Here is a 113065-nt window from a genome sequence, read left to right as displayed (position 1 = left end):
TCGTACTCGGTAATGGGCCTCGAACTACCGGTGTTGGGAGCTCCAACGGCCGCCTGGGCAGTCGCCACGCTGGGGCTCGTCGGTGCGAGCGTCCTCGACCGCTTCCTCGACGACGACGGCTCCGATGACGACTCCGGAGGGATGGGTGGCGATGATCCGTTCGGCGGCGGGATGGGCGACAGTGATCCCTTCGGTGGTGAAATGGGGGACGGCGGCGGCAGCGGCGGTGGGATGGGGGACGGCTTCGACGACTTCGACGGGATGGACGACTTCGACGACGGTGGCAGCGTCGCTGCTGCCGGCGCCGACACCGACGAGCTCGAAAACCGGCTCGATGACTTAGAAAACGAGGTCGCCTCGCTTTCCTCAACGGTGTCCACAGTGCGGTCGGAAAACGAGGAGATCTCAACTGCAATCGACGACATCGGGGAGGATGTTCGGAACCTGCTCGACATCTATGAGATGGTCACCCGCGGGATCAATCCCTTTGTCGATGAAGACAGCGGTTTCGACAGCGTCGGCGGCGGGGGCGAGGGGTCGTTCGGGCTCTTCAACGATGAGGGCGAGGAAGACGACGCCGACGATCTTGACGAGGATGTCGCGAACGCCGACGCCGACGGCTTCTTCGACGACGAGATGCTCGACGACGAGTTCGACGACGGGGACGACGAGTTCAGCGAGCTGGACGGGGAACTGGACGACAATCACACGGACGACGGCGACGCCGCCGACGCCACGTCCGAGACCGCGGCGGCGGACGAGGGAGACGATATGAACGACGATGGAAAGAGCTTCAGCGAACTGAAAGAGGAGTACGACGCCGGGGAAGCCGACTGGGCCGACGAGGCGGGGGACAACGGCGACGCCGGGGCTCCCGCGGACGAGGACCCGTTCGACGACGGGGACGACTCGTTCGACGACGACCTCGGCGACGAGACGGACCCCTTCGACGACGGCGTCGAGTCGTTCGACGAGGGGACGGACAACTTCGGCGGGGGAGCCGCGGACGACGCCGACGCCGGGGCGGAGGGCCATGAGCCTGAGCCCGAACCGGAGCCGGCGGCGGACCGCACGCGCGGCCCGCGCCCCGGCGGCGACCCGGCCGAGGCGAACGGCGACGGCTTCGAGTACGTCAGGGAAAATGACCTCTCGGGGAATCGAGAAAAGCCGTACCTCACGGAGCTCCCCGGCGACTACGTCGGCGATCTTCTGGTGATGGAGTGGCTGGAATTTCTCGTCTCCGCGAGCAACGTCACCGACGCGGTCCGTGCGATCAACTACTACGAACGGATTGAGTGGGTCGGCCCCGAGGCCGCGGCGCGGCTCCGCGACTTCCTCTCCGGGTTCGGCACGATCGACCGCAACCTCGTCGACCGGCCAGGAACCAACCGACTGAACCGGGAACACCACACACGCAGTCTCCGGTACGTGACCCAGCTTAACGGGGTTGGTGGTCACGGACTCCTGCTCGACCGGTGGGACGACCTCGCCGGCGGCTCGCTGGTCGGCGGTGAGCCACCACCAGTCGGTGGCCGCGGCCACAATCAGCCGCGCAGCCGACGCGAGGACCGCGACGGCCGGCGACGCGACGAGCGCAACGGTCGTCGCGCCGACGGCTCCACAGAGCCCCGGGCAAACGGCCACAGCGACGCGCGACGGCGAAACGAGCGGTCGGGGCGTAACAGGGGTTTGAGACGCGACGAAGAGCAGGCGAACCGGGGCGGCGACTCTGAGAAACGCAATCGGAACAGCGGCTCCACGCGACCCATGAACGACCCGGACCCGCGTTCCGACCGCGCCGACCCGGCCGACGGAGGGTGGGGCGATGGGCGTTAGCGTCTCCGCGTCGACGGCTATCATCGTCGCGGGCCTGTTCTTCGCGTTCACCGCCTTCTACCCCGTCGCGGCCAACGGCTTCGACCGCGTCACCGACGCGCAACAGGGGATCCAGGAGCGCTCGCTGGAGCGGCAGAACACCGACTTCGCCGTGACGAACGCGACGTACGACGGCGGGGCCGAGACCCTCACGATCGACGCCGTCAACGACGGCTCGGTCGGGCTGGTCGCGAGCGACGCGACGCTCGTCGTCGGCAACGAGTACGTCGACGTCGGCGGGGCGAACGCGGACACGACCGTCGACGGCGACGCCGACACCGAGCTCTGGCTCGGCGGCGAGACGCTGACGGTGACGGTCGACACGACGGCCGTCGACACCGCGATCGCGACCGGGAGCGACCCCACTCGCGTCGTCCTCGTGGTCGAGTCCGGCGTCCGCGACGCCGCGGAGGTGAGCGCGTAGATGGCCAGCGTCCCCGTCTCGCACCTCATCCTGTTCATCGCGAGCCTCGTGATCGCCGCCGGCGTCGTCGGCACGGTCACGACCGGCGTCGACCGGGTGAGCGCGGCCGTCGAGGACGCCGGGATCGACGCGACCGAACAGCTCCGGACCGACGTGACGGTCATCTCCGACGCGAGCGCCGGGGTGTACAACGAGAGCAGCGAGAACGTGACGCTGTTGATAAAGAACACCGGGACGCAGCGGCTCAACCCCGACGGCTCCGGCCTCGACGTCGTCTTCGACGGCGCCTACGTCCCGCCGGACGCGACCGACGGCGAGCTCGTCTCTGCCGGCGACGGCGCGGCGTGGGACCGCGGGGACGTGCTGCGGCTCACGATCGACGTCAGCCAGGTGGACGGGACGGGGGGGACGCTCGACCCGGGCACGGACCACCGGGTGTACCTCACGGTGAACGGCGACGAGGAGCTGTTCCAGTTCCGGACGGAGGGGAGCTGAGATGCCCCGCGCCGACAACCTGCTCTCGATCGGACTGGGCGAGCGCGACCGGCTGAACAAGGAGCTCGGCGGGGGGATCCCCCGCGGGAGCATCGTCCTCATGGAGGGCGACTACGGGGCCGGGAAGAGCGCCATCTCCCAGCGGTTCGCCTACGGGCTCGTCGAGGAGGGGGCGTCCGTCACGCTGATGTCGACGGAGCTCACCGTCCGCGGGTTCATCGACCAGATGCACTCGCTGGAGTACGACATGGTGAAGCCGCTCTTAAACGAGGAGCTGCTCTTCCTCCACGCCGACTTCGACTCGGGCGGCGCGTTCTCCGACGGCGACGGCGAGCGCAAGGAGCTGCTCAAGCGGCTGATGGACGCGGAGGCGATGTGGAACTCCGACGTGATCTTCCTCGACACGTTCGACGCCATCTTCCGGAACGACCCGACGTTCGAGGCGCTCGTCCGGAAGAACGAGGAGCGGCAGGCCGCCTTGGAGATCATCTCCTTCTTCCGCGAGATCATCTCGCAGGGGAAAGTCGTCGTGCTCACCGTCGACCCCTCGGCGGTCGACGACGACGCGATCGGGCCGTTCCGGTCGATCGCCGACGTGTTCCTCGAACTGGAGATGATCGAGGTCGGCAACGACATCCGCCGGCAGATCAACGTGAAGCGCTTCGCGGGGATGGGCGAACAGGTCGGCGACACGATCGGGTTCTCGGTCCGGTCGGGCACCGGGATCGTCATCGAGAGCCGGAGCGTCGCCTGAGCCGATGGCCGAGCCGACGCAGCGCCGTCCCGGCGGCCGGGACGCGACCGGTCCGGCGGGAGGCACGGAGTAGATCATGACCGAACACGGCACCGCGAAACCATCGGAAGAGCTCCGGAAGGCGGCCATGCGGCGGCCCCACCTCCGGGAGCACCTCCGGGAGTTCAAACAGATTACCGGGGAGTTCCCACAGTTCATCGAGGAGCCGAAGTCCGAGTACGAGTCGAACCGCCCGAACGTCATCTACCCCGTCGGCGGGCCGATCTACAGCCACATCTACGGCGACCTCGGGCAGGACACGAAGTACTACGCCATCGAGCCGGAGGTGTCCGGGCCCCAGGCCGAGATCCTCAAACAGGTCAAGAGCCGGCTACTCACGGTCAGCGGCCAGCACAGCGCGCCCGACTCGGAGACGGAGTACGACGACCTCATCGAGGAGCTGTTAGAGGAGGTGACCCACGTCGACGAGGGGGCGACCGGCTGGCGCCGGGGACTCTCGAAGCTCCGGAACTTCGGCCGGCTCTCCGTCACGGAGGAGACGTACGAGAACATCCGCTACCGGCTCAACCGCGACATCGTCGGGCTCGGGCCGCTCGAACCGGTGATGCGCGACCCGGCCAACGAGGACATCCACGTTATCGGCCCGAAGGAGTGTCACGTCGACCACGGGACGTTCGGCATGTTGGAGACGACCGTCGACTTCGGCACGCCCCAGGAGTTCGACAGCTGGCTCCGCAACATGGGCGAGCGGATCGGCGACCCCCTCTCCGACTCCGACCCCATCGTCGACTCCACGCTGCCGGACGGGTCGCGTATCAACATCATCTACTCCGACGACGTGTCGCTGAAGGGCTCCTCGCTCACGATCCGGCAGGGCGAGGAAGTGCCGCTGTCGATCAACCAGATCACCAACTGGGGGACGCTCTCGCCGCAGCTCGCGGCGTACCTCTGGCTCTGCCTGGAGAACGAGCAGACCGTGTTCGTCGTCGGGGAGACCGCGTCCGGGAAGACGACGACGCTGAACGCGATCCTCTCGTACATCCCGGACGACTCGAAGATCTACACCGCGGAGGACACCGCCGAGGTGGTCCCGCCCCACAGCACCTGGCAGCAGCTGCTCACTCGGGAGGGCGGCGGCGAGGGCTCCTCCGACGTCGACATGTTCGACCTAGTCGCCGCCGCGCTGCGGTCGCGGCCCGACTACATCATCGTGGGCGAGGTCCGGGGCGCCGAGGGGCGGATGGCGTTCCAGGCCGCCCAGACCGGCCACCCCGTCATGCTGACGTTCCACGCGTCCGACATCGTCTCGATGATCCAGCGGTTCACGTCCGAGCCGATCAACGTCCCGGAGACGTTCATGGACAACGCCGACGTGGCGCTGTTCCAGAACCGGGTGAAGCAGGGCGACGACGTGCTCCGGCGGGTGACGAGCGTCCAGGAGATCGAGGGGTACTCCAAGGAGATGGAGGGGGTCGTCACCCGCGAGGTGTTCAGCTGGGACCCCGTCGAAGACGAGATCGTCTTCCAGGGGATGAACAACTCCTACGTGCTCGAAGAGCAGATCGCGACGCTGCTCGGGTACGCCGACACCCGCGACATCTACGACGACCTGGAGTTCCGCGCGGAGCTCATCGAGCGGATGATCCAGGAGGGGATCTTAGGCTACCACGAGGTGAACGACGCGATCAACTCTTTCCAGCGCGACGGCGTCGAGGGGCTCCCCTTCGACATGCACCGGAACGTCAGGTGATCGGACGATGACGGGGGACACGCGGTAACATGGCGGTGAAAGAGGTCGGCAACGGGCTCGCGACCGCGGCCGAGCTGACCTCGGCCGTCGTGGAGTCGTACGACAAGCTCGACATCTCGAAGCGGAAGTACGTCGGGCTCGTGTTGGTCCCGGCGGTCCTCGTGTTCGCCGCGAGCGTCGTCGGCCTGTTCGTCCTCCCGCTGCCGTTCGCGGCGCGGGTCCCGGTCCCGATGTTCGGCGGGCTCGTCTTGGTGGCGGCCGTCATCTACCCGAAGATCTACCTCTCCGGCCTAGAGAACCAGATCGACAACCAGCTCCACCTCGTGATGACGCATATGACCGTGCTGTCGACGACGAACATCGACCGCATGGAGGTGTTCCGGACGCTCGCGACAGAGGAGGAGTACGGGGCCGCGGCCGAGGAGATCGGCCGCGTCGTCCACCTCGTCGACACCTGGAACCAGAGCCTCGACGACGCGTGTCGCCGGCGGGCCGAGGAGGTCCCCTCCGACGCGATGGCCGACTTCTTCGACCGGCTCGGCTACACGATGGGAGCGGGCCAGTCGTTAGAGGAGTTCCTCGTCTCCGAGCAGGACGTCATGCTCGCGAAGTACGAGACGGTGTACGAGTCCTCGCTGGCGAACCTGGAGGTGATGAAGGACCTGTACATGTCGATGATCCTCTCGATGACGTTTGCCCTCGTCTTCGCCATCGTCCTCCCGATCCTCACCGGGAACAACCCGACGGCGACGGTGGCGGCCGTCATCGTCCTGTTCGTCTTCGTCCAGCTCGGCTTCTACGCGATGATCCGGGCGACCTCGCCGTACGACCCGATCTGGTTCCACCCGGACGAGCGCGCGCCGGGCGACCTGAAGCTGTGGGCGTCGCTGGGGGTCGGCGGCGGGCTCTCGTTCGTGCTCATCGGGATCACCGCGGCCGGCATGTTCGGCTACGGTCCCGGGCTCCCCGGGCTGCTCTTCTTCATCGACGACGTCCGGCTCCCGTTATACCTCGCGGTCCCCGTCTCGCCGCTGTTCATTCCTGGCATCGTCCTCCGGAAAGAGGAACAGCAGATCACGGCGCGGGACGGCGAGTTCCCCTCGTTCGTCCGGGCGCTCGGCGCGACCGAGAGCGCCAAGCAGTCGACGACGACAGACGTGTTGACCACGCTGCGCGACAAGAACTTCGGCGACCTCTCGCCCGCCATCGAGCGGCTCTACCGCCGGCTCAACATGCGGATCAGCACCGAGGGGGCCTGGGAGGCGTTCACGTACGACACGCGGTCGTACCTCATCCAGAAGTTCTCCGAGATGTACCTCGTCGGCCGGCGGATGGGCGGGGACCCGAAGATGCTCGGCGAGCTGATCTCGAAGAACATGAACGCCGTGAACCAGCTGCGCGAGCAGCGGCGGCAGGCGGCGGTGACGTTCATCGGGCTGCTGTACGGGATCACGGCGGCGGCGACGTTCGCTTTCTTCATCGGGCTGGAGATCGTCGCGATCCTGGCGGACCTGACGGCCGACTTCGGACTCCAACAGATGGACATCGGGCAGATCGTCTACCCCGGCGCGTACGACATCCCGCTGATCGAGTACCTGCTGCTCACCGTGGTGCTGTTCAACGCCGCCCTCTCCTCGCAGATGATCCGGCGGATCGACGGCGGGAACCCCGCGAACGGGTACATCCACTTCGTCCTGCTGACGTGGCTCGGCGCGGTGACGGCGATCGGGACCCGGACGCTGGTGAACGCGATCCTGTCGATTTAAGCAATATGTCGGTCGATCGGTCGCTTGTGAATAGCGCTCTCGCGTCCGGAGCGGTCGCAAAGTCCCAGCCGCTCGGCTGTACGTGACTGACGACTCTCCGGGGGATACCGCCAAAGCCCCAGCCGGGAGGACTCGCGCGGCTCGCTGCGGTCCTCGTCGCTCGTTTCACTCACTCCTGCGGTCCTCGCGTCGCCGTGCTTCGACCTCCCGGCTGCCCCTTTGAGTCCCACCCCGCACAGCGACCGCACCTCACGCCTCCCCAGCCTCGTCGGTGGTCCTCCGCTTCGCTCCGGACCACCGACTCCCTCGCACGCGCTCCTCGTGGCCGCCGGGGGCGGCCACTCGCAGGCGCGCGCCACCGCGAGACAGTCATTCGAGCAGGACCGGCTCGGGAACGTCCTCGTCGGCCGCCCCGCGCCACGACCGGCTCGGTTTCCACCCGAACAGCCGCTCGGCCTTCTCGATGGCGTAGGCGCCCCGGTCGTCGCCCTCGGCGACCGCGCTCGGGTCGACCGCGCAGTCGTCCGGGACCTCGCCGTACGACTCGCGCAGGAGGTCGAGCAGGGGGCGACCGAGCGCGTTGTCGGCCGCGACGCAGTTGACGGCCTCGTGGGTCCCGGGCACTACGGCGGGGTCCGACCCCGCGGTCCCCGCGAGCGCGGCGGCGACGAGGTCGGCGACGTCGCGGGCGTCGACGTACGACCAGAAGTTGCCGGCGCCGGCGGCGAGGTCGTCGACGTAGTCGTCGCTCCGGCAGGCGTACGCGCCGGGGTACTGGATCCACGAGGGTCGGATCGAAACCGCGGGGACGCCCTCGCGACGCGCGACCGCGCCCGCGGCTGCCTCCGCCGTCACCTTCGAGAGCCCGTAGGGGTCCTCCGGGCGGAGCGGATGGGCCTCGGTGATCGGCAGCTCGTCCGGGAACGGGGTCGGCTCCGCGAAGAAGAAGCCGTAGGCGCCGTCGCTCGACGCCTGAACGATCCGGGCGTCGGCGCGGCCGGCGGCGTCGAGGACGTTCTTCGCGGCGTGCACGTTCGTCTCGAACACTCTCCCGTCGGGGTGGGTGCCCGCGACCGGGATCGCCGCCCAGTGGACGACGGCGTCGGGGTCGACCGCGTGGACGACGTCGAGCGCCTCGCCGCGGTCGGCGAGGTCGGCGGCGCGGAACGAGACGTTCGTGGCCGGGTCGGCGTCGAGGCCCGGGTGCTCGTAGTCGACGACGACGACCTCGTAGTCGCCGGCGAGTCGGTCGACGACCCAGCGCCCGGAGGCGCCGCGGCCGCCGGTGACGAGGACGGTCTCCATGCGTGGGGGTGGCCGCGGCGGTGCAAAAGCGCACCGTCGTCGGGCGACCGCGCGCTCTCGACGACGCTCTCGGTGCCCCGGCAGGCTTTAATCCGGCGAACGGTAAAACTCGGGTATGGAATGGAAGACCGACTGGGGATTACGTGGACGGATGGCGTTCACGATGTTCCTCCTCTTCGCCCTCTACGTCGTGTTCGTCGGGGTGCTGACCACGTACTTCGGGAACTTCCTGTTCCCGCTGATCATGCTCGGCGGGTTCTCGCTCGCCCAGTACTTCTTCAGCGACAAGCTCGCCCTGCGGAGCATGGGCGCCCGCGAGGTGAGCGCCGACGAGTACCCGGACCTCCACCGGCGGATCGAGCGCCTGAGCCAGCAGGCGGACCTCCCGAAGCCGACGGTCGCCGTCGCCGACACGCAGGTGCCGAACGCCTTCGCGACCGGTCGGAACAAGAAGAACGCGACCGTCGCGGTGACGACCGGACTGCTCCGGTCGCTCGACGAGGACGAGCTCGACGGCGTGCTCGCCCACGAGCTCGCGCACGTGAAGAACCGCGACGTGATGGTGATGACCATCGCGTCGTTCCTCTCCACCATCGCCTTCTTCATCGTGCGGTGGGGGTGGCTGTTCAGCGGCGACAACCGCCAGGGCGCGCCCGTCATCGTCGCGATCCTCGTGTCGCTCCTGGTGTGGGTGATCTCGTTCCTCCTGATCCGGGCGCTCTCGCGGTACCGCGAGTACTCCGCCGACCGCGGCGCCGCGCTCATCACGGGGAAGCCCGGAGCGCTCGCGTCCGCGCTGATGACGATCGACGGGCGGATGGACCGCGTCCCGGAGGAGGACCTGCGCGAGGAGGCGGAGATGAACGCGTTCTTCATCATCCCGATCAAGGCCGGCTTCGTCGGCAAGATCGCCTCGACGCACCCGTCGACCGAGAACCGCATCGAGCGGCTCCGCGAGCTGGAACGCGAGATGGAGACCGCCTGATCGCGGCCGACCCCTCGTCGCCGGACGCACGACCGCGCCGAGACGCGACGGACTGCCTCGACGCGTAGCTTTACTTCGGTCGACCGCCTGCGGCCAGCCGTGGTATCGCTACCGTCGATAGCGGGAGCCGACTCCGGGATCGTCAGGGAGCGGCCCTTCCAGCTGCTCCTCCTCATCAACGTGCTCCCGCCGCTCGGCACCGCGCTCCTCTCGCCGGTGCTCGGCTCGCTCGTCGAGCCGCTGGGGGCGTCGACGGCGAACATCGGACTCATGATGTCGGCGTTCACGGCGCCGTCCATCGTCGTCATCCCGATCGCGGGCGTCGTCTCCGACCGGTACGGCCGGCGCCCGGTGCTGCTCTTCGGGCTCGTCTGGTTCGGGCTCACCGGCACCGCGATCGCCCTCGTCTCCACCTTCGCCGCGGCGCTCGCCCTGCGCGCGCTCCAGGGGATCGGCTTCGCCGCGCTCACGCCGATCATCATCACCAGCCTCGGCGACCTGTACGCGGGAACGAAGGAGGCGACCGCGCAGGGGCTCCGGTTCACGGGCTCGGGGCTCTCGCAGACGGCGTTCCCGCTGGCCGCGGGCGTCCTCGTCGGGATGGCGTGGCAGTACCCGTTCCTGCTGTACGCCGTCGCCTTCCCGATCGCCGCCGTCGTCTACCTGTACTTCGAGGAGCCGCTCGACGAGGCGAGGGGCGAGGCGGGAGGCGGGGAGTCGTCGGCGGGGCTCCGGGCGCAGCTCGGCGAGATGCGCGCGCTGGTCGCGCACCGCCGGGCGTGGACGATGGTCGTCGCGCGCGGGAGCGCGAACGTGGCGTGGTTCGGCTTCCTCACGTACAACTCGATCCTCGTCGTCGACGTGCTCGGCGGGACGCCGGCGGCGGCGGGGGCGCTCGCGGCGATCGCGAGCCTCACGTACGCGCTCGCGGCGACGCAGGCCGGCCGGATCGCGGACGTCTTCGACGACCGGCTCTACCCGCTCGTCGCCACGAACCTCTCGATGGGCGCGGGGCTCGCGTTAACGTTCCTCGCCCCGTCGCTCGCGGTCGCCGCCGTCGGCGTCGCGTTCATGGGGATCGGGTTCGGGCTCGTGCTCTCGATCTACCGGAGCGTCATCACCACGCTCCCGCCCGCGGAGCTGCGCGGCGGGCTCGTCAGCCTCGGCGAGGGGAGCGGGCGCGCGGCGGCGACGGCGACTCCGGTGATCATGGGCGTCGCCGTCGCGCTCGCGACCCGCCCGCTCGGGTTCGAGGCGGCGGTCCGCGCCGTCGGGGTCGGCACCGGGCTCCTCGGCGGGGGCGTCGGGGTCGCCTGCCTCCTCCTGATGAGCGCGTCGCCGCCGATCCGGATGGGGAAGTAAGGCGGCCCCCGTCCACCGCGCGGCCTCTCAGGTCGATGCCCGCCATCCCCGGGTACTTTGTCGACCGACCGCGACGCGTCGAGCATGTCCGCCATCGACGTCGCGGTGCTCGACCACGACGCGCACGGGATCCCGGCCGCCGACTACGCGGAGATACTCCGACGGCGACTCCCCGACCGCGAGGTTCGCCTCGCGGCGACGCCCGCCGAGCGCGAGCGCTCCCTGCGGGAGGCGACCGTCGTCGCCGGCAAGCGGATCGACGCCGAGGCGGTCGAAGCCGCAGCGAACCTCCGGCTGTTCGCGTGTAACGCCGCCGGCGTCGACCACCTCCCGCTGGACGCGCTGGCCGAGCGCGGCGTCGCGGTGACGAACGCCTCCGGGGTCCACGGCCCGAACGTCGCCGAGCACGTGCTCGGCTGGGTGCTGACGTTCGCGCGGCGGCTCGACGAGGGGCGCCGCCGCCAGGAGCGCCGGGAGTGGCGCCGCTTCCAGTCGTTCACCGAGCTCGCCGGCAGTACCGTCACCGTCGTCGGGCTGGGGTCCATCGGCGAGGCGGTCGTCGAGCGGTTCGAGGGGTTCGACGTCGAGGCGATCGGCGCCCGCCACTCGCCCGAAAAGGGCGGTCCGACCGACGAGGTGGTCGGCTACGGCGACCTCGCCGAGGTGCTGCCGCGGACCGACGTGCTCGTCCTCGCGTGCCCGCTGACGGAGGCGACCGAGGGGCTCGTCGGCGAGGCCGAGCTCGACGCGCTGCCGACGGACGCGATCGTCGTCAACGTCGCTCGCGGGGGCGTGGTCGACACGCCCGCGCTGACGGACGCGCTCCGGTCGAACGCGCTCCACGGGGCCGCGCTCGACGTCACCGACCCGGAGCCGCTCCCGAGCGACCACGACCTGTGGGGGTTCGAGAACGTCTTCCTGACCCCCCACGTCGCGGGCCACACGCCGAGGTACTGGGAGCGGCGCGCGGAGGTCCTCGTCGAGAACCTCGAACGGATCGACGAGACCGGCGAGTACGAGGGGCTGCGGAATCAGGTGGCCTGAGGGGTCGTCGCCGAGGAGACGGAGCGAGCCGCGCTACTGAAACGCCTGCAGCCCGGTGAGGTCCTCGCCGAGGATCAGCGAGTGGATGTCGTGGGTGCCCTCGTAGGTGTACACCGTCTCCATGTTCGCCATGTGACGCATCGGCGAGTAGTCGGCCGTGATCCCGTTGCCGCCGAGCATCTCGCGGGCGATCCGCGACTGGTCGCGGGCGGTGCGGACGTTGTTGCGCTTGGCCATGGAGACGTGTTGCGGCCGCATCTCGCCCGCCTCCTTGAGGTCGGCGAGCCGGTGGGCGAGCAGCTGCGCGAGCGTGATCTGCGTCGCCATCTCGGCGAGCTTCTCCTGTTGCAGCTGGAAGCCGCCGATCGGCCTGCCGAACTGCTCGCGGTCGGTGGCGTACTCGCGGGCGACCTCGAAGCAGTCCGCCGCCGCCCCGACCGCGCCCCACGCGATGCCGTAGCGGGCCTGGGTCAGACACGACAGCGGCCCCTTCATGCCCTCGACGCCGGGGAGGCGGTTCTCGGCGGGAACGCGGACGTCCCGGAGGCCGATCTCGCCCGTGATCGACGCGCGCAGGCTGAGCTTCTCGTCGATCTCGTTCGTCGTGACGCCGTCGCGGTCGGTCTCGACGAGGAAGCCGCGCACGGGGTCCCCGTCCTCGGTGCGGTCCTTCGCCCAGACGACGGCGACGTCCGCGATCGGGGAGTTCGTGATCCACGTCTTCGAGCCGTTCAGCACGTAGCCGTCGCCCGCGCGCCCGCCGGCGGCCTCGGCGCGCGTCTCCATCGCGGAGGGGTTCGACCCGTGCTCCGGCTCGGTGAGCCCGAAGCAGCCGACCGCCTCGCCGGCGCCGAGCTTCGGCAGCCACTCCTCCTTCTGTTCGTCGCTGCCGAACGCGTGGATCGGGTACATCACCAGCGCGCCCTGCACGCTCGCCATCGACCGGAGCCCGGAGTCGCACGCCTCCAGCTCGCGCATCAGCAGGCCGTAGGCCCGCTCGCTGACGTTCGGCAGGCCGTACCCGTCGAGGTTCGGCGCGTAGAACCCCATCTCGCCCATCTTCGGGATGAGATCCGTGGGGAACGTCCCGTCGATCCAGTGGTCGCCCACGTCGTCGACCTCGCCGTCGATGAACGAGCGGGCGGAGTCGACGAGCAGGCGCTCCTCCTCGGTCAGGGTCGACTCCATGTCGAAGTAGTCGAGCATACGGGCGCTTGAACGGGGTCGATAATAATCGTGATCGTTATCGAGGGGCACCCGTCCTCGACCCGAAGCGCCCGGGCGGTCCACCCGATCGCGGCCGAGAACGCGCGGGGCCTCACGTCCGTAAGTCGTCGACGAGCGCTTCGAGGTGGTCGCGCGCGTCGTCGGACGGGGGGCTGTGGGGGGTTCGACTGTGCCCGGCCGGCGCGCCGCGGTAGCGCATCGCCCACTTGAGTCCGGGAATTCCGTACGTCGCGGTGACGGCCGTGTTGAGCTCGACGAGCCTCGCGTTCAGCGCCCGCGCCGCCGCCGGGTCGTCCCGGTGGGTCTCGTAGACGTCCGCGAGGTGCTCCGGATAGAGGTTCGCGAGGGCGTTGATCCCGCCGGTGCCGCCGGCGTCGAGCGCCTGCGAGAGGACGCTCGCGCTACCGATCAACAGGTCGAACGCCGCGTCCTCGACGCGTCTGCGGGTCCGGACGAACTCCGCGATGTCCGCCTGCGAGTCCTTCATCCCGGCGACGTTCGGGTGGGTCGCGATCCGCCCGACCGTTTCGGGCTCGATCACCGTGTCGGTGTACGCCGGGACCGAGTAGAGGTAGATCGGGATCGGTGACGCGTCCGCCACCTCGGTGAAGTACGCCTCCAGTTCGGACTGGTCGAACGAGTAGTAGAACGGCGTGACGACCAGCGCGGCGTCGGCGCCGACCGACGCGGCGCTCTCCGTCGCCTGAAGCGTCTCCTTCAGCCCCGGACTTCCGGTTCCAGCGACCACGGGAACCGAGGCCGCGTCGGCGACCGTCTCGACCACGGCCGCGCGCTCGGCCGCCGTCATCAGTTCGGCCTCGCTGTTGGACCCGCAGGGCGCGATGAAATCGACGCCCCGGTCTTCGACCCATGCGACCAGTTCGCGGAGCCGCTCGTGATCGACGTCGCCGTCCTCGTCGAACGGCGTGACGAGCGGGGGTGCGATCCCGTCCATACGCACGCCTCGCAGACCGGACGTATATATTCACAGGACGGAGCGCGGGCGGTCGATCGAGGACCCGGGAGCCCCGGCCGGTCAGAACCCGGTCGTCCCGTCGAGCAGGTGCGCCTCGACGACCGACTCGTCGAGCTCGATCCCGAGCCCGGGCGCCTCGGGGACCGCGATGCGACCGTCCTCGATCAGCGGCTCGTCGCGCGCCAGCAGGTCGTCCCACCAGTCGACCTCCAGCGCGTGGTACTCCAGCAGGTCGAAGTTCGGCGTGGCCGCGCCGAGGTGGACGCAGGCCATCGTCCCCACCGGGCTACAGACGTTGTGCGGGGACATCGGCATGTAGTTCTCCTCGGCGCGGTCGGCGATCCGCATCGTCTCCGTGAGCCCGCCGACCGTCGTCGGGTCGGGGGTGACCACGTCGACGCCGTGCTCGTAGATCAGGTCCGACAGCTCGAAGACGCGGAACCGGTTCTCGCCGGTCGCCACCGGCGTCCGGGTCGCCCTCGTCACCTCCTTCTGCGCGTCGGTGTTCTCCGGCGGGATGAGGTCCTCCAACCACATCAGGTCGAACGCCTCCAGCTCGTGGGCGAGCCGCTTCGCGCTCTCGACGGAGTAGTCCCAGTGGCAGTCGAACGCGAGGTCGACGTCGTAGCCGATCTCGTCGCGCACCGCCGCGACGATCTCCCGCTTCTCCCGGATCGCCGCGTTCGTCAGGCGCCCGTTGTACGGGTCGTTCTCGTTGTCGGCGGGGAGGTCGAGGTCGAACTTCAGCGCGTCGAATCCCATGTCGGTGACGCGGGCGGCCTCGGCGGCGTACGCCTCCGGGGAGTACGCCTCGGCGTCGGCGTAGGCGGTCGCCCCGTCCTCGACCGCGTACGCCTCGCCGGCGTGGCAGTCGCAGTAGAGCCGGACCTCGTCGCGGTACTTCGACCCGAGCAGCTGGTAGACGGGGAGCCCGAGGATCTTCCCGGCCGCGTCCAGCAGCGCGATCTCGATGCCGGAGGCCGCGGTGACGACCTTCCCGGTCGTGCCGCCGTGGCCCGACATCTCCTGGAAGATGTACCGCACCAGCCGCTCGACGTCGAGCGGGTTCTCGCCGACGAGGAACCGGTTCGTGTACTCGACGAGCTCCGGGACGCCGCCGCCGCGGTACGCCTCGCCGATCCCGGTGACGCCGGCGTCGGTCTCCACTCTGATCAGGTTCCACTCGAAGTTCCCCTCGACGACGCAGGCGTCGAGGCCGGTGATCTGTACGTCTCGGTCCGGGTCGCGGGTGTCGATCTGGTCTGAGTAGTCTCGCATGTGTGTCGTTGAATGGTATTCGTCGTGGTCAGTCGTCTCTGAACCGCTCCAGCGCGTCTTTGTCGAGCGGGACGCCGTGGCCGGGGCGGTCGGGGAGTTCGATGGTGCCGTCGTCGCCGGGTTTCACGGGGTCCGCGACGACGTCGTCGAACGCCTTCACGTCCATGTCCCGGTAGAAGTACTCCACCCAGAGGCCGTTCTCGATGGCGCCGAGCAGGGAGGCGTGGATGTTCCAGTTGTAGTGGGGCGCGATCGGGACGTCGTACGCCGAGGCGTGGTTCGCGATCTTCAGCCACTCCGTGACCCCGCCGCAGACGGTGACGTCGGGCTGGAGGATCGTCGCCGCGCCGGTGTCCGCGAGTCGGGCGAAGCTGTGCCGCGTCCCCTCCAGCTCGCCGGTGGCGACGGGGTAGTCGATCCCGTCGTTCACCTCGGCCATCGTGTCGACGCGGTCGATCATCACGGGTTCTTCGATGAAGTACGGGTCGTACGGCGCGAACTCGCGGCAGTTGCGGAGCGCCTCCGTGGTCGACTCCCAGACGCCGTTGGCGTCGAGCAGGAGGGTCCGGTCGTCGCCGATCTCGTCGCGCACGGCCGCGACGCGCTCGGCCTCCTCCGCGGCCGAGAGGCGTCCGACCTTCATCTTCACGACGTCGTGGCCCTCGTCGAGGTAGCGCCGCATCTCGCCGCGGAGCGCCTCGTGGCCCTTGTCGTCGCGGTAGTAGCCGCCGCTGGCGTACGACGGGACCGACTCGGAGTGCCCGCCGAGCAGCTTGTGGAGCGGCATCCCCGCGGCCTTCGCCTTCACGTCCCAGAGCGCGATGTCGACGGTGGAGATGGCGCGCAAGAAGAGCCCGGTCCGGCCGATCTGGACGTTCCCCTCGTACATCTCGTGCCACAGGCGCTCGGTGTCGCGGGGGTCCTCGCCGACCAGGATCGGTTCGAGCAGCGACTCGACCGCGTCGGCGATGAGACCGGCCCCCTCGTACCCCAGCGAGTAGCCGACCCCCTCGTGGCCGGTGTCCGTCCGCACGTACGTGATCGCGTGGTCCCGATAGGTGAGCGTCCGGTTGGAGAAGGAGACGGGCGACTCCAGCGGCAGCTTGATCGGGAACGACTCGACCTCGGTGATCTCCATGGGTGGTGCGGCGTGATACGGCTACAAGTAGGCCGCTGTATCGGCAATGCTCTCGACCGCGGCGACACCGGTCCCGACGCGCCCGGCCACCGGCAGCTTTTGTGTCGGCGGCGCGAGGGCCCCCACATGGAGTTCCCCGACCGATCCGACGTCGACGGGCTCATCGACTCGCAGCCGCTCCCGGGGTTCGCGCGAGTGCGGTACGAGCCGGCGACCGAGCGCCTCGACGACCCCGTCGGGGCGGCGCGCGAGGCGCTCGACGGCCTCGACCTCGGCGGCCTCCCCGCGGGCGCGACCGTGGCCGTCGGGGTCGGTAGCCGCGGGATCGACCGGATCGACGAGGTCGCGGCGGCGGTCGTCGACCGGGTCGCCGAGCGCGGCCTCGACCCCGTGGTGGTGCCGGCGATGGGCAGCCACGGCGGCGCGACCCCCGAGGGGCAGCGCGAGGTGTTGGAGGCGCTCGGGATCACGGAGGCGACGGTCGGCGCGCCGATCGACGCCCGAATGGCGGCCGCGGAGCTGGCGACGGTCCCGGTGGGCGACGCCGACCTCCCGGTGTACTTCTCGGAGGCGGCGCTCGCGGCCGACGCCGTCCTCGTGATCAACCGCGTGAAGGCCCACACCAACTTCACCGGGCCGGTCGAGAGCGGGCTCGCGAAGATGACCGTCGTCGGGCTCGGCAAGCAGCGCGGCGCGAAGTCGTTCCACTCGACGGCGATCGCCGAGGGGTACGTCGAGGCGCTGACGGCCGCGCTCGACGTGATCGAGCGCGAGACCGCGCTGGTCGGCGGGATCGCCTTGGTCGAGAACTTCGAGGAGGAGATCGGCCACCTGGAGTCCGTCCCCGCGGGGTCGTTCCTCGACCGCGAGCCGGAGCTGTTGGAGCGCGCCTACGACGAGATGCCGACGCTCCCGGTCGACGACGTCGACCTCCTCGTCGTCGACGAGATCGGCAAGGAGGTCTCGGGCGCCGGGATGGACACGAACGTCATCGGTCGCTACCGCGTCCTCAACGCGCCCGACCCCGAGACCCCCGATATCGACCTCATCTACGTCCGAGGGCTGACCGAGGCGACGAAGGGGAACGGCAACGGGATCGGGCTCGCCGACCTCACCCGGAAGAGCGCGGTCGACCAGCTGGACCTGAAGAAGACGTACGCGAACGCGCTCACGAGCGGGTCGCTCGCGAAGTCGAAGCTCCCGGTGGTGGCGCCCGACGACGAGTTCGCGCTCCGGACCGCGCTGGCGGCGCTCGGCGGCTACGACCCCGAGACCGTCCGGATCGTCTGGATCCGGAACACGCAGGACCTCGGGGAGCTCCGCGTCTCCGACGCCGTCGTCGACGACCTCCCCGAGGCGGCGACGGTCGTCGGCCGCGAGGCGGTCGGGTTCGAGGACGGGACGGCCGGGTTCGAGACGGAATCGGCGGACGGTCCGGACGCGAGCGATCCGGACGCCTGAGGACGGGGCCGTCCCCTTGCCTGTAGGGAAACGTTTTCACGCCGCACTGGGGATGGGTGAGACATGGACCTACAGATCGACGGGAACGCGGCCCTCGTCACGGCGTCGTCCAGCGGACTCGGCAAGGCATCGGCGAAGGCGCTGGCCCGAGAGGGCGCGGACGTCGTCATCAACGGCCGCGACGAGGAGCGACTCGCGGCCGCGAAAGAGGAGGTCGAGGCGGTCGCGACGGGCGAGGTCGTCGCGCAGCCCGCCGACCTGACCGACGCCGACGAGGTCGCGGCCCTAGTCGAGGCGACGGTCGACGAGTTCGGGACGATCGACCACCTCGTGACGAGCGCGGGCGGCCCGCCCTCGGGCGCCTTCCTCGACACCGACGACGAGGACTGGCAGCACGCCTACGACCTGCTCGTGATGAGCGTCGTCCGGCTGGCGCGGGAGTCGTACCCCCACCTCAAGGAGGGCGACGGCGGCACGATCGTCAACATCACCTCGCGGAGCGTGAAGGAGGCCATCGACAGCCTCGTGCTGTCGAACGCCGTCCGGATGGGCGTCATCGGGCTGGAGAAGACGCTCTCGAAGGAGTTCGCGCCGGAGGTACGCGCGAACGCCGTCCTGCCCGGCCCCCACGAGACGAGCCGGATCCGCGACCTCGTCGAGGCCGCCGTCGAGCGCGGCGACTACGACTCCTACGACGAGGGGCTCGACGACTGGGCGCAGAATCCGCTGGAGCGCATCGGCGACCCGATGGAGCTCGGCGACACCGTCGCGTACCTCTCGTCGCCGAAGTCGGGGTACATCAACGGGACGGCCCTCCCGATCGACGGGGGCTCGACCGGAGCGAACCTATGAGGCCGGTCGCGTTCGACGAGGCGGAGACGTACGAGCCCGAGGAGGGGTGGCGGCGCGTGTCGATGGCGGGCAGCGATCGGTTCTCCTTCGAGTGGTTCGAGAAGCCGCCGGGCCACAGCTCGCCGATGCACGACCACGAGAACGAGCAGGTGTGCCTCTGCCTGCAGGGCGAGCTCACGGTCGCGACCGAGGACGGCGAGGTCACGCTGGAGAAGAACGACTCCGTGCTCCTGGAGTCCGACGAGACCCACCGGGTGGAGAACACCGGCGACGAGCGCGCGGTCGGGCTCGACGTGTTCGCGCCCGGGCGCTCGTTCGACTTCTGGACGGACCGCGAGGAGTGAGATGACCGGAGCGAACGCGGGACGCGGAGCGAGCGCGGAACGCGGGGCGAGCGAGCGATGAAGTACCTCGCGCGCACGGCGACCGGCGACCCACTGCTCGGCGGCGACGAGGGGTACGTCCCCCTCGGCGCGGTCGAACCCGACCTGGACGCCGTCCGCGACGCGCTGCCCCGGGCGGCCGCGGGCGACCTGGGCGACGTCGCCGACGCGACCGCCGACCCCGTGCCGGCCGCGGACCTGTCGTTCGGCGCGCCCCTCGAATCGTTCGGGAAGCTGTGGGGGATCGGGCTGAACTACGAGGCGCACGCGGGCGACCTCGACGAGCGGCGTCCGGAGGAGCCGGCGAGCTTCATGAAGCCGTCGTCGGTCCTGACGGGGCCGGGCGGGCCGATCCGCCTGCCGCCGGTCTCGCAGAGCGAGCGGGTGACCGCCGAGGCGGAGCTGGCCGTCGTGATGGGGCGGACGTGCCGCGGCGTCGACGAGGCCGACGTGGATAGCGTGGTCGCGGGGTTCCTCCCCGTGATCGACATGACGGCCGAGGACGTGCTCCAGCGGAACCCGCGCTTCCTCACGCGGGCGAAGAGCTACGACACGTTCCTCGTGCCGGGCGCCGCGCTCGCGGTGCCCGAGGGGCCGCTCGACCTCGAACCGCTCTCGGTGCGGACCGAGGTCAACGGCGAGGTGCGGGCCGAGAACGAGGTCCGGAACATGCTGTTCCCGCCGGCGGAGATCGTCTCGTTCCACGCCGACGTGATGACCTTGGAACCCGGCGACCTGTTCAGCACGGGGACGCCCGGCGCAGCGCCCATCGACCCCGGCGACGAGGTGCGAGCGGTCGTCGAGTCGATCGGGACCGCCGAGGCGCCCGTGACCCGGTAGGGGGCTCGGCTCCCGGCGCCGGCAGGCATCTTTATTACCCGTTGTTCGGTTAGGTGCCGGTATGTACCGCGTACTGCTCCCCGTCGGCGGAGACGTCGACCACGTGCTGGCCGCGGCGGACGCCGTCGCCTCGCTGCCGAACGCCGCCGACGAGGTCGAGGCGGTGATCCTCAACGTCTACGAGGGGTTCGAGGTCAGCGGCGAGGGCGGGCGCGTCGACTCCGAGGACGTGTGGAACGAGGAGAACTACCCCGAGAGCGTCGACGCGGTCGAAGACCGACTGACCGAGGCCGGCGTGGAGACGACCAGGCGGCGCGAGCACGGCGACGACCCCGCGGAGACGATCATCGAGGTCGCGGCCGAGCTCGACGTCGACAATATCACGATGAGCGGTCGCCGTCGGAGCCCGACCGGGAAGATGCTGTTCGGGAGCACGACCCAGTCGGTGCTGCTCGCGGCCGACCGACCCGTGACGGTGATCCTCGAAGAGTAGACCGACGCACGCAACGTGTTCGACGGTTTTCACGAGGTGGAGTATTCCTTCGGTTTAAACTGAAACAAACAGATACCTTGTTAATCATCGACCGCAATGTCAGGATTGAGCATGGCAGATAACTCAGTTAATCGACGCAGGTTCCTGTACGGTACGGGCGCGGTAGGTATCGCCGGACTCGCCGGCTGTAGCGGCGGCGACGGCGGCGACGGATCCGACGGCTCCGACGGATCGGACGGCTCCGACGGCGGCGACGGCGGCGACGGAATGGACGGCGACGACGGCTCCGACGGCGAGGACGGCGACGACGGAAGCCAGAACCTCTCGCTGCGCGTGGGGACATCGGCCGGGGGGACACAGGACGTCGGCCTCGCGGTCGAGCGCGCGGTGAGCCAGGAGAGCGACATTCTCGACTACTCGACCATCGAGAGTCCGGGCTACATCGGGACCATCTATCGGATGGCGCAGAACCAGTTCAACGCCGGCATCACCGACAACAACTCCCTCAACAAGGCGCTCGACGACCGCGGCCGGTTCTCCGAGCAGTCGGTGTCCCGAATTCCACAGTACGGGTTCGGCGCGTTCCCGTACAGCATCTACGTCGTCGCCCGCGCCGACACGGACATCGAGACGTTCGACGACCTCGCCGGCGCGAACGTCTACCCCGCCGAGCCGGGGTACTCGACGCGCGCGACGACCCTCGACGTCTGGTCGCAAGACCCGACCGCGGACGTGTACGACCAGATGAACATCCAGAACATGGGCGTCGGCGACGCGCCCGGCGCGATGGAGGAGGGCACCATCGACGCGTCCATCGCGTACGGCGCACCCGGTGTTCGGTACACCGGCTTCGTTCAGGAGATGGCCTCCCGCGTCGATCTCACCTACGTCGAGCCGACGGACGCGCTCATCGAGTCCGCGGAGTCGTACGCCGGCGCCGGCACGACCCGGACGTCCTACAGCGACTGGCAGATCGCGGGCACGGACATCGGCACCGACGAGGTGTTCACCTGGGACCTCGAGGTCAACTACACGTTCAACCCCGAGGCCAACCCGGACGCCGTCTACGAGCTCTGCCGCGTCGTTCACGAGCACAACGACGTCGTCAACAACGGTGAAGAGCAGTTCAACAACTACGACTCCGCCGAGGAGATGCTCGGCTACGCGCAGGAGCGCATCCCGGTCCACCCCGGTGCCGTCCAGTACTACAGGGACAACGACGCCTGGGACGACAGCCTCCAAGAGGGCGACACGGCGTAACCCCTCCCGAGGCGTCGTTCTGACCGGCGAACCGGGATCCAACTAATATTAATATTTTACGACAAACAAACCGATACCCAAACATGGCTACACAATCCGAACGGCAGACCGGTCCCGCGGGATGGATACGAGGTCTCGACGTCAGCGTCACGCTCACGGCCGTCCTGTTCTGGACGGTCGTCCTCTGGTGGGCGTCAACCCAGCAGTGGTCGACGGTCAGGTACGGCGTGCTGTTCGTCGGCGGCATCATGACGGTGTACGCCCTCAACGAGACCCGCGAATCGCTTGAAGAAGGCAGCCGGATAGACGCATTAGTGTTGCTGCCGTCGGCCGGCGTGCTCATCACGGCGTCGTTCTACTTCTTCTTGAACTTCGAGATGGTGTATCTCCTCCGTCAGGGGTTCGCCAGCGAGCACGAGTACATGCTCGCGCGGCTCATCATCATCTCGCTGCTGTATCTCACCTGGCGCGAGTTCGGGAACCTGTTCCTCGGGCTCGTCATCGGCGTGATGCTGTACGCGATGTTCGGCGACACCGTTCCGGGCGTCCTCGGGCACGCCGGAATGAACCAGCTGACCCTCCTCCAGGCGACGGTCACGGACCTGTACGGGTTCTACGGCTCGCTCACGCAGCTGACCGCGTCCTGGATCGCGCCGTTCCTCCTGTACGCCGGGCTGCTGTTCGCGTACGGCGCGTTCGACCTGATCCTCCGGCTCGCCATCGTCGCGGCCGGCCGCATCCGCTCGGGCGTGGCACAGACGGCCGTGCTCTCCTCGGCGGTCATCGGCTCTATCAACGGCTCGTACACGGCTAACGCCGCCATGACGGGGTCGTTCACGATTCCGACGATGCAAGAGAGCGGGATGTCCGGCCACCGCGCGGCCGGCATCGAGGCCGTCGCCTCGACCGCGGGACAGGTGCTCCCGCCGGTCATGGGCGCCTCCGCGTTCGTGATGGCGTCGTACCTCGGCGTGGCGTACCTCAACATCGTCGTCGCGGGGCTGGTTCCCGCGGCGATCCTGGTCGCGTCGATCGCCATCGCGGTCCACTACACCGCGATCAGCGACTCCAGCGACCAGGACATGGAGTTCTCGGAGTTCTTCGACGAGACGCTCTCGCGCAACGAGAAGGTCGCCGAGGCGCTCCGATTCGGCATCCCGTTCGGCGTCCTGATCTACTACCTCGGCTTCGCCCAGTACACGGTGATGACGTCGGCGATGTACACCGTGTTCGCGATGATGCTCACGGGCGTTCTGATGCCGCCGCTCCAGCGGCTCGTCGACGGGTCGGACGTCTCGCCGGTCTCGGAGTTCGTCACGCAGATCAAGAACACGATTCACGGCTTCCGGCGAGGCGCCATCATCCTCGCGCCCATCGCCATCATCCTCGTGGTCATCAGCGGCGTCGTGAACCTGTTCTCGACGACCGGCGTGCCCGCGAAGATCGCGCTGTTGATGATCAACCTCTCCGGCGGCGTCCTGCTGTTCGCGGTGTTGCTCGGGATGGCCGTCGCCATCGTGATGGGCGTCGGGATGCCGACGGTGGCCGCCTACGTCATCGTGGCTATCCTCATCGTCCCCACGTTCGTCTCCGAGTTCGGCGTCGCGGAGATCACCGCTCATTACACGATGTTCTACGCGGCCATCTTGGCGGGCATCACGCCGCCGGTGGCGACGGCGGCCGTCGTCGCGGCGGGCATCGCGGAGGCGAACTTCTGGCGGACCTGCGGAGCGGCGCTGAAAATCGCCGCGCCGCTGTTCGTCCTCCCCGTCGCGTTCGTCTACAACCCCGCCCTGATCTCGATGTCCCCGGGCCTCAACACGCTCTTCACCGGTCTCCTGGTCGTGATGGGCGCCATCTCCATCATCTACGGGCTGAACTACCCGTTCGAGATGTCCGTCGGGCGCGTGATCCTCACCCGGAGCGCGCTCGCGGTGCTCGGCGTGCTCGTCATGACGTACCCGATGGTGCTCGCGAAGGTCGCGGGCATCGTCGTCTTCACCGCCGTCTTCCTCGCTGAGAAGGTGATGGTCCGCGGGCTCAAGAACCCGTTCACCAGAGAGGTGAAACAATGAGCCCGAGCAGAGAGGCGCCCGAAGACCAGGTCGACACGTCCGACGTGGGCGGCCTCGCAGAGGTGATTCCGGATCCGCTGCTGCCGGTCTGGCGCCGCATCGAGCTGATTCAGGAGTTCCGCAGAACCCACAGCGACACCTACGTCACGGCCTTGGAGATACTGACGGCGATCGCGCTGGCCGTCGGGTACGGCTGGTGGGTGCTACTCTACTTCGCCGGCGGCGGCGTCAGCCTGTAGCCGCCGGCCGACCGGTCGACGCTCCCCCGCTCGCTCGCGGCGCTGCTCACTGCGGACGCGACCGCGGAAACCGGTGGGGCCGAGCTCACTCGAACCACTCCGCCGCGCGCTCGACGTCCTGCGGGATGTGGTACTCGCGCTCGCAGACGTCGTCGAGGTACGACCGCAGCTCCGGCGCGAACTCGGGGTGCGCGCAGCGCTCGATTATCAGCTCCGCGCGCTCGACCGGCGAGAGCCCGCGCACGTCGGCGACGCCCTGCTCGGTGACGAAGACGTCGACGTCGTGCTCGGTGTGGTCGACGTGGAACGTCTGCGGGACGACCCGCGAGACGGCGCCGTCGTTCAGCGTCGAGGGGAGCGCGCACACCGTGATCAGGGAGTTCCGGTTGAAGTCGGCCGAGCCGCCGACGCCGTTTATCATGCGCTCGCCGCGGACGTGCGTGGAGTTGACGTTCCCGTAGAGGTCGACCTCGATCGCGCTGTTCACGCCGATCACGCCGAACTGGTCGATGAGTCCCGGGTGGTTCGAGACGTCGGCCGGCCGGAGCACCACGTCCTCGGCGTAGCGCTCGACGTCGTCGAAGAGGCGCTCCTGGCCCTCGTCGGTGAGCGCGAGCGACGTCGCGCTCGCGGCTTCCAGTCCCCCGGCGTCGAGCATGTCGAAGAGGCCGTCCTGGATGAGCTCGCCGAAGTACACCACGTCGCGGTCGCCGAAGTCGAGCGCCTGCAGCTCGCCCATCAGCGCGTTGCCGAGCGAGCCGACGCCGAACTGGAGGTGGACGGCGTCGTCGAAGACCGGGGAGCGCTCCAGTTCCCCCCGGAGGAACTCACCCAGGTTGGCGGCGATCGCGAGGTCGTCGTCGGTCGGGTCCCGGAAGGTGTACGTCGAGTCGGGCCGCTCCGTCTCGACGACCCCGGCGAGCTTCGCGGGGTCGAACGCGACGTGTGCGGTCCCGATGCGCTCGCCGGGGTCGGTGAGGGGGATCGGCTCGCGGTCCGGCGGCGCGTCCGGCCGGTACACGTCGTGGAGCGCCTGGAGTTCGAGCGGCTGGTGGCGGTTCAGCTCGACGTACAGCTCGTCGGCGGCCTCGACGAACGCGGGGACCTGCCCGAGCGACGTGGACGGGACGAACCAGCCCTCGCCGACCGCGACCGCCTCGACGACCGCCACGTCGGGGTCGACGAGCCCGCCGTACTGGACCTCGTCGCCGATCGAGGAGGCGTTGCGGTCGCTGAAGGCGACCTCGCGGGCGTCGGTCTTCTCGCGGGCGACCCGCGACGACTGGTAGGAGAAGCGGCGCTCGACCCCCCCGGAGCCGACCAGCTCGACGTCGATCTCGTCGCCGACCTTCCCGCTGGCGACGAGCGTGAGCGACAGGTCGCGGGGCGACGACGCCAGCGCCAGCGGGATCGCCTTCGGGTAGCCGACGCTGCCGAAGCCGCTCGTGAGCACCGTCGCGTCGGCGTCGAGCGCGGCGGCGGCGGTCTCCGCGTCGACGATCGGGAGGTCGCCGCGGAGCCGGTCCTCGACCGGCCGCCGGTCGGGCCCGCGGCTCATCGGCGCCCTCGCGGCGGCGACGTCGGGCGCTGGCTCGGGGCGGTGCGACCGTCGGTGGCGGCCCGAATGCGGCCGCCGCGAGTCGGGGTGAACGCGTGGGGTGTCATGGTGTCGAACGCGAGGGACGCGCCGCGCGGGAGCGGTGAGCCCGACGGCGGCGCCCGGCGAGTGGCGGTCGCAACGTCGGACGGCCGGGACTTAAACCGTCACCTTCGCCGCGAGCCGCTCCGCGATGTGCTCGCCGAACGGCAGCGAGGAGGTGAGCCCGGGGGAGACGGCGTTGAGGACGTGGACGGCGTCCTCGCGCTCGACGAACAGCGGCTCTTTCACCAGGTCGCCGTCCTCGCTCACGAGCTGGGCGCGGATCCCGGCGTAGCTCTTCTGAAGGTCCTCGGCGCGCACGTCGGGCACGAGCTTCTGTGACGCCGTCGCGAACTTCTCCTTGCGGTACGACTTGTTCAGCTCCGCCCACGCGACCGAAAGCATCAGCGGCGAGGCGAGCAGGCGCCGGAAGCCGCCGTAGGTGAGCGTCTCCAGCAGCTCGCGGGGGTTCACGTCGGTGTTGTCGTACGCCTCGCGGCCGAACGCGAGCACCGCGTTCGGGCCGACGATCACCTTCCCGTCGGTGCGGCGGGTGTAGTGGACGCCGAGGAAGGGGAGCTCGGGGTTCGGCGTCGGGTAGATCATCGTCTCGCAGAGGTCGGCGCGCTCGGGCCGCACCTCGTAGTACTCGCCGCGGAACGGGACCACCTGGTACTCCTCGCCGACGCCGACCTGGTGGGCCAGCGTGTCGGCGTGGAGCCCCGCGGCGTTGACGAGGTACGGGACCTCGAACCGACCGTTGCTCGTCGCGAGCCGGTACCCCTCGGCCGCCTCCTCGATCCGGGAGACCTCGTAGCCGGTGTAGATCGTGACCCCGAGGTCGCGGGCCTCGCGGGCGAGCGCGTAGACGTACTGCTCCGAGTCGACGGAGGCGGCCTCCGGGGCGCGGAACGCCGCCTGACCCTCCGCGTGCGGCTCGTGCGCGCGGATCGCCTCGCGGGAGTCGAGCCGCTCGTAGGCGACGCCGTTGGCCTCGGCCTGCTCGGCGAGGTCGTCAAGCCGCGCCGCCTCCTCGTCGTCCGTCGCGACGACGAGGACGCCCAGCTCCTCGCAGGGGACGTCGTGCTCCTCGCAGTACGCCTTCATGCGGGCGGTCCCCTCCGTGGCGAACCGCGCCTTCTTCGAGCCCGGCGGGTAGTTGAACCCCGGGTGGAGCACGCCGGAGTTCCGGCCGCTCTGGTGGGAGGCGAGGTGGTGCTCCTTCTCCAAGACGGCGACGTCGAGGTCGGTGCGCTCGGCGAGGTGTTTGGCGACCGACAGTCCGACGCAGCCGCCGCCGACGATGGCGACGTCGTGGCGCATCATTGGTCGTCCGACGGATCCGGGAGCGGTGTGATATAGGTGCCGTTCGGGGCAGGCGAGGGCGGCGTCGGAGACGGGCGACCCGCCGGCGACCCGCCGACGACGCTACAGGTCGTACTGCTCGCGGACCAGGTCGTCGAGGCCGCGCGCTTCGAGGACATCGAGGGGCGCCAGCATGTCGAGCTGGACGACGCCCGGGAGCCGCCCGATCTGGACGCCGCCGGTGAACGTGCAGCGCCCCCGGACCTCGCCCTCGCTCATGTCCAGCAGCTTCGTCGCGCGGTCGAAGGCGTTCTGGGTGGCGTCGTTGACGGTGGCGCCGGAGCCGACCACCTGGATCGGCGCCATCTCCGTCTCGGTCTCGACGCCGTGTTCGGCGCCGAGCTCGCGGCCGGCCTCGCGCTCCGCCTCGGTGTACGGCGCGCTGATGAACGGGAGGTCCGCCTCGTTCGGGAGCAGGACGGGGCCGTCGAGGTCGAGCCCCTCGATCACCTCGACGTCCATGGTGACGGTGCCGCTCACGTCGGTGGTGTGGAGCGAGAGCTCGCCGTCCCCCTGGTTCGCGTGGAGGTCGCCGACGTAGATCCCCGCGCCGTCGACGGCGACGGGGCAGATCAGGGTGGCGCCCGGCCGGACCTCCGGGATGTCCATGTGGCCGTCGGTGCGTTGTTCGAGGTCCGCCTCCGTCTCGACCCCGTAGTCGTGGTCGGCGCCGATCAGGCTCTGGCCGAAGTCGCCCGCGTTGTGCGAGTCGGGCATCGTCACGGGCGGCGTCGTCCCGATGTTGCCGATAAAGGGCCGGAGGCGACCGAGCGTGCCGGGCATCCCGTCGGGCTCGTAGAGGAGGATCGGGTGTTGGCGGGAGTTCTCGGGGATGTCCATCACCTCGTCGGCGTCGGTCGCGAGCTCGTGGGCGCCCTCCTTGTCGAGCGTGACGCCGACCGCGTTCTCGTGGTCGAACGCGACGGTGTAACCGTACTCGAAGCCGAACGAGGAGGCGTTGGCGCCGCACTCGGCACAGCGGATCGCGTCCTCGCCGGTCCCCTCGACGACCGAGTCGGGCCACGTCGTCCCGCACTCGGGACAGCGGTGGTCGACGAACGGGTCGTCGCGGAACGCCTCCTCGCGCTCGGCCATCGACCCCGTGCTCGTCGCCATGCTCGTCACCTCCACGTCGCGGATGCGGATCGCGACGGCGTCGCCGACCTCGGCGCCCTCGACGCGGATCGGCCGCGTCACCTCGTGGCCGCCCCGGAACGAGGGGGTGACCATCGGCCCCCAACACCCCGGCGGCGTGTACGTCCGTATCGTCCCGCCGTCGGCGACGGTTCCGGCCCACTCCTGGTCGGGCCCCACCAGCCCGAGCGTGTACTGATCGACGTACAGCTCCTCGCTCACTTCCTGCTGTGACATACCATATCATCCTACGTGCGAGACCGAAATAACGCTACTGCTCGCGGAAGGAGCGGTGAGCGTGCGACCGGTCTCAGACCGGGCGAACGCGACCGGTCAGGCCGGCTACGCCGCGCGGTCGGCGGCGCCGTCGACCAGCTCCTCGGCGACCGTCGCGGCGTCCATCAGGGCGGGGTCGACCGCGAGGTCGGCGACGCCGGCGACGAACTCCGGCAGCGACCGCTCGGCGTACGTGACGGCGAGGGCGTCCGGGTTCAGCTCCTTGGCGATCGGGATCCCGGTCGCCTCCTCGACGTCGGTGAGGACGAAGTAGGCGGCCTCGGCGATGCCAGCGTCGGCGAGCGCGTCGGCGGTGACGAGCCCGTCGATCCGGCGGACCGCGACGCCGAGCGCGGCGAGCTCCTCGCCGAGGCCGTGCTCGTCGGGGCCGGCGACGACGGCGAGCGCGCCCCCGTCGGTGGCGGGCTCGGCGGCGCGGTCGCCCTCGGTGCGACCGCCGTCGGGGCGGGGGAGTGACTGGCCCGCCATCACTCGTACTCGATCGTCGCGGGCGGCTTGTGGGTCACGTCGTAGACGACGCGGGCGACGTCCTCGTTCTCGCCGGTGATCCGACTCTGGATCCGCTGGAGCGTGCTCCAGTCGAGCTCCTGTGCGCGGGCGGTCATCCCGTCGCGGCTCTCGACCGAGCGCACGGCGACGACCCAGCCGTGGACGCGGTTGTCGCCCTTGACGCCCGTCGCCTTCCCGAGGACCGCGGCGAACGCCTGCCACGGGTCGTACTCCACCAGTTCCTCCTCGACGACGTGCGTCGCCTCGCGGGCGACGTCGGCCTTCTCGGGCGTCACCTCGCCGACGATGCGGACGGCGAGCCCGGGGCCGGGGAACGGCATGCGCTCGGAGATGATCGCTTCGAGGCCGAGCTCGCGGGCGACCTCGCGGACCTCGTCCTTGTAGAGGTCGCGCACGGGCTCGACGATCCCCTCGAAGTCGACGACCTCGGGGAGCCCGCCGACGTTGTGGTGCGACTTGATGTTCCCCTCCGACTCGATGCGGTCGGGGTAGATCGTCCCCTGCACGAGGTAGTCGGCGTCGACGTCGCGCGCGACCGTCTCGAACTCGTCGATGAACCCCTCGCCGATGACGTGGCGCTTCTCCTCGGGGTCGGTGACGCCCGCCAGTCGGTCGAAGAAGCGGTCCTGCGCCTCGATCACCCGCAGCGACTCCATGAACGAGAACGTGTCGCGGATCTCCTCGGTCTCCCCTTTGCGCATCAGCCCCGTGTCGACGTAGACGGGGGTGAGCTGGTCGCCGACCGCCTCGTACGCGAGCGTCGCCGCGACCGAGGAGTCGACGCCGCCCGACAGGGCGATCACGGCGTTCGCGTCGCCGATCGCCGCCCGGATCTCCGCTATCGCCTCGTCGATGAACGCCTCCGTCTCGACCATCTATAGCCTCACGTCCGCGTTCCGCTCGGTTGTGTCCGTCGATCCCAGCGCCGCCTCCACGAGCGCGACGAACGGCGGGCTCGCGCGGTCGGGGCGCGAGCGGAACTCGGGATGCGCCTGCGTCCCGAAGAAGAACGGGTGGTCCGGGCGTTCGAGGATCTCCATCCGGTTGTCGGCGCGCCCGGAGAAGGTCAGCCCGTCGGCCTCCAGCGCGTCGATGTACTCGGGGTTCACCTCGTAGCGGTGGCGGTGGCGCTCCGTGCAGGCGTCGGCGTCGTACACCCGCGCCGCGAGCGTGCCGGGCTCGATGTCGGTCTCGTGGGCGCCGAGCCGCATCGTCCCGCCCATGTCCTCCGTCTCGTACTGGTCGGGGAGGAGATCGATGACGGGGTGTGGCGTGTCGGGGTCGATCTCGGCGGAGTGTGCCCCGTCGAGGCCGAGGACGTTGCGCGCGTGTTCGACGACCGCCATCTGGAAGCCGAGACAGAGCCCGAGGAAGGGCACGTCGTTCTCGCGGGCGTACCGGACCGCCTCGATCTTCCCGTCCGTGCCGCGGGAGCCGAAGCCGCCGGGGACGACGACCGCGTCCGCCGACGCGAGCCGCGCCTCGTGCTCCTCGCGGGTCTCGTCGGCGTCGACCCACAGGACGTTCACCTCGGTGCCGGTCTGGATCCCGGCGTGTTTCAGCGCCTCGTGGATCGACATGTAGGCGTCTTCGAGGGCGTACTTGCCGACGAGGGCGACGTCGAGCTCGCGGTCCCGGTCGCGGGTGACCAGCTCGCGCCACTCGGTCGAGCGCTCCGCCTTCGGGAGCGCCTCGTCGGCGAGGCCGAGCCGCTCCATCACGTACTCGTCCAACCCCTCGTCTTCCACCATCAGCGGGACGTGGTAGATGTCCTCGACGTCGGGGTTCGAGAAGACGGCGTCGGTGGGCACGTCACAGAAGAGGGCGATCTTCTCCTTCGTCGCGGGGTCCAGCCGGTCCTCGCAGCGCCCGACGAGGACGTCGGGCTGGAGGCCGATCGACCGCAGCTCCTTCACCGAGTGCTGGGTCGGCTTCGTCTTCTGCTCGCCGTTCTTCGAGTAGGGGACGAGGGTGACGTGGGTGAAGAGGATGTCCTCGTCGTCCTCCTCGTGGGCGAACTGGCGCAGGGCTTCGAGGAACGGCATCGACTCGATGTCGCCGACCGTCCCGCCGATCTCGACGAGACAGACGTCGGAGCCCTCGGCCGCCTCGCGGATCCGTCGCTTGATGTCGTCGGTGACGTGGGGGATGATCTGGACGGTCTTGCCGAGGTAGTCGCCGGCGCGCTCGCGCTCGATGACGTGCTGGTACGTCTTCCCCGTGGTGACGTTGTGGTCGAACGTCATGTCGGTCCCGAGGAAGCGCTCGTAGTTGCCCAGGTCGAGGTCGACCTCGCCGCCGTCCTTGAGCACGTACACCTCGCCGTGCTCGTAGGGGTTCATCGTCCCGGCGTCGACGTTGAGATAGGGGTCGACCTTCACCGCGGTGACGTCGAAGCCCGCGTTCGCGAGGAGCCGCCCGGTGCTGGCGGCGGTGATCCCCTTCCCCAGCCCGGACATGACGCCGCCGGTGACGAACACGAACTTCCGACCCAGCGACGGGTCGTACCCTGTGTCGGGATCCGTTGGCATATCGACCGTCCGTCAGGGGCCGGCAAAACCGTTTCGGACCCACCGTTTCGACTGGACGTTCGTGACGTTCTCGCGGGGGTCGGCAGCCCGGGGACCCGAGCGCCGAGCCGGCCGCGTCAGTCGGCCGCGACGAGCTTGTAGCACAGCCCGGCCTCGTCCGACTCCTCCGGGGCGCGCTCGGCGTAGTATATCGCGCCGTCGGCGACGAGCGGCGCGCTGCTCACGTCGCCCCGACCCTCGACGGACCAGGTCACCGAGCCGTCCGCCCGGTCGAGCGCGTAGAGGTTCGCGTCGTACGAGCCGACGAGCACGTGGTCGTTCGTCGCGGTCACGCTCCCCGTGATCCACCCGCCCGTCGGGGTCGACCACAGCTCCTCGCCGGTCGCCAGGTCGATCGCGTAGGCGCTGCTGTCGTGGCTCCCGACGTAGACCGTCCCGTCGTGGACGGCGGGCGCGCACATGACCCCGCCCGTCCGGCCCGGGTCGGGGTCGTCCGTCGGCGAGACGCTCTCGTCGGTCTCGAACTCCCAGAGCCCCGTGCCGTCCGCGACGTCGACGGCGGTGACGGTGCCGGCCCACGACGGGACGACCGCGATCCCGCGGCAGACCGCGATCGGGGCCTTGACGTCGCCGCCGGTGTCGAACGTCCACGCCCGCTCGCGGTCGGAGAGCGACCACGCGTAGACGTGGCCGTCGTTCGAGCCGAAGAGGAAGCGGTCGCGCTCCAGGTCGACGGCGACCGTCGAGTGCGGGTGGTCGGTCGGCCGGTCGTCGCGCCACTCCACCTCGCCGCTCTCGGCGTCCATGATCACGACGGTCCCGCTCGGCGTCGCGTACTCGACGGCGACGTACAGCCGGCCCTCGTGGTAGGTCGGGCTGGCGGCCGCCGCGTCGCCGACCTCGGTCTGCCACAGGACCTCGCCGTCCGCGACAGAGACCGCGGAGACGACGCCGTCGTAGGTCCCCACGTAGGCCGTGCCGTCGGCGACCGCGGGGGTGCCGTGGCTCCCGCGGTCGTCGTCGGAGATCGAGGTCGACCAGGTCACGGTCCCGTCGGACGCGATCGACTGGATCCGGCCCGTGTCGTCGGCGAGGAGGACGTCGCCCGACGGCGCCCGTATCGGACTCCCCTTCGAGGCGGTGTGGTCGCCGCGGTTCGCCGGCACGCTCCACGCCACCTCGACGGCCTCGGGGATCGTCGCGTCGATGTGGCCGTGGTTCCGGAGCCCCTGCCGGAACTGGGTCGCGAGGCCGTCCGGCGACTGCGGGCGGTCGTCGAGGGCCAGCGGGAGGTCGACGCCCTCGAAGTCGGACTCGACGTCGCCGTCGGGCGAGTCGGTCCCGTCGGTCGACCGGTCGTCTCCGAGCGAGCTGCATCCGGCGAGCCCCGCGACGCCGACGCCGCCGGCGATCCGGAGCCAGTCGCGACGCGTTCGTTCGGTCATGGGTAGCGATTCGCGGGTGAGGGTAAAAAGCCGTGTCGCTCGGCGGCGCGGCGGTGCGGCGACGGGGGGCGGTGCGGCGACGAGGGGGCGGGAGAGCGCGCCCGGAGCGAAAGGCACTCGTGGGTCGCGGCCGCACCGCTCGGTCGGTATGAACTGGTCCCGGTCCCGCCCGCGGTCGCCGCGGTCGTGGCGGTCGCGGTCGCCGTGACGCATCGCCTCCCGCCCCTGATCGTCGGGTCGTCGATACCGAACCCGTCGCCGGAGAGCGTCGCGCTGTACGCGGTCGGCGGACGGTTCGTCTCGTTCGTCCTGATCTACGGCCTCCTGCTCGGCGTCACCGTCGCGGTCGGGCGACGGGGCTCGACCGAGGGCGACGGAGCGACCGTGCTCGCGACGGGCGTCGTCGCCGCGGTCGCGTACCTCGGCGCGAGCGCCGCGCTGCTGTTCGTCCTCGATCCGAGGCCCGTCCTCGTGAACGCGGTCGCCGGGGTCGGCTCCGCCGTCGGCGTCGGCGTCCGGTTGGCCGTCGTCGCCTTCGCCGGACTCGCGCTTTCGGAGCGGGTATAGGATGTCTGAGTAGACGGTTGCGGATCGGCAGTGAACGGCTCCGAGATCACGACCGCTTGGTTATAGATAGATGAGCACGGACCGACGGTGAAACCCTCCAAAGCCCCAGCCGCTCGGCCAGACGCGATTGACACCGGATTACCGGTGAAACCCTCCAAAGCCCCAGCCGCTCGGCCAGACGCGATTGACACCGGATTACCGGTGAAACCCTCCAAAGCCCCAGCCGCGAGGGCGACTTACGCTCGCTGCGCTCCTCAGTCGCTCGCGCTGCTCGCTCCTTGCGGTGCTTTCGTCGCCTAAGTCGCCCTCGCGACTGCCCCTTTGAGTCTCACCCGACCGCACCACAACCGAAGCCTCACGCCTCCCCAGCCTCGTCGGTCGTCTTCCGCGTTGCTTCGGACGACCGACTCCCTCGCACGCGCTCCTTCGCGGCCGCCACCGGCGGCCGCTCGGAGGCGCGCGCCACCGCATCGTGTATCATCCGGCTTCCTAGCCGTCACTGTTCGGGTTTCGGATGAAGTTTTGCGAGGGAAGAGCGCTCCGAGAGCGTCTTCCCGCATCACGGGGGGTGGACCCCGGCGATGCGAGGGGAGGGGAGGGATTTGAACCACGGTCGCGCCGGAGGCGCTCCCTGATTCGAATCCTCCCGCTTGTGCATTCGCGCGCTGTGACGCGCTCATGCGAGGGGAGGGATTTGAACCCACGGACCTCTACAGGAGCGGATCTTGAGTCCGCCGCCGTTTCCAGGCTTGGCTACCCTCGCACGCGTGTTTTCTTGATGGTTGTCTGTGTAAGCCCTTTCGGATTGAATCGCCATACGGAGGCGATATGTCCTCGTTCCACCGTCAGGTTTTGACGGACCCGCGACCGACGTTTTGGGTCATGCTGTAATAAAGATTCCACGTCCACGGACCAAGTGAGACTGACGTTTTGGGGCCTCAGCAGGGTCCCAACCCGGTGCCGTCGGGGACGGATTTCGACCGGACATTTTGAGGGTTGAGCGGGGTCGAACGAAAATGACGGACCTGCAAAATCGACGTTTTGAGGGGTGAATCAGTACAGCGTCGAGCAGTCCTGCGCGACTACTCTATCGGTTGAACAGCACCGGGTGGGGGTAACTCCAGGAGATACTCTGGACCGACGTGGTAGTTGTAGTGCCCATACTTCAGTGACCTCCGTGGCTCTCGGTTGAGTAGCATCTCCTTGGTCGCTCCGCCCAACATCTCGACAGTGGTTCGCTCGTCGTTCTCTGGGGGTCCATGCGGAAGACGACACTGTACGTAGTAGTCAGCATCGACGCTATCCGTCTCCACAATCAGGTCGGGATTCTCAGCCGGTGAGCACTTGACATCGACTTCTACCGTTTCATCGGAGGCGTCCCGCTCAGCAAACCGAACCCGGAAGTCTGAACCACCGTCTGTCCGAGAGAACGTTTCTGTGTCGACCTGAAGGTCGTAGTAGATGGCAAACGCCATTTCTCCCAGAGCACCGATGAAGTGGCGCTTGTGAGCTTCATGTCCCCACCCCTGTTCGCCCGCGTCACTATACCACTCATCATTATCCTCGAACGAGCCCATCCGCTCCTGACTGATTTGTCGAGCACGGCGGACGTAACGCGGCGTCACCTCGACGCTGACCGGCATTAGATGAAACCAGGGCCTACGCGGTCACAACGGTTTCGACGGAGTTGACGGCAGGTCGGCTCCGGTGAATCCCATCAGTCTCACGGAACGTAGTTACACGGGCCGGGCGAGAAACCGGCATCCCAGTCAACGTTCGAGCCAGTAATACCAGTCCTCGATGGCTTGCTTCGTGTCGTCATCGACATTCACGGGTTCCAGTTGCTCCAGTGGAACGCCGAGTTCGCGGTCCATCCACTCGACGGTTACGTACTGCTGGCTGAGCGTCGGCTCCGTCGACGACATTCCGACGACGCGTACTGTCTCACCTTCCTTCAGCGGTGATTCCTCCCGTTCGGTGGTACACCGCGCCTCGAAGGGGAAGTCAATCAAGTCGTCCAGGTAGGCGTGCCAGCCGTAGGCTTGCTCCTCGACGGTGTAGGCATCGACGATGACTCGCATCTCGATGCGCTCCTCGCGTTCCTCGTCTCGCTCGGTCATGGCTCACCGCCAGCCCGCGTGTGGAACGACGCCCCCGATTTGAACTCGGTCAACTCCTCGATGCGACTCTCAAGCTCTTCTATCTCGTCGCGGAGTTCCTCGGCTTCCTCGCCTTCGGTGGCCGCGAGTTGGTCTTTGAGACCTTGGAGGCGCGTCTCCTTGCGTTCCTCGTCAACCTCCGCCTTGCGGACGTACTCACTCTCCTCGATGTCGTACACGTCGCTTTCGGAGAGTTCCGTCACGTCGAGTGCGTCGTCTACTTTGTCGCGGTCGACTCCCAGCACGCGCTCGCGGTCGATACCCGCGTCTTCGAGGACCGCCAGCACTTCCTCGTCGTCCTTGAGCGAGCGGTTCCGCCGTGTCGTGCGCTGGACGGAGCCGAACGGCCCACTTACCGGACGGTCGTGGTGGAGGCGATTCAACAGTACGTCAGCCACGTCCTTGCGGAGGTCGTTGGCGTCCCGCTGTACGTCCGAGAGCAGGGTGTAGAGATTCACCAGCGCGTCCGTCTCCATCTCGGGGAGGTCGGCCACGTCGTGGCGTTCAAGCGCGTCGATGAGTAGGAGAGCGTCCGCATACACGTCCAGCCCCTCGGGTTCGGTTCGTTCCTCGTCGGTGTCTGGCTCACCGTCGAGCAGTTGCGTCGAGGTTGGTCCCTCGGTTTTGGTGATGACCCCGGCGTCTTCGTCGACCTCGAAGCGCGGATGAAGACTCAGCACGGCGGGATACGGGTCACCGTCGGGCGGCAGGCGGTCAAGCTCGAAACCCCCCGGCTCGTCGGTTATATGCCGGTATAGCGTTTCGAACTGGTCGCGCTGAAGTGGACGCGTTTCGTCGATGTCGCGGTCGAGAAACTCGATGATGACCCGTTGTTCTTGTACGTCGTTGACGCGAAAGCGGTCATTCGATAGCGGCGTGATGAGTGTCGACCCCTCGGGGAGGTCGTCGAGTTCGTCCAAGAGCGTGTGCCAGGTGACACTGAAAGGCATACGTCGTGTTCGCGGGGGAAGCACGCTAAACCTTGCTCCGAGTCAGGACTACCGAAGCGAACGGATGTGCCCCTAATCAGGCAATACAGTCCCTTTACCGATTTAATTCGAGGGATACGGGTCCGGCGTCTTAACACAATATAATAGAGAAATGCTGATTCGCTCGAATTAATTCGTTTTAGCGTCTGAGAGTAGAGATTATGCAGACCGACCCTGCTACCAGCGCCGTCAAGTACGGCTCCGGGTTGCCGACTCCGACGTGTAGACCCGTGCCGGTTTCGGGACCCGGGTCAACGGCGCGGTGTCTGGCGTTTCTGATAGCAGAGTCGCCTTCAGGAGGTCAGAATTACCTATGGTTATCTAAACTGGTAGCACTCAACAGTCGTACCGTAGTGGGTAACAATCTCTGCTCATGACACAGCTAAAACCACAGGATAACTACGTCACGGTAGGCGAAGAACCTCGACCGAGACGAGAAACCGGGTTATCAGCCGAGTGTTCGATAGTCTCAGTACACCCGAAACGTCTCTAAGTACTCCTCAATCACGTCCTGTTCTTCAGCTGTAATACCGAACATACGGTATATCATTTCATTCACCTTCTCTTCTAACTCTTCAAGATTGGTTTCAGTCACAGTTGCCTCGTCTGAACGCAGGGCTTCCAGCAGTGTCTCAACACCACTGTCGCTACGTGGAATGGGGATAGTAGTTGTCTCACCGCTCTTAACATTACGTCCATCAACAGCCGCATGAACGTACTCAGCGCGGCGCTTCCGGGATTCGCGGTCGTCTGCGTACATCGCTGGGTCGTTGATGATATCGGACCGGCCAGCCTGGACTGTAAAGTTCCCATCTACGTCACCCTGCACCTCGGCGTTCACCGGATAACGGCGGGTCTGCCATTCGTAGTTGATGTAATCGAGTTCGCCATCAAACTCTCCGAGGTACGCCTCCGGAAACCGTTCGGTCTTGCTTTCCGTATCTAACGCCGTCGTAATCTCTGATATGTGATTACATATCTCGGCACGGTCGCTGTCGTCACCCCAGGCAATCGGGAGGGGAGTCAGATAGTTTGTAGTGTATTTGTAGTACCCATCGACTTTCAGCGTCGTGTAGTGCTTGAGATAGAAGTCCAGCGCGTTAGAGTTCAACAGCCCAGCGAACGTATCTGTCCGGTCTTTGAACTTATCTTCAAGCTGGACACCGTAAGCGGCCTTGAAATACCACGTCCCAACGTCATCCAGCATGAACGTCGCTTCTGCCGCGATTTCAGAACAGATGAGCTTCGGGTCTTCAAACCGAGTCATACTCTTGGGGTATCCGAACCCGTACCAGTCGTCACGACCCTCGAATCGGCCACCTTCTCGACTCTCTAAGGTGTCTCGATGCTCGGTCAGGTACTCCCACGTCAGCGGTAACTCACTCTCCAACCGCTCTTGTTCGATGAGGTTCGACGTAAGATTGCCGTCGTCATCCTCCTCAAGAACATACGGCACGATAGCGTGCTCGCCTGACCAATCCCCACGCCAGCGATTAATGTCACGACCCTGTAACCACGGGCGGAGCGCATCCGTCTCGATTTCGTACTCACGGGACTCACCTTTCGGCACCACTGTCACTGTATCGCCAGTATCGTCAGCAGAGACACGGTCGGCATCAACGGGTGTCACCAGAAACACGTTGTTGGCACTGGTTTGAGTTCCAGCGAACACAGAGTCCGTAACGTCGCCTACGGTCGCATCACTTGCGGACTCCATCTTGTGGATGATTTTCAACTCCTCGGGCGGCATCAACGACCAATACCCGTCATCCAAGTCCCCCTGCGGATAGTCGAACACGTTAATCAGTTCGTCCTCGTATCCCGGCTCACCGCGATGCTCGCGGACGGCCTCGATGACCGCCGTATCGAGGTCGCGGTTCGTAGGCGCTTTCGTATCAGCCTTGACTCTGACACACCGGATTTCGTTCGCTTCACGCTCATCGGAGTCCGGCTCGTCTTCCAGCATAACGATAGCAGGGTAGTTCTTCGCGTCTTCAAACACGCCGGAGTCACGGAAATCATAGACCTCCTCGATGCGCGCCTCCTCAAGCAGGACACGCCGCAGACCCTCGCCGTAGTCAGTTACCATGAACTGGTTCGGGGTGATGAATCCGAGTTTTCCGGTTCCTTCACGGAGCCAGTCGAGGCCCCGCTCGTAGAACGGACAGTAAATGTCGTAGTTCCCCGTTGTGGAATCATACAGCCGGTCCAGCATCTCTTTCTGCCTATCTGGGAGATTCTGGGTACGGACATAGGGCGGATTCCCCACGACGTAATCGTAGGTCATGTAATTCTTCACGACGAGCGCGAGCACGGTGTCCTCGAACATCTTGAATAGCCGCCCGTCGTTGTGCTCCTCCTGAAGGTACCGAACGTTCTCCAACATGTCGTCGACGTAGGGCGCGAAGAACTCCTCGACGCCGGAGTACTCCTGTGACGTGTGGGCATTTATCCGCTCTTCCAGCCCGCTCTGGTAGGTCCAATCGAAGTCGCCTCCGAACTCCTCAGCCAGCGCCATGTGGTCCTTAACAGTGTCCAACACGCCTTGCAGAGCCGCAAAGTACTCGTCGAAGTTGCTCACCCCCGTCTCCAACTGGATGGTGTCGAACAGCGGCATCCGCACCCGACGCACCAGGAACCCGTCCTCCGTCTCTGCGGCCTCCTCCTCGTCTACCTCGACCGGAAGCGGCACGGGAATCCGCACGTCCTGGTCGTCCTCGGTCATCGCGTCGAAGGTCATCTGCCGGGTGCCGTCGTCGCCGAGGTCCGCGCCGGTCAGCTCCCGCTCATTCCGGAGCGTGTCCGTCCGGTAGATTGGGAGCCGCCGAAGCGTGAATCCCGGGTTCTGGGTCTTGGCCTCGCGGTAGGCTGGGAGGATAGCGACCACGAACCGAATCTGGGCCATCAGCACCGCGAACGGGTGGATGTCCAGTCCGACGATGCGCGGGCGGGTACAGAGGTCCCGCAGGTGTTCCTCCCAGTCCGGGTCGTCTTCAAATGTCTCTACGTCCTCGATATATCGCTCGACGGCTTCCACGAGGAACGTGCCGGACCCGCACGACGGGTCGATGAGCCGCTCGTTTGAGACACCACGCTCGTACTCGACACCGTCCATAATGTAGTCGATGACGGGCTGAGGCGTGTAGAACTCACCCAGTGCCTTGCGCGTCTCCGGGTCGAAGTATCGCTGGTAGAGGTCCCCCAGCAGGTCGCCCTCCACGTCCTCGAAGTCGAACCGTAGGACGTTGAAGAACACCTCCGCGACGGCGCGGCTGAAGCGGTTTCGCGTGGCCTCACTTACCCGCTCCACGTCGCCCGTTCCTCGGGCGACATCCTCGAACTGGTTTGCACCGGTCTCGTGCCCGCGTGAGAGTTGTTCAGCGTAGCCATCAGTCCACCAGATGAAGATGTCGTCCTGGAACAGCCCCTCGACCAACTGCTCTTGCATGTCGTCGATGAGGTTGTCCGCCGCGACGGGGAAGGCGTCGAGGTTGATGGTGTCGCCGAAGCCCTGCAAGCCCCGGAAGTAGTCGTCCATCCCCTCGTAGCCAGTGCCAGCGAAAAAGTCGTGGTCCTCAGTGGCCTTCGCCAAGAGGAGCCGGGCGAGCAGGGCGTGACCACTCTCCAGACAGAACATGAAGTCCCGGAGCGACTGCTTGCCGTTGATGAACGGGTCCCACGAGTTGGGGACTTCATCGGGCTCGTCGGCGTAGGTTGCCTCCCAGAAATCGTAGGCACCCTTCACGAACTTGGCGTCCTGCTCGTCGCGGAGTTCGTGCAGCACATCCATCATCCCAGTGACGAGGTCAGCGAACGGACTGCCGTCCTCTAATCGGAAGGTGTCGAAGAAGTGTTCTTGGCCGAGTTCTGCCTGCTCGTCCAGCGGGATGGGCTCCAAGTCGGCAAGGAACTGGTTCACGTCCTCGGGGTCTGTCAGGTCGAACTCCCGCTTTTCGAGGGCGCTCACGAGGTCGCGGGCATGGCTCTCGGTCACAGCGTCAAGAGCAACCGTGAGCATCGGCGCGTCCTGGTCTCGCCGGTAGAGCCGGAGTTCCTCTCCGTTCGTTAGCATCCCGTACTCTGAACGGAGATGCTCCATGTAGTGGAACAACTGCGATTCGTGGTCGGGGAGAGACCGGCCAGTCGTCTTGAACTCGTAGACAGCCGTTACTGCCTCGTTCGAGTCGAGCGTGATGTAATCTGGACGGCGGTCATCGGGGAGCGTAAACTCACTGCGGAGGTCGGTTCCGGTTCCCTCGTACCCGAGTGCATCGTAGAATCCGGTCTCCAGAAACAGATTCTCGACATCGCGCTCGCTCATATCATCGTCTGTCCGTTCGGCGATGCGATGGAGAGACTCGTAGAGTGCCGTAGAATCTGCCATTGTGCCCGCTAACTCAGCCACCCATCAAAAAAGCAAGTGAATGGCTGACGTACATGGCGTAGCTACGTGCCATCCTCTTCCTCCGGCACGACATCGTTCGGGTCGCCTACCATCGCTTGCCCGAACATCACCAGTCCCAGTATCACCAGTATCGTGAGCACGAAGCCGATAATGAACCCAATCACTCGGAACCGACCTCCTCGACGAGTAACGGATGGTAGTGCTGTATCAGGCGGGTCATCTCCTCAGCCACGGCTTCAACGAACTCCTCGTCTGGCTCGCGGTCCAGCATCTCAAACTCCAGGTACACCAGATTACTGTTCGGGCGGTGTTCGTCGCTCGTTTTGTAGCCCTCCAGTTCGCCAGCGTGTGCCGCGACGACCTCCCGAACCTGGTCCTTCTCGTCGGTATCCGACCCAAAGAGGCCGATACTCACGGTAGCCCGTCCCTGTTCCACCATACGCGGCGTGAATCGATAGAGAACCGAATCAGGATGCTCCGGATGCTGTGAATGGAAGCCGAGCCGCCGGGACGCTGCCCCGCTCATATCTCCCGGCCTCTCGTGGCGCGTTACATCCGAGACTTCGGCAAAAACCCGGTCACGAACGTTTCGAATCAGGTGGGAGTAGTCGACCTTGCTGTCCTCGGGCTGAACCCTCGACAGGGGATAATCGACGACCGTCGAAGCTACCAGAAACTCCCGTTCATCGTCTGTCTCGAATCGCTGCACTGCAACGCACTGGACGGCCAACCCCTGCTCAAGCAGGTACCGGGCGTTGTTCTCGGTGCGCGAGGTGATTTCCTCGGCGAGGATGACCATTCGTTGGTGGGTGTTGAACTCGGACTCCTCGACATCACCACCGAGCGCGGTCTCGTGGGCTTCCTTGAGCGTGTCCTCGACAACCGCCGACTCGCTGACCTCCCACTCGTCCCGGACGTTGGCTTTGTACTCGCGGTAGATGTCCTCCAGGTCCGCGTACTCGTAGTTGCTGAGGTCGGAGGCGTAATTCTGGGGCTGGCTGAGAATCGTCTCCTCGCTGGCACTCCCGGAGCCGCTCTGGCCTTTCTTGAGTTCAACCACGACGACGTTGCCCCACTGGTCGAGCGCGAGCAGGTCAGGGAGGCCGGTACTGAGACTGTACTGCCGACCAAAAATCAGCAGTGGCTCGTTCAGGATGACTTCGGGGTTGGCGTGGAGCCATGACTCCAGTTGCCATTCGGTCTCGACTGCTTCGCGGTCCAGCTCCAGCGTGCGCGGTTCGTCCCGGTCGCGGTCGAACTCGAAAAGGCGCATGGCGGCTTCAACGGGGCCATAGTATATTGGATTTTTCCAAGTCTTGGAAGTTTCCAATACGGCGTTGATGGGTCGCTGTGCCGGATTTCCCGACGTGAGTCTAATCGGCGAGGCAAAGCTGAACATCCTCTTGACTCTCCGCGAGGAGCCCAGTTATGGCTACGAACTACAACGTGAACTGGGCCTGAATCGCGGGACTGTCTACGTCCATCTGGATGAACTCCGCGAGGCTGGAATGATTGAGGTTGACCGAGTCGAAGACGACACGAAGTACTACCGTCTAACCGAGAACGGAGAACAGTTGCTTGACGCGCTCGGTGAATAAGAAGGTGGTCAGCAGTCGACGATTTCTGACCACTCACACCCGCACGTCTCGCAGGTATAGCACTCCTTCGTGACTGACCCCTCGGGTTTCTCGAACATCCATACGTCACTATCGTCGCCGCACTGGGGACACGCTTCTTCGACCTTCCGAGCGATGGGCACGGGACTCACCCCTCCGGTGCTGGGCGAAGGTCCCGCCAGCGAAAGCCGTGCGTCGACCCGTCCTCGAACTCCACGGTGAACAGGTGCGCGTCACGCTCGTCGCCCGTCTCCTGACCCGCATCATCCTCCAGCACGTCCACGACCTCGCCATGCCGACCGTGGAACTGGTCGAAGTCGGGGTCCTCGGTGTCAGGGATGTCGACCCTCACCCAGTCGCCCGGCTCAAACCGTCTCATCGTTTGCCTCCTGACGGGGTAGGCTCCTGTCTCTGACGGTTACCGACACTAACCGGTGCGCGAAGAACACGCCGAGGAGAACTGCTTCGTCGGCGTCGTCGGTGGCGGGGTCGACCTCCTCGGGACAGCAGTCGAGACACCAAGTGCGTCTGGGTGTCCAGCCGCCTTCGTCGTACCAGGTCACGTACATCCCAGCCTTGTCCCCGTGCTGGATGCGAGCGGAGCACCTATCGCAAATGTGGCCAGTACCGACACCGTTCATCGCCGCCGCAGGGTCAGGACGGCTCATTCGTCGTCGCCCTCCAGAATCCGCTCGAAGTTGTCCTCCGTCACGTCGATAGCCCGCTCGACGTACTCCTCTTGACCGGTGACTCGTCCGAACCACCGGAACACAGGATACCAGCGCCTGAGCCACCACCGCATCAGGCGGAAGTACCGGTTAAGCATCACTGACCACCTCCCGACGCCACGCATCGAGGTCTGACGTTCTGAGTGTCCACCTGTCCTCGGGGAGATTCGCTATGACTTCGCGCTTGAATTGCTGGTAGTGGGTCGTGGCGAAGTCGTCGTCGAAGGCGTGTGCGAGTATCGCTATCGCCAGGGTTGCAGGACCGCTTCCACCATATCCCCACTCGAAGCCACTCGGAGATGCTGAAAGGAGGTCATACCGACAGTCCAGCGGTTCACCATCGACCGTGACTGTACACTCCTGGCCGACTGGTGCGGTCGGGTCCCGGCTTCCTTGGTAGACGTGTTCCGTCGAAATCCCGGACTGTTCCCCTTCGTCCGAGGGTCGTGGACGGGTGTTTCCACCGGTCGAACCCAGGGGTTGACGCGACATCATGCCACCTCCTCCAGCCGGTCCAGTGCGTCACGAAGTTCGTCGGCGGTCCGGGCAAGTTCCTGGGCCTGCTGTTCGAGGTTGGCGGCGTTCGCGTCGAAGTCGTCAGCCGTCTCCGCGAGCCGGGCTTCAAGCGCGTCGGTGTCGACCTGACCCACTTCGATACGGACACGCCGAATGTGCTTGCACTCGTCGACACCGTCTCGATACTCGAAGTCCGGGCACGTACACGCTGGCTCGCGGAGGTCGACGGTGTACTCGGAGCCACTTTGCGTCGTGACTGAGAACAGCGCATCCGCCTCCTCGATGACCGTCATGTGTTCGGTCGCGGCCCGGAGGGTTCGCGGCTCGATGTCGGGCTGGACCGATTCTGAGGACATCAGGCTTCACCCCCTCGCTGTCGCACGTCTCGAACGTAGACCCGACCACGTGCCCTCTCGGCGTGCTCAGTACAGCAGGGGTCCTCCGCATACCCGCGACCCGGCGCGTTGACGACGACTGTGTGGGTGGCCTCGCGGTTACACCCGAGTTCCCGACACGTCGCCATCACGCGTCACCTCCGCTGTCCCGAACGGGAACCCAGTACGGCTCGTCGGAATCGAACTTGACGACGCGCTCGAAGTGGGCGTCCGCATCCGCGAGGTCAATGGCCTGCTTCGCCGCCGAGAGCGTCAGGGTTCCGCTCTTGAACGTGTAGCCCTGTTCGAGGACGCTGGGGTCGGTCGTCAGTCGCACGTCCACGACCGGACCGAACTGCCGCTTATTCACGCACCCAGCGCGGGAACTCCACGGGCCTTTGAGCGTGACCTGCTCGCCGTCGACCGTAGTGACCTCGAACGACCGACCGCTGTAGCCACCATCGTTGCCGTCACCACTCCAGGCGAAGTAGGACACGAAACCGTCCTTGATGCCACACCAGATACCGTCCTCGTGCTCGAACCGGAGCTCGGAACGGTCCGGTATCTCGTCGACGAGCACCTCCAGCCGAGGGTCGTTGCCCACATCTTCGCGCCAGTCGACCTGGGCATCCTTCAGCTTCATCGCTGGCCCTCCGGTTCGCACGTCTCGGGGAGGTCGCGCTCACGCAGGACCTCTACCCGACACCGAAGGCACTTGACGTAGCGTTCGCAGTACTCCGTCTGACCCTCGCGTCGTCGGTGAGGGTCGGGATGCTTGCCGGGCACCCACTCCGTCTTGTCGATTACCAGATGCGGGCCGACTCGCTCCGCATCCGGATGTCTGTTCGACAGCGTTTCCACTCTGGAACTCGTATCTGACATTGCTTCCTTGGCTCCCAGGGAAGCCACAGACCGGTGCTCCTACCACCGGTTCTTGCTCCGGACTATGTCCGATAGCTGTTGCTCTGTGGGTTCCCTATGTAGTAGTAGAAGGGATAGAAGTATAAAATATCTTTAACCAGCTAATTCTGCGGAGAAAGCGTTACTACGGTACTTCATATTTCGTCGCTGATAGCAGTACGCTCCGGTCTAATGCTCACCAGTAATTGTCATCGGAAGCCCGCTCCGGCCTAACCGGTAACGATTCCCAACACTCGGAGAGGACGCTTACTCTCAAAAGTTTGTTTAGAACGTCTGAAAGCATTTAATTCGAGCAAATACTCCTTTCCCCATTATACTGTTGTAACATGGGGGAATCCAATTTCGTCGAATTAATTAGTTTGAGGGCTCAGAAACGAAGTATCTCTCTGCTGGTCGTCCTCGTCCCTCCGATTCCTTCCGTACCTCAAGCCGTCCTGCTTCTACCAGTTTCTCCCGGTGGCGCTTGACCTTCGAGTACTCCCTCCCAAACTCGTCCTTGAAGTCGCTCGCTGTGGGAGGAGTCTCCCGGTTCTTAACGAACTCCAGCAGGGTCTCCCGAATCTCCTTCGCCTCCCGTTCACGAGCGATGGCTTGGTTCAACTCATTTCGCAAGTCCGGTACACTCAGCGGCTCGTAGTCTCCAGTGAACTCATCCTCGAAATTCACCTTCCTCGTCAGGATGTATGCCCGGACGCCATCCTTTCGTGAGGGCCGAATCCGATGGAGCGCGTCTCTAAGCTCTCCCACGCTCTTCTCGTTCTGGAACGCCTCCTTATCGAGACCAGCCAGGAGAGCCTTTGCTATTGCGTCCTCGTTCCGGAGGCGAGCCATCCCGAACAACACGACGGAATCACAATCCTCGAATCGGTTACTCCCCGTCAGTCCGAAATAGTGGCCGACTTCGAAGTCCTCGCCCTCCGTGTATCCCTCGTCTTCCAGGAACTGGCGTACGTCGTCCTTGAGGTCCTTTTTTACTGCGACAAACGTTTTGACCCCAGCGAGGCGTTCGCGCTGGATAGCCAGGCTGGTCAGCTCCAACAGGTTCTCCCACAGCCGTCCCCTCTTGCGAAGTTGAGTGACACCTGCGGAGCGAGTCTTCAACTGAAGAACGTCCACGGGGGGCGCGTAGTCGTCGGATATCGTAACCACCGGAAGGTCGAATATCGCTTCGACTACCTCGGTTTCCATCTCGGTGGCCAGCACGAATACTGGTTTCTCGCGGGCGACTTCACGGAGCGTTTGTGTCCGCATCCATCGAATCCGGAGATACCCGTCGTCGGTGATGTGCCAGAACGACTCAGGGGGGTTCTCAACGGGAAGGTGCTCGTCCGCTTGCTCGACGTGTTCCCACGCCTGTTTGACGTGGGGGATGGCCCCGAAAAGTTTCCGGACGACTTCGGTGTGGCTCGAATCGTCTCGGTCGGCGTGGACCTTGCTGAGTTCACGAGTGAGCGTGTTGACCACGTCCTCATCCCGGCACGCCTCGTACGCGATTTTCCATGCGTCGAACTCGTCCCGCGAAGTACCGTCTTTCATCGCGGACTTCAACTGCGACAACGCTTCATCTACCTTCGTTAGTAGGCGCTCCTCTACGGGAGGAGTGTCGCGGCTTAACAGTGCGTGAACGGTCCTTCGAGAAACGCTAATGGCCTCCGGTGAGAACGTCTCGGTCTGCTCGACGATTGTGTCCCAGGGCGACTCGTCGATAAGCACACTGTTGATACCCTTCCACTCGTCGAGCACTTTCGGGAGGTAGAGGAGATGCTGGTGGACGGCGGTGAAGTTTTGGGCCCCCTGCCCTCTGATTCGACGATAGCTCTCCCAGTATTGACAGTCCTCCCGATACTCACATCCATCGCACCACTCGGAACTTACATCGGGATGTACATTGGCGTGACGACCCTGATAGTCCGGGTGGTCACACACCTGGTCTTTTCCCTCGAAATGAATCCTGAAGATTCCCTCGAAGGGCTTGATGGCCGCATCCTCTTTGATATCCGTGTGTCGCGGTCCGAAAAGCGCAGTCGGGTTGATATGATGGGCTGAGGTCTCCATCCCACCGAGCGTCTTCCCGGTGCCTTGAATCGTTTTAACGTGAACGACGAAGGGGGTATCCTGCGACCATGCTTCGGAGTATCGAATAAGACGCTCGGCAACTTGCTTACTGAGGTACTCCGCGACATCGTCACGGTCATCGCTGACGGTTATCGTATGACGCTCGGGAACCTCAGGCGGTAGTGATTCCTTCGTCGTTGAGGGATTCTCGTTCATGTGTCCTACGGGACCGTCTAAGGTGGGCACCCGCCGGAGCGAAACAACCAAGCCCGACCGCGTACAATGATTACACGGAAGGCCCGGCCCATCCGACGGCTTCCATTGCCGAGCAGGCCCCTTTTGCTCGGCACTTCCCACCCGTTAGTTACTGCTCTCCACCTCCTCGATGAGCCATGACACCGTCGCGTCGTAGTGGGGGTGGGACTCCTGCTCTTTGAGCGAGGCGAGCGCGTCCCGCGTGCTCTTGTCCAAGCTGACGGTCGTTATGTCCATGATTCTGTATTAATAAGACGGGCTACTCCCTTTATACCAGTTTTTCCGGGTCGCCTCTTTCTATCGAGGCCGTCATAGGTAGGCGCATCCGTCCCAGTGTGGCGAGACCTGTAGTAGATACGACCTGTAAGTCTGCTCTGCGGCCTCCGAACCCCGTCTCTCTGACAGATTCATCAATTATTCTTGTGACTAATTAAAATATAAATAACCGCGAGACACGACCAGACTGAGCTATTTAAGTCGTACTGGTAGAGTCATCAGACAGGTTGGTCTGACAGATTCACCGGTGATGGGTCGTGGTCTGCGTGGCACGTATCGAGATTCAAATCGCAAGACTCCGGTCGGATGCTATCAGCGGGAAAATCAGAGCGCGACACAACTCCAGCACCGTCTGCAACACAGGTCCCGTGTAGAGAGTGAACCCAGGAGGGGTGGGGAGGTGTGACGCCTCCGGAAAGAGGAGCCTCGTCAGGGGGTAGGCGGTGGCTTCGTCACGCCTCGTCGTTGAACTGGTCGAGTCCCGCATCGTCGTCATCGAGGTCGCACCGCCAGGGGTCGTCGGCGTCTGTCGGTTCCGTCGCGTGGTCTATCTCTTTGTCTGTGAACTCGATTTGGTCCTCACGGTAGCCGTACTGCTCTGCTCGAAGCACCTGTCGTCGCCATCTGTCACCGACCTCGGTATCCTCGTTCGGTCCCGTTCGTGAGCCATGAATCCTGAAATGATGCCAATCCCTCCCCCTCGCCGACCCCGGGTAGGAGTGGCGGTCTGCGACGACCCTGCCGATTCTGCCGTCTGGGTCGAGTTCTGCTTCGGATACAACCGGGTCGAACACCGTCTCGTGGTCCTCTTCTTGGTCAGCCCTGACGCGGTCTTGTGCCACGGAGTCGAACGCCCCATTGGCATACGTACTCTCGCGCGAGGATGGTGCTCGGGCGGCTGCAAGCGCCGCGTGAATGGTACAGATGCGACCGCGCCACGAGTCGGGGTCCCAACGTTCCGTCGCCAGTTCCTCGTACCGCTCAATCAAGAGCGCGACCTCGTGACCCGCTCGCAGGTCTTCGATGACGAACAGGTTCAACCGCTCGAAGACGTACTCTGTCAGCCCGGACCGGGCCAACTCCCACGCGGCCCATGCTGTTTCTTCCTCTGCGCTACGCCTCACCCCTTTTTGCAGTAGGCTGGTAACGATGTCGCGGCGGTAGCGGCCACGGGTGAGGTACCAAGGCCGTTCGTTCCCCCAGTCGTCGACTAACTGTTCCTCGTCGTTCTCGTCGTCGTCCGGTTCTTCGAGTTCGCCGTCATCGCCGAACCGGTACTGGTCGTTGTTGCCACTCATCGGTCTTCTGGGGGCCTGAGAACCCGATTAAAAATAGGGTTTGATGGGAGTTATGGACTTCTGAGGCGGCTGAAACTACTCTTTCCGTCTACAATCACCCCATCCTGTCGAGTGCATCTCGCCGGTCACTCACTGGCGCAGCATCGTATTTCATCGTGGTCTCTGGACGCAGATGCCGGAGTTGAGCTTGCGTAGCCGCGAGGTCTTCTTCCCGAGTCATGTACGTCCCGACTGAGTGACGGATAGAGTACCAACTAACGTCACGACGAGCAGTGTCAATCCCAGCGATGTCACAGAGTTTTCGGAGAAGCCTCCCGAGTTGCTTGGAGTCGTACGGCTTCTTCTTTTGCGTAAGCCAGAGTGCGTCTGTGCCATCGTACTCGGGATAGTGCTCTCGTTCCTGAATCCAGCGGTTGAGTGCCTTCGCTGTTTTCCGGCGGAGAGACACCTCCCAGTTGGCCTCGTTTTTCGCTGACTCGTCTTTCGGGATGCGGAGGACGGCGTTGTCACTGTCCACCCATCCGGTTCGAGCGTTCCCTACTTCGACCGGACGTAGACCGGCATCAAGGCTGGTCCAGACGAGTGAGGTGACCTTCCACGATGGGATGTCCGCCCAGTCGTCGGTGCCAACATCGTCGACATCTTTCTCGTGATACTCCGCTACCAGTGGTTTGAGGCGCTCTCGGCGTTCCTCGTCGGTTTGGACAGTCTTGTAGGAGGGAATCGTTCCGTACTCCAGCGCAGTTTGGCGTAGCTTGCGGCGTTCGTCTTCCTTGAAGAAGTCTTGGGGCTTCTGCGAGTTCGAGACGGTGAAAGCCCTGTCCGGCTCCCACTCCGGCTCTCCGAACTCGTGGTGACGCCACTTGAAGTAGCGTTTCAGCGCGTGGAGCGTATGGTGCTTGTGTGACTGGCTCTTGTCGGAGTACGCCAGTCCCTCGATGTACTGATTAGCGTGCTCGATGGTCATTACGGGCACGTACTCGTCTTTTTTCTCCCAGACGGCGCGTTCGAAGTAGCTGACGCGATACATCGTCCGCTTGGCCGTCGCCTGCGAGTATCCCTCGATGTCTCGCGTGTCTTTGCCTTCGAGGAGGAGCCACTTGGCGAACTCCTCTCGGCGCTCTCGGTAGTCGAACTCCTGTTTGGAGTCGAGCATCCGCGAGGCGGCCTTCGGGACGAGCGGGAAGGTTATCTCTACGGTGCGTTGCTCGAATGGACTCAAATCGTCGTCGGACTCGTTTTGCATGGTTGGTAGGTCACGAGTCCATCAAAACCGAGGGACGGAACGGGAATTTGCGAGAGTGGATTACTGGCTTAGCGGCGCTTAGAGTGGCTCTTCTTGAGTCCGCCGCCGTTTCCGGGCTTGGCTACCCTCGCACGCGACCCGGCGTTCGGTTCCGCAGGTCTTTATCCCGTCGGTTCGGCGCCGACCAGCCGCGCCTCGAACCCGCCAGACGGCGACTCGCCGAGGTCCACGGTCCAGCCGTGCGCGGCCGCGGCCGCTCACAGCGCGATCATCGCGACGCCGACGACGGCGAGGAGGGCGGCGACGAGGCGGACGCGGAAGTAGCGCTCGCCGAGGAGGACCCCGCCGAGCACGACGGCGACGATCGCCTGCGTGTTGATCACGGGCGAGGCGACGCTCGCGGGGAGCGACGCGAACGCGACGGTCGTCAGGTGCTCGCCGAGCGCGACGAGCGCCCCGGCCGCGACGAACTTCGGCGCGTCGCCTCGGGAGACGGCCGGCGGGGTCCGGACCGCGGCGGGGAGCAGGATGAGCCCGGCCCCGGCGAGGAGCAGGGGCACCCACAGCGTGCCGGGGATCGCGAGCTCCTGGAGCGCCACGCGCTTCCCGAGGTCGGCGACCGCGTAGCACGCCGCGCTCACTAAGGCGAGCTGGGCGGGCCGGGAGCGGGCCGCGCTCGCCAGGGGCGCGAGCAGGCTCCCCGGCTCGTAGTTCGCGACGTAGACGGCCGCCGTGGTGACGACGACCCCGGCGACCTGGACCGGCGCGAGCACCTGCCCGAGCAGCAGCACCTCCAGCGGGAGCACGAACATCGGGACCACCTTGTTGATCGGCGCGACGTAGGAGACGTCGCCGTCCTCGATCGCCCGCAGGAAGAGCACGAACGCGGCCGCGGTCGCCGCCGCGGTGCCGGCGACGACGGCCGCCGCCGCGGGGTTGACCGCCGCCAGCGACCGCGCGATCGCCCCGGGCGCGCCGAGCGGGTCGCTCGCGAGCGCCCCCGCGCCGAGGTCGTTCGTCGCGACGGTCACCGGGAGGAACCAGGCGATCGCCGACGCGTTGATGAGCACCGTGAGCCCCGCCGGCGGGTAGCCGGAGAAGGAGCGCTTGAGCGCGAAGACGTAGGTTCCCCAGACGACCGCGGCCCCGATCGCGGAGAGGAGACCGAGATCCATCGATCGGCCCGACGCCCGGTCGCGGAAAGAAGCGTTCGATCCGGTCGCGAAACGGTTAGGTCGCTGGCCCCGAGACGCACCCGCATGGACGAACACACCCGGGACCCCGGCGTCGCCCCGCCGCTCGGGAACCCGACCGGGTGGCACGCCGCCGGCGAGGGCGAGGGGGAAGGCGGTTCGGCCCCCGACGACGCCCGGCTCGCCGGCGGGCACTGGGAGCACGCCACGCTCCGGCGGGCGACCGAGCACGGGGTGCGGCTGTTCAACGCGGGCGAGTACCACGAGTCGCACGACTGCTTCGAGGACGAGTGGTACAACTACGGGAGCGGGACGACGGAGAGCGCCTTCCTCCACGGGATGGTACAGGTCGCCGCCGGCGCGTACAAGCGGGTCGACTTCGAGAGCGACGAGGGGATGCGGTCGCTGTTCGAGACCGCGCTGGAGTACCTCCGGGGCGTCCCGGACGACTTCTACGGGGTCGACGTGGGCGAGGTGCGCGAGACCCTGCGGGCCGCGCTCGACGACCCCGCGGCGATCGACGGGTGGCGGATCGCCCTCGACGGCGCGCGCCCGGAGGCGTACCCGGCCGACTACGAGTACGCCGAGCGGATCGACGGGGCGCAGTAAATCCGAACGCGACTTACCCGCCGAGCGCGTGTCACGGGTATGGACGTGTACGACCTGGGCGAGGGCGAGCCGGAGGTCGCGGTCGTCGGCGCGATCCACGGCGACGAGCCCTGCGGCGCCCGCGCGGTCCGACGGCTCCTCGACAGCGACCCCGACGTCGAGCGCCCGGTGCGGCTGATCGTCGCCAACGAGGCGGCGCTCGACGCCGGGGTGCGCTACCTCGACGCCGACCTCAACCGGGCGTTCCCCGGCGACCCCGACGCCGACGCCCACGAGGAGCGGCTCGCCGCCGAGCTCCTCGACGAGATCGGGGACTGTACCACCCTCTCGATCCACTCGACGCAGTCCTCGGCCGAGCCGTTCGCGGTGATCGACTCGATGGACGAGGTCGCCCGCGCGGTCGCGCCCCACCTCCCGGTCGACGTGGTGATCCAGACCGACGCGTTCACCGAGGGCCGGCTCATCGAGCACCCCCACACGCTGGAGGTGGAGGCCGGCCTGCAGGGCTCCGACGGGGCCGCCGACAACGCCTACTGGCTGACGCGGGCGTTCCTGGCCGCGACCGGCGCGCTCCCGGCCCCGGGCGCCGACGGCGCCGTCGACGCGGGCGGCCGCGACGCGGTCGAGGTGTTCCGCCTCCGCGACCGGATCCCGAAGCCGGAGGCAGAGACGTACGAGGTGTTCGCGCGCAACTTCGAGCGCGTCGAGGTCGGCGAGGCGTTCGCGGCCGCCGGCGACGAGCAGCTCCGCGCCGACGAGCCCTTCTATCCCGTGTTGCTGTCGTCGTACGGCTACCGCGACCAGTTCGGCTACGTCGCCGACCGGGTCGGGACGATCGAGTGAGCGCGCCGGCGGCCGAGCGACCGCCGGGCGATCGAACCGCGATCGGACGGGACGAGGCGCCTACTCGACGAGTTCGATCTCGTCGTCGCCGTTCGGGACCACGCAGACGAACGCGCCCGTCTCCTCGCCGTCGTTCCGGTACCAGTGCTCGACGCCCGCCGGGATGAGGAGCGCGTCGCCGGGGGCGACGACGCGCTCCTCGTCGCCGATCCCCACGACGTACTCGCCGGCGAGTACGTACTGCTCGTGCTCGACCGCGTTCGTGTGGCGGGGGACCGCGGCGCCGGGCGCGAGCTCGAACCGCCGCATCGCGAAGTGCGGGGCGCCGTCCGCCTCGTCGACGAGCACGCCCTTCCGGAGCCCGTCGGCGGCGTCGACCGCCTCGTAGCCGACCTCGTCGGCGCGCTTCAGGACCGCGTCCGCGGCGGTCGTCGCCTCGTCGGTGGTGGAATCCTCCATACCGACCGATCGGCGGCGAGGAGGCTTATAAACGACGGCGGGACGCGGTCGGGGTCCGTCGGTCGGAGCGGCCGTCATGCGTTCCGGTCCCTCGCCCCCGGACGTTTAACCCCACACCCGACCAACGCGGGGACATGCGAGGACTCAAGATCGGGACGGCGCTGGGGATCCCGGTCAGGCTCAACTGGACGTTCCTGATCGTGTTGCCGCTGTTCGCCTACCTCATCGGCTCGCAGGTCGGGATGATCGCCGAGGTGATGAACGACGCGCTCGGCGCCGGGATCGACCCGGCCGCGCTCGCCGGCGGGCTCACGCCGTGGGTCCTCGGGCTGGCGGCGGCCGTGGGGCTGTTCGTCGGCGTCCTCCTCCACGAGTTCGGCCACTCGGTCGTCGCCATGCGGTACGGCTACGAGATCGAGTCGATCACGCTGTGGCTGCTCGGCGGGCTCGCCAGCTTCGCCGAGTTCCCCGAGGACTGGAAACACGAGTTCTGGATCGCGGTCGCGGGGCCGATCGTCAGCGTCGCGGTCGGCGTCGCGTGTTACGCCGTGTTCGCCCTCGCGCCGGTCGGGTCGAACGCCGTGCTGTTCGTCTTCGGCTACCTCGCGCTGCTGAACGTGGTGCTGGCCGTCTTCAACATGCTCCCGGCGTTCCCGATGGACGGCGGGCGGGTCCTCCGGGCGCTGCTGGCGCGGAACCAGCCGCACGCGCAGGCGACCCAGCGCGCCGCCGCGGTCGGGAAGGCGTTCGCCTTCGTGATGGGGATCGTCGGGCTGCTCGGCTTCCAGCTGCTGCTGATCGTGCTCGCCTTCTTCATCTACATCGCCGCCTCCGGCGAGGCCCAGCAGACCACCCTGAAGGCCGCCTTCGAGGACGTCACCGTCGGCGACGTGATGACCGGCCGCGAGGACCTCCACACCGTCAGCGAGGACACCTCGGTCGCCGAGCTGATGAGCCGGATGTTCGAGGAGCGCCACACGGGCTATCCCGTGCTCCGCGGCGACGACCTCGTCGGGATGGTGACGCTGGAGGACGCGCGGTCGGTCCGGGAGGTCGAGCGCGACGCCTACCGCGTCGACGACGTGATGGCGACGAACGTGGTCGCGGTCGGCCCGGAAACGGACGCGATGACCGCGCTCCAGACGATGCAGGAGAACGGCGTCGGCCGGCTGCCCGTCGTCGACCGCCAGGAGCGGCTCGTCGGGATCATCTCCCGCTCCGACCTGATGACCGCGTTCAACATCATCCAGACGGGCGGCACGCCGAGCGTCATCAGCGGGCGGCGGCAGATCGGCGACGACCCCGACGTGTTCTGAAGCGACCGAAAGCGACTCCTCGCCGCCGGCCGAACGACCGAGCATGAGCGAGTCGGACGCGGCGTCGACGGTCCCGGTCACGGTGTACACCCGCGAGGACTGCGCCCTCTGTGACGCCGCCCGCGAGACCATCGAGGAGACCGCTGCCGGGCTCGACGTGGCGATCGACCTCGACATGGTCGACGTCGACGAGGACCCCGAGCTCGCCGAGGAGTACGGGGAGCGCGTCCCCTACGTGCTGATCGACGGCCACCCGGCGTTCAAGTACGAGGTCGACGAGCGCGAGCTGCGGCTGAAGCTGCTCGCGGCGTCGTAATCCGCGGTTTGAAAAAACGGGACTGGCCGCTCGACTCCTTACTCGGCGGCGTCGACCGTCTCGGTCTCCGCGCCGGGGGCGTTCGCCTTCACCTTCGTGACGGCCTCGACCGCGTTCGACCGGGAGGCGTACCCCTCCCCGGAGTCGGCGAGCACGTTGCCGTTGCGGTGGCGGAGCCGCCAGCGCCACTCCTCGGCCGCGTCCTCGTAGACCTCGAAGGCCGCGTCGCCGACCTCCAGCACGTCCGCGTCCGGGACGTGGGCGCGGACGCGCTCGATCGCGTCCGTCGCGTTCGACTTCGAGGCGTACCCCTCGCCCGAGTCGGCGATGACGTTGCCGTTGCGGTGGCGGAGCCGCCAGCGGTAGTCGCCGCCCTCGTCCGCGTACAACTCGAAGGTCGCGTTCGCGTCGCCCGCGGCGTCGGCCGCCTCGTCGGCGTCGAGGTCGGCGACGGCGGCGTCGGCGGCGTTCGACCGGACGCTGTCGAGCCCCTGGCGGGCCTTCGAGCGCGACGAGTACCCCTGGCCGGAGTCGGCGAGCACGTTCCCGTTCTCGTGGACCAGCCGCCAGCGTCACTTCCCGGCCGCGTCGCGGAACAGCTCGAAGGCGGTCGGATCGACGCGGAGGTAGTCCGCGGCGGCGACGTGGTCGCGGACCGTCGCGAGCGCGCGCTTCGCGTTCGACTTCGAGGCGTACCCCTCCCCGGAGTCGCCGACGACGTTGCCGTTGTCGTGGCGGAGCCGCCAGCGCCACTCCTCGGCCGCGTCCTCGAACAGCTCGAACGTCGCCGCGCTCTCCGGCTCGTCGTCGCTCGGGACCGCCACCGCCGGCTCCGCGGCGTCCTCTGGCTCCGGCCCGTCGTCGTCGGCGACGGGCTCGGCCTCCTCGACCGCGGTCTCGATCCGGAGGAGCCCGGCGCCGCGCGCGTTCCGCCGGACGCTGTGGAGCCCCTGCTGGGCCTTCCCGCGGCTGCTGTACCCCTGGCCGGCGGTCGCGATGACGTTGCCGTTGCGGTGGCGGAGCCGCCAGCGCGGCCTCCCGCTCGCGTCCTCGAACAGCTCGAACCGGGCCTTGCTCTCGCGGAGCGACGCTATCTCGTCGCGCGCGGCCGCGACGTCGGCGTCGAGCTCGTCCGCGCGCTCCTCGGCGGCGGCCAGCTCCTCGCGGGTCGCGGCCAGTTCGTCCTCCGTGGACGCCAACTCCTCCCGGGCCGCCTCCAAGTCGGCGCTCGTCTCGTCGCGCTCGGCGGTCGCCGCGGCCGCCTCGCCCCGCATCCGCTCGTAGTCCTCGTACACCGGGTCGGAGAGCAGCGGGACGACCGTCCCCGCGAGCCCGACGAGGAGCAGTCCGACGCCGTACAGCGCGATCACGGTCGGGTCGCCGGACGCGGTGAACCAGCCGTCCGGGAAGATGTTCACGAACCAGACGACGCCGAGGACGCTCACCGCCGTGCCGAGGTAGCCGAGAAACGTCCCGGTCCGCCGCAGCGGGAAGCGGATCACGGCCCCGAGCATGACGAACGGGGGCGCGAGCGCCGCGAGCGCGTACCCGATGCCGCGGGCGGCCGTCGCCGATTCGGTGAGGAAGAACACCGCCACCCCGGCCAGGCCGAGCAGCACGCCGAACCCGAACAGCCAGTAGCCGTTCACCTCGTCGGTCGTCCGCGGCGTGCCGATTCGCCGTTCGTACAGGCCGCCGTTCCGATCCCGTTTGTCAGTCGTTCCCATACGAAGGCCTCTCCGGCCATCCGGTTATAAATAGGGGTCGCGGCGGCGGTCCTCTGGCGCTCCGCCGGGCTACCGCGACCCGAGCGTTTACCCGTCGAACGGTCCCTCGTACGGGCATGTACGCGCTCAGAGGCGGGCGAGTCGTCGACGCGGCGGGAAGTCGCGAGGCCGACGTGGCGGTCGCGGGCGGCGAGATCGTCGCGGTCGGCGACGCGGAGCGCGTCGACGAGGCGGTCGCGGGGATCGGCGACGGCGACGGGAGCGACGCGGTCACCGAGGTCGACGCCGACGGGAAGATCGTCGCGCCGGGGCTGATCGACGCGCACGTCCACCTCATGATGGACGGGCGCCCGGACGTCTCGACGGCGGTCGCCGACAGCGACTACGCCGCGAGCTACCGGGCCGCGAGCAACCTCGAAGCGGCGGTCGAGGCAGGGGTCACGACGGTCCGCGACCTCGGGAGCCGGGGGACCCTCGCGCTCGACGCGGGCGAGGCCGTCGCGGCCGGCGACATCGACGGTCCCCGCGTCCTCGCCTGCGGTCGGAACGTGATCATGACCGGCGGCCACGGCAACTGGTTCGGGCGCGAGGCCGACGGGCCGGCCGAGGTCCGGAAGGCGGCCCGCGAGCAGCTGAAGGCGGGCGCGGACGTGCTCAAGTGCATGGCGACCGGCGGCGTCCTCACCGAGGGCGCGGTGACCGGCGCCCCCGAGCTGACGCCCGAGGAACTCGACGCGTTCACCGACGCGGCCGCGCCGACGGACACGCCGACCGCGGCCCACGCCCACGGCGAGGCGGGGATCAAGAACGCGGTCGAGGCCGGCATTTCGAGCGTCGAGCACGGCACCTTCATGGACCGCGAGGCCGCCGAGATGATGGCCGACCGGGGGGTCTACTGGGTCCCGACCGCGAGCGCGCTCCGCGGCATCGTCGACAACGGCGTCGAGGCCGGGATCCCCGAGGACGCCGTCGCGAAGGCCGAGGACGCCGCCGACCGCTTCGACGACGCCTGGGACCACGCGCTCGACGCCGGCGTGCCGATCGCGATGGGCACCGACGCCGGCACGCCGTTCAATTTCTTCGCGGACGTCCCGCAGGAACTCGCGCACATGGTCGACTACGGTCTCTCGCCCGAAGCGGCGCTGGAGGCCGCCACCGTCGACGCCGCCGACCTGCTCGGGCTCGACGACGTGGGGGTGATCGAAGAGGGGTACCGCGCCGACCTCCTCGTCCTCGACGCCGACCCGACAGAGGACGTCGAGGCGTGGCGGGAGCCGGAGGCGGTGTTCGCTCGCGGCGAGCGGATGGTGTAAAAGAGAATCTTTCTCGGTCGGCGCGTGCCGACGAGCGGCCGGAGGCCGCGAGTCGCTCGCGCGAGGGAGTCGCTGGCGGCTACTGCCGCCAGCGACGAGGCTGGGGAGGTGCGAGGTGCGGGGCCGTTGCGGTCGGGTGGGATTCAAAGGGGCAGCCGCGAGGACGAAGCCCGGCGCAGTAAGCACTGGAAGGAGCGAGTGAAACGAGCGACTGAAGCGCGCAACAAGCCGCGCGAGTCCTCGCGGCTGGGGCTTTGGAGATGTTCACTGCTGATCCATCATTATCTGCTTATAAACGAGCGGCTGGGGCTTTGACAGCCTTCACCGCCGATCCGCAATCAGGTATTTATAAGCGAGCGGCCGGGACTCCTGAGGCCTTCACCGCGAAGTCCGAACGGAAGCCGAACCTGTATTATTAACCCGAGCCGCCGCAAGGATCGCCCGATGACGAGCGCGCAATCCGGGTCGTCGCCCCGGCACGCGGACCCGGACGAGAACCCCTACGTCGAGGCGCCGCCGACCGACTTCGAGCCGGTCGAGGAGCTCTCGGAGGGCGAGGCCGCCGAGCAGGCGTCGCTGCTCCGGGCGGCGGTCCGGGAGCACGACCACCGGTACTACGTGGAGGCGGACCCCCTGATCCCGGACGAGACGTACGACCGGCTGTTCGCCCGACTGGAGGCGCTGGAGGACGCGTTCGACCTCCCGACGGAGGGCTCCCCGACCCGTCGCGTCGGCGGCGAGCCGCTCGACGAGCTGGAGACCGTCGAGCACGTCGCGCCGATGCGCTCCATCGACAACGCGACCGACGCCGACGCGGTCCGGGAGTTCGACGAGCGGGTCCGGAGCGGGCTCGACGACGAGGGGTTCGACCCCGACGACGTCGCGTACGTCTGCGAGCCGAAGTTCGACGGGCTCTCCGTCGAAGTCGTGTACGAGGACGGCGTCTACGCGCGGGCCGCCACCCGCGGCGACGGGACCGAGGGCGACGACGTCACGGAACAGGTGCGGACGATCCGGTCGGTCCCGGGGCGGCTCCGGGGCGACCCGCCGGCGACGCTGGCGGTCCGCGGCGAGGTCTACATGCCCCGCGACGCCTTCGAGGCGTACAACGAGGAGCTGGTCGAGCGCGGCGAGGAGCCGTTCGCGAACCCCCGCAACGCCGCGGCCGGGACGCTCCGCCAGCTCGACCCCGCGGTCGTCGCCGAGCGCCCGCTCGACGTCTTCTTCTTCGACGTGTTGGCGTGGGAGACCGGCGAGGAGCGGGCGGCCGGAGACGAGGGCGGTGACGAGTCCGACGCCCCGCGGCGCCCGGACGCCCACTGGGCCGAGTTCGACGCGTTCGACGCCTTCGGGCTCCGCCGGACCGACCGGGTGGAACGCGTCGGCGACGTCGAGGCGGCGATCGACTACCGCGACCGCCTCATGGCCGAGCGCGACGACCTGAACTACGAGATCGACGGCGTCGTGATCGCGGTCGACGACCGGGCGCACCGCGAGGCGCTCGGGTCGACGTCGCGGGCGCCGCGCTGGGCGTTCGCCCACAAGTTCCCGCCCCGGACCGCGACGACGACCGTCGAGGGCGTCACGGTCCAGGTGGGCCGCACCGGGCGGCTCACGCCCGTCGCCGAGCTCGACCCCGTCGACGTCGGCGGGGTCACGGTGTCGCGGGCGACGCTGCACAACCCCGCCGAGATCGAGGCGCTGGGCGTGAACGTCGGCGACCGCGTGCGGATCTACCGCGCCGGCGACGTGATCCCGTACGTCCCCGAGGTCGTCGAGAAGCGCTCCGAGGGCGCCTACGAATTCCCCGAGCGGTGCCCCGTCTGCGACGCTCCCGTCGAGCGCGACGGCCCGCTCGCGTTCTGTACCGGCGGGCTCGGCTGCCCGGCGCAGCTGGAGCGGGCGGTCGAACACTGGGCGCGGCGGGACGCGCTCGACGTCGAGGGGCTGGGTCCCGAGCGCGTCGAGCAGCTCCGCGAGGCCGGGCTCGTGGAGTCGCTGCCGGACCTCTACGACCTGACGGTCGAGGAGCTCGCCGCGCTGGAGGGGTGGGGCGAGACGAGCGCCGAGAACCTCGTCGCCGAGCTGGAGGCGACGCGGGAGCCGCCGCTCGACGCCTTCCTCGCCGGGCTCGGGATCCCCGACGTGGGGGCGACGACCGCCCGCGCGCTCGCGGCGGAGTTCGGCGACCTCGACGCGATCCTCGACGCCGACGAGGAGGCGCTCCGAGCGGTCGACGACGTCGGTCCCGAGGTGGCCGACTCGATCCGGACGTTCCTCGACAACGAGGAGAACCGGGCAGCCATCGAAGGGCTCCGCGAGCGCGGCGTCGAGCCCGAGTCGGTCGAGGTCGAGTCCGGCGACGCGCTCGACGGGCTCACGTTCGTCTTCACCGGGTCGCTGTCGACGACGCGGAGCGAGGCGCAGGCGCACGTGGAGGCGCACGGCGCGGACGCCACGTCGAGCGTGTCGGGCAACACCGACTACCTCGTCGCCGGCGAGAACCCCGGGCGGTCGAAGCGGGACGACGCCGAGGACGAGGGCGTTCCGGTGCTCGACGAGGACGAGTTCGCCGACCTCCTCGCGGAGCGCGGCGTGGCGTGGCCCCCCGAGGAGTAGAGAGCGCCCCCAACGCCGTCCGTCGGGGTCGGCGCGACCCGCAACCCTTTATCCGGAGACGCGGGAACGGAGGGGTATGACCGCCATCGAGCTGCGCGGCGTGCGGAAGGAGTTCGGCGACGTCACGGCCGTCCGCGACCTCGACCTCACCGTGGCGGAGGGCGAGGTGTACGGGTTCCTCGGCCCGAACGGCGCCGGCAAGTCGACGACGATCGACATGCTGCTCGACCTCGTCCGCCCGACCGCGGGGACGGTGCGCGTGCTCGGGCGGGACGCCACGGGCGACGGGGTCGCGATCCGACGGCGGACGGGGGTGCTCCCGGACGGGTTCTCGGTGTACGACCGGCTCTCCGGCCGGAAGCACGTCGAGTTCGCGGTCCGGTCGAAGGAGGCCGACGACGATCCGGACGACCTCTTGGAGCGCGTCGGCCTCCTCGACGACGCCGACCGCAAGGCCGGCGGCTACTCGAAGGGGATGCGCCAGCGGCTCGCCCTGGCGATGGCGCTCGCCGGCGAGCCCGACCTGCTCGTCCTCGACGAGCCCTCCTCCGGGCTCGACCCCGCGGGCGCGAAGGAGATGCGGGAGATCGTCGAGCGCGAGGCCGACCGCGGCGCGACCGTCTTCTTCTCCTCGCACATCCTCGAACAGGTCGACGCCGTCTGCGACCGGGTCGGCATCCTGCGCGACGGCGAGCTCGTCGCCGAGGACTCCGTGGAGGGGCTCCGCGAGGCCGTCGGCGGCGAGGAGACGCTGGAGATCGCGGTCGGCGACGCGACCGGGGCGAACGGCGCGGACGACGCGGCCGTCGCGGCCGTGCGCGCCGTCGACGGCGTCAGCCGCGTCGACCGCGACGGCGACGCGCTCGTCGTGAGCTGCGCCGACGGCGCGAAGACCCGCGTCATCGCCGCGCTGGAGGACGCCGGGGTCGCCGTCGACGACTTCCACACGCGCGAGGCGTCGCTGGAGGACCTCTTCCTGGCGTACACGGAGGGTGACACGCCGACGGCCGACGGGGACGAATCGGGTTCGGATCCGCCCGGTGACGACACCGCCGACGAGGAGGTGGACCGATGAGCCTCGCCGCCATCGCGGAGAAGGACTTCCAGGACGCGGTGCGCTCGCGCGGGATGATCGCCCTCGTGGCGCTGTTCTCGCTGCTCGTCGCCGTCTTCGCGTTCGTCATCAGGCCGACGGGACAGGGCGAGCAGTTCGCGACGGAGCTCCTCCTGCGATTCTTCGTGAGACCGTTCCTCGTGACGACGCTCGTCCCGCTCGTCGCCGTCGTGATCGGCTACAACGCCGTGAGCGGCGAGCGCGAGTCCGGCTCCCTGAAGCTGCTCCTCTCGCTGCCGCACTCGCGGGCCGACGTCGTCTTCGGGAAGGTCGTCGGGCGCGGCGTCGCGCTGTCCGTCGCGGTGTTCGCCGGCTTCCTGCTGCCCGCCGCCGTGCTGGCCGTGCTCGCGCAGACCGGAGGGCTGGCGGCGTTCAACGCCGGCTCGTACTTCGGGTTCACCGTCTTCGCCGCGGTGCTCGGGGTCGTCTTCGTCGCGATCGCGGTCGGCTGCTCGGCCGCCGCGTCGACGCAGCGCCGCGCGCTGATCGGCGGCGTCTCGGTCTACGTCCTGTTCGTGCTGCTGTGGAGCGCCGTCACCGGGCAGTTCCTCGGCGCCGCGGGCGGGATCGTCGACCCCCTGCCGGTGTCGACGGAGCAGGTCCGGACGTTCCTCCGCGTGTCAAACCCGACGACCGGCGTCGAGATCCTGTCGAACGCGTTCCTCGCCGAGCGGCTGTTCGCCGGCGAGAACGTGAACCGGCAGATCTCCGCGGCGTCGATGCTCGTGTTCTGGACGGTCGCGCCGCCGCTGGTCGGGCTCTGGAAGTTCGACGCCGACGACCTGTAGGAGGGGACGGCGGCGACGACCGGGGCCTCACCCCGACGACCTACGCCGTCGCGCGCTCGATCGCCGCTTCGAGGTCGGCGACGATGTCGGCGGGGTCCTCGATGCCGACCGAGAGCCGGACCATGTCGCCGGTGACGCCGGCCGCCTCCTGTTCCGCCTCGGTCAGCTGCTGGTGGGTCGTCGACGCCGGGTGGATGACGAGCGTCTTCGCGTCGCCGACGTTCGCGAGCAGCGACGCGAGGTCGGCGTTCTCGACGGTGCCCTTCGCGGCCTCGTAGCCGCCCTCCAGTCCGAAGGTGATCATCCCGCCGTAGCCGCCCTCCAGGTACTCCGTCGCCTCCGCGTGGGTCTCGTGGCTCTCCAGCCCGGGGTAGTTCACCCACGCCACGTCGTCGTGGTCGTCGAGGTACTCGGCGACGATCCCGGCGTTCTCGCAGTGGCGCTCCATCCGGAGCGGGAGCGACTCCGTCTGCTGGAGCGTGTTCCACGCGTCGAACGGCGACTGCTGGTCGCCGAGGTCGCGGAGCCCGCGGGTCACCGCCGCGAACGTGAACGCCGCGTCACCGAACTCGTCGACGAAGTTGATCCCGTGGTACGCCGGGTTGTCCTGTGCGATCTCCGGGAACTTCTCGGGGTACTCGCCCCACGGGAAGGAGCCGCCGTCGACGAGGACGCCGCCGACGGTGGTGCCGTTGCCGGTGAGCCACTTCGTCGTCGACTCCCAGACGAGGTCCGCGCCGTGGTCGAGCGGCCGGCAGAGGTACGGCGTCGCGAACGTGTTGTCGACGAACAGCGGGACGCCGCGCTCGTGGGCGATGTCGGCGATCCGCTCGATGTCCGGCGTGACGAGGGCCGGGTTCCCGATCGTTTCGAGGTGGACGTACGCCGTGTCCCCGTCGATGGCCTCCGCGTACCCCTCGTAGTCGAGCGGGTCGACGAACCGCGTCGAGACCCCGCGGCGCTCGACGGAGTGCGTGAGGTAGGTGTAGGTACCGCCGTACAGCGCCGACGAGGAGACGACGTTGTCGCCGGCCGACGCGAGCATGAACGTCGCTAGGTCGAGCGACGCCATCCCCGACGACGTGGCGACCGCGCCCACGCCGTTTTCGAGGGAGGCGATCCGCTCCTCCAAGGCGGCGTTCGTCGGGTTCATGATCCGGGAGTAGACGTTGCCCGCCTCCTCTAACGCGAACAGCCGGGCGGCGTGGTCGGCGTCCTCGAACTCGTAGGAGGTCGTCTGGTAGATGGGCGTCGCGCGGGCGCCGGTCGCCGGGTCCGGGTTCGACCCCGCGTGGACGCTTCGGGTGCTGAACTCGCGGTCCGCGTCGTCCTCGTCGGATGGCATGGATCGACGTGCGCGCGCCTTATATTTAAAAACGGTCGGAGCGGTCGGGCGTTACCGGTTTCTCGGAGACGCCGGTTTCTGGTGGGGGCAGATCCCTCCGAGATGTCGGCCAGTCCCTCCGAGACGCCGGCGGCGCGCCGGTCGCTCGTCGCCGTCGAGGACGGCGTCGGTTCGACCGATATCACCGACCAACCGTGACGCCCGTCTCGACCCTAGCGCGTGTGACGGCCCGCGGTGACGGTGACGACTCCGTTCCCGCATTCGACCACCGCGCGCTCCTCGGGGGTATCGCCGACCAGGCACTCGGCGCTGTCGCTCGCATCTTCATCCAACGTCGCCTCCACGCGGTACGTCGCGCGGTCGACCGGGAGCCGCACGCTCGCGGTCTCCGACGGCTCGACGCTCACGGAGCGGTCGACGACGACCTCGTCGCGCGAGTCGACGAGCCTCACGGAGAGCGTGTTGACCGTCGCGGCGTCGTAGTTCCGGACCGAGAGGCTCTCGGAGCTCGGCGTCCGGCGATCGGGTCGGTCCGAGGCGGGGGGTTCGCTCTTCGTCTGAAGGACTTGCATGTGTGGGATAACGGCTCGTTAACTCATATATACTACAGCCCGGTTTCCGACTCGGAAACGACCGTCCCTCCCGATGCGGGTGAGAGTCGAGGGCCGGTGGCGGCCGATCGGTCCGTCTCGCGACCGGCGACGCCGCGGGCGAACGGGCGGGGATCAGTCCTCGATTCGAAGCGTGATCTCGGTTCCGTCGTCGCCGGCGTCGTACTCGATCGTCCCGTCGATCTCGTCGACCACCATGGTGACGATCCAGAGGCCGATGCCGCTCCCGTGGTTGAGCACGTCCTCGGACCCGCGTTCGAGCACCGCCAGCTCGCTCTCCGGGATGCCGCGGCCGTTGTCCTCGACCGTGATCACCGCGCCGTCGGCGGTCGCTTCGAGCGCGACCCGGACCGCGGCGTCGTCGCGGGGGTTGTGCTCGGCGGCGTTTTCGACGAGGTTTTCGAGCGCGTGTGAGACGTCCGGCGTCACGGTGACCGAGCACGACGCGGGACAGTCGGTGACGAAGGACGTATCCGGGTACGCCCGGTCGTACTCGTCGACGATATCGGCGATGAGCCCCGTCAGCTCGACCGACGTCGTCCGTCCGCGATGCTCGACGATCTCTTTCATCACGCGGCTCTTCGCGCTGACCGAGAGGAGGTCGTCGGCCGCGGCGGCGGCGTCGTGCGCTCGGTCCCGCGCCTCGCCGTCGAGCCGATCGACCAACGCCCGGTTGTTCGCCTTCACGACGTCGACCTTGTTGCGGATGTTGTGTCTGAGCGCGCGGGTGAGGATCTGGTTGAGCAGGTCGAGGTTCTCCTGTTGCCGCCGCCGGGTCGTCAGATCGCGGGCCGTGATCGCGAGCCCCCGACTGTCCCCGAACGAGTCGAGCGACGCGGCGTACAGCCGATAGATCCGGTCCTCGCCGTCCCGGGCGAGCGTGACCTCGGTCCGGCTCGTCTCGGGGTCGTCCAGCGGCACGGCGTCGACGACGGCCTCGGGGAGCGCCGCGTCGGCCTTCCGGCCGGAAGCGAGGCCGTCGAACGTCGCGCTCGCCGGTGCGTTGAAGTCCACGACCCGCCGTTCCGGGTTCAACACGATCACCGGGGCAGTGATCCCGTCGATCACGTCGGACGTGTCGACCGGCGTGTATCCGAAGAGGTCGTACCGGTACAGGCCGACCACGTACGAGACGCCCACGACCGTCACGGCCAGCGCGGGGTAGTCGACGCCGGACACGGCGTGCGGGATCGCCGACTCGAACACCTCGACCAAGACCGCTCCGGACGTGGCGAGGAACACGAGCGCGACCTGCCACGCCTGGACGTAGTTCGTGGTCAACAGCTTGTACAGGATCAGCCCGGAGCCGACGGCGAACGCCGCCAACGCGAGCAGTTCGACGACCCCAGCGAGCTCGGTATCGGTCCACGTGACGAACGTGAACGGGTCCTCGACCGTCGTCGGGTCGGTGTTCGTGACGGCCGCGACGGGCGGGAACGACTCCACGGCGAGCATCCCCGCGGCGACGGCGCCGAGCGGGTACGCGACCAGCGGTCGAGCGAGCGCGTCGCGATAGCCCACGTACACGGCGGCGAAGTAGAGCCAGACCAGCGTCATCAGCACCTGAAAGAACTGCTCGACGAGATGGAGCTCCCAGGCGAGCGAGAGCGGACCGACGATCCTGAGCAGGACGGTCGCGTTCCACGCGACGGTGACGGCGAGGAACGCGAACAGCGCCCGCGCGGCGTATCGGTCTCGTCGGCGGTACGTCCAGACGGCGCTCCCGAGGCTGAGGACACACGAGAGGCCGAATCCGAGCACGTGCCAGAAGAGTACGCTACCGAATTGAGGGAGCATGAGACGGGCTCGCGGGGAATTATCCGCGTATACTACTCGCTGTCACATAATTCTTGACTGAACTGTTCCGTGTGCGACCCCGCCTTTTCTCGGAGTCGTGAGCGACGAACCGAGACCGCTTCTCGTGGCGAGTTGTGCGGAGGGGTCCTATTCGCCGTCGCGTGGAACGAGCGGATCGCGAACCGGGAAAGGGAGCGGTTCGCGTGTCGAGCTTATCCGGAGCGTGCGGCCGCGGGAGAACCGCTAAAGTCCCCCGTCGCCGACGGCGCGGTCGTGACCGCCCGTCGCGGCGGGGCTCGCCCCGCCGCTCCGCTCGACGGTGAACCCGTCGAGGAGGTCCTGGAGTCGGTCGGCCTCCGACGAGAGCGCGCCCGCCTCCTCCGTCACGGCGCTCATCGCCGCGTGCTGCTCCGCCGCCGTGTCGACGACGTCGTTCGCTTCGGTGGCCGTCGACCGGCTGATGCCCTCGACTTCCTCGACCATCGTGACCGCCTCCTCGGTGCTGGCCGCCTGCTCGTCGGTCGCGTGGCTGATCTCCTGAATCCCGTCGTCGGTGTCGGCCGCGTGGGTCGCGACCGACCCGAACGCCTCCACCGCGTCTCGGACGGCGGTCGCGCTGTCGGACATGTGCCGTTCGGCCTCGCGCACCGTTTCGACCGTTTCGGTCGTCTCCGACTGCGTCGCCGCGATGAGCTCCTCGATCTCTTTGGCCGCGTCCTGGGTCTCCTCGGCCAGCTGTTTCACCTCGTCGGCGACCACGGCGAACCCGTCGCCCCCGGCCGCCCCGTCGCCCGACCCGGTGCGTGCGGCCTCGATGTTCGCGTTCAGCGCGAGGATGTTGGTCTGCTCCGCGATGTCGGCGATCAGATCGACGATCTCGCCGATGTCGCTCATCCGCTCGTCGAGCGACCGGACCTTCGCGACCGTCGTTTCCGTCGCCTCCTGTGAGTCCTCGACCCGGTCCATCGCCCCTTCGGCCGACCGCTTCCCGGCCTCGGCCACGTCCGACGTCTCCTCGGCCGCCTCCGCGACCGTCTCCGTCGACGACGCGACCTCCTCGATCGTCGCCGAGAGGTTCGACATTTCGCCCGACACCTCGGTCAGCATCTCGCGCTGCTCGTCGGCGTCGGCGGCGATCTCCTCGACCGACTCCGTGACGTCCTCGCTCATCGCCTCCGCGTCGGCGGTGCCCTCGCGAACGGTCTCGCTCGCCCGCGAGACGTCGTCGGCGAACGACTGAACCCGACCCATCGTCGCGCCGATCTCGTCCAACATCTCGTTGAACGCGGTCCCGATCCGCTCCATCGCCTCGCTCTCGCTGTCGGCGTCGAGCCGGACCGTGAGGTCGCCCTCCGCCGCGCGGTTCATCGCCGCGCTGTAGTCGTCGGCCTTCGACTCCAAGTGGGCGTTGAGCGACTCCACCTCCCGTTTCCGTTCCTCGGCGGTCGCCTTGGCCGCCTCGGCGTCCTCGACTTCCTCCTGTTTGGCCTCCGCCAACGCGAGCTTCGCCTCGGCCTCCTCGCGCGACTTCTCGATCGAGTACCAGTTCACCATCAGCGTCGCCGCGAGCAGCGTGATGAACCCGGCGTGGACGCCGCCCCACGCGATCGGGTTCTGGATCGCGGCGGCGTGGTTGTAGACGAGGCTCGAATCGATCAGGCTGAACGTCCCGTGGCCGACCGCGACGTACCCCATCCCGACCGCGAACGGGAGCCAGTCCTCGTAGAGCGCCAGCACCGCGACGAAGACGAAGAAGTGGAAGTGAGCCTCGATGTATCCGCCGGAGAACTTCACCAGGGCCATCGAGATCGTCATCCCGCTGAACGCCGCGGCGGTCGTCCGCTGGCGCCGGCCGAGCCACGGGAGCGCCGCGACGACCGCGGGCACGCCGACGCCGCCGGCCATCGCCAGGAGCATCCACGTCGGGATCGCCGGAATTTCGGCCTCGAAGACCGGGAGCGTGCCCTGGTACAGCCCGAGGCCGAACAGAAGCGGGACCTGTACCGCGATCGTGACGAGGATGTTGCGGTGGCGCCGGTCCCACATTTCGGCGGGGATCGACGTGCCGTCCGGGACGTATCGGAGAACCTCCCGGAGCGATCCGCCGGTGTCGTCACCGCCCCCTGCCGCGCCGTCGTCCACGCCGTATGCAGCCATATCGACTCGCCGTCGATCGCTTCCTGTAAAAGCGCTTTCGCGCCCGTTTGCACATCTAATAATCGGGGCGGCGAGTGTCGGACGTCGAGGTGTTCGAGTCGGAGTGCGACGAACCGTGACGCGAGGGGCGGTCACAGCGCTCGTCCGGTAGCGATTCACCCGGCACCGTCGACGGCCCGGCCGGACGCGACGTACGGGACGGCTCGTGCGAACCGTTAACAGCGTCGAAGCGTAACCCGGGTTATGGGAACTCAAGGTCCGCGCGACGACACCCTCGAATTCGAGGACGCGGTCGGCGGCATCCCGGACGCCGTCTGGCAGTACACGGCGCTCGGCGCCGCGCTGCTCGTCGGCCTCGCCCTCCTCAGTCAGAGCCTCGTCTTCGGCGTCGGCGCGCTCGCGGTGTTGCTGGCGGCGGTCACGGTCGTCAGCGCGGTGGAGATCGTCGACGCCTACGACAAGGAGGCGCTCACGGTGTTCGGCGAGTTCCGGAAGCTGTTGGAGCCCGGCGTCCACCTCATCCCGCCGTTCGTCTCGCGGACGTACGCGTTCGACATGCGGACCCAGACGATCGACGTGCCGAGCCAGTCGGCGATCACGCGGGACAACTCGCCGGTGACGGCCGACGCGGTCGTCTACATCAAGGTGATGGACGCGAAGAAGGCGTTCTTAGAGGTCGACGACTACAAGAACGCCGTCTCGAACCTCGCACAGACCACGCTCCGGGCCGTCCTCGGCGACATGGAGCTCGACGACACGCTCTCCCGGCGCGACCAGATCAACGACCGCATCAACGAGGAGTTAGACGAGCCGACGGACGAGTGGGGGATCCGCGTCGAGGCGGTCGAGGTCCGCGAGGTCAGCCCGTCGCAGGAGGTCCAGCGCGCGATGGAGCAGCAGACCGGCGCCGAGCGCCGCCGCCGCGCGATGATCCTCGAAGCGCAGGGGGAACGCCGCTCGGCGATCGAGCAGGCGGAGGGCGACAAGCAGTCGAACATCATCCGCGCGCAGGGCGAGAAGCAGAGCCAGATCCTCGAGGCGCAGGGGGACGCGATCTCGACGGTGCTGCGCGCGCGCTCCGCGGAATCGATGGGCGAGCGCGCCATCATCGAGCGCGGCATGGAGACCCTCGAAGAGATCGGGAAAGGCGAGTCCACGACGTTCGTCCTCCCGCAGGAACTCACGAGTCTGGTGGGGCGCTACGGGAAGGCGCTGTCCGGCTCGGACGTGCAACAGATGGAGGGGTTGGAGGGGAAGGAGTTCGACGAGGAGACGGAGAAGCTGCTCGGGCTGGAGGACATCGAGAGCGCCTTGGAACAGCTCGACACCGTGGCCGACAGCGACCTCCGGACCGACGAGACCCGGGACGCGGACGCGGCCCGCGACGTCGACCTCGATCGGCAGGGGGACGGGACCCGCGAGGCCGACCGCGACATCGAACTGGAGACGGAGAGCGAGCGACCGAGCGACTGATCGGCGCGGCGACGCGACGGACGCGGCGGGAGGCGACGGCGGACCCGACTCAGGGCCGCCAGCGCTCGGGGTCGACCGCCCAGAGGAGCCCGACGGCGGCGGCGCCGCCGACGCCGCCGGTGACGAGCGACGGGGGCTCGGACGCCCCGACCACGAGCGCCGCGAGCAGCAGGACCGACCCGGCGAGGAGCGCCGGGGTGTCCTCGGCGACCGTCGCCTGAACCACCGGGGCCACGGCGCCGCCGACGACGGCTCCGGCGGCGATCCGTGCCGGCGGGCCGGAGGCGAGGGCGTCGTAGGCCGCCGGGGTCGTCGCCGTCGCGGGGACGGACCCGGGATCGACGACGAGGCCGACGCCGAACGCGAGCGCGGCGCCCGCGCCGAAGACCGGCGCGACCAGCGCGGGGCGGGCCGAGCGGTCTGCGCCGGCCGCGGCGGCCGCGCCGCCGACGAGCAGGACCGAACCGGCCGCGAGGAGCGGGGGCGTCGCCAGGAGCGAGAGCGGCGAGACCACCGCGGACGCGACCCCGTCGGCCGACGGCGAGGGGACGACGGCCGGTGCGAACGTCCCCGCGTAGCCGAGCGCGGCGACGCCGAGAAGGATGAGGACCGGTCCGAGGAGGCGACTGCGGAGCGTTGGCATGGGCGATCGGACACCGCCCGGACACAAAACGATCGCGGGACCGGGCGGGCGTCGACGGTCGGCCGGCCCGTCATGCGCTCGTCACACCGTGATACCGGCTCGCTCGCCGCCGACGGCGACGATCACGCGCTCCGGGGGGCCGCGCTCGTCCGAGAGCCGGAGCAGGAGCGTCTTCACGACCGGGTCGTCGGTCTCGATCTCCCCGCGGACGCCGCCCCGATCGACCGCGATCCGGAGGGAGCGGTCGCCGATGCGGCTGACTCCCCCGAGGCGGAGCCTGACCGCGGGCGCCGTGAGCCGCTGGGCGATCACGAGGACCGCGTCGCCGCCGCCGTCGGCGAAGTCGGTGCGACCGACGAACTCCCGGGACGCGGCGGCGTTCGCCTTGAGCGCGCCGCGGGCCGCGGCGGCCGAGCGGAAGGAGGTCGCGTGGGTCGACAGCCCTTCCGGACGGGCGAGGACGCTGCGGCCGTCGACCAGCGGGTTGCCGTCGACGTACCGGCTCCGGACGGCGAGGTCGGCGGGGGTCGCGGCGGCGACGTCGTGGAGGCGATCGACGCACCCGGCGGTGGCGAGCGCGAGCGCGCCGGCGACGATCCCGCGACGGTACACGGTCGCGATTGCGACGCACCGGCGTAAAACCCCGTCGTCGCAGTGACGCGCGGTGAGAATCGGAGGCGCTACTCGTCGACCATCGGCGCGGGGACGCCCTCGTCGCCCGCGTCGAGCTCGAAGGCGCGCCGGAGCTCCGCGATCCGGTCGCGGATGTCCGCCGCCAGCTCGAACTCCAGGTTGCTCGCGGCCTCGTCCATGCGCGCTTCGAGCGCCTCGATCTGCGCTTTCGCCTCGTCCTCGCTCTCCACGTCGCCGACGCTGACCGACGAGGTGTCGGTCTTCGATCCGGGGAGGTTCGTCTCGCCCACCGGCTTGTCGATGGTGGTCGCCTCGTAGCCGTGTTCCTCGTTGTACTCCAGCTGGATCTCGCGGCGGCGCTGTGTCTCCTCGATCGCCGCCTCCATCGAGTCGGTCACCTCGTCGGCGTAGAGGACGACCTCGCCGTTGACGTTGCGGGCGGCCCGGCCCATCGTCTGGACGAGGGTCGTGGTGGAGCGGAGGAATCCCTCCTGGTCGGCGTCGAGGATGGCGACGAGGCTCACCTCCGGGATGTCGAGCCCCTCCCGCAGGAGGTTGATCCCGACGAGCACGTCGATGTTGCCGAGGCGGAGGTCGCGGATGATCTCGTGGCGTTCGAGGGTGTCCGTCTCGTCGTGCATGTACGCCACGTCGACCCCGGCCTCCTCGAAGTACTCCGTGAGGTCCTCGGCCATCCGCTTGGTGAGCGTGGTGACGAGCACGCGCTCGTCGCGCTCGATCCGCTCGTCGACGCGGTCGAGGAGGTCCTCGACCTGTCCGGTCGCCTCCGTCACCTCCACCTTCGGGTCGACGAGGTGGGTGGGACGGACGATCTGCTCGACGATCCGGTCGGAGGTCTCGCGCTCGTAGTCGCCCGGCGTCGCCGACACGTAGAGGGTCCGGTCCGTCTTCTCCTCGAACTCCTCGAAGGTGAGGGGGCGGTTGTCGTAGGCGGTCGGGAGGCGGAACCCGTTCTCGACGAGCGAGTCCTTCCGCGACTTGTCGCCCTCGTACTGGCCCTTGATCTGGGGGATCGTCTGGTGTGACTCGTCGACCACCGTGAGGAAGTCGTCCGGGAAGTAGTCGAGCAGGGTGTACGGCGCGTCGCCCGACTCGCGGTCGTCCATGTGGACCGAGTAGTTCTCGATCCCCGAGCAGTAGCCCGCCTCCCGCAGCATCTCGATGTCGAAGGTGGTGCGCTCCTCGATCCGCTGGGCGGCGACGAGGTCGCCCTGCCGCTCGAAGTAGCTGACCCGCTTCTCCATCAGCTCCTCGATCTCCGCGATCGCCTGCTCCAGCTTGTCGTCCGGGATCGAGTAGTGCTCCGCCGGGTGGAGCATCACCGCCGGCTCCTCCGAGACGACCTCCCCCTTCATCGGGTCGACCTTGATCATCCGGTCGATCTCGTCGCCCCACAGCTCGACCCGGACCGCGTACCGCCCGTACATCGGGTAGACCTCGACGGTGTCGCCCCGGACGCGGAAGGTGCCCTGCGTGAAGTCGACGTCGTTGCGCTCGTAGTTCAGGTCGACGAGGTCGGCGAGCAGCTCCTCGCGGCCGATCTCCTCGCCGACCTCCAGCCGCAGGGCCATGTCCCGGTAGTTCCCCGGGTCGCCGAGCCCGTAGATGGCCGAGACGGAGGCGACAACGATCACGTCGTCGCGCGTCAGGAGCGACCGCGTCGCGGAGTGGCGGAGGCGGTCGATCTCCTCGTTGATCGACATCTCCTTGTCGATGAACGTGTCGGTCTGCTCGACGTACGCCTCCGGCTGGTAGTAGTCGTAGTAGGAGACGAAGTACTCCACCGCGTTGTCCGGGAACAGCTCGCGGAACTCCTCGTACAGCTGGGCCGCGAGCGTCTTGTTGTGGGCCAAGACGAGGGTCGGCTGGTCGAGCGCCTCGGCGACCCACGAGACGGTGTTCGTCTTCCCGGAGCCGGTGACGCCGAGGAGGGTCTGCTTGTCGGCGCCCGACTCGAACCCCTCGACCAGCTCCTCGATCGCCTCGGGCTGGTCGCCCGCGGGCTCGAACGGGGCGTCGACGCGGAGGGGGCGGTCGACGGTCGGGCGGTCCTCCGAGAGGGGGGAGTCGGCGTCGCTCACGATAGGCGTTGTTGGCGACGGAGACACTTGAGCGGCCCGGGGGACCGGCGGCGACGTGGTCCCGTGCGAGCGGTCACATCCCTCTGCGAATGTCTTTCGTATCGATCCCTCGCGACAACAACCCGACATTCTCGTTCGGCGATCGCTCTCCGGTTCCGGTCAGATGGACGAGCGGAGCGTCTACGGCGGTCGCGCTCGCATGGGCTCGATTCTCGTCGTCGTCGGAGATTCCTCGCGTGCTATGCGCGAATGAGGCTCAGTTTCTCGGAACCCATACCCAAGATATCGACTTCCTCGCCCGAGTTTATCACTCCCGTCTCGATCCTGCCCGTTGATGCGAGTTTCTCTTCCACCGATAGCGCTCCGTCTCCGGCCAGATGGACGAGCGGGGCGTCTACGGCGGTTGCGCTCGCGTAGGTCGGCCCCTCGTCGCCGTCATCGTCTCCCTGTCTGCCGAGTATCTTGACGTTCACGGCGTTGAGTCCCTTCCGCCCCTTATCGGTCTGTGTCAACGCGTGCGACGCCATCGCCTCGATCAGTTCCGCCTTGTTCATCTCGGTTCCCTGTACCCGAGCGCTACCGATCGCTGACCCGTATCGGCTCCGGTCGCGAGAAAATCCCTCGACGATGCGGTCGTCGAAGTCGTCGCTCGCGATGTCGTCGGGGGTTACGCTCGCGATCTCGGTCGGCCCCTCGTCGAACAGGAGGGTCACCGAATCCTCGTACAGCGCGCCCTCGTCGAGGATCCACCCGCCGGCGAAGACGAGCTGATCGTCGCGGACGATCCGCCGGACGTAGAACAGCCCGGGCAGCGGACACGGGCAGTCTGCCGGCGTCACGGCCACGGGACAGACGAGCGTCGGGCTCACCGACACGTCGCCGTCTCCCGGCATCACCATATCCCTGTCCTCGCCCAGGATGATCTCGCCCCACGAGTCGAGCGTCTCGGGCTCGCGGAGGGTGCCGTCGGACGCGACGAAGACGCACTTCCCGTCGGCGTCGGCCGACGCCGGCGCGCCGCTCACGACGGCGCCGCCCTCGGTGCTGTAGCCGACGATACCCCGGTTCTCGGTGCGGTACGTGTCGAGTTCGGCCGAGAGAATCGTCTGACAGGCGAGGTCCCGGTGGAGCGACACGGGACCGTCGATCTGGATACAGCCGTCGTCGTCGTATTCGATCCCGAACTGCGGACGGTATTTATTGTGGAACGGCGTGTGTCGTCCGCCCTCCTCGTGCGACGCGGCGAAGTAGCTGAGCACGCGTCCCGGCGTGAGTTCCCCGGCGAGCGAGCCGAGGTCGCCCGGCAGACTGGCGTCGGGCAGGCAGACGGCGAAGCGCTCGCCGACGGTCGGCGTGCCTCGCAGGTACTCGATACTGTCGATGACCCGCGGTCGCCCGGGGCGCCGTTCGACGAGGACGTCGTCGAGCCGCTCGATGTCTCCGAGGACGATCTCCTCGACGCCCGCGAGTTCTCGCACCGCCACGGCCCAGTTCTCGTCGTCGACGGCTCGACGTGCGATCCGAACGCCCTGCGCCCGAATGTCCGAGTTCTCACGGACGGTCTCACAGACGCCGGTCCCGCACTTGTCGAGTTTCGGTCTGAGGGCAGTCTCGGTGTCGTCGATGAACGCATCGAGGGCGCGTTTCGCTTCGTCCGGGGCGCGTCGCTCCACGGCGTCCCGTGCGGTCACGACGTGGCCCAGCAGCCCGAGTTCGACCTCCAGAATGCCGTCCGCGTCATCGTCGTCGTCGACGATGTCGTCGTCGGGACCGACCACCGACGAGTATTTGTTCGAACGCGAGGAGTTGTAGTCCTGAGCTTTCGTCGTCCCGCTGACCGAAAATCCTTCGAGTTCGATTTCCCGGGAGTCGGCCCGAGCTGTCGCCGGCACATACGCGATATCGATCGGGCCGGTGCGGAGGACCTGCGTCTGGCCGCTGCTTCCGTCGTCGGTGGTGCTACCCGCTCGCTCGTCTACCGGCGGCCGTCCGGCGTAAAACGCCGCCGGCGTGGAGACCGTCGTCCCGAGCACCTGCTCGCCGGCGCGGTCCACCAGCCCGTCGAGGTCGGAACATCCCGCGAGCCCGCCGAGCGCGACTACCCCGCCGGCGGCGAGAACCGCCCGTCTCGTCGGTCCGAGCCCGTCGGTACGGCCTCCGGTTCGGCGTCTCGCGTCGGTGGGTTTTGTACTCATACGATATTCATAATGTTTTATAAGTATATAAGATAGAGTATATTATCGCGCTAACTCGCACGCGGTTCGTCCGGTACCCGGATCCGCCGTCGGTACCGGGTTCACAGCGACCGAGCCATCGGACGAAAACGTTTCCCCCTCCCCCCGCGACCCGTGATGTATGCGCATCGCCGTCCCCAACAAGGGCCGCCTGCACGACCCGACGCTCTCGCTGTTGGAGCGCGCGGGGCTCCACGTCGAGGAGACCGCCGACCGCCAGCTGTACGCCGACACCGTCGACCCCGACGTGACGGTGCTGTTCGCGCGGGCGGCCGACATCCCCGAGTACGTCCGGGACGGCGCGGCCGACCTCGGGATCACGGGCCTCGATCAGGCCGCGGAGTCCGGCGGCGTCGCCGACGCCGCGAGCGCGGCGAGCGAGGGGGACCTCGTCGACCTGCTCGACCTGGGGTACGGCTCCTGTCGGCTCGTCCTCGCGGCGCCGGAGGACGGCGCGGTCGGGACCGTCGGAGACCTGGCCGGGGGGACGGTCGCCACCGAGTTCCCGAACGTCACGCGCGACTACCTCGACCGGGTCGGGGTCGACGCCGACGTGGTCACCGTCACGGGCGCGACCGAGCTGACCCCCCACGTCGACATGGCCGACGCCATCGTCGACATCACCTCGACGGGGACGACGCTGAAGGTGAACCGCCTCGCCGTGATCGACGAGGTGCTCGCCTCCTCCGTGCGGCTGTTCGCGCGCCCCGATGTCGTCGACGACGCGAAGGTCGAACAGGTGCTGACCGCCTTCGAGTCCGTGCTCGCGGCCGACGGCCGACGCTACCTGATGATGAACGCCCCCAAAGAACGGCTCGACGACGTGAAAGACGTGATCCCCGGGCTCGGCGGCCCGACGGTGATGGACGTGGAGGCCGACGAGAACGGGAACGGGACGGTGGCGGTCCACGCCGTCGTCGAGGAGCGCGACGTGTTCGCGACCATCTCGGAGCTGAAGGCCGTCGGGGCGAGCGGGATCCTCGTCACCGAGATCGAGCGGTTGGTCGAGTAGCCGGTATTCCGTCTCCTCAGTCGTCCTCGGCGTCGATCAGCGCCTCCTTCTCCGCGCGTGTGAGCGACTTGATCTCGTGTTCCCGCGACATCGCCGCGGACTTCGAGTCGAACGACTCGGCGTGCCGGAGCGTCACGGGAGTCCGCCCCCTGGTGTACTTCGCGCCCTCGCCGGCGTCGTGCTCGGCGACGCGGCGCTCCACGTCGGTGGTGTAGCCGGTGTAGAGCGTCCCGTCGGCGCACTCGATCACGTAGACGTGGTGCGGCGCGTCCGAACTCGGCGTCGACACGGCGCCCGGTCGGCGCGGGCGCGACGAATAGCTGACGGTCTCGGCGCGGTCGGGAGCGCCGGACGGGTCGGGGGCGCGGACCCGGTCCGTCGCGCCGGTGCGACGGGATCGGCCGAGTCAGTCTCCGGTGCGGGCGCGCTCCCGGGAGACCTCGGCGATCCCGGCGTTCGCGGAACAGTCCGGACAGGCGTTCAGGTCGCCGTACTCGTCCGTGAAGACGCGTGCGAAACGGTCCGAGACGTGCGACCCGCAGTGGTCACAGCGTGGCATTCGGTACCGGTGTTCACCGGCGAAAACGCGTAGGGGTTCGACGAACAAATACCCTTTCTCACCCCCGCCAGATTCCGGAAAACCACGTATAAAGGCCCACCGAGAGACGGGTGCCGACGCGGGTCCGAGGCCGGCGGTCAGTCGCGCCGCGCCGCGTCGACCGCGCGGGCGATCAGCCCCGCCTGCGCGCCGGCGACGAAGCCCGCGTCGACGTTCACCGTCGTGAGCACCGAACAGGACTGGAGCGCCCCGTGGAGCGCGGCGACGCCCTCGCCGCCGACGCCGTATCCCGTCGACACCGGAAGCGCGATCACCGGCGCCGCGACGAGCCCGGCGACGACGGTCGGGAGCGCCCCCTCGCGGCCCGCCGCGACCACGACGACGTCGGCCTCGCGGACCCGGTCGCGCTGGTCCAAGATCCGGTCGAGGTTCGCGACGCCCACGTCGTCGACGCGGTCGACGGTCGCCCCGGTCTCGCGGGCGACGACCGCCGCCTCGCCCGCGACCGCCGCGTCGGCGGTGCCCGCCGCGACGACCGCGACCGTCGCGTCGAGGGCGGGCGGGTCGAAGTCGGCGGCGCGGACGACGACGGTCCCGGCCCGCTCGTCGCGGTCGACCGTCGGATCGGGGTCGCCCGCGGTCCCGAGATCGAGGTCCGCCGTCGCCGTCCGGACCGCGTCCGCGTCCGCGGCGTCGGCCCGGGTCACGAGCGCGCGGCCGGTCGTCTCGACCGCGGTCGTCGCCAGGGCCGCGACCTCGGCCGGCGTCTTCCCCTCCGCGAGGACCGCCTCGGGGATCCCGCGCCGGTGCTCGCGGGCGGCGTCGAACCGACCGGCCGCCGTCGTGGCGTAGCCCGCGAGCCGCGATTCGGCCTCCGCGACCCCGATCTCGCCGGCGTGGAGCGCCTCCAGCGTGTCGCGCATGACCGTCCGTCGGAGCCGGAAGCGGTCGAACCTATCGGTCCGGGCCGCGCGGGGAGAGCCCGTTCGGGGGTCGACCCGCGAGCTCGCGGGCCCGGCTCCGACCCCCCGATCCCCGGCGTTCTCACAAAGTTTATAAGGGATCGTTTCAGGAACCCCTCGCGAACGGCCCGCAGGAAGCCCCTCGCGGGCGAATTCAGGAACTCTTATTAACTGTCGACGGATATCACCGTCTGCATGGCAGACCTTATTGTCAAAGCGGCCGTCAAGGAAGCCCTGGACGACAAGAACGTCGCTTCGGACTTCTACGACGCGCTGGACGACGAAGTGGACGAGCTGCTCGAAGACGCCGCGCGCCGCGCCGAGGCCAACGACCGGAAGACGGTCCAGCCGCGCGACCTCTAAGGCGGACGCGACTCCCGACCCCGATTTTTTGACCGCGCGTCGACCGGCGAGCGGCGCGTCCGGCGCGTCGACCGGGCGTCTCCCTCCCGCGGTCAGCGCGTGAGCACCCGAACTCCGGACTCCGTGCCGACGTGCACCTCGTCGGCGAGGTCGACGAAGAGCCCGTGCTCGACGACGCCCGGCGTCGCCGAGAGGGTCGCCGCGAGCGCGGACGGCTCCGCGATCTCGCCGAACGCGCAGTCGAGCACCAGGTTCCCGTTGTCGGTGACGACCGGACCGTCCTTGCACTCGGCGCGGCGGAGCGTCGGCTCGCCGCCGGCCGTCCGGACCGCCTCGGCGACCGCGGTCCGGCCGGCGGGGAGCGACTCGACGGGGACCGGGCGGTCGAGGACCGGCGCCTCCTTCGAGGGGTCGGCGACGACGAGGAGGCGGTCGGCCGCGGCGTCGACCAGCTTCTCGCGGGCGTGGGCGGCGCCGCCGCCCTTGATGAGTGGGCCCGCGGTCGGTTCGCCGCCGCGACCGACCGCGACCTGGTCCGCCCCGTCGATCGCGAGGTCGACCCCGGGCGCGTCGGGGCCCACCGCCTCGTCGAGGTCGAGCAGGGGGATCCCGCGGTCGGCGGCGAGCTCGCGGCTCGCGAAGGAGGTCGGGACGCCGCGGACCTCCAGCCCGGCGTCGACCCGATCGCCGAGCCGCCGGATCGCGTGAGCCGCGGTCGACCCCGTCCCGAGCCCGACCACCTCGCCGTCGTCGACCGCCGCCGCGGCCGACTCGCCGGCGCGTCGCTTCGCCGCGTCGCTGCCGCCGCTCGTCTTCATGGGGTCGACTGCGTGCGGAGCCGTTGAAAAGGCGTCGGGCTACTCCAGCCGGTCCAACACCGCCTCCGCGTCGTACGCGAGGGAGAGCTCGCGGGAGCGGCCGCGGCCCTCCACGTCGGCGTACTCGGCGTCGATCACGCCGAGCTGGTCGAGCTTGTTGATGATCTCGGAGTAGCGGGTGTAGCCGAGGTCGGTCTCCTCGTGGAACGCCTCGTACACCGCGCCGGCGCGCTCGCCGTCGTTCTCCGCGAGCACGCGGACGAGGGCGCGCTCGGACTCCGAGAGCCCGCGGAGCGACCGCGAGAGGTGGACGTGCTTGGACTTCTCGTACGCCGACTCCACGTCCTCCTCGGCGATGGTCTTCGAGGCGCGCATCTCCGCGTTCAGCCCGGCGCGGCGGAGCAGGTCGATCCCGACCCGGAGGTCGCCGCTCTCGGCGGTGAGGTCGGCGACGCGCTCCAGCTCGGCGTCGCCGATGACGCCGTCGTGGAAGCCGCGCTTCGCGCGCTCGAAGAGGATGTCGTAGATCTCGGTGGCGTCGTAGACGGGGAAGTACACCTCCTCGGGCCGGAACACCGACTGTACCCGGGTGTCGAGGTCGTCGATCACGTCGAGCCCCAGGTCGGAGGAGACGACGATGACGCCGATCTTCGCGCCCGAGTGCGCCTCGTGGGCACGCAGGAGGGAGTAGAGGGTGTCGGAGGCCTCGTTCTCGTAGAAGAGGTAGTTCACGTCGTCGAGGGCGACGACGAGCACGTCGTCCTCCTCGACGAGCCGGTCGGTGATCTGCCCGAACAGCTTCTTGAAGGAGATCCCGGAGGAGGGGGGTTCGTAGTCGAAGATCCCCTCGAACAGCCGCGAGAAGACGGCGTACCGCGTCGAGTCGACCTGGCAGTTGACGCGGACCGTGCGGACGTCGGTGCGGGCACCGAGCTCGCCGAACAGCTTCTGGACCGCGGTGGTCTTCCCGGTGCCGGGGGGGCCGCGCACCATCGTGTTGAGCGGGCGGGAGCCGCGCACCGCGGGCCGGAGCGCGTATTTGAGGTTCTCCAGCTGGCTCTCGCGGTGGCGGAACGTCTCGGGGACGTGGTCGATCTCGAACACCGACTCGTCGCGGAACACCGACTCGTCCCACGAGAGCATGTCGCCGCCGGCGTCCCCGGTCATGTGAACATCACGACAGGCCGTCCACTTAACCGTTGCCCGCGGGGTCGGTGAAACTGAAACTTGTCGACTGCGACCCTCAACCGTCGGTTCTCGCCGACCGGACGTTCACTCTCGGGACGGTGCGATCGCGGCGGCCTCGGACCGATCGCGCCCCGAGAGGGACGGCCGTCACGCCCGGTCGAGCACCAGCACGTGGCGGGTGAGCGACCGGTGAACCCGGCGCTCGAAGGCAGCGTCGACCGTCCAGCCCGCCGCGCGTGCCGGCCCGCGCCAGTCGCGGTCGGCGACGACGACGGCGCGGGGCGCGACCCGAGCGGCCTCGGCGAGCGCGCCCGAGACGAGGTCGGTGAGGTCGTGGGTGGCGACCTTCGACTGGCGGCCGTACGGGGCGTCGAAGGCGATCCCGTCGACCGCGTCGTCCCGGAGCGGGAGGGCGGTGGCGTCGCCGCGAGCGACGTGCCAGTCGGGGGACTCGGAACCTCCGCCCACGTACTCGCGGAGGTTCTCCCGGGTCCCGCGGACCATCTTGCGCTGGGCGTCGCAGGCGACCGCGTCGCTCCCGACGAGCCCGGCTTCGAGCGGGAGCCCGCCGGTGCCGCACATCGGGTCGAGCAGGGTCCGGCCGGGCGCGGCGCCGGCGAGGTTGACGTACGCGCGGGCGTCGGCCGGCGCCATGCTCCCGGGCTGGAAGAACGGGCGGTCGGTCGGCTTCGGGGCGAAGTCGCGGGCGGCCTCTACCGCGACCCAGCCGAGCGCGCAGACCGACGCGTCACCGCCGTCGGCGCCGGGGACCGCCTCGTGGGCGGCGCGCTCGCCGGCGGCGAACAGCGCGCGCAGCACGTGGTCGGGGTCGTCGAGGTCGACCTCGAAGCCGCGGTCGACGAGGACGCCCCCGAGGGCGCGCTCGGCGTCGGTCGTCGAGACGCCCGCGGTGTTCCGGACGTTGCGGGCCCGCACCGCGACCGCGCCCGAGCGGTCGAGGGGCGCCGCCTCCAGCGCGGCGACGGCGGCGTCGAGGTCGGCGTCGGTGCGCGCGACCGCCTCGTGGGCGGCGCGGGTGTAGGCGAGCCGACGGATTGCGGCGCCGTCGTCCGGGGCGCCGCCTCCGACGCGCGCGCCGTCGGCCGCCCCCGATTCGGTTCGGTTCGGCCCGACGCTCCCGGCGCTCGCGACCCCGGGCGCGAGCAGCTCCACGCCGGTCGCGGCGGTCGCGGCCTCGCGGGCCGCGAACGCGTCCGTCTCCCCGGCGAGTTCCAGCCAGTACACGCCCCGGAGTCGGGGAGCCGCTCGCAAGAGCATAGCGGTTCCGACCACGCACCTTTTTAAATATTTCAACCGATTGTGGTGGTAGTGATGGCCGATCCGAAGGAGACGATCACGATAGAGAACGTCGTTGCCTCGACGGGGATCGGGCAGGAGCTCGACCTCCAGAGCGTCGCGATGGACCTGGAAGGCGCCGACTACGACCCCGAGCAGTTCCCCGGGCTCGTCTACCGCACCACGGACCCGAAATCGGCCGCGCTGATCTTCCGGTCCGGGAAGATCGTGTGCACGGGCGCGAACTCCATCGACGCCGTCCACGAGAGCCTCGCCGTCGTGTTCGACGAGCTCCGCGCGCTCGACATCCCGGTCGGCGACCCGGAGATCACGGTCCAGAACATCGTCACGTCCGCCGACCTCGGCGAGAGCCTCAACCTCAACGCGATCGCGATCGGGCTCGGGCTCGAACACATCGAGTACGAGCCGGAGCAGTTCCCCGGGCTCGTCTACCGGCTCGACGAGCCGGACGTCGTCGCGCTGCTGTTCGGCAGCGGGAAGCTCGTCGTCACGGGGGGAACGAGCCCGGACGACGCCGCGGCCGCCGTCGACGTGATCGTCGAGGAGCTGGACGGCCTCGGGCTGCTCGCCTGACGGCGGTCTCGCGCCGGTCGATCCCGCGACCACTTTTACCCGTCGCCCCGTAGCCCGGGTATGCTCCTACAGACGGTGACGCCGATCACGGTGCTGGGGACCACCCTGCTGTTCGCGCTGTTCCTCTCCGTGACCGCGCACCTCGCCGCCCGGAACGTCCTCGGCGACGTCGACCCGCGCCGCGCGCTCTACGTCGGTCCGCTCCCGGCGGTGATCGGCGTCGTCGGCGGGGCGTTCGCCGTCTCCGAGGCGCTGCTCCTCCCCGCGGCGCTGCTCGTCGACGGCGCGATGTTCGCGTGGAGCTACGACCAGCCCCGCCGGATCGTCGCCGCGATGACCGTGATCCACGCCGTGATCACGACGCTGCTCAGCATCGTGCTGTTCGGCGTCACGGCGCTGCTCGCGACGATGCCGGGGTAGGAGTCACGGCTCCGGCGGCGCCCCGTCGTACGCGTCGTGGTCGCCGTAGAAGTTCAGCATCGCGAACTTCAGCTTCTCCGGGTCGACGTCGAGCAGCTCCTCGCGCTCCTCCGGCGGGAACGCGCTCCGGACCGAGTACTTCCCCATGTCGGCCGTCGTGTACCGGCGGTCGGCGAGGACCCGGACGCCGAAGTCGTCGGGGCCGCGGACCACGCGCCCGAGCGCCTGCCGCGTCTTGCGGATCGTCGGGATCTCGACGGCGTACGCCCAGCCCGGGTCGCGGGCGCGGTCGCGGTCGGCGAACGCCCGGTTATAGGCGTCTTGGACCGCCTCCGTCCGGTCGGAGAGGTGCGGGTACGGGACGCCGACGACCACCACCGTCCGCGCGTCGTCGGCGTCGAAGCTCACCCCCTCCGCGAGCGTGCCCCACAGGGAGGTGAAGAGGGTCGCGTCGTCGCTCTCGACGAACCGCCGGCGCAGGTCCTCCTCGTCCTCGCCGGGGCCGTCGAGGTAGAGGGAGCCGAGGTCGGCGCCTGCCGGCCCGCCGCCCGCGCCGACGTCGGCTCCGGCGCCGGTCCCCGCCGAGCCGCCGAGCCGCTCGTGGTAGCGCTCGGCCTCGGCGTACGAGGGGAAGAAGGCGAGCGTGTTGCCCGGGGTGAACCGGACCGCGTCGCGCAGCACCGACGACACCGTCTCCTGCGTCTCCGGGTCGTTGCGCTCGGAGGCGAACAGCGGCGGCGTGTCGACCGCGAACGTCCGGCGGTTCGCCTCGGGGTAGGCCATCTCGTACGCGAGCGACGCGGCGTTCTCCAGCCCGAGCACGTCCTCCGTGACGTCGAAGGGGCGGAGCGTGGCGCTCATCAGCACCGAGGCGGCGACCTCGCCGAACAGCTCCTCGGTCACCCGACGCGGGATGCAGGTGTACAGCTCCGCGCGGCCGTACACCTCGTCGGCGGCGGCGTCGCGGCGCACGGAGACCACCGGGTACTGGCCGAGCTCGGTCCCCTCCTCCATCCACGTCGAGACGAACCGGGCGACCTGCAGGGTCTGACACTCGGCCCGGGTCGTCGTCTCGCCGTCGCGGTAGCGGCGCTCGTACTCCTCGTCTAGGGCCTGGCCGAGCTGGACCGCGAGCTCCGTCTCCGCGTCGATCCCCCGCCCCTCGTAGTTGCGGAGGAACGCGAGCGTGAGGTCGTCGCGCCGGTCGTCGTTGGCGACGGAGAGGTCCTCCCAGCTCTCGCCGACGGACTCGCGCCCCCCGAACCCGAGCGCGTCGTCGTACGTCTCGACCAGGGCGTCGCGGAACGCGCCGACGACGTTCTCGGCGGCCTCGGCGCGGGAGTCGTCGCTGTCGGCGAGCTCCTCTAACGCGGCGTCGAGGGTGGTCTCCGTGAGGGTGCGAGTGGCGTGGTCACGGGCGGCGTCGTCGACGTTGTGGGCCTCGTCGAAGACGGTGATTATCTCGGCGGGGTCGCGGTCGATCCACCGGAAGAACTGCTCGCGGATGTTCGGGTCGAGCAGGTGGTGGTAGTTACAGACGACCAGGTCGACCCCCTCCATCCCCTCCTTGAGCAGCTCGTAGCCGCAGAGCTCGCGCTCGTCCGCGTACGCGTACACGTCCTCGGGGGTGCGGACGTCCTCGAACAGCCACCCGAAGAACTCGTCGGTGTCCTCGACGAGGTTGTTCCGGTAGTGCGCGCAGACGTTCGCGGTCTCGTACTCGTCGATTTCCGCTTCCAGCTCGTCGAGCTCGTCCATGACCGCCTCGCGGGCCTCGGCGGCGCTCGCGTCGCCCTCGCGGCTCTCGGCGAGCAGCTCGCGCTGGCGCGCCTCCAGCTCGCGGACCTCGTTCTCCGTCTCCACCATCTCGCGGGTGGTGTCCCGGAGGGTCTGGCACTCCTGGTAGTCGACGTCGATGTGACACATCGACGACTTCCCCTTGAAGACGACCGCGCGGACGGGCTCTTCGCGGGTTATCGCGCGAGCGTCCTCGACGAACTGCCGCATCTGTTGGTGAACGTTGGTCGTGATCACGACCGTGCGGTCGTGCTCGCGGGCGTGCTCCAGGGCGGGCACGAGCGCGGAGAGGGTCTTCCCCGTCCCCGGGGCGCCCTCGAACAGCACGTCCTGGCCCCGGTCCAGCGCGTTGGCGATCCTGTCCATCGCCTCGCGCTGGTTCGGATACGGCTCCTCGTACGGGAAGAACCGCAGATGCGGCGACTCTGACACGGGCCGGAGTTCGTCGCCACCGGCTAAAAGGGGTGGGGTGCCGCGGCGGAAGTGGTTCGGCGCCGCCACGAGACGGAGCGGACCGAACGGATTTGGTTCAGCGGGGACATATACGTTCGGGGAGCGTGCGCCGTGAACGCACGTAACCAGCATATATTACCGCTTCTTCGCCGAGTATCGAGGCGTCATGGCGACCGAAACCGCGACAGCGACGGGCGACGTATCGACCGGAACGGGCGACTGGAAGGCGGGCGTCGCCGGCGGGCTCGCCGGGAGCGCCGTCTTCGGACTCCTGATGACGTACGTGATCCCCGCCCCGCTGCTGGAGGTGGTGATCCCGTCGATGTACGGGCTCGCGCCGCCGGCGGCGCCGTTCGTCGGCTGGGCGATCCACATGTCTCACGGCGCGGTGCTCGGCGTCGGCTTCGCCGCGCTCGTCGGACTGAACCCCTCGATCGGCGAGGGCGCGGGCGCGTCGCTCGGCGCCGGCGCGGCGTACGGGCTCGTCGTCTGGGTCGCGCTCGCGGTGATTGTGATGCCGGTCTGGCTCTCCGCGGTCGGCTCGCCGGCGAACCCGCCGCTCCCCAACGTCAGCGCGATGAGCGCGATCGGTCACCTCGCGTACGGGGCCGTGCTCGGCGGGGCGTACGCCGGACTGACCGACTGACGCCGGCCGGGCGTTCCGCCCGCCGGGTCCTCGGCGGACGCGACTCGATACCGGGGAGACGCTCCCGACCGGGACGCACCCTGATTTATACCGACGCGCCGTTACCGGCCGTAGTAACGAATGTTCGACGAGATCCTCGAGAAGTTCGAGGGGTCACCGAGCCAGCAGGCCGTCATCCGGCTGTTCTTAGAGCGCGGCTTCTCCGTCAACGAGGAGGGCCGCGTCGTCTCCGGCGGCATCGAGATCCCGTACACCGGGATCGCGCGCGAGCTCGACGTCGACCGGCGCGTGGTCGACTCGACGACGGACGCGATCCTGGACGACCCCGAGCTGAAGCGCATCTTCACCAACATCTCGTCGGTGCCGAGCCTGATGGACCTGGCGCCGGTCCTCAACCTCACGGTCCTCACCATCGAGGTCGCCGCCGCCGACGAGGCCGGGATCGTCGCCGAGGTGACCGGCATCCTCGCCGACCACGACGTCTCGATCCGACAGGTGTTGAGCGAGGACCCCGAGTTCACGGACGATCCGAAGCTGTACGTGATCACCGACGCGGAGCTGCCCGGCGAGCTGCTCGTCGAGATCCGCGAGCTCGGATACGTCCGCCGCGTGGGGTTCTGACGACCGGGACGGCGGTCGCGACGCGGCGGCGACCGGTTCCCCCCGTCGGTCGACGATCCGTTCCGGCGGGGAGCCTCGCGGGGGAAGCCGACGCGGAACCGAGCGCGTCGCCGTCGCGGATTTCACTTTCACTCGGGTGTAAACCAGTCTTTATACGGGATGGCGAACAAGGGTCGTGTACATGCCTGAAGACGAACTCGAGGACCTCCCCGGAGTCGGCCCAGCGACCGCGGACAAGCTCGTCGAGAACGGGTTCGAGAGCTACCAGTCGATCGCCGTCGCCAGCCCCGGCGAGATGTCGAACACCGCGGACATCGGCGAGTCGTCCGCCAGCGACATCATCAACGCCGCCCGGGAGGCCGCCGACGTCGGCGGCTTCGAGACGGGCGCGACCGTGCTCGAACGCCGCGAGGAGATCGGGAAGCTCTCCTGGCAGATCGACGAGGTCGACGACCTGCTCGGGGGCGGCATCGAGACGCAGTCGATCACCGAGGTGTACGGCGAGTTCGGGTCCGGGAAGTCGCAGGTGACCCACCAGATGGCCGTCAACGTCCAGCTCTCGAAGGAGAACGGCGGGCTGGAGGGCGGCTGTATCTTCGTCGACTCTGAGGACACGTTCCGGCCGGAGCGGATCGACGACATGGTCCGCGGGCTCGACGACGAGATCCTCGCCGACGAGATGGAGCGGCGCGAGATCGAGGGCACGCCGAGCGACGAGGAGGCGCTGGAAGCGCTCGTCGAGGCGTTCCTCGACCAGATCCACGTCGCGAAGGCGTTCAACTCCAACCACCAGATCCTGCTGGCCGAGAAGGCGAAGGAGCTCGCCGGCGAGCACGAGGAGACGGAGTGGCCTATCCGGATCGTCTGCGTCGACTCGCTGACGGCCCACTTCCGCGCGGAGTACGTCGGCCGGGGCGAGCTGGCGGAGCGACAGCAGAAGCTCAACAAGCACCTCCACGACCTGATGCGGCTCGGCGACCTGTACAACACCGCCATCCTCGTCACCAACCAGGTCGCGTCGAACCCCGACTCCTACTTCGGCGACCCGACGCAGGCCATCGGCGGCAACATCCTCGGGCACGCCTCCACCTTCCGGATCTACCTCCGGAAGTCGAAGGGCGACAAGCGGATCGTCCGGCTCGTCGACGCGCCGAACCTCGCCGACGGCGAGGCCGTGATGCGCGTGCAGGGCGAGGGGCTGAAGCCGGAATAACCGGGAAACGACCCGCGATCCGCACCGTCGGCGTCCGATCGGGACTCGATCCGGCGATCCGACGCCCGGATCGGGAGCCCGGCCGCCGATCCGGTTGACGAACGTAAACTTTCTCTCGGAACGGCCGAAACGCCCGATTTCGGCCGATTGACGCCGGTGCGACGGATGCTCCCCGAACGCGGCGCGGCAAAAATCGCCAGCGGCGGCCGCGCCCGGCGACGCGCCCCCCGATATCGGCCGATTCGGCGCTTGTTGACAGATCAGCGATAATACGTCCGTCCGATTCGATCGCAAAGATTGCCAGAAGCTCGTCCGGAATACGTCCTTATACACCATCCATCCGTCCTTATATCTGACATCCGCCGTATTATCAAGTTGATTTTTTGTGAAACCCAAGTCGAACGTTTATATACTCCCATTTCTCCTTGTCGAAACGTGATTCAACACATGAACACGAACGAACGGTGCGGTTCGGAAGACGTACGTTCAATTGAGGTGGTCGAATCGTGATGACCGACGTACTCGCGACGGTCGACCCGAGCACGTTCGCGGACGCGATGAACGGGACGTGGATCCTCGTCGTGACGTTCCTCATCTTCTTCATGCACGCGGGCTTCGCCATGCTCGAAGCCGGGCAGGTCCGCTCGAAGAACGTCGCGAACCAGCTGACGAAGAACCTCCTGACGTGGAGCGTCGGGGTGACGGTGTTCTTCCTGATCGGGACGGCGTTCACGAGCCTGATGAACGGATCGGCGGGCGTCGCGTCCGTCGCGGGGACGCTGTTCTCCGGCGGTGAACTCGCCGTCGACGCCGGGACGGTCGGCCCGTACGTCAACTGGCTCTACGGCGCGGTGTTCGCCATGACGGCCGCGACCATCGTCTCCGGCGCGGTCGCCGGCCGCGCGAAGCTCCGTGCGTACGTCACCTACACGTTCCTGCTGGCCGCGGTCATCTACCCGATGGTCATCGCGTTCACCTGGTCGGCCTCCGGCGACGGCCTCGTCGCGCAGCTGACCGGCACCGCGTTCCACGACTTCGCCGGCGGCATGATCGTCCACGGCATGGGCGGTATCGCGGGGCTCACCGCGGCGGCCGTGCTCGGCCCGCGGATGGATCGCTACGCCGATGACGGCTCGACGAACGTCATCCCCGGCCACTCGCTGACGTTCGCCGTCCTCGGGACGCTCATCCTCGCGTTCGGCTGGTACGGCTTCAACGTCGGGACGGCCTCCGTGGTCAGCGGCGGGATGTTCAACACCCTGACGCTCAACCTGGTCGCGATGGGGACGACGATCGCGATGGCGGCCGGCGGGATCGGCGCCGCCCTCGTCGTGTGGCTCCGCACCGGGAAGGTCGACACGCTGTACGTCGCCAACGGCCTGCTCGCCGGGCTCGTCGGCATCACCGCGATCCCCGACACCACGGCGTGGTGGGGCGCGCTGGTCGTCGGCCTCCTGGCCGGCGGCCAGCTCCCGCTCGTCTTCGAGTTCGTCTCGGACACGCTCAAGATCGACGACGTCTGCGCGGTGTTCCCGGTCCACGGCAGCGCGGGCGTGCTCGGGACGCTGCTGTTCCCGTTCGTCGCCGCGCCCGGCGAACTGAGCGCCGGCGTCGGCGCCCACTTCGTCGCCCAGCTGACCGGCGTCGTCATCATCGGCGGCTGGACGCTCACCGCGACCGCGGTCGTCTGGTACGTCCTCAAGCTGAGCGGTGAGGCCCGCGTCACGCCCGAACACGAGCAGGAGGGCCTCGACATCTCCGAGCACGGCGTCGAGACCTACCCCGAGTTCGGCGGCGACCGCGTCGCGACCGACGGCGGTCCGGCCGTGGTCGACACCACCGACGACTCCCCGCGCGCCGACGGCGGCGAGGAGGCGGGGTCGCAGATCAAGATGGTCACCGCGGTCGTCCGCCCCGACAAGCTCGGGGCCATCAAGCAGGCGCTCGCGGAGGTCAACGCCCCCTCGCTCACCGTGACGAACGTCTCCGGTCGCGGCTCGCAGCCCGCGAAGAAGGGCCAGTGGCGCGGCGAGGAGTTCACGGTCGACCTCCACCAGAAGGTGAAGGTGGAGGTCGTCGTCGCCGACATCCCGGCCGACGAGGTCGCGGAGGCGATCGCCGAGGCCGCCAAGACCGGCGAGCCCGGCGACGGCAAGGTGTTCGTCATGCCGGTCGAGGACGCGCTGCAGGTCCGCACCGGCACCACCGGGCCGGAGGCGGTGTAAGCCGGCGGCGACGCGCGGACTTCGAGGGAACCGGACCGACGACCGACTCCGACTCGCTTTTTCGACCGGGTTTCGAGGCGCCGTACCGCCGGGCCGCGGCGCCGATCGACGGAGGCCCCGGCGGTCCGTAACCGGTCTCACCGCCGGGTCGGCAACTACTTTCATCCCGCCGCCCCAACCCGTCGGTATGAACCACGAGCGCTCCCGCGGGCTGTACGACCGCGCGCTGTCGGTGATGCCGGGCGGGGTCAACTCCTCGGTCCGGGCGACGATGCCGCATCCCTTCTTCATCGAGCGCGGGGACGGCGGCCACGTGATCGACGCCGACGGGAACCGGTACGTCGACTGGGTGATGGGGTACGGGCCGCTGCTGTACGGCCACGACCTGCCGGACCCGGTGGAGGCGGCGGTCCAGTCGCACGTCGCCGAGGGACCGATGTACGGCGCGCCGACGGAGGTCGAGGTCGAGCACGCCGAGTTCGTGGCGCGGCACGTCCCGAGCGTCGAGTCGATCCGGTTCGTCAACTCGGGGACCGAGGCGACCGTCTCGGCGGTGCGGCTCGCGCGCGGTCACACCGACCGCGACAAGATCGTCGTGATGCAGGGCGGCTACCACGGCGCGCAGGAGTCGACGCTCGTCGAGGGGTCGCCGGGGGACGCGCGCCCGTCGACGGCGGGCATTCCCGAGGAGTTCGCGCAGCATACGCTCCCGATCCCGTTCAACGACCCGGAGGCCGCGAAGGCGGTGTTCGCGGAGCACGGCGACGAGATCGCCGCGGTCCTCGTCGAGCCGATCCTCGCGAACATGGGGATCGTGGCGCCGGTCGACGGCTACCACGAGACGCTCCGCGAGCTGTGCGACGACCACGGCGCCCTCCTGATCTTCGACGAGGTGATCACGGGGTTCCGCGTCGGCGGCCTCGGCTGCGCGCAGTCGAAGTTCGGCGTCACGCCGGACGTAACGACGTTCGGCAAGATCATCGGCGGCGGGTTCCCGGTCGGCGCGATCGGCGGGCGCGCCGACGTGATCGAGGGGTTCACGCCCGCGGGCGACGTGTTCCAGTCCGGCACCTTCTCGGGGCATCCGGTGACGATGGCCGCCGGGAAGGCGACCCTGGAGTACGCGGCCGAGAACGACGTGTACGAGCACGTCAACCGGCTCGGCCGAAAGCTCCGCGAGGGAATCGCCGAGATCTGCGCGGAGCGCGCGCCCGAGTACACCGTCGTCGGCACCGACTCGATGTTCAAGACGGTGTTCACCCGCGAGGCGCCCGACGAACCCGAGGCCTGCTGTCCCGGGGGCTGCCGGCAGGACCCCGACTGCGCCCGGTACGACTCGTGTCCGAAGACGGGCGCGGACGTCGCCGACGCCGCGACCGACCGCTGGGAGCGCGTGTTCTGGCAGGAGATGAAAGAGCAGGGGGTGTTCCTCACCGCGAACCAGTTCGAGTGCCAGTTCACCTCCTACGCGCACACGGAGGAGGACGTCGAGCGGACGCTGGAGGCGTACCGGGAAGCGATCTGACCGATAACGGGAGTAAGTATTGCAGATCGCTGGTGGCAAGACTGTATTTAAATAACACTGAGTGGCAGCGGCAATCACTAATAGAGAGATGTGCGGTGGCGCGCGCCTCCGAGTGGCCGCCACTGGCGGCCGCGAGGAGCGCGTGCGAGGGAGTCGCTGGCGGCGCCAGCCGCCAGCGACAAGGCTGGGGCTTTGGAGGTGTTCACCATAGCGTCATCAGTCACTCATAAACAGCCGACAGCGACACTACTCTCTCACATATAAAAAATCACTCAACCGTATCGATACACCTACTCCCGGTATCGAACAGGTACGAGAGATAGCGTCAGAAGCGGAAGCAGTACGTATTCGCGGGTCAGTTGCGGAACGTTTTTATCCCGGAACGAAACTACGTACTGGTAATGATCGCGGAGGCTCGTCCCGACGCCGCCCTCGTCCGAGGCCGACGAGCCCCGCGACCGCGACGAGGCGTCCGACCGCCGCGACCGGCTTCCGGCGCGGCGCGACGACGGGCCCCCTCGGGCCAGTAATCTTCATCCCTCGTCGCGTTCGCGCCGTTTCGTCTCGGAGAGTGACAGCTACGTCGTCGGACAGCGCCGAGTCCGTCAATTTCTTCCGGTAATTAAATCGGTGAATTTAAGGGCGTGAGCCCAGTGTACTCCCCTAATGGCAACCGTTGCACTCGCGTTCAGTGGGGGGCTCGACACGACCGTCTGCGTCCCGCTGTTGAAAGAGGAGTACGGCTACGACGAGGTCATCGGCGTCAACGTCGACGTCGGGCAGCCGACAGAGGAGTTCGACGAGGCCGAGGAGACCGCCGAGGCGCTGGGGCTCGACCTCCACGTCGTCGACGCGAAGGAAGAGTTCGCGGAGCTGTGTTTCGACGCGGTGAAGACGAACGCGACGTACCAGGGCTACCCGCTCGGGACCGCGCTCGCGCGCCCGGTGATCGCCGAGGCCATCCTGGGCGTCGCCGAGGCGGAGGGCTGTGACGCCATCGCGCACGGCTGTACCGGGAAGGGGAACGACCAGCTCCGGTTCGAGGCCGTCTGGCGCGGCTCCGACCTCGAAGTGATCGCCCCCGTCCGCGAGCTCGGACTCACCCGCGAGTGGGAGATCGAGTACGCCGCGGAGAAGGACCTGCCCGTCGAGGCCGGCGACGGCGGCGTCTGGTCCATCGACGAGAACATCTGGTCGCGCGCCGTCGAGGGCGGGAAGCTGGAGGACCCGAACTACGAGCCGCCGGAGGACATCTACGAGTGGACCGCCGAGCCGGAGGGCGAGACCACCATCGAGGTCGCCTTCGAGGAGGGCGTCCCGGTCGCGGTCGACGGCGAGGCGATGGACCCGGTCCCGCTGATCCAGCACCTCAACGAGTACGCCGGGAGCTACGGGATCGGCCGCACCGACGTGATGGAGGACCGGATGCTCGGGCTGAAGGTGCGCGAGAACTACGAGCACCCGGCCGCGACCGTCCTGTTGACGGCCCACCGGGCCCTGGAAGACCTCGTCTTAACCAAGAACGAGCGCTCGTTCAAGCAGGGGATCGAGCAGGAGTGGTCCGAGAAGGCGTACCAGGGGCTCGTCTTCGCCCCCGTCGTCGACGCGCTCGACGCCTTCGTCGACGAGACGCAGGACGTGGTGACCGGGACGGCGACGGTGAAGGTCTCCGGCGGCAACTGCCGCGTCGTCGCCCGCGACTCCGAGTACGCGGTGTACTCCGAGGAGATGGCCTCGTTCAACACCGAGGACGTGGCCGGCATCGCGCAGGAGGACGCCACCGGCGTCGCGAAGTACCACGGGCTCCAGGAGCGCCTCGCCAACGACGTGGCCGCGGGCGTGGAGCGGCCCGAGCTCGCGACCGACGGGTCGGGAGACGACGGGACGGACGAGTAGATGACCGACGACGATCCCGGCACCGCCGTCCGGCGCGACCGATTCAGCGGCGGTCCCGCCCGCGAGTTCCTGTCGAGCCTCGCGGCCGACGCGGCCATCTTCGAGGCCGACCTCGCGGTCGACCGCGCGCACGTGGTGATGCTCGCGGAGCAGGGGATCGTCGACGGCGCGGTCGCCGGCGAGATCCTCGGCGCGCTCGACGACGTGGAGGCCGCCGGCCACGGCGCGCTCCCCGACGGCGAGGACGTCCACGAGGCGATCGAGACGGCCGTCATCGACCGGATCGGGCCGGACGGCGGGCGGATGCACACCGCCCGCTCGCGCAACGACGAGGTGGCGACCTGTATCCGGTACCGGCTGCGCGAGGACCTGCTCGCGGCCGCGGAGGCCACCCTGGCGCTCCGCGAGGCGCTCGTCGAGGTCGCGAGCGAGCACGCGGAGACGGTGATGCCCGGCTACACGCACCTCCAGCCGGCCCAGCCGACGACGGTCGCGCACTACCTGCTGTCGTACGAGGGCGGGGTCGCCCGCGACACCGCGCGCCTGCTCGACGCGTACGAGCGGGTCAACCGGTCGCCGCTCGGCGCGGCCGCGTTCGCGGGGACGCCCTTCGATATCGACCGCGACCGCACCGCCGAGCTGCTCGGGTTCGACGGGACGGTCCGGAACGCGACCGACGCGGCGTCGGCGCGCGACTTCCTCGCGGAGGGCGCGACCGCGTGCGCGACGCTCGCGACGACGCTGTCGGGGCTCGCGGAGGACCTCGTCCTCTTCTCGAACAAGGGGTTCGTGGAGCTGTCGGACGCGTACGCCTCCACCTCCTCGATCATGCCCCAGAAGAAGAACCCCGACACGCTGGAGCTGACCCGCGGCGTCGCCGGCGACGCGATCGGCGAGGCGACGGGGACGCTGAGCCTGCTCAAGGGGCTCCCGCGCGCCTACAACCGCGATCTCCAGCGCGCCCACGCGAGCGTGTTCGAGGTCGCCGACGACGTGCGGGAGGCGACCGCGGTCGCCGCGGGCGCGGTCGCGACCGCCGACTGGGACGAGGCCGCGCTCGCGGACGCCGCGGGCGACGGCTTCTCGACGGCGACCGGCGTCGCCGACCTGCTCGCGATGAGCGGGATGCCCTTCCGGACGGCCCACGAGATCGTCGCGACGGCCGCTGAGGAGGTCGCCGACGGCGACTCGCCGGCCGCGGCGGCCGCAAAAGTTGACGAGGCCGCTCGGAACGTGACCGGCGAGCCCCTCTCGACGCACGTGAGCCGCGAGGACGTGGAGTCGGCGCTCGATCCGGCCGCCAGCGTCGCGAGCCGGGACTCCGCCGGCGGGCCGGCTCCCGCGGCGGTCGCCGACGGGCTCGCCGCCGCCGAGGCCGGGATCGGTGAGGACGACGACGCGCTGGCGGCCGAGCGCGACGCGCTCGCCGACGCGAGCGAGGCCCTAAACGCGGAGGTCGATCGCTATGTCTGAGCCGCGACGACCGCCGGGCGCCCCCTGGCTCGATCGGTGGCGGTCCGGCCGGCGACGTCGGTCGGACCGCCGACCCGATCGGCGCCGACGACCGTCCCCGTAAGGGGGACACAGTTACTACCGGGATCTGATATCCGATCTCGAAACGGCTCGATCTCGCCGATTCGCTTCCGTTAGCGGCCGATCCGTGTTATGTAAACTATCTAATAAGTTCGAAGCCTTTATGCCCGTCCGCGGTCGACTGTCTCCTACGATGACGAGCGACACCGACACGCTGCTGGCAGAGGACCCGATCACGGGCGAGGAGATCGAGCTTCCGGCCGACGTCGAGGTCGGCGAGATCATCGACAGCCCGGTCACCGGGACCGAGCTCGAGGTCATCTCGCTGGACCCCGTCACGCTGGAGGAGGCGCCCGAGCTCGAGGAGGACTGGGGCGAGTAGATGTCGACGACCGCCGCGGCCGCGACTCCCGAGTGGTCGACATGCGCGTAGGGATCCTCTACTCCCGGATCCGGAAGGACGAGAAGCTCCTGCTCAACGAGCTCCGCGACCGGGACCACGAGGTCGAGAAGATCGACGTCCGCAAGGAGCGGTTCGGGCTGGAGTCGACGACGGCGAACGTCGCGGACCTCGACATCGTCGTCGACCGCTGCCTGTCGACGAGCCGGTCGCTGTACGCGACGCGGTTCCTCGACAGCTACGGCGTGCCCGTCGTCAACTCCCCGGAGACGGGCGACGTCTGCGCCGACAAGGCGAAGAACTCGCTCGCGCTCGCCGAGGCGGACGTCCCGACCCCGGCGACCGAGGTCGCGTTCACGAAGGAGGCCGCGCTGGAGGCGATCGAGTCGTTCGGCTACCCCTGCGTGCTCAAGCCGGTCGTCGGGTCGTGGGGGCGGCTGATGGCGAAGATCGACACCCGGGACGCGGCCGAGGCGATCTTGGAGCACAAGGAGACGCTCGGCCACTACGAGCACAAGGTGTTCTACGTCCAGGAGTTCGTCGACAAGCCCGGCCGCGACATCCGCGCGCTGGCGGTCGACGGGGAGCCGATCGCCGCGATGACGCGCTCGTCGGACCACTGGCTCACGAACGCCGCGAAGGGCGGCGAGACGGAGTCGTTCGACCTCGACGACCGCGCCCTCGAACTGGTCGAGCGCGCCTCAGACGCGGTCGGCGGCGGGATGCTCGGCGTCGACCTGATGGAAGTGGGCGGAACCGACTCCGGCGAGTACACCGTCCACGAGGTGAACCACACGGTCGAGTTCAAGGCGCTCGACGCGGCCGCTGACGTCGACGTCCCCGCGGCGGTCGTCGACTGGCTGGAGGCGAAGGCGGCCGCGGCGGCCGACGGCGCCGACGACGCCACGGAGGTGAGCGCGTGACGGCGGAGTCCGGCGCGGCCGCCGCGGGCGACGCGGCGCCCGCCGAGACGTACACCGCGAGCGTCGTCGGCGGCACCGGCTTCACCGGCGGCGAGCTGCTGCGGATCCTCGCCGGTCACCCCGCGTTCGACGTGGTACAGGCCACGTCGCGGTCGGCCGACAACATGACCGTCGGCCGGTCGCACCCGAACCTGCGCGGGCTCGACCTGCGCTTCTCCGACCCGGACGACCTGGAGTCGGTCGACGTGCTCTTCTCGGCGACGCCCCACGGCGTCTCGATGGGGCGGATCGACGAGTACTTCGAGGTCGCTGACACCGTCGTCGACCTCTCGGCGGACTTCCGGCTGCCCGAGGCGGACGCCTACGACGAGTGGTACGACGGCCACGAGTCGCCGGAGTACCTGGAGCGCGCGGAGTACGCGCTCCCCGAGATCAACCGCGAGAACCTCCCCGGCGCCGACCTGATCGCCGGCGGCGGCTGCAACGCGACGGCGACGATCCTCGGGCTGAAACCCCTGGTCGACGCCGGCGCGCTCGGCCCCGACGCGGGCGAGGTCGTCGTCGACGTGAAGGTCGGCTCCTCGGAGGGCGGCGCCGGCGGCGGCGCGGCCTCCTCGCACCCGGAGCGCTCGGGCGTCGTGCGCCCGTACGCCCCGACCGGGCACCGCCACGAGGCGGAGATCGAGGCGTACCTCGGGCTCTCGGTCTCGTTCACCGTCCACGCGGTCGACATGGTGCGCGGCGCGAGCGCGACCTGCCACGTCTTCCCCGACGGGCCGGTCTCGAAGGGCGACCTGTGGACGGCGTACCGCGACGCGTACGCCGACGAGCCGTTCATGCGGATCGTCTCGGGCGGGGGCGGCGTCTACCGCTACCCCGAGCCGAAGTCGGTCGCCGGGACGAACCACGGCGAGGTCGGCTTCGAGCTCGACCCCGGCAACCGGCGCGTCGTCGTCTTCTCCGCGATCGACAACATGACCAAGGGGTCGGCGGGACAGGCGGTCCACGCGGCGAACGTCGCCTTGGGACTGCCGGAGACCGCCGGCCTGGAGTTCGACGGGCTGCACCCGGTGGGGTCGCCATGAGCGAGACCGAGAGCGAACCCCCGGTCGTCGTCAAGATCGGCGGCGCGAAGGCGGTCGACCCGGCCGGCGCGGTCGGCGACGTCGCCCACCTCGCCGCCAACGGGCGCCCGGTCGTCGTCGTCCACGGCGGCTCGACGGTCGTCGACGAGACGATCGAGCGGCTCGGCATGGAGCCGGAGTACGTCGAGTCCGCCTCCGGCGTCACCGGGCGGTTCACCGACGCGGAGACGATGGAGGCGTTCACGATGGCGATGGCCGGCAAGCTCAACACGGAGCTGACGGCGCGGTTCCGCGAGGCCGGCGTCGACGCGGTCGGCCTCTCGGGCGTCGACGGCGGGCTCCTCTCGGGGCCCCGCAAGTCGGCGGTCCGCGTGGTCGAAGACGGCAAGCGGAAGATCCGCCGCGGCGAGCACTCCGGCCGGATCGAGTCGGTGAACGCCGACCTCCTCTCGGGGCTGCTCGCCGACGGCTACACGCCCGTCGTCTCGCCCCCGATGGAGGGGAAAGAGAGCGACGGCGGCGTCACCCCCGTCAACGCCGACGCGGACCGGGCGGCCGCCGCGGTCGCCGGCGCGCTCGGCGCCGACCTCGTCCTCCTCACCGACGTGACCGGCGTCTACGCGGATCCGGACGACCCCGACACGCTGATCGAGTCGGCGGCGACGCCCGAGGAACTCGCGGCGGTCGAGGACGCCGCCGAGGGGTTCATGGGCAAGAAGGTGATGGCCGCGAGGGAGGCGCTCTCGGCCGGGTCCGGGCGCGTCGTCGTCGCCGACGCCAACGTCCGCGACCCGATCGTCGCCGCGCTCGGCGGCGGGGGGACGACGGTCGAGCGGTCGGCGCTCGGCGGCGACGCGGACGACGAGGCGGGAGAGGGCTCGGCGGCCGAAACGGGGGGTGAGACCGCGTGAGCGGCTTCGTCTTCTCGGAGAAGCCGATCGAGATCGCCTCGGGCGACGGCGTCCACGTCACCGATACGAACGGCACCGAGTACCTCGACTTCGGCGCGAGCTACGCCTGCACGCCGGTGGGTCACTGCCACCCCGAGGTCGTCGACGCCGCGACGACCCAGCTGGAGGAGCTGATGTACGTGCAGGCGTCGTACCCGCACGCCGCGCGGACGGCGCTGTACGAGCGGCTCGCCGAGGTCGGCCCCGTCGACGTCGACAACGTCTGGCTCTGTAACTCCGGCACCGAGGCCAACGAGGCCGCGCTGAAGTTCGCCCGGCACGCCACGGGCCGCGAGAAGATCATCGCGACGACTCAGGGGTTCCACGGCCGGACGATGGGCGCGCTCGCGACCACCTGGAAGCAGAAGTACAAGCAGGGATTCGAGCCGCTCGCCGGCGGCGTGGAGTTCGTCGAGTACGGCGACGCCGAGGCGATGCGCGAGGCGGTCGACGACGAGACCGCCGCGGTCATTCTGGAGCCGCTGCAGGGCGAGGGCGGGATCAACCCCGCCGACACGAAGTACCTGCAGACGGTCCGCATCGCGACGGCGACGTCCGGCGCGGCGATGATCCTCGACGAGATCCAGACCGGACTCGGCCGCACGGGCTCGCTGTGGGCGGCCGACAGACACGACGTGGTGCCCGACGTCCTCACGACCGCGAAGGGGCTCGGCAGCGGGCTCCCGATCGGCGCCACGCTGTGCCGCGACTGGATCGCCGAGGACGCCGGCAACCACGGCTCGACGTTCTCGGGCGGCCCAGTCGTCTCCGCGGCCGCGGGCGCCACCCTCGACGTCATCGAGCGCGAGGGGCTCCCCGAGCACGCCGCCGAGGTCGGCGCGTACCTCCGCGGGCAGATCGAGGAGCGCCTCGGCGACGACGTCCGCGACGTGCGCGGCGACGGGCTGATGATCGGCATCGAGGTGAAGCGCGGGTCGAACCGGCTGCTGCGCGACCTCGCCATCGACCACCGGATCCTCGCGCTGCCGGCGGGCCGCACGGTGGTGCGCCTGCTCCCGCCGCTGACGATCGAGCGCGAGCACGCCGACGCCGTCGTCGACGCCCTCGCGGAGGTGATCGGGTGATGGCGGCCGGAAAGGAGCGCGAGGAGGCCGAGGCGGGCGGGGAGTCGGAACCCGAGGCGGACGGCGAGACGGAGGCGGCGGCGGGGTCGTCGCCGGCCGGTACCGACGTCGTCGCCGGCGGCGGCTACCCGGCGGACTGCGACACGCCGGCCCGGAAGCTGCTGTACGACATGGTGTCGATCCCGTCGCCGTCCGGCGAGGAGGAGCGGGCCGCCGAGCGCCTCGTCGACTTCTTCGAGGCCAACGGCCGAGAGGCGTGGATCGACGGGGGCGGGAACGTCCGCGCGCCCGCGGACGACGCCGTCCTCCTCACCTCGCACGTCGACACGGTCCCGGGCGACATCCCGGTCGAGGTGCGGCCGGCGCCGCCGGAGGGCGAACTGCCGGACGCGTCCGACGTCCGCGTCGGCGAGCCCGGCGAGCCCGTGCTGTGGGGCCGCGGGGCGGTCGACGCCACCGGCCCGCTGGTCGCGATGGCGGTCGCGGCGGTGAAGACGGGCGTCTCCTTCGCCGGCGTCGTCCGCGAGGAGGTCGACTCCGCCGGCGCGCGGCACCTCATCGACGACCGCGACGCGCCCGAGGCGGTGATCAACGGCGAGCCGTCGGGGTGGCGCGGGATCACCCTCGGCTACCGCGGCCTGCTGGAGGGAACGTACGTGAACACCAGCGAATCGGGCCACTCCTCTCGGCCGGAGCCGAACGCGATCCAACACGCGATCGACTGGTGGCACGGCGTCGAGGAGACGTTCACGCCCGACGACTCGGAGACCGCGGTGTTCGACCAGGTGACGACCAAACCGATCTCGATCGACGGCGGCCTGAGCGACGACGGGCTCGCGGTCGAGACGACGATGAGCGTCCAACTGCGGATCCCGCCCTCTCGCCCGGTCGACGAGATCCACGAACTCGCGGAGGCGGAGCTGTCGACCGGCTCGGTCCACTGGGGCGACCCGATGCCGCCCGTGATGGAGAGCCCTCGCACGGACCTCGCGCGGGCGTTCCGCGTCGCGATCCGGGGCACCGGCGGCGACGTGCGCCTGCTCCGGAAGACGGGGACGAGCGACATGAACCTCTTCGCGGCCGCGTGGGACTGCCCGATGGTCACCTACGGCCCCGGGAACTCCGACCTGGACCACGCGCCGGACGAGCGGCTCCCGCTCTCCGAGCTCGACCGCGCCGTGACCGTCCTGACCGACGTCTGCCGCGAGCGACTGTAGCGTACCGACGCTCGACCACCGACCACGACCGTTCTCACACCGCACCCGCACACACCACACACGATGCCACTCGCCACCGACGACTTCCTCGACATCGACGACGTGACGCCCGCCGAACTGGACGCCCTGCTCGACCGCGCCGCCGCGATGAAGGCGGGCGAGACCGACCCCCGACTGCCGGACGCGACGCTCGGGATGATCTTCGAGAAACCGTCGACGCGCACCCGCGTCTCCTTCGAGACGGGGATGACCCGCCTCGGCGGCCACGCGATGTTCCTCGGTCCCGACGACATCCAGCTCGGGCACGGCGAGCCACTGCGCGACACCGCGCGCGTGCTCGGCCGCTACGTCGACGGGGTGATGGCCCGGCTGTTCGACCACGAGGACGTGGAGACGCTCGCCGAGCACGCCGACTGCCCCGTGATCAACGGGCTCACCGACGAGGCGCACCCGTGCCAGACGCTCGCCGACCTGCTCACCATCCGCGAGACGGTCGGCGAGGACGCCACGGTGGCGTGGGTCGGCGACGGCAACAACGTCGGGCAGTCGTTCGTCGTCGGCGCGGCGATGGCCGGCATCGACATCGCGGTCGCCACGCCCGCGGAGTACGGGATGGACCCGGCCGTCTTCGACCGCGCCGCCGAGTTCGGCGCGGACGTGGAACCCACGACAGACCCCGAGGCGGTCGTCGGCGACGCGGACGTCGTCTACACCGACGTGTGGATCTCGATGGGCCAGGAGGACCAGCGCGACGAGAAGCTCGCCGCCTTCGACGGGTTCCAGGTGAACGCCGACCTGCTCGCCGGCACCGACGCCAAGGTGATGCACTGCCTGCCGGCGCACCGCGGCGAGGAGGTCACCGACGGCGTGTTGGAGTCCGACCGCGCTCTCGTCTGGGACCAGGCCGAAAACCGGATGCACGCGCAGAACGCGCTGCTCGTCGAGCTGCTCGGCGGGGAGTGAGCGCGGAGCGGGAACCGACCGGGTGCGGACCCATTTATAAGTAGATATGCGGTGGCGCGTGCCGGTGAGCGGCCGACAGGCCGCGAACCGGACGCGCGAGGGAGTCGCTGGCGGCGGCAGCCGCCAGCGACAGGGCGAGAGCGAAGCTCTCGCTTGCAACCGGACTACGTCCGGTGACGAGGCTGGGGAGGCGTGAGGCGCGGTGCGGTTGCGGTCGGGTGGGACTCAAAAGGGCAGTCGCGAGGACGAAGCACGACGACGCAAGCACTGGAAGGAGCGAGCGCAGCGAGCGACTGAAGCGCGCAGCGAGTCGCGCAAGTCCTCGCGACTGCCCCTTTGAGGGCGCCTACCGCTGATCCGTTATTAGCTATTTATATACAAACGGTCAGATCATCGGTGGAGTTCGCTGTGGCGACAGATCCGGTATAAGGCCCCGAACAGCGATCTAGTTCCCGGTCCAGCGCAGTATCGCCAGCGTCCCCTCGTACAACGCGATCATGGTGAGCGTCACGATGATCGGCGCCATCCCGGTCGGGTCGGGGCTGAACAGGAACGCGATCCCGAGGAACGCCCCCCAGAACAGCAGCCGCTTCGCCTCCAGCCACTGGCGGGTGACGAGGTTCATCATGATCGCGAGCATAATGAACAGCGGGATCTGGAAGACGATCGCCATGAACGCCAGCATGATGACGATGAGGTTGAACGTCTCCGCGAGTCCGAAGGCGATCGTCGCGGCGTCGGAGGTGTAGGTGGTGAAGTACGAGAAGATCGCGGGCAACACGAGGAAGTGCGCGAACGCGATGCCGATCCCGCCTAAGATGAGGCTCGTCGGGACCGCCGCGAGGTAGTAGCGTCGCTCGTTCTCGTAGAGGCCGGGCTTCATGAACCGGTAGGTCTGGTAGACGAACGCCGGGAGCCCGACGACGACGCCCGCGAGCCCGGCGACCTTCAGCCGCGTGAGCGGGAGTTCGAGGGGGCCGTACAGCCGCGGGCGGTTCTCCATCGGCGCGGGGATGTGGTAGCTCCAGAAGTAGTTGATGAGCTCCGTCGACTCGGTGACGACGACGAGCGTCGCGAGCCCGCCGAAGAGGAAGACGACGGCGAGCCGCCGCATCATCTCCTCGATGTGGGCCGCCAGCGGCATCTCCTCGTCCGACTCCGGCGCCTCCAACCCCTCGAAGGAGTCGTCGGCGCCGTCGTCGACGACCGTCGCGTCCTCGACCGTTCCGGCGGCGGCCGCGTCCCCCGGCGTCGCCGGCGTTCCGCCGTCGCCGAGGCTCTGCGCGTCGTCGGGGTCGTGGACGTCGAAGACGTCGCTCGCGTCGCCGGTCTCGTCGTCGGGGTCGGTCGCTCCGTCGTCGTCGGCGCTGGAGTCGGCGGCGGCGTCGCTGGTGGAGTCGGCGGCAGCGTCGCCGGCGTCACCCGCTTCGTCCGCGTCGCCCGCGTCGTCCGCGTTGCCCGCTTCGCTCGCGTCGCGAGAGCGATCCGCGGCGCCGTCGATCTCGGGCGTGACCTCCGGAGAGACTTCGGACTCGACGGACGAGTCCCCGTCTTCGGTGGACTCGTCGTCCGCGTCGCCGTCGCCGTCGGGAGCGGCGTCGTCGGAGACAGAGTCCTCCTCGGGGGGTGATTGCCCGTCGCGCGACCGGTCCGAGTCGTCCATTCGGTTCACCATCGAGACCGGGCGACTATAGGCCTTTTCGGATAGCGCCGAGCCGGATCGGGGCTCGCGGCGCGCGCGGCGGGTCGAAAAGGTTGATAACGGGGACGGACTTCCTCTCCCGTATGGCGAGTGCCCTCGACGAGGACACCCAGCAGTCGCTCGCGGCGGGCCGCGAGTCGGCGAAGGCGTTCCTCCGGTCGATCCAGAAGGACCTCCAGAAGGTGTTCGTCGTCTTCCTGCTGGGCTTCCTCGCGACGTTCTGGGCGCTCCGCGTGTACATCTGGGACCGGCTCAGGGCCGTCACGGAGTCGAACATGTCCCCCGCGGTCGCCGCCGAGACCGACGTCATCGCCACCACCCCGTTCGAGGTGATCCTCCTGCAGGCGAAGATCGGGCTGATCGTCGGCGCGATCACCGCGATCCCGCCGCTGATCTACGTCTCCCGCGGCGAGCTCCGCGCCCGGGGGATGTGGCCGCAGTCGCCGATCCCGCGCTGGAAGCTCGCGGGGATCGGGCTCCTCGGCGGCGGGCTGTTCGGCGTCGGCGTCGGCTACGGCGTCTACGCCTTCTTCCCGATCATGTTCTCCTTCCTGGCCGGCTTCGGGCTGGAGGCCGGGATCCAGCCCACCTACTCCATCGTGATGTGGACGGAGTTCATCGTCTTCCTCTCGCTGTCGTTCGGGCTCGCCGGCCAGATGCCGCTCCTCATCACCGGGCTCTCGTACTCCGGGATCGTCCAGTACGAGACGTTCCGCGACAAGTGGCGCTACGCCGTCGTCGCCATCTTCGTCTTCGGCGCGGTGTTCTCGCCGCCGGACCCGTTCACGCAGCTGATGTGGGCGTTCCCGCTGATCGCCCTCTACGGCTTCAGCCTCTACCTCGCGAAGCTCGTCGTGACGGCCCAGCGGAGCTCCGACCGCATCGACGTGCTCGGCGCGGCGCGGAACCACTGGAACGTCGTCGGCGGCGCGGCCGTCCTCGGCGGCGGCCTGGTCTACGCCTTCTACGAGTACGGCGGGCGGACGCTCCTCAACGACCTCCTCCGAGCGGCCGGGAGCGACTGGCGGTTCCTCGAACCGGGCGCGGGACTCGGCGTCGACCCCGCGACCGGCGCCGGGATCTACGTCGCCCTCTGGGCGCTGGTCTTCGTCGTCGTCGCGACGCTGTGGGCCGTCTACGCCGACCTCGACACGACGAGCGCGGGGTACCGGTACGGCGACCCGGCCGCAATCGACGTGGGCGAGCTCGACGCCGCGGGCGTCCGGGCCGCCCCCGACGCCGCCTTCGAAGCGATGGACGAGGAGGAGTCGCTCGCGCTCGCGCAGGCCGCCATCGACGACGACGATCCGGAGAAGGCGCAGGCGATCCTCGACCGCTTCGACGAGGCGCACGAGGGGGGAGACGACGGCGCCGGCGGCGACGGGAGCGACGACGCGGACGCGACCGGGTCGGGCGGGGCCGGCGGCGCGGGGAGTGGGGGCGGCGCAGGCGGCGACCAGGGCGGACTGGTGGGCGCGGTGCAGGACCGGACCTCCCGCGCGAGCTCGACGTTCCTCTCCGAGCTCACCGACGGCGAGGAGGAGGCGGCCGAGGACGACATCGGCGGCTACTACACGGACCTCAAGTTCATCTTCGACTCGCTGCGCTCGAAGTCGTTCATCCTGCTCGTGGTGTTCGGCGGCGTGATGGCGGCCGCGTTCACGTGGCTGTACCTCGGCGGGCTGGCGACGGTGCGGAGCGACCTCGAACGGCGCGTCCCGGCCGAGATCGAGGGCGGGATCAACATCATCACGCTCCACCCGGTCGAGGCGCTGATCTTCATGGTGAAGTTCTCGATCCTGCTCGGGATCGTCGCGGTGTTCCCGGTCGCGCTCTACTACGCGTGGCCCGCCCTCCGCGATCGCGGCTTCGTCGCCGGCCGGATATACAAGGTGTACCTCTGGGCGGGCGCGCTGCTCGGCGGGCTGATCGGCGGCTTCGCGCTCGGGTACGCGTACATCGCGCCGGGGCTCATCGGCTGGCTCGTCACCGACGCGCGGCTCGCGGACATGGTGATCACCTACCAGGTGAGCGACTTCCTCTGGCTCGTCGTCTACACGACGATCGGGATCGGCTTCCTCGCCGACATCCCGATCGCGATGGTCCTGCTGAACGACGCCGGCGTCCCGTACCGGGTCTTCCGGAACCGCTGGCGCGAGGTCACCGTCGGGATCATGCTGTTCGCGGCGGTGTTCACCCCGGCCGACGTGATCACGATGTTCCTCGCGACGCTCCCGCTGATGGCGGCGTACGGGGTCGGCGTCGGGCTCCTGTTCCTCGTCACCGTCGGCGGGCGCCGGAACCTCTCGCCGCCCTCGAAGGTCGTGGATCGGTGAGGGACACGGTCGCCGAACGGTCGTCGCGATCCCTCGCGTGAGACCGCCGCGACCGACGAGTATTCCCGCGCGCGCACGCTAAGAGCGGACGAAATGAGCAAGGACTACATCGAGGTCCGCGGCGCCGAGGAACACAACCTCAAGGACCTCGACGTCCGGATCCCGCGCGAGGAGTTCACCGTCGTCACCGGGCTCTCCGGGTCGGGGAAGTCGTCGCTCGCGTTCGACACGGTGTACGCCGAGGGGCAGCGCCGGTACATCGAGTCGCTGTCGGCGTACGCCCGCAACTTCCTCGGACAGATGGACAAGCCGCAGGTGGAGTCGGTCGAGGGGCTCTCGCCCGCGATCTCCATCGACCAGAAGAACGCCGCGAACAACCCCCGCTCGACCGTGGGGACCGTCACCGAGCTGCACGACTACCTCCGGCTGCTGTACGCCCGGATCGGCACCCAGTACGACCCCGTCACCGGCGAGGAGGTCGGCGAGCAGTCCGCGCAGGACATGGTGAGCCAGATCCTCGAACTCCCGGAGGGGACCCGCGCGAAGATCGCCGCGCCGGTCGTCCGCGACCAGAAGGGGGCCTTCGAGGAGCTGTTCGAGGAGCTGGTCTCGGACGGGTACGCCCGCGTCGAGGTCGACGGGGAACCGGTCGACCTGACCCTGGACGACCCCGAGCTCGACCAGAACTACGACCACACGATCGACGTGATCGTCGACCGCGTCACCGTCTCGCCCGACGCCCGCTCGCGGATCACCGACTCCGTGGAGACCGCCCTAGAGGAGGCCGGCGGCGCGCTCAAGCTGATCGTCCCGGACCCGCCGGAGGACGTCCCGTTCGCCTCCAACACGCGCTCGACCGGGTCGCTCGCCGAGGACGCCGAGGGCGACGACCGGCTGATCGTCGAGTTCTCCGAGGAGCTCGGCAACCCCAACTCAGACTTCCAGTTCTCCGAGGTCGAGACGCGCTCGTTCTCCTTCAACAGCCCCTACGGCGCCTGTTCCGAGTGCGAGGGGATCGGCTCGACGAAGGAGGTCGACGAGGACCTCGTCGTCGAGGACCCCTCGAAGCCGCTGAAACACGTGTTCGAGCCGTGGAGCTACGACCGCACCTACTACTCCCGCCAGCTCGACAACGTCGCCGAGCACTTCGGCGTCTCGCTCTCGACGCCCTTCGAGGAGCTGGACGAGTCGGTCCGGCGGCAGTTCCTCTACGGCACCGACGACCGCGTCCACTTCGAGTGGACCACGAAGAACGGCACGCGCGAGAAGACCGAGCGCTTCGAGGGCGTCATCCCGAACCTGGAACGCCGTCACGTCGAGACCGACTCCGAGCGCGCCCGCGACCACATCGAGGAGTTCATGGCCGTGACGACGTGCCCGGAGTGCGAGGGCACCCGCCTGAAGGAGCAGTCGCGGCACGTCCTCGTCGACGGGACGCCGATCACCGAGGTGAACCGGATGTCGATCGCCGACGCCCGCGCGCACTTCGAGGGGATGGAGGCGCGGCTCGGCGAGCGCGACACGAAGATCGCCGAGGAGATCCTCAAGGAGATCCGCGCGCGGCTCGGCTTCATGGAGGAGGTCGGGCTGGAGTACCTCACGCTCGACCGCGAGGCGTCGACGCTCTCCGGCGGGGAGAGCCAGCGCATCCGCCTCGCGACGCAGGTCGGCTCCGGGCTCGTCGGCGTGCTGTACGTCCTCGACGAGCCGTCGATCGGGCTCCACCAGCGCGACAACGACCGCCTGCTCGACACGCTCACCGGGCTCCGCGATCTGGGTAACACCCTCCTCGTCGTCGAGCACGACGAGGAGACGATGCGCCGCGCCGACGAGATCATCGACATGGGGCCCGGTCCCGGCAAGCGCGGCGGCGAGGTCGTCGCGCAGGGCGACTTCGACGACATCGTCGACGCCGACGAGTCGGTCACCGCCGACTACCTCGCGGGCCGGAAGGAGATCCCCGTCCCGGGGGAGCGCCGCGAGCCGGAGGGGAAGCTGACGGTGCGGGGCGCCCGCCAGCACAACCTCAAGGACGTCGACGTGTCGATTCCGCTCGGGACGCTGACGACCGTCACGGGCGTCTCCGGCTCCGGGAAGTCGACGCTGGTCCACGACATCCTGTACAAGGGGCTCGCCCGCGAGATGAACGACAACACCTCGGTCGACCCCGGGGAGCACGACGCGATCGAGGGGATCGACGGGATCGAGACGGTGCGGCTCATCGACCAGTCGCCGATCGGCCGGACGCCGCGCTCGAACCCCGCGACGTACACCGACGTGTTCGACTACGTCCGCGAGCTGTTCGCGGAGACGAAGCTCGCGAAGCGCCGCGGCTACGAGAAGGGCCGCTTCTCGTTCAACGTGAAGGGCGGGCGCTGCGAGGAGTGCGGCGGCCAGGGGACCGTGAAGATCGAGATGAACTTCCTCTCGGACGTGTACGTCCCCTGCGAGCAGTGCGGCGGCGCGCGCTACAACGACGAGACGCTCGACGTGGAGTACAAGGGCGCGACCATCTCCGACGTGCTCGACATGAGCGTCGACGAGGCGTACGACTTCTTCGAGAGCCACCAGGGGCTCCGGCGCCGCCTGAAGCTCCTCAAGGACGTCGGGCTCGGCTACATGGAGCTCGGCCAGCCCTCCACCACCCTCTCGGGCGGCGAGGCGCAGCGCGTGAAGCTCGCCGAGGAGCTGGGAAAGAAGGCGACCGGCGACACCCTCTACCTGCTCGACGAGCCGACGACGGGGCTTCACAAGGAGGACGAGCGCAAGCTCATCGACGTGCTCCACCGCCTCGTCGACGGCGGCAACACGGTCGTCGTCATCGAGCACGAGCTCGACCTGGTGAAGAACGCCGACCGGATCATCGACCTCGGGCCCGAGGGCGGCGAGGGCGGCGGCGAGCTCGTCGCGAGCGGGACCCCCGAGGCGGTGGCGCGGAACGACGACTCGCACACCGGGCAGTACCTGCGCGACCTGCTCCCCGACGTCGACATCGCGGGGCCCCGCGACGACCGCCGGAAGCCCGCGGCCGCGGACGACGACTGATCCGGGCGACCGAGCCGGGAGTGAGTTCGACGCCGTCTCCGGCTCTCTCCGTCGGAACGCCGGCGAAGGGGTTTTGTTTTGGTAGTCCTTGGCACGCCCCTATGGAACGCCGAGCGTTCCTCTCTGCGGGCGGCGTATCGGTCCTCGCGTTCGCGGCCGGCTGCTCCTCCATCGGCGGCGACGACGGCCCGGACGGCTCCGTGGCGGTCGTCGAGGAGTACTACCGACGGGCGAGCGCGAGCGAGGACAGCGAGGCGTTCGCGGACGACGTGGCGGCGCTCGCGCACGGCGCGTCACCGCTCGCGCGCCTCGCCGAGGACGTTCCGATGGCGTTCGACAGCACCGTCAGACAGGAGCTCGCGGGCGCGACGGTCGCGACCGAGGACGTCTCGGCCGACCGGATCCGGGCGATCTCCGGCTTCCTCGCCGCCTCGCTCGACGAGGGGGAGGTGGAATCGATCGCGGCGGAGAACGCCGTCGTCTCGGCGGTCGTCGCGGACGACGGGGTCGAGGGCGGCGAGTTCGAGCTCCGGTGGCTGGTCGCGACCGACGGCGGCGAGTGGCGGCTCGTGTGGCCCGACGAGCCGGAGGGGTCGGCGGCGACCGCGCTCGCGGCTCAGAACTTCTCCAGCAGGTCGCCGTAGAACTCGGTGTCGCGGTCGTCCGCGAGCTTCTCCACGATGAGCTCCGGCGTCGACCGCGCGAGGTGGCCCTTCCGCGGCGACCGGTTCACCCGAAGCTCGCCGTCGACGAGCCCCTCGGCCTCGATCCCGTCGACGGCGACGTCAAAGTCGGCGGCGTCGCGGATCTCGCGGGCGAGGTGGGAGACGAAGACGGCGGTGGCGTCCTGGCCGTCGAGCGCCTCCAGGATGCCCGCGATGATCTTCGCGGAGGCGCCGGGCTCCGTGATCGACTCCAGCTCGTCGACGAGGACGAGCCGGCCGTCGGCCCCCTCGACGAGGTCGCCGAAGTCGCGCAGCGTCGCCTCGAAGGCGCCCGCGTCGAGGGTCCCCTGCGACTTCGCGTAGTAGTGGACCTCCTCGAAGCGCTCGACCGTCGCGGACGCGGCCGGCACGGGCATCCCCATCTGCGCGAGGACAACGACGAGCGCCACGAGGTCGAGCGTCGAGGTCTTGCCGCCGGAGTTGACCCCGGAGAGGAGCGTCGCGCCCGACACGGCGTAGTCGACGGGCTCGGCGTCGGCGAAGTCGACGTTGAGGAGCGGCGAGCGGCCGCCCTCGATCCGGAAGCCCTTCTCGGCCTTCGCGTCCGGTCCACCCGCCGCGCCCGGGTCGACCACCTCGGGCATGACGCAGTCGAAGTCGCGGGCGAACCGCGCGACGGCGAGCTCCACGTCGAGTTCGAGGGCGTCGCGGACGAGGTCCTCGACGGGCTCGCGCAGGTCGCCGAGGTCGCTCGCGAGCTCGGCCTTCAGCGTCGCCGCCCGTCGGTCGCGGGCCGCGGAGAGCTCCGTTCGGAGCCGCGAGACGGCGCTCTCGTCGTGATCGACCGGAAACGAGGGGTCGCCGCCGAAGACGCGGTCGGCGAGCTCCGCCTCCTCGGGCTCCAAGCGGAGCGCGTCGGCGAGGTGCTCGCGGGCGCGGGCCAGCGCCTCGTCGTACTCGTCGGCGAGCTCGCGGTCTAGGAGCGAGTCGACGCGGGCGCCCTGCTCGACGAGGGAGAGGAAGTCGGTCCCCTCGATCGTCACGTCGCGCTCGCGGATCGCCTCCCGGAGGCGGTCGTCGGCGACCGACTCCGCGGTCGACACGGCGGCGTCGAGGTCGTCGACGGCGGCGGTCAGCCGCTCCAGCTCCGCGTCCCCGACGATCGTCCCGTCGTCGTCGAGCCGCGCGAGGGCGTCGCGGAGGGCGTCGGGGTCCGCCGCGGGCTCGCCGCCGGCGACGGGGTCGCCCGCCGACGCGGCCGCCTCGTGGACCGCCGCGGCCGCCTCCAGCCGCTCGCGGTTCGCGGCGAAGAAGGAGAGCAGTCGCTCCGGGACGGTCTCCGCCGGCTCGTCGAGGGCGTCCGGCCGGACGTGGACGTCCCCCTCGACGTCGAGCCCGGCGAACGCCTCATCGAGCACGATCACGGTCGCGTACGACCGGGCGAGCTCGGAGACGTCGCGGGCGTCCTCGACCGTCTCGACCGAGAGCTCGGGGACCGCCGACTCGGCCCGCGCGAGCGTCTCGGCGTCGGCGGTCGCGAGGCAGCGGTCGCGCACCCGGACCGTCGGCGGGTCGGACAGCGGCTCGACCCCGGCGAGCGCCTCTAGGACCGCAGGGTCCGGGTCGCGCTCGACCGCCGACTCGACGAACGACTGCGCCTCCGCGATCCGCGAGGCCGAGGCGCTCGGGTAGAACGTCTCCAGGCGCTTGGCGGCGTAGTCGGTGACCGTGCGCTCGCGCAGCAGGTCGATCGCCTCCCGGTACACCTCGCGGGCGCGGTCGGTCGCCAGCACCCGGCCGTCGTCGCCGTGTCGCCGGCGGATCGCGCCGCGGGCGATGCGGGCCGCGCGGGCCTCGTTGACGCCGGGCGCGCGGGCGATGGCGGCGACGTCGCCCGACTCGACGGTCCCGACCGGGTCGTCGAGCTCGCGCAGCGCGGCGGCCGTCTTCGCTCCGACGCCGGGGATCGCCTCCAGCTCCATCTACTCGCGGCTATCGCGGCGACGCGCAAAAGCATGGGGGTCGCGATCCCGCCGCCGCGGCGGGTTTCGGACGGCGACCGGGCCTCGGGTCCCGGCCGACGCGTCCGCCGTCGCGGCCGGCGCGCTTCCCGTTGCGGCCGACGAGTCCTCGGTCGCGGGCGACGCGCTTTTTCCCGCCGCCGCCGAACCGGGGCCATGAGCCACCACACCCTCGCCGCCGACGGGGACGGTCTCGACCCGGAGACGGCGGCGAAGGCGGCCGCCGCGCGGGACGCGCTCGCCGAGCGCGACGGGGTCCTCGTCGCCTTCTCGGGCGGCGTCGACTCCGCGGTCGTCGCCGCGCTCGCGCGCGAGGCCCTCGGCGACGACGCGGTCGCGTGCACGGCGCGGAGCGAGACGCTGCCGGCCGCGGAGCTCGACGACGCGAAACGGGTCGCCGGCGAGATCGGGATCCGCCACGAGACGGTCGCCTTCTCCGAGCTCGACGACCCGGAGTTCGTCGCCAACGACGGCGACCGGTGTTACCACTGCCGGACGATGCGGCTCGGCCGGATGTACGAGACGGCCGAGGAGCTCGGGATCGGCACCGTCTGCGACGGGACGAACGCCGACGACCCCGGCGAGGGCCACCGCCCCGGGCTGCGCGCGGTCGAGGAACTGGACGTGGTCTCGCCGCTGCTGGACGCCGGGATCTCGAAGGCGGAGGTGCGCGAGATCGCCGAGGCGTACGACCTCTCGGTCGCCGACAAGCCGTCGATGGCCTGCCTCTCCTCGCGGATCCCGACCGGACTGGAGGTGACGGAGGCGCGGCTGACCCGCGTGGAGAAGGCCGAGCGCGTGCTCCGCGAGTGGGGGTTCGAGGGGTTCCGCGTCCGCGACCACGACGGGCTCGCGCGCGTCGAGATCGCGCCGGACGAGCTGGAGCGCGCGCTGGACCCGGCGTTCGCCGACGCGGTCCACGAGCACCTCACCGATCTGGGGTTCGACTACGTCACCCTCGACATGGCCGGCTACCGGACCGGGAGCGTGAGTCCGGGCGGCGGAGAGGGGGACGACGGCGGCCGCGAGAGCGACGGCGACGGAGAGGGCGACGGCGACCGTAACGACGGCGACGAAGAGGGCGACATCGACCGTAACGACGGCGGGAGCGACCCGAACCTCGGGCGGCGGTATCCGCGCTGAGGGGGCGACGAGTTCGGTTCGAGGTGAGGGGTCGCTCGCGTTATCACCCGTGAGACCCCGACGCGAACGCTTATTACCGGTGTTGGGAAACCGACAGCTATGAGCGAGGCACAGACGCTCGCGGTCATCGCCGGCGGCGTCGGCGGCGCGGTCGGCGCGTTCGTCGGGGTCGCGATCGGCGGGAGCGCGCTCTCGGTGGCGCTGACGACGCTCGTCGTCGCGCTGCTGATCGGCTGCGGGGTCATCGCGAGCGCCGTCATCGCCGGCGACGTGGAGTTCCTCGCGAACGCCGACGGGGAATAAGCGAGACGGGAACACGGGGTTGCTCGTTTATAAGCAGACAGCTGCGGATCGTCGGTGAACATCTCCAAAGCCCCAGCCGCTCAGCTATACGTGAGCGATGACTATGGATCGGCAGAGAACATCTCCAAAGCCCCAGCCGCGAGGGCTCGCGCGGCTCGCTGCGCGCTTCAGTCGCTCGCTACGCTCGCTCCTTGCAGTGCTTGCGTCGCCGTGCTTCGCCCTCGCGGCTGCCCCTTTGAGTCCCGCCCCGCACAGCACCGCAGCCTCACACCTCCCCAGCCTCGCCGCTCGCTTCGCTCGCGGCGTCCCTCGCGCGTGCGACTCGCGGCCGGTGGCCGCTCGTCGGCACGCGCCACCGCAACCCTGAGTTCCGAGCGATCGCCGCCGTCATCTAGGGGTGGTTATAAATTGGGGCGACAGTCGACGGTCCGCGGGCCGGTTAAAAAGGCTGTGTTGAATCGCCATACAGCAGCGAGGTAGGCCACTAAATCAAAGGAGTTGAAGCG

At 68.8% G+C, this 113065-nt stretch carries 98 protein-coding genes, 1 tRNA gene and 1 pseudogene; 51 read left to right on the top strand and 49 right to left on the bottom strand.

The features are described 5' to 3' along the window. Positions 1-12 precede the first annotated feature (12 nt). From ACFQMF_RS03360 to flaJ, 6 genes are all read left to right on the top strand, one after another. Positions 13-1836 carry a FlaD/FlaE family flagellar protein gene (locus ACFQMF_RS03360; RefSeq protein ID WP_256407708.1) on the top strand — a complete coding sequence of 608 codons (1824 nt, stop codon included), beginning with the start codon at positions 13-15 and terminating at the stop codon, positions 1834-1836. Further along, the gene (gene arlF, locus ACFQMF_RS03355; protein ID WP_256407710.1) at positions 1826-2299 is read left to right on the top strand and encodes an archaellum stator protein ArlF; all 474 of its coding nucleotides are present in this window, start codon (positions 1826-1828) and stop codon (positions 2297-2299) included. The genes ACFQMF_RS03360 and arlF overlap by 11 nt, the downstream gene beginning before the upstream one ends. After that, positions 2300-2794: an archaellum stator protein ArlG gene (arlG, locus tag ACFQMF_RS03350; protein WP_256407711.1), complete on the top strand. Its 495-nt coding sequence runs from the start codon at positions 2300-2302 to the stop codon at positions 2792-2794. Position 2795: 1 nt separating this feature from the next. After that, complete coding sequence (gene arlH / locus ACFQMF_RS03345; RefSeq protein ID WP_256407712.1) at positions 2796-3548, top strand: archaellum protein ArlH; 753 nt, start codon at positions 2796-2798, stop codon at positions 3546-3548. 76 nt (positions 3549-3624) lie between these two features. After that, complete coding sequence (locus ACFQMF_RS03340) at positions 3625-5298, top strand: type II/IV secretion system ATPase subunit (protein WP_256407713.1); 1674 nt, start codon at positions 3625-3627, stop codon at positions 5296-5298. 29 nt (positions 5299-5327) lie between these two features. Then, the gene (gene flaJ / locus ACFQMF_RS03335) at positions 5328-7064 is read left to right on the top strand and encodes an archaellar assembly protein FlaJ (protein ID WP_256407714.1); all 1737 of its coding nucleotides are present in this window, start codon (positions 5328-5330) and stop codon (positions 7062-7064) included. A 369-nt stretch (positions 7065-7433) separates the two neighbouring features. Here the strand turns inward: flaJ and ACFQMF_RS03330 are convergent, their stop codons facing one another. Then, positions 7434-8369 (bottom strand): NAD-dependent epimerase/dehydratase family protein, encoded by a 936-nt coding sequence (locus ACFQMF_RS03330; RefSeq protein ID WP_256407715.1) that lies wholly within the window; start codon positions 8367-8369, stop codon positions 7434-7436. Between the two features lie 115 nt (positions 8370-8484). Between ACFQMF_RS03330 and htpX the strand changes: the two genes are divergently transcribed. From htpX to ACFQMF_RS03315, 3 genes are all read left to right on the top strand, one after another. Beyond that, positions 8485-9354 carry a zinc metalloprotease HtpX gene (gene htpX, locus ACFQMF_RS03325; protein WP_256407716.1) on the top strand — a complete coding sequence of 290 codons (870 nt, stop codon included), beginning with the start codon at positions 8485-8487 and terminating at the stop codon, positions 9352-9354. A 99-nt stretch (positions 9355-9453) separates the two neighbouring features. Then, positions 9454-10716 (top strand): MFS transporter, encoded by a 1263-nt coding sequence (locus ACFQMF_RS03320; RefSeq protein ID WP_256407717.1) that lies wholly within the window; start codon positions 9454-9456, stop codon positions 10714-10716. An 84-nt stretch (positions 10717-10800) separates the two neighbouring features. Beyond that, on the top strand, positions 10801-11760 hold the full coding sequence (locus tag ACFQMF_RS03315) for a D-2-hydroxyacid dehydrogenase (protein WP_256407718.1): 960 nt from the start codon (positions 10801-10803) through the stop codon (positions 11758-11760). A gap of 33 nt (positions 11761-11793) precedes the next feature. Here the strand turns inward: ACFQMF_RS03315 and ACFQMF_RS03310 are convergent, their stop codons facing one another. The 4 genes from ACFQMF_RS03310 to ACFQMF_RS03295 form a co-directional block, all read right to left on the bottom strand. Next, a complete protein-coding gene (locus tag ACFQMF_RS03310) occupies positions 11794-12966 on the bottom strand; it encodes an acyl-CoA dehydrogenase family protein (RefSeq protein WP_256407719.1) in 1173 nt (390 codons plus the stop codon). Between the two features lie 112 nt (positions 12967-13078). Continuing rightward, entirely contained in the window at positions 13079-13942 is an 864-nt protein-coding gene (locus ACFQMF_RS03305) for a dihydrodipicolinate synthase family protein (protein WP_256407720.1), read from the bottom strand. Between the two features lie 81 nt (positions 13943-14023). Continuing rightward, positions 14024-15241: a mandelate racemase/muconate lactonizing enzyme family protein gene (locus ACFQMF_RS03300; RefSeq protein ID WP_256407721.1), complete on the bottom strand. Its 1218-nt coding sequence runs from the start codon at positions 15239-15241 to the stop codon at positions 14024-14026. Positions 15242-15269: 28 nt separating this feature from the next. Then, positions 15270-16379, bottom strand: coding sequence for a mandelate racemase/muconate lactonizing enzyme family protein (locus ACFQMF_RS03295; RefSeq protein ID WP_256407722.1), 1110 nt, complete (start codon positions 16377-16379; stop codon positions 15270-15272). A gap of 126 nt (positions 16380-16505) precedes the next feature. Between ACFQMF_RS03295 and ACFQMF_RS03290 the strand changes: the two genes are divergently transcribed. The 8 genes from ACFQMF_RS03290 to ACFQMF_RS03255 all read left to right on the top strand — a co-directional run bounded on the left by ACFQMF_RS03290 (position 16506) and on the right by ACFQMF_RS03255 (position 23982). Beyond that, positions 16506-17840 carry a nickel pincer cofactor-dependent isomerase, group 22 gene (locus ACFQMF_RS03290; RefSeq protein ID WP_256407723.1) on the top strand — a complete coding sequence of 445 codons (1335 nt, stop codon included), beginning with the start codon at positions 16506-16508 and terminating at the stop codon, positions 17838-17840. Positions 17841-17903: 63 nt separating this feature from the next. Next, positions 17904-18692, top strand: a complete 789-nt coding sequence (locus ACFQMF_RS03285) for an SDR family oxidoreductase (RefSeq protein WP_256407724.1) — start codon at positions 17904-17906, stop codon at positions 18690-18692. Beyond that, the gene (locus ACFQMF_RS03280; RefSeq protein WP_256407725.1) at positions 18689-19036 is read left to right on the top strand and encodes a cupin domain-containing protein; all 348 of its coding nucleotides are present in this window, start codon (positions 18689-18691) and stop codon (positions 19034-19036) included. The genes ACFQMF_RS03285 and ACFQMF_RS03280 overlap by 4 nt, the downstream gene beginning before the upstream one ends. Positions 19037-19093: 57 nt before the next feature. Then, positions 19094-19915, top strand: a complete 822-nt coding sequence (locus tag ACFQMF_RS03275; protein WP_256407726.1) for a fumarylacetoacetate hydrolase family protein — start codon at positions 19094-19096, stop codon at positions 19913-19915. A 61-nt stretch (positions 19916-19976) separates the two neighbouring features. Beyond that, positions 19977-20408: a universal stress protein gene (locus tag ACFQMF_RS03270; RefSeq protein WP_256407727.1), complete on the top strand. Its 432-nt coding sequence runs from the start codon at positions 19977-19979 to the stop codon at positions 20406-20408. A gap of 111 nt (positions 20409-20519) precedes the next feature. Beyond that, complete coding sequence (locus ACFQMF_RS03265; protein WP_256407728.1) at positions 20520-21668, top strand: TAXI family TRAP transporter solute-binding subunit; 1149 nt, start codon at positions 20520-20522, stop codon at positions 21666-21668. 83 nt (positions 21669-21751) lie between these two features. Further along, positions 21752-23743 carry a TRAP transporter permease gene (locus ACFQMF_RS03260; protein ID WP_256407729.1) on the top strand — a complete coding sequence of 664 codons (1992 nt, stop codon included), beginning with the start codon at positions 21752-21754 and terminating at the stop codon, positions 23741-23743. After that, complete coding sequence (locus ACFQMF_RS03255; protein WP_256407730.1) at positions 23740-23982, top strand: hypothetical protein; 243 nt, start codon at positions 23740-23742, stop codon at positions 23980-23982. The genes ACFQMF_RS03260 and ACFQMF_RS03255 overlap by 4 nt, the downstream gene beginning before the upstream one ends. 85 nt (positions 23983-24067) lie before the next feature. On the opposite strand, the gene ACFQMF_RS03250 is transcribed toward ACFQMF_RS03255, so the two are convergent. The 7 genes from ACFQMF_RS03250 to ACFQMF_RS03220 all read right to left on the bottom strand — a co-directional run bounded on the left by ACFQMF_RS03250 (position 24068) and on the right by ACFQMF_RS03220 (position 32903). Beyond that, on the bottom strand, positions 24068-25540 hold the full coding sequence (locus ACFQMF_RS03250; RefSeq protein ID WP_256407731.1) for an acetyl-CoA hydrolase/transferase C-terminal domain-containing protein: 1473 nt from the start codon (positions 25538-25540) through the stop codon (positions 24068-24070). Between the two features lie 198 nt (positions 25541-25738). Beyond that, positions 25739-26947, bottom strand: coding sequence for an L-2-hydroxyglutarate oxidase (gene lhgO / locus ACFQMF_RS03245; RefSeq protein ID WP_256407732.1), 1209 nt, complete (start codon positions 26945-26947; stop codon positions 25739-25741). Between the two features lie 102 nt (positions 26948-27049). Further along, on the bottom strand, positions 27050-28357 hold the full coding sequence (locus ACFQMF_RS03240) for an acetamidase/formamidase family protein (protein WP_256407733.1): 1308 nt from the start codon (positions 28355-28357) through the stop codon (positions 27050-27052). 105 nt (positions 28358-28462) lie between these two features. Further along, entirely contained in the window at positions 28463-28885 is a 423-nt protein-coding gene (locus ACFQMF_RS03235; protein ID WP_256407734.1) for a DUF7126 family protein, read from the bottom strand. Further along, positions 28885-29802, bottom strand: coding sequence for a glutamine-hydrolyzing GMP synthase (guaA, locus tag ACFQMF_RS03230; RefSeq protein ID WP_256407735.1), 918 nt, complete (start codon positions 29800-29802; stop codon positions 28885-28887). The genes ACFQMF_RS03235 and guaA overlap by 1 nt, the downstream gene beginning before the upstream one ends. Then, positions 29803-31458, bottom strand: a complete 1656-nt coding sequence (locus ACFQMF_RS03225) for a CTP synthase (RefSeq protein ID WP_256407736.1) — start codon at positions 31456-31458, stop codon at positions 29803-29805. It lies immediately after the preceding gene. 116 nt (positions 31459-31574) lie between these two features. Then, positions 31575-32903: an outer membrane protein assembly factor BamB family protein gene (locus ACFQMF_RS03220; RefSeq protein WP_256407737.1), complete on the bottom strand. Its 1329-nt coding sequence runs from the start codon at positions 32901-32903 to the stop codon at positions 31575-31577. Between the two features lie 186 nt (positions 32904-33089). On the opposite strand from ACFQMF_RS03220, the gene ACFQMF_RS03215 reads away from it, so the two are divergent. Then, complete coding sequence (locus ACFQMF_RS03215; RefSeq protein WP_256407738.1) at positions 33090-33470, top strand: hypothetical protein; 381 nt, start codon at positions 33090-33092, stop codon at positions 33468-33470. A gap of 679 nt (positions 33471-34149) precedes the next feature. Here ACFQMF_RS03215 and ACFQMF_RS03210 read toward each other — a convergent pair. From ACFQMF_RS03210 to ACFQMF_RS03180, 7 genes are all read right to left on the bottom strand, one after another. Next, positions 34150-34233: transfer RNA gene (locus ACFQMF_RS03210), tRNA-Leu, on the bottom strand. Between the two features lie 319 nt (positions 34234-34552). Then, on the bottom strand, positions 34553-35113 hold the full coding sequence (locus ACFQMF_RS03205) for a hypothetical protein (protein WP_256407739.1): 561 nt from the start codon (positions 35111-35113) through the stop codon (positions 34553-34555). 126 nt (positions 35114-35239) lie between these two features. Next, entirely contained in the window at positions 35240-35590 is a 351-nt protein-coding gene (locus ACFQMF_RS03200) for a calcium-binding protein (RefSeq protein ID WP_256407740.1), read from the bottom strand. Further along, the gene (locus ACFQMF_RS03195; RefSeq protein WP_256407741.1) at positions 35587-36579 is read right to left on the bottom strand and encodes a DUF7983 family protein; all 993 of its coding nucleotides are present in this window, start codon (positions 36577-36579) and stop codon (positions 35587-35589) included. The genes ACFQMF_RS03200 and ACFQMF_RS03195 overlap by 4 nt, the downstream gene beginning before the upstream one ends. 508 nt (positions 36580-37087) lie before the next feature. Further along, positions 37088-41002 (bottom strand): Eco57I restriction-modification methylase domain-containing protein, encoded by a 3915-nt coding sequence (locus ACFQMF_RS03190; RefSeq protein ID WP_256407742.1) that lies wholly within the window; start codon positions 41000-41002, stop codon positions 37088-37090. Between the two features lie 62 nt (positions 41003-41064). Further along, the gene (locus ACFQMF_RS03185; RefSeq protein ID WP_256407743.1) at positions 41065-41187 is read right to left on the bottom strand and encodes a hypothetical protein; all 123 of its coding nucleotides are present in this window, start codon (positions 41185-41187) and stop codon (positions 41065-41067) included. Then, the gene (locus ACFQMF_RS03180) at positions 41184-42296 is read right to left on the bottom strand and encodes a PDDEXK family nuclease (protein WP_256407744.1); all 1113 of its coding nucleotides are present in this window, start codon (positions 42294-42296) and stop codon (positions 41184-41186) included. Before ACFQMF_RS03180 ends, ACFQMF_RS03185 begins: the two co-directional genes overlap by 4 nt. A gap of 94 nt (positions 42297-42390) precedes the next feature. Here ACFQMF_RS03180 and ACFQMF_RS03175 point away from each other — a divergent pair, with 94 nt between their 5' ends. Then, complete coding sequence (locus ACFQMF_RS03175; protein ID WP_256407745.1) at positions 42391-42621, top strand: PadR family transcriptional regulator; 231 nt, start codon at positions 42391-42393, stop codon at positions 42619-42621. 166 nt (positions 42622-42787) lie between these two features. Here ACFQMF_RS03175 and ACFQMF_RS03170 read toward each other — a convergent pair whose 3' ends face one another. From ACFQMF_RS03170 to ACFQMF_RS03120, 11 genes are all read right to left on the bottom strand, one after another. Further along, entirely contained in the window at positions 42788-43018 is a 231-nt protein-coding gene (locus ACFQMF_RS03170; protein ID WP_256407746.1) for a hypothetical protein, read from the bottom strand. Beyond that, the gene (locus tag ACFQMF_RS03165; protein WP_256407747.1) at positions 43005-43307 is read right to left on the bottom strand and encodes a hypothetical protein; all 303 of its coding nucleotides are present in this window, start codon (positions 43305-43307) and stop codon (positions 43005-43007) included. The genes ACFQMF_RS03170 and ACFQMF_RS03165 overlap by 14 nt, the downstream gene beginning before the upstream one ends. After that, positions 43304-43465, bottom strand: a complete 162-nt coding sequence (locus ACFQMF_RS03160; protein WP_256407748.1) for a hypothetical protein — start codon at positions 43463-43465, stop codon at positions 43304-43306. Before ACFQMF_RS03160 ends, ACFQMF_RS03165 begins: the two co-directional genes overlap by 4 nt. Then, positions 43458-43859: a DUF6166 domain-containing protein gene (locus tag ACFQMF_RS03155; RefSeq protein WP_379791547.1), complete on the bottom strand. Its 402-nt coding sequence runs from the start codon at positions 43857-43859 to the stop codon at positions 43458-43460. The genes ACFQMF_RS03160 and ACFQMF_RS03155 overlap by 8 nt, the downstream gene beginning before the upstream one ends. After that, positions 43859-44239 carry an SWIM zinc finger family protein gene (locus ACFQMF_RS03150; RefSeq protein ID WP_256407750.1) on the bottom strand — a complete coding sequence of 127 codons (381 nt, stop codon included), beginning with the start codon at positions 44237-44239 and terminating at the stop codon, positions 43859-43861. The genes ACFQMF_RS03155 and ACFQMF_RS03150 overlap by 1 nt, the downstream gene beginning before the upstream one ends. Positions 44240-44405: 166 nt before the next feature. Then, positions 44406-44900 (bottom strand): hypothetical protein, encoded by a 495-nt coding sequence (locus tag ACFQMF_RS03145; protein WP_256407751.1) that lies wholly within the window; start codon positions 44898-44900, stop codon positions 44406-44408. A gap of 632 nt (positions 44901-45532) precedes the next feature. Beyond that, the gene (locus tag ACFQMF_RS03140) at positions 45533-47449 is read right to left on the bottom strand and encodes a helix-turn-helix domain-containing protein (protein WP_256407752.1); all 1917 of its coding nucleotides are present in this window, start codon (positions 47447-47449) and stop codon (positions 45533-45535) included. A gap of 144 nt (positions 47450-47593) precedes the next feature. After that, on the bottom strand, positions 47594-47725 hold the full coding sequence (locus tag ACFQMF_RS03135) for a hypothetical protein (protein ID WP_256407753.1): 132 nt from the start codon (positions 47723-47725) through the stop codon (positions 47594-47596). A 491-nt stretch (positions 47726-48216) separates the two neighbouring features. Then, positions 48217-49062: a hypothetical protein gene (locus tag ACFQMF_RS03130; RefSeq protein ID WP_256407754.1), complete on the bottom strand. Its 846-nt coding sequence runs from the start codon at positions 49060-49062 to the stop codon at positions 48217-48219. Between the two features lie 94 nt (positions 49063-49156). After that, the gene (locus ACFQMF_RS03125; RefSeq protein WP_256407755.1) at positions 49157-50308 is read right to left on the bottom strand and encodes a tyrosine-type recombinase/integrase; all 1152 of its coding nucleotides are present in this window, start codon (positions 50306-50308) and stop codon (positions 49157-49159) included. Between the two features lie 257 nt (positions 50309-50565). Then, positions 50566-51483, bottom strand: coding sequence for an EamA family transporter (locus tag ACFQMF_RS03120; RefSeq protein ID WP_256407756.1), 918 nt, complete (start codon positions 51481-51483; stop codon positions 50566-50568). An 84-nt stretch (positions 51484-51567) separates the two neighbouring features. Between ACFQMF_RS03120 and ACFQMF_RS03115 the strand changes: the two genes are divergently transcribed. Further along, a complete protein-coding gene (locus ACFQMF_RS03115) occupies positions 51568-52110 on the top strand; it encodes a DUF309 domain-containing protein (protein ID WP_256407757.1) in 543 nt (180 codons plus the stop codon). 39 nt (positions 52111-52149) lie between these two features. Then, positions 52150-52953, top strand: coding sequence for a M14 family metallopeptidase (locus ACFQMF_RS03110; protein ID WP_256407758.1), 804 nt, complete (start codon positions 52150-52152; stop codon positions 52951-52953). 60 nt (positions 52954-53013) lie between these two features. On the opposite strand, the gene ACFQMF_RS03105 is transcribed toward ACFQMF_RS03110, so the two are convergent. Beyond that, positions 53014-53412 carry a cupin domain-containing protein gene (locus tag ACFQMF_RS03105; RefSeq protein ID WP_256407759.1) on the bottom strand — a complete coding sequence of 133 codons (399 nt, stop codon included), beginning with the start codon at positions 53410-53412 and terminating at the stop codon, positions 53014-53016. 134 nt (positions 53413-53546) lie between these two features. On the opposite strand from ACFQMF_RS03105, the gene ACFQMF_RS03100 reads away from it, so the two are divergent. Together ACFQMF_RS03100 and ACFQMF_RS03095 are read left to right on the top strand one after the other, a co-directional pair. Next, positions 53547-54728: a CBS domain-containing protein gene (locus tag ACFQMF_RS03100; RefSeq protein ID WP_256407760.1), complete on the top strand. Its 1182-nt coding sequence runs from the start codon at positions 53547-53549 to the stop codon at positions 54726-54728. A 43-nt stretch (positions 54729-54771) separates the two neighbouring features. Then, a complete protein-coding gene (locus ACFQMF_RS03095; RefSeq protein WP_256407761.1) occupies positions 54772-55044 on the top strand; it encodes a glutaredoxin family protein in 273 nt (90 codons plus the stop codon). Positions 55045-55082: 38 nt separating this feature from the next. Here ACFQMF_RS03095 and ACFQMF_RS03090 read toward each other — a convergent pair. Continuing rightward, positions 55083-56771 (bottom strand): annotated as a pseudogene (locus tag ACFQMF_RS03090) (YegP family protein). A gap of 116 nt (positions 56772-56887) precedes the next feature. Here ACFQMF_RS03090 and ACFQMF_RS03085 point away from each other — a divergent pair. The 4 genes from ACFQMF_RS03085 (at position 56888) to ACFQMF_RS03070 (ending at position 62605) form a co-directional block, all read left to right on the top strand. Beyond that, the gene (locus tag ACFQMF_RS03085; RefSeq protein WP_256407762.1) at positions 56888-58084 is read left to right on the top strand and encodes a metal-dependent hydrolase family protein; all 1197 of its coding nucleotides are present in this window, start codon (positions 56888-56890) and stop codon (positions 58082-58084) included. A 444-nt stretch (positions 58085-58528) separates the two neighbouring features. Next, positions 58529-60703, top strand: coding sequence for an NAD-dependent DNA ligase LigA (ligA, locus tag ACFQMF_RS03080; RefSeq protein ID WP_256407763.1), 2175 nt, complete (start codon positions 58529-58531; stop codon positions 60701-60703). Between the two features lie 76 nt (positions 60704-60779). Further along, positions 60780-61778 (top strand): ABC transporter ATP-binding protein, encoded by a 999-nt coding sequence (locus ACFQMF_RS03075; protein ID WP_256407764.1) that lies wholly within the window; start codon positions 60780-60782, stop codon positions 61776-61778. After that, positions 61775-62605: an ABC transporter permease subunit gene (locus tag ACFQMF_RS03070; protein WP_256407765.1), complete on the top strand. Its 831-nt coding sequence runs from the start codon at positions 61775-61777 to the stop codon at positions 62603-62605. Before ACFQMF_RS03075 ends, ACFQMF_RS03070 begins: the two co-directional genes overlap by 4 nt. Positions 62606-62645: 40 nt before the next feature. Here the strand turns inward: ACFQMF_RS03070 and ACFQMF_RS03065 are convergent, their stop codons facing one another. The 4 genes from ACFQMF_RS03065 to ACFQMF_RS03050 all read right to left on the bottom strand — a co-directional run bounded on the left by ACFQMF_RS03065 (position 62646) and on the right by ACFQMF_RS03050 (position 68515). Further along, positions 62646-63950, bottom strand: a complete 1305-nt coding sequence (locus ACFQMF_RS03065) for an O-acetylhomoserine aminocarboxypropyltransferase/cysteine synthase family protein (protein ID WP_256407766.1) — start codon at positions 63948-63950, stop codon at positions 62646-62648. A 212-nt stretch (positions 63951-64162) separates the two neighbouring features. Beyond that, on the bottom strand, positions 64163-64522 hold the full coding sequence (locus tag ACFQMF_RS03060) for a hypothetical protein (protein ID WP_256407767.1): 360 nt from the start codon (positions 64520-64522) through the stop codon (positions 64163-64165). Positions 64523-64675: 153 nt separating this feature from the next. Then, positions 64676-66322, bottom strand: a complete 1647-nt coding sequence (locus ACFQMF_RS03055) for an ATP-binding protein (protein ID WP_256407768.1) — start codon at positions 66320-66322, stop codon at positions 64676-64678. A 279-nt stretch (positions 66323-66601) separates the two neighbouring features. Next, positions 66602-68515: a methyl-accepting chemotaxis protein gene (locus ACFQMF_RS03050; RefSeq protein WP_379791540.1), complete on the bottom strand. Its 1914-nt coding sequence runs from the start codon at positions 68513-68515 to the stop codon at positions 66602-66604. 243 nt (positions 68516-68758) lie between these two features. Here ACFQMF_RS03050 and ACFQMF_RS03045 point away from each other — a divergent pair, with 243 nt between their 5' ends. Beyond that, positions 68759-69988, top strand: a complete 1230-nt coding sequence (locus tag ACFQMF_RS03045; RefSeq protein ID WP_256407769.1) for an SPFH domain-containing protein — start codon at positions 68759-68761, stop codon at positions 69986-69988. Positions 69989-70037: 49 nt separating this feature from the next. On the opposite strand, the gene ACFQMF_RS03040 is transcribed toward ACFQMF_RS03045, so the two are convergent. The 4 genes from ACFQMF_RS03040 to ACFQMF_RS03025 all read right to left on the bottom strand — a co-directional run bounded on the left by ACFQMF_RS03040 (position 70038) and on the right by ACFQMF_RS03025 (position 75561). Further along, on the bottom strand, positions 70038-70631 hold the full coding sequence (locus ACFQMF_RS03040; RefSeq protein WP_256407771.1) for a hypothetical protein: 594 nt from the start codon (positions 70629-70631) through the stop codon (positions 70038-70040). A gap of 81 nt (positions 70632-70712) precedes the next feature. Next, positions 70713-71243, bottom strand: coding sequence for a hypothetical protein (locus ACFQMF_RS03035; protein ID WP_256407772.1), 531 nt, complete (start codon positions 71241-71243; stop codon positions 70713-70715). A gap of 68 nt (positions 71244-71311) precedes the next feature. Then, on the bottom strand, positions 71312-73366 hold the full coding sequence (uvrB, locus tag ACFQMF_RS03030) for an excinuclease ABC subunit UvrB (RefSeq protein ID WP_256407773.1): 2055 nt from the start codon (positions 73364-73366) through the stop codon (positions 71312-71314). Positions 73367-73605: 239 nt separating this feature from the next. Next, on the bottom strand, positions 73606-75561 hold the full coding sequence (locus tag ACFQMF_RS03025) for a hypothetical protein (protein ID WP_256407774.1): 1956 nt from the start codon (positions 75559-75561) through the stop codon (positions 73606-73608). 160 nt (positions 75562-75721) lie between these two features. Between ACFQMF_RS03025 and hisG the strand changes: the two genes are divergently transcribed. Continuing rightward, complete coding sequence (gene hisG / locus ACFQMF_RS03020) at positions 75722-76612, top strand: ATP phosphoribosyltransferase (RefSeq protein ID WP_256407775.1); 891 nt, start codon at positions 75722-75724, stop codon at positions 76610-76612. 16 nt (positions 76613-76628) lie between these two features. On the opposite strand, the gene ACFQMF_RS03015 is transcribed toward hisG, so the two are convergent. The 3 genes from ACFQMF_RS03015 to larB form a co-directional block, all read right to left on the bottom strand. Continuing rightward, a complete protein-coding gene (locus ACFQMF_RS03015; RefSeq protein WP_256407776.1) occupies positions 76629-76901 on the bottom strand; it encodes a GIY-YIG nuclease family protein in 273 nt (90 codons plus the stop codon). Positions 76902-77018: 117 nt separating this feature from the next. Beyond that, positions 77019-77171 carry a DUF7563 family protein gene (locus tag ACFQMF_RS03010; RefSeq protein WP_176329378.1) on the bottom strand — a complete coding sequence of 51 codons (153 nt, stop codon included), beginning with the start codon at positions 77169-77171 and terminating at the stop codon, positions 77019-77021. Between the two features lie 137 nt (positions 77172-77308). Then, complete coding sequence (gene larB, locus ACFQMF_RS03005; protein WP_256407777.1) at positions 77309-78094, bottom strand: nickel pincer cofactor biosynthesis protein LarB; 786 nt, start codon at positions 78092-78094, stop codon at positions 77309-77311. A 234-nt stretch (positions 78095-78328) separates the two neighbouring features. Between larB and ACFQMF_RS03000 the strand changes: the two genes are divergently transcribed. Further along, positions 78329-78496: a DUF1931 family protein gene (locus ACFQMF_RS03000; RefSeq protein ID WP_004047560.1), complete on the top strand. Its 168-nt coding sequence runs from the start codon at positions 78329-78331 to the stop codon at positions 78494-78496. A 92-nt stretch (positions 78497-78588) separates the two neighbouring features. Here ACFQMF_RS03000 and rpiA read toward each other — a convergent pair whose 3' ends face one another. The 3 genes from rpiA to ACFQMF_RS02985 all read right to left on the bottom strand — a co-directional run bounded on the left by rpiA (position 78589) and on the right by ACFQMF_RS02985 (position 81780). Continuing rightward, positions 78589-79314 (bottom strand): ribose-5-phosphate isomerase RpiA, encoded by a 726-nt coding sequence (rpiA, locus tag ACFQMF_RS02995; protein ID WP_256407778.1) that lies wholly within the window; start codon positions 79312-79314, stop codon positions 78589-78591. A 39-nt stretch (positions 79315-79353) separates the two neighbouring features. Further along, positions 79354-80481, bottom strand: a complete 1128-nt coding sequence (locus tag ACFQMF_RS02990) for an ORC1-type DNA replication protein (protein WP_256407779.1) — start codon at positions 80479-80481, stop codon at positions 79354-79356. Between the two features lie 168 nt (positions 80482-80649). Further along, entirely contained in the window at positions 80650-81780 is a 1131-nt protein-coding gene (locus ACFQMF_RS02985; protein WP_303654645.1) for a THUMP domain-containing protein, read from the bottom strand. Between the two features lie 54 nt (positions 81781-81834). Between ACFQMF_RS02985 and ACFQMF_RS02980 the strand changes: the two genes are divergently transcribed. Both ACFQMF_RS02980 and ACFQMF_RS02975 read left to right on the top strand, forming a co-directional pair. After that, a complete protein-coding gene (locus ACFQMF_RS02980; RefSeq protein ID WP_256407781.1) occupies positions 81835-82392 on the top strand; it encodes a TATA-box-binding protein in 558 nt (185 codons plus the stop codon). Between the two features lie 60 nt (positions 82393-82452). Continuing rightward, the gene (locus ACFQMF_RS02975) at positions 82453-82812 is read left to right on the top strand and encodes a DUF7473 family protein (protein WP_256407782.1); all 360 of its coding nucleotides are present in this window, start codon (positions 82453-82455) and stop codon (positions 82810-82812) included. Between the two features lie 3 nt (positions 82813-82815). Here ACFQMF_RS02975 and ACFQMF_RS02970 read toward each other — a convergent pair whose 3' ends face one another. Beyond that, on the bottom strand, positions 82816-85041 hold the full coding sequence (locus tag ACFQMF_RS02970) for an ATP-dependent DNA helicase (RefSeq protein WP_256407783.1): 2226 nt from the start codon (positions 85039-85041) through the stop codon (positions 82816-82818). Positions 85042-85228: 187 nt separating this feature from the next. Between ACFQMF_RS02970 and ACFQMF_RS02965 the strand changes: the two genes are divergently transcribed. The 14 genes from ACFQMF_RS02965 (at position 85229) to argF (ending at position 101344) form a co-directional block, all read left to right on the top strand. Continuing rightward, positions 85229-85708 (top strand): histidine kinase, encoded by a 480-nt coding sequence (locus tag ACFQMF_RS02965; protein WP_256407784.1) that lies wholly within the window; start codon positions 85229-85231, stop codon positions 85706-85708. 120 nt (positions 85709-85828) lie between these two features. Further along, on the top strand, positions 85829-86329 hold the full coding sequence (locus tag ACFQMF_RS02960) for an ACT domain-containing protein (RefSeq protein ID WP_256407785.1): 501 nt from the start codon (positions 85829-85831) through the stop codon (positions 86327-86329). A gap of 181 nt (positions 86330-86510) precedes the next feature. Further along, on the top strand, positions 86511-87542 hold the full coding sequence (gene radA / locus ACFQMF_RS02955) for a DNA repair and recombination protein RadA (protein ID WP_256407786.1): 1032 nt from the start codon (positions 86511-86513) through the stop codon (positions 87540-87542). Positions 87543-88051: 509 nt separating this feature from the next. After that, a complete protein-coding gene (locus ACFQMF_RS02950; RefSeq protein WP_256407787.1) occupies positions 88052-89767 on the top strand; it encodes an ammonium transporter in 1716 nt (571 codons plus the stop codon). A 187-nt stretch (positions 89768-89954) separates the two neighbouring features. Then, positions 89955-91292: a glutamate-1-semialdehyde 2,1-aminomutase gene (gene hemL, locus ACFQMF_RS02945; protein ID WP_256407788.1), complete on the top strand. Its 1338-nt coding sequence runs from the start codon at positions 89955-89957 to the stop codon at positions 91290-91292. A 666-nt stretch (positions 91293-91958) separates the two neighbouring features. Beyond that, the gene (locus ACFQMF_RS02940) at positions 91959-93188 is read left to right on the top strand and encodes an argininosuccinate synthase (protein ID WP_256407789.1); all 1230 of its coding nucleotides are present in this window, start codon (positions 91959-91961) and stop codon (positions 93186-93188) included. Next, the gene (gene argH, locus ACFQMF_RS02935) at positions 93189-94661 is read left to right on the top strand and encodes an argininosuccinate lyase (protein ID WP_256407790.1); all 1473 of its coding nucleotides are present in this window, start codon (positions 93189-93191) and stop codon (positions 94659-94661) included. It begins immediately after the preceding gene. Between the two features lie 253 nt (positions 94662-94914). Continuing rightward, a complete protein-coding gene (gene lysW, locus ACFQMF_RS02930; protein WP_123113496.1) occupies positions 94915-95103 on the top strand; it encodes a lysine biosynthesis protein LysW in 189 nt (62 codons plus the stop codon). Between the two features lie 41 nt (positions 95104-95144). After that, positions 95145-96044: a lysine biosynthesis protein LysX gene (gene lysX, locus ACFQMF_RS02925; RefSeq protein ID WP_256407791.1), complete on the top strand. Its 900-nt coding sequence runs from the start codon at positions 95145-95147 to the stop codon at positions 96042-96044. Further along, positions 96041-97129 (top strand): N-acetyl-gamma-glutamyl-phosphate reductase, encoded by a 1089-nt coding sequence (gene argC, locus ACFQMF_RS02920; protein WP_256407792.1) that lies wholly within the window; start codon positions 96041-96043, stop codon positions 97127-97129. Before lysX ends, argC begins: the two co-directional genes overlap by 4 nt. Continuing rightward, positions 97126-98040, top strand: coding sequence for an acetylglutamate/acetylaminoadipate kinase (locus ACFQMF_RS02915; protein WP_256407793.1), 915 nt, complete (start codon positions 97126-97128; stop codon positions 98038-98040). Before argC ends, ACFQMF_RS02915 begins: the two co-directional genes overlap by 4 nt. Beyond that, a complete protein-coding gene (locus ACFQMF_RS02910; protein ID WP_256407794.1) occupies positions 98037-99164 on the top strand; it encodes an aspartate aminotransferase family protein in 1128 nt (375 codons plus the stop codon). Before ACFQMF_RS02915 ends, ACFQMF_RS02910 begins: the two co-directional genes overlap by 4 nt. Continuing rightward, the gene (locus ACFQMF_RS02905) at positions 99164-100381 is read left to right on the top strand and encodes a [LysW]-lysine hydrolase (RefSeq protein ID WP_256407795.1); all 1218 of its coding nucleotides are present in this window, start codon (positions 99164-99166) and stop codon (positions 100379-100381) included. The genes ACFQMF_RS02910 and ACFQMF_RS02905 overlap by 1 nt, the downstream gene beginning before the upstream one ends. A 63-nt stretch (positions 100382-100444) precedes the next feature. Next, positions 100445-101344 (top strand): ornithine carbamoyltransferase, encoded by a 900-nt coding sequence (gene argF, locus ACFQMF_RS02900; protein ID WP_256407796.1) that lies wholly within the window; start codon positions 100445-100447, stop codon positions 101342-101344. 445 nt (positions 101345-101789) lie between these two features. On the opposite strand, the gene tatC (ACFQMF_RS02895) is transcribed toward argF, so the two are convergent. After that, positions 101790-103007: a twin-arginine translocase subunit TatC gene (tatC, locus tag ACFQMF_RS02895; RefSeq protein ID WP_256407797.1), complete on the bottom strand. Its 1218-nt coding sequence runs from the start codon at positions 103005-103007 to the stop codon at positions 101790-101792. 122 nt (positions 103008-103129) lie between these two features. Here tatC (ACFQMF_RS02895) and tatC (ACFQMF_RS02890) point away from each other — a divergent pair, with 122 nt between their 5' ends. The 3 genes from tatC (ACFQMF_RS02890) (at position 103130) to ACFQMF_RS02880 (ending at position 109071) form a co-directional block, all read left to right on the top strand. After that, entirely contained in the window at positions 103130-105382 is a 2253-nt protein-coding gene (gene tatC / locus ACFQMF_RS02890) for a twin-arginine translocase subunit TatC (RefSeq protein WP_256407798.1), read from the top strand. Positions 105383-105475: 93 nt separating this feature from the next. Next, entirely contained in the window at positions 105476-108427 is a 2952-nt protein-coding gene (gene uvrA / locus ACFQMF_RS02885) for an excinuclease ABC subunit UvrA (protein ID WP_256407799.1), read from the top strand. Positions 108428-108528: 101 nt separating this feature from the next. Then, entirely contained in the window at positions 108529-109071 is a 543-nt protein-coding gene (locus tag ACFQMF_RS02880) for a hypothetical protein (protein ID WP_256407800.1), read from the top strand. Here the strand turns inward: ACFQMF_RS02880 and ACFQMF_RS02875 are convergent. Next, positions 109044-111074, bottom strand: coding sequence for a MutS-related protein (locus tag ACFQMF_RS02875; RefSeq protein ID WP_256407801.1), 2031 nt, complete (start codon positions 111072-111074; stop codon positions 109044-109046). The genes ACFQMF_RS02880 and ACFQMF_RS02875 overlap by 28 nt on opposite strands. Positions 111075-111269: 195 nt before the next feature. Here ACFQMF_RS02875 and larE point away from each other — a divergent pair, with 195 nt between their 5' ends. Both larE and ACFQMF_RS02865 read left to right on the top strand, forming a co-directional pair. Further along, complete coding sequence (gene larE / locus ACFQMF_RS02870; protein ID WP_256407802.1) at positions 111270-112256, top strand: ATP-dependent sacrificial sulfur transferase LarE; 987 nt, start codon at positions 111270-111272, stop codon at positions 112254-112256. 99 nt (positions 112257-112355) lie between these two features. After that, positions 112356-112559, top strand: a complete 204-nt coding sequence (locus ACFQMF_RS02865; RefSeq protein ID WP_256407803.1) for a hypothetical protein — start codon at positions 112356-112358, stop codon at positions 112557-112559. Positions 112560-113065: the final 506 nt, after the last annotated feature.

Source organism: Halorubrum rutilum (genome assembly GCF_042665015.1).
Taxonomy (GTDB): Archaea; Halobacteriota; Halobacteria; order Halobacteriales; family Haloferacaceae; genus Halorubrum; species Halorubrum rutilum.
Note: the sequence above shows the minus strand (reverse complement) of the source record. Positions and strands in the feature narration are given on the sequence as shown.

What these genes read in the sequence shown, in the direction of transcription:
- ACFQMF_RS02965 (WP_256407784.1), top strand. Translation starts at nt 85,229, where the DNA reads ATGGCGACCGAAACCGCGACAGCGACGGGCGACGTATCGACCGGAACG.
- ACFQMF_RS03275 (WP_256407726.1), top strand. Translation starts at nt 19,094, where the DNA reads ATGAAGTACCTCGCGCGCACGGCGACCGGCGACCCACTGCTCGGCGGC.
- larE (WP_256407802.1), top strand. Translation starts at nt 111,270, where the DNA reads ATGAGCCACCACACCCTCGCCGCCGACGGGGACGGTCTCGACCCGGAG.
- ligA (WP_256407763.1), top strand. Translation starts at nt 58,529, where the DNA reads ATGACGAGCGCGCAATCCGGGTCGTCGCCCCGGCACGCGGACCCGGAC.
- ACFQMF_RS03065 (WP_256407766.1), bottom strand. Translation starts at nt 63,950, where the DNA reads ATGCCATCCGACGAGGACGACGCGGACCGCGAGTTCAGCACCCGAAGC.
- argH (WP_256407790.1), top strand. Translation starts at nt 93,189, where the DNA reads ATGACCGACGACGATCCCGGCACCGCCGTCCGGCGCGACCGATTCAGC.
- ACFQMF_RS03150 (WP_256407750.1), bottom strand. Translation starts at nt 44,239, where the DNA reads ATGTCCTCAGAATCGGTCCAGCCCGACATCGAGCCGCGAACCCTCCGG.
- ACFQMF_RS02865 (WP_256407803.1), top strand. Translation starts at nt 112,356, where the DNA reads ATGAGCGAGGCACAGACGCTCGCGGTCATCGCCGGCGGCGTCGGCGGC.
- ACFQMF_RS03265 (WP_256407728.1), top strand. Translation starts at nt 20,520, where the DNA reads ATGGCAGATAACTCAGTTAATCGACGCAGGTTCCTGTACGGTACGGGC.
- ACFQMF_RS03205 (WP_256407739.1), bottom strand. Translation starts at nt 35,113, where the DNA reads ATGCCGGTCAGCGTCGAGGTGACGCCGCGTTACGTCCGCCGTGCTCGA.
- ACFQMF_RS02990 (WP_256407779.1), bottom strand. Translation starts at nt 80,481, where the DNA reads ATGACCGGGGACGCCGGCGGCGACATGCTCTCGTGGGACGAGTCGGTG.
- ACFQMF_RS03285 (WP_256407724.1), top strand. Translation starts at nt 17,904, where the DNA reads ATGGACCTACAGATCGACGGGAACGCGGCCCTCGTCACGGCGTCGTCC.
- flaJ (WP_256407714.1), top strand. Translation starts at nt 5,328, where the DNA reads ATGGCGGTGAAAGAGGTCGGCAACGGGCTCGCGACCGCGGCCGAGCTG.
- ACFQMF_RS03025 (WP_256407774.1), bottom strand. Translation starts at nt 75,561, where the DNA reads ATGAGTACAAAACCCACCGACGCGAGACGCCGAACCGGAGGCCGTACC.
- ACFQMF_RS03330 (WP_256407715.1), bottom strand. Translation starts at nt 8,369, where the DNA reads ATGGAGACCGTCCTCGTCACCGGCGGCCGCGGCGCCTCCGGGCGCTGG.
- ACFQMF_RS03250 (WP_256407731.1), bottom strand. Translation starts at nt 25,540, where the DNA reads ATGAGCCGCGGGCCCGACCGGCGGCCGGTCGAGGACCGGCTCCGCGGC.
- arlH (WP_256407712.1), top strand. Translation starts at nt 2,796, where the DNA reads ATGCCCCGCGCCGACAACCTGCTCTCGATCGGACTGGGCGAGCGCGAC.
- ACFQMF_RS03045 (WP_256407769.1), top strand. Translation starts at nt 68,759, where the DNA reads ATGGGAACTCAAGGTCCGCGCGACGACACCCTCGAATTCGAGGACGCG.
- ACFQMF_RS03155 (WP_379791547.1), bottom strand. Translation starts at nt 43,859, where the DNA reads ATGTCGCGTCAACCCCTGGGTTCGACCGGTGGAAACACCCGTCCACGA.
- ACFQMF_RS03260 (WP_256407729.1), top strand. Translation starts at nt 21,752, where the DNA reads ATGGCTACACAATCCGAACGGCAGACCGGTCCCGCGGGATGGATACGA.
- ACFQMF_RS02915 (WP_256407793.1), top strand. Translation starts at nt 97,126, where the DNA reads ATGAGCGAGACCGAGAGCGAACCCCCGGTCGTCGTCAAGATCGGCGGC.
- rpiA (WP_256407778.1), bottom strand. Translation starts at nt 79,314, where the DNA reads ATGAAGACGAGCGGCGGCAGCGACGCGGCGAAGCGACGCGCCGGCGAG.
- arlF (WP_256407710.1), top strand. Translation starts at nt 1,826, where the DNA reads ATGGGCGTTAGCGTCTCCGCGTCGACGGCTATCATCGTCGCGGGCCTG.
- ACFQMF_RS03360 (WP_256407708.1), top strand. Translation starts at nt 13, where the DNA reads ATGGGCCTCGAACTACCGGTGTTGGGAGCTCCAACGGCCGCCTGGGCA.
- ACFQMF_RS02940 (WP_256407789.1), top strand. Translation starts at nt 91,959, where the DNA reads ATGGCAACCGTTGCACTCGCGTTCAGTGGGGGGCTCGACACGACCGTC.
- ACFQMF_RS03000 (WP_004047560.1), top strand. Translation starts at nt 78,329, where the DNA reads ATGGCAGACCTTATTGTCAAAGCGGCCGTCAAGGAAGCCCTGGACGAC.
- argF (WP_256407796.1), top strand. Translation starts at nt 100,445, where the DNA reads ATGCCACTCGCCACCGACGACTTCCTCGACATCGACGACGTGACGCCC.
- ACFQMF_RS03190 (WP_256407742.1), bottom strand. Translation starts at nt 41,002, where the DNA reads ATGGCAGATTCTACGGCACTCTACGAGTCTCTCCATCGCATCGCCGAA.
- larB (WP_256407777.1), bottom strand. Translation starts at nt 78,094, where the DNA reads ATGCGCGACACGCTGGAGGCGCTCCACGCCGGCGAGATCGGGGTCGCG.
- ACFQMF_RS02950 (WP_256407787.1), top strand. Translation starts at nt 88,052, where the DNA reads ATGACCGACGTACTCGCGACGGTCGACCCGAGCACGTTCGCGGACGCG.
- ACFQMF_RS03145 (WP_256407751.1), bottom strand. Translation starts at nt 44,900, where the DNA reads ATGAAGCTGAAGGATGCCCAGGTCGACTGGCGCGAAGATGTGGGCAAC.
- ACFQMF_RS02980 (WP_256407781.1), top strand. Translation starts at nt 81,835, where the DNA reads ATGGCCGATCCGAAGGAGACGATCACGATAGAGAACGTCGTTGCCTCG.
- ACFQMF_RS03170 (WP_256407746.1), bottom strand. Translation starts at nt 43,018, where the DNA reads ATGAGACGGTTTGAGCCGGGCGACTGGGTGAGGGTCGACATCCCTGAC.
- lysW (WP_123113496.1), top strand. Translation starts at nt 94,915, where the DNA reads ATGACGAGCGACACCGACACGCTGCTGGCAGAGGACCCGATCACGGGC.
- ACFQMF_RS03340 (WP_256407713.1), top strand. Translation starts at nt 3,625, where the DNA reads ATGACCGAACACGGCACCGCGAAACCATCGGAAGAGCTCCGGAAGGCG.
- arlG (WP_256407711.1), top strand. Translation starts at nt 2,300, where the DNA reads ATGGCCAGCGTCCCCGTCTCGCACCTCATCCTGTTCATCGCGAGCCTC.
- ACFQMF_RS03085 (WP_256407762.1), top strand. Translation starts at nt 56,888, where the DNA reads ATGTACGCGCTCAGAGGCGGGCGAGTCGTCGACGCGGCGGGAAGTCGC.
- ACFQMF_RS03100 (WP_256407760.1), top strand. Translation starts at nt 53,547, where the DNA reads ATGCGAGGACTCAAGATCGGGACGGCGCTGGGGATCCCGGTCAGGCTC.
- hisG (WP_256407775.1), top strand. Translation starts at nt 75,722, where the DNA reads ATGCGCATCGCCGTCCCCAACAAGGGCCGCCTGCACGACCCGACGCTC.
- ACFQMF_RS03195 (WP_256407741.1), bottom strand. Translation starts at nt 36,579, where the DNA reads ATGCCTTTCAGTGTCACCTGGCACACGCTCTTGGACGAACTCGACGAC.
- ACFQMF_RS03070 (WP_256407765.1), top strand. Translation starts at nt 61,775, where the DNA reads ATGAGCCTCGCCGCCATCGCGGAGAAGGACTTCCAGGACGCGGTGCGC.
- htpX (WP_256407716.1), top strand. Translation starts at nt 8,485, where the DNA reads ATGGAATGGAAGACCGACTGGGGATTACGTGGACGGATGGCGTTCACG.
- ACFQMF_RS03300 (WP_256407721.1), bottom strand. Translation starts at nt 15,241, where the DNA reads ATGCGAGACTACTCAGACCAGATCGACACCCGCGACCCGGACCGAGAC.
- ACFQMF_RS03305 (WP_256407720.1), bottom strand. Translation starts at nt 13,942, where the DNA reads ATGGACGGGATCGCACCCCCGCTCGTCACGCCGTTCGACGAGGACGGC.
- ACFQMF_RS03270 (WP_256407727.1), top strand. Translation starts at nt 19,977, where the DNA reads ATGTACCGCGTACTGCTCCCCGTCGGCGGAGACGTCGACCACGTGCTG.
- ACFQMF_RS03010 (WP_176329378.1), bottom strand. Translation starts at nt 77,171, where the DNA reads ATGCCACGCTGTGACCACTGCGGGTCGCACGTCTCGGACCGTTTCGCA.
- ACFQMF_RS03255 (WP_256407730.1), top strand. Translation starts at nt 23,740, where the DNA reads ATGAGCCCGAGCAGAGAGGCGCCCGAAGACCAGGTCGACACGTCCGAC.
- tatC (WP_256407798.1), top strand. Translation starts at nt 103,130, where the DNA reads ATGGCGAGTGCCCTCGACGAGGACACCCAGCAGTCGCTCGCGGCGGGC.
- ACFQMF_RS03235 (WP_256407734.1), bottom strand. Translation starts at nt 28,885, where the DNA reads ATGGCGGGCCAGTCACTCCCCCGCCCCGACGGCGGTCGCACCGAGGGC.
- ACFQMF_RS03165 (WP_256407747.1), bottom strand. Translation starts at nt 43,307, where the DNA reads ATGAGCCGTCCTGACCCTGCGGCGGCGATGAACGGTGTCGGTACTGGC.
- ACFQMF_RS02975 (WP_256407782.1), top strand. Translation starts at nt 82,453, where the DNA reads ATGCTCCTACAGACGGTGACGCCGATCACGGTGCTGGGGACCACCCTG.
- ACFQMF_RS03095 (WP_256407761.1), top strand. Translation starts at nt 54,772, where the DNA reads ATGAGCGAGTCGGACGCGGCGTCGACGGTCCCGGTCACGGTGTACACC.
- ACFQMF_RS03130 (WP_256407754.1), bottom strand. Translation starts at nt 49,062, where the DNA reads ATGAGTGGCAACAACGACCAGTACCGGTTCGGCGATGACGGCGAACTC.
- uvrA (WP_256407799.1), top strand. Translation starts at nt 105,476, where the DNA reads ATGAGCAAGGACTACATCGAGGTCCGCGGCGCCGAGGAACACAACCTC.
- ACFQMF_RS03315 (WP_256407718.1), top strand. Translation starts at nt 10,801, where the DNA reads ATGTCCGCCATCGACGTCGCGGTGCTCGACCACGACGCGCACGGGATC.
- ACFQMF_RS03310 (WP_256407719.1), bottom strand. Translation starts at nt 12,966, where the DNA reads ATGCTCGACTACTTCGACATGGAGTCGACCCTGACCGAGGAGGAGCGC.
- ACFQMF_RS02960 (WP_256407785.1), top strand. Translation starts at nt 85,829, where the DNA reads ATGTTCGACGAGATCCTCGAGAAGTTCGAGGGGTCACCGAGCCAGCAG.
- ACFQMF_RS03200 (WP_256407740.1), bottom strand. Translation starts at nt 35,590, where the DNA reads ATGACCGAGCGAGACGAGGAACGCGAGGAGCGCATCGAGATGCGAGTC.
- ACFQMF_RS03115 (WP_256407757.1), top strand. Translation starts at nt 51,568, where the DNA reads ATGGACGAACACACCCGGGACCCCGGCGTCGCCCCGCCGCTCGGGAAC.
- ACFQMF_RS03040 (WP_256407771.1), bottom strand. Translation starts at nt 70,631, where the DNA reads ATGCCAACGCTCCGCAGTCGCCTCCTCGGACCGGTCCTCATCCTTCTC.
- ACFQMF_RS02905 (WP_256407795.1), top strand. Translation starts at nt 99,164, where the DNA reads ATGGCGGCCGGAAAGGAGCGCGAGGAGGCCGAGGCGGGCGGGGAGTCG.
- ACFQMF_RS02875 (WP_256407801.1), bottom strand. Translation starts at nt 111,074, where the DNA reads ATGGAGCTGGAGGCGATCCCCGGCGTCGGAGCGAAGACGGCCGCCGCG.
- ACFQMF_RS02880 (WP_256407800.1), top strand. Translation starts at nt 108,529, where the DNA reads ATGGAACGCCGAGCGTTCCTCTCTGCGGGCGGCGTATCGGTCCTCGCG.
- lhgO (WP_256407732.1), bottom strand. Translation starts at nt 26,947, where the DNA reads ATGATGCGCCACGACGTCGCCATCGTCGGCGGCGGCTGCGTCGGACTG.
- ACFQMF_RS03125 (WP_256407755.1), bottom strand. Translation starts at nt 50,308, where the DNA reads ATGCAAAACGAGTCCGACGACGATTTGAGTCCATTCGAGCAACGCACC.
- ACFQMF_RS02985 (WP_303654645.1), bottom strand. Translation starts at nt 81,780, where the DNA reads ATGCTCTTGCGAGCGGCTCCCCGACTCCGGGGCGTGTACTGGCTGGAA.
- ACFQMF_RS03050 (WP_379791540.1), bottom strand. Translation starts at nt 68,515, where the DNA reads ATGGCTGCATACGGCGTGGACGACGGCGCGGCAGGGGGCGGTGACGAC.
- hemL (WP_256407788.1), top strand. Translation starts at nt 89,955, where the DNA reads ATGAACCACGAGCGCTCCCGCGGGCTGTACGACCGCGCGCTGTCGGTG.
- ACFQMF_RS03120 (WP_256407756.1), bottom strand. Translation starts at nt 51,483, where the DNA reads ATGGATCTCGGTCTCCTCTCCGCGATCGGGGCCGCGGTCGTCTGGGGA.
- ACFQMF_RS03240 (WP_256407733.1), bottom strand. Translation starts at nt 28,357, where the DNA reads ATGTCACAGCAGGAAGTGAGCGAGGAGCTGTACGTCGATCAGTACACG.
- radA (WP_256407786.1), top strand. Translation starts at nt 86,511, where the DNA reads ATGCCTGAAGACGAACTCGAGGACCTCCCCGGAGTCGGCCCAGCGACC.
- ACFQMF_RS03295 (WP_256407722.1), bottom strand. Translation starts at nt 16,379, where the DNA reads ATGGAGATCACCGAGGTCGAGTCGTTCCCGATCAAGCTGCCGCTGGAG.
- lysX (WP_256407791.1), top strand. Translation starts at nt 95,145, where the DNA reads ATGCGCGTAGGGATCCTCTACTCCCGGATCCGGAAGGACGAGAAGCTC.
- tatC (WP_256407797.1), bottom strand. Translation starts at nt 103,007, where the DNA reads ATGGACGACTCGGACCGGTCGCGCGACGGGCAATCACCCCCCGAGGAG.
- ACFQMF_RS03075 (WP_256407764.1), top strand. Translation starts at nt 60,780, where the DNA reads ATGACCGCCATCGAGCTGCGCGGCGTGCGGAAGGAGTTCGGCGACGTC.
- ACFQMF_RS03280 (WP_256407725.1), top strand. Translation starts at nt 18,689, where the DNA reads ATGAGGCCGGTCGCGTTCGACGAGGCGGAGACGTACGAGCCCGAGGAG.
- ACFQMF_RS03140 (WP_256407752.1), bottom strand. Translation starts at nt 47,449, where the DNA reads ATGAACGAGAATCCCTCAACGACGAAGGAATCACTACCGCCTGAGGTT.
- ACFQMF_RS03180 (WP_256407744.1), bottom strand. Translation starts at nt 42,296, where the DNA reads ATGCGCCTTTTCGAGTTCGACCGCGACCGGGACGAACCGCGCACGCTG.
- guaA (WP_256407735.1), bottom strand. Translation starts at nt 29,802, where the DNA reads ATGGTCGAGACGGAGGCGTTCATCGACGAGGCGATAGCGGAGATCCGG.
- ACFQMF_RS03160 (WP_256407748.1), bottom strand. Translation starts at nt 43,465, where the DNA reads ATGCTTAACCGGTACTTCCGCCTGATGCGGTGGTGGCTCAGGCGCTGG.
- ACFQMF_RS03060 (WP_256407767.1), bottom strand. Translation starts at nt 64,522, where the DNA reads ATGCAAGTCCTTCAGACGAAGAGCGAACCCCCCGCCTCGGACCGACCC.
- ACFQMF_RS03105 (WP_256407759.1), bottom strand. Translation starts at nt 53,412, where the DNA reads ATGGAGGATTCCACCACCGACGAGGCGACGACCGCCGCGGACGCGGTC.
- ACFQMF_RS03220 (WP_256407737.1), bottom strand. Translation starts at nt 32,903, where the DNA reads ATGACCGAACGAACGCGTCGCGACTGGCTCCGGATCGCCGGCGGCGTC.
- ACFQMF_RS03290 (WP_256407723.1), top strand. Translation starts at nt 16,506, where the DNA reads ATGGAGTTCCCCGACCGATCCGACGTCGACGGGCTCATCGACTCGCAG.
- ACFQMF_RS03135 (WP_256407753.1), bottom strand. Translation starts at nt 47,725, where the DNA reads ATGGACATAACGACCGTCAGCTTGGACAAGAGCACGCGGGACGCGCTC.
- ACFQMF_RS03225 (WP_256407736.1), bottom strand. Translation starts at nt 31,458, where the DNA reads ATGCCAACGGATCCCGACACAGGGTACGACCCGTCGCTGGGTCGGAAG.
- ACFQMF_RS03110 (WP_256407758.1), top strand. Translation starts at nt 52,150, where the DNA reads ATGGACGTGTACGACCTGGGCGAGGGCGAGCCGGAGGTCGCGGTCGTC.